This window comes from Gordonia paraffinivorans NBRC 108238 (genome assembly GCF_000344155.1).
GTDB classification, from domain to species: domain Bacteria; phylum Actinomycetota; class Actinomycetes; order Mycobacteriales; family Mycobacteriaceae; genus Gordonia; species Gordonia paraffinivorans.
Window position 1 is genome coordinate 1 of record NZ_BAOQ01000014.1, and the last position, 114,768, is coordinate 114,768.

General features: G+C 69.0%; 109 protein-coding genes (1 of these 109 only partly in view). 60 read left to right on the forward strand and 49 right to left on the reverse strand.

Translation table 11 applies throughout. The features are described from left to right. Positions 1-150: 150 nt before the first annotated feature. Positions 151-780: a GNAT family N-acetyltransferase gene (locus tag GP2_RS07475; RefSeq protein WP_040526605.1), complete on the forward strand. Its 630-nt coding sequence runs from the start codon at positions 151-153 to the stop codon at positions 778-780. Between the two features lie 608 nt (positions 781-1,388). Here the strand turns inward: GP2_RS07475 and GP2_RS07480 are convergent. Both GP2_RS07480 and GP2_RS07485 read right to left on the reverse strand, forming a co-directional pair. Beyond that, positions 1,389-3,113, reverse strand: coding sequence for an ABC transporter ATP-binding protein (locus GP2_RS07480; RefSeq protein ID WP_083900211.1), 1,725 nt, complete (start codon positions 3,111-3,113; stop codon positions 1,389-1,391). A 31-nt stretch (positions 3,114-3,144) separates the two neighbouring features. Beyond that, the gene (locus GP2_RS07485) at positions 3,145-4,998 is read right to left on the reverse strand and encodes an ABC transporter ATP-binding protein (RefSeq protein WP_083900212.1); all 1,854 of its coding nucleotides are present in this window, start codon (positions 4,996-4,998) and stop codon (positions 3,145-3,147) included. Positions 4,999-5,111: 113 nt separating this feature from the next. Between GP2_RS07485 and GP2_RS07490 the strand changes: the two genes are divergently transcribed. Next, positions 5,112-5,744, forward strand: a complete 633-nt coding sequence (locus tag GP2_RS07490) for a GNAT family N-acetyltransferase (RefSeq protein ID WP_006899883.1) — start codon at positions 5,112-5,114, stop codon at positions 5,742-5,744. A gap of 619 nt (positions 5,745-6,363) precedes the next feature. On the opposite strand, the gene GP2_RS07495 is transcribed toward GP2_RS07490, so the two are convergent. From GP2_RS07495 to GP2_RS07525, 7 genes are all read right to left on the reverse strand, one after another. Continuing rightward, positions 6,364-8,169, reverse strand: coding sequence for an ABC transporter ATP-binding protein (locus tag GP2_RS07495; protein ID WP_006899884.1), 1,806 nt, complete (start codon positions 8,167-8,169; stop codon positions 6,364-6,366). After that, positions 8,162-9,952 carry an ABC transporter ATP-binding protein gene (locus tag GP2_RS07500; RefSeq protein ID WP_174320707.1) on the reverse strand — a complete coding sequence of 597 codons (1,791 nt, stop codon included), beginning with the start codon at positions 9,950-9,952 and terminating at the stop codon, positions 8,162-8,164. Before GP2_RS07500 ends, GP2_RS07495 begins: the two co-directional genes overlap by 8 nt. Before the next feature lie 189 nt (positions 9,953-10,141). Then, the gene (locus tag GP2_RS07505; RefSeq protein WP_006899886.1) at positions 10,142-11,260 is read right to left on the reverse strand and encodes a hypothetical protein; all 1,119 of its coding nucleotides are present in this window, start codon (positions 11,258-11,260) and stop codon (positions 10,142-10,144) included. Continuing rightward, positions 11,257-12,129: a carbon-nitrogen hydrolase family protein gene (locus GP2_RS07510; protein ID WP_006899887.1), complete on the reverse strand. Its 873-nt coding sequence runs from the start codon at positions 12,127-12,129 to the stop codon at positions 11,257-11,259. The genes GP2_RS07505 and GP2_RS07510 overlap by 4 nt, the downstream gene beginning before the upstream one ends. A 47-nt stretch (positions 12,130-12,176) precedes the next feature. Beyond that, a complete protein-coding gene (locus tag GP2_RS07515; RefSeq protein WP_244941203.1) occupies positions 12,177-12,869 on the reverse strand; it encodes a class I SAM-dependent methyltransferase in 693 nt (230 codons plus the stop codon). Positions 12,870-12,967: 98 nt separating this feature from the next. Further along, positions 12,968-13,477 (reverse strand): DUF2505 domain-containing protein, encoded by a 510-nt coding sequence (locus tag GP2_RS07520; RefSeq protein WP_006899889.1) that lies wholly within the window; start codon positions 13,475-13,477, stop codon positions 12,968-12,970. Between the two features lie 10 nt (positions 13,478-13,487). Continuing rightward, positions 13,488-13,994, reverse strand: a complete 507-nt coding sequence (locus tag GP2_RS07525) for a DUF2505 domain-containing protein (RefSeq protein WP_006899890.1) — start codon at positions 13,992-13,994, stop codon at positions 13,488-13,490. A 38-nt stretch (positions 13,995-14,032) separates the two neighbouring features. On the opposite strand from GP2_RS07525, the gene GP2_RS07530 reads away from it, so the two are divergent. Next, positions 14,033-15,139, forward strand: coding sequence for a UDP-N-acetylmuramate dehydrogenase (locus GP2_RS07530; RefSeq protein WP_006899891.1), 1,107 nt, complete (start codon positions 14,033-14,035; stop codon positions 15,137-15,139). 69 nt (positions 15,140-15,208) lie between these two features. Here the strand turns inward: GP2_RS07530 and GP2_RS07535 are convergent, their stop codons facing one another. The 6 genes from GP2_RS07535 to GP2_RS07560 form a co-directional block, all read right to left on the reverse strand. Continuing rightward, positions 15,209-16,309 carry an alpha/beta fold hydrolase gene (locus GP2_RS07535; protein ID WP_006899892.1) on the reverse strand — a complete coding sequence of 367 codons (1,101 nt, stop codon included), beginning with the start codon at positions 16,307-16,309 and terminating at the stop codon, positions 15,209-15,211. A gap of 57 nt (positions 16,310-16,366) precedes the next feature. Further along, complete coding sequence (locus GP2_RS07540; RefSeq protein WP_006899893.1) at positions 16,367-17,194, reverse strand: MerR family transcriptional regulator; 828 nt, start codon at positions 17,192-17,194, stop codon at positions 16,367-16,369. Between the two features lie 6 nt (positions 17,195-17,200). Continuing rightward, positions 17,201-17,497, reverse strand: coding sequence for a DUF2516 family protein (locus GP2_RS07545; protein ID WP_040526618.1), 297 nt, complete (start codon positions 17,495-17,497; stop codon positions 17,201-17,203). Between the two features lie 133 nt (positions 17,498-17,630). Further along, positions 17,631-18,989: a histone H1-like repetitive region-containing protein gene (locus GP2_RS07550; protein WP_006899895.1), complete on the reverse strand. Its 1,359-nt coding sequence runs from the start codon at positions 18,987-18,989 to the stop codon at positions 17,631-17,633. Positions 18,990-19,057: 68 nt separating this feature from the next. Then, positions 19,058-19,570, reverse strand: a complete 513-nt coding sequence (locus GP2_RS07555) for a helix-turn-helix domain-containing protein (RefSeq protein WP_006899896.1) — start codon at positions 19,568-19,570, stop codon at positions 19,058-19,060. A gap of 178 nt (positions 19,571-19,748) precedes the next feature. Continuing rightward, positions 19,749-21,089 (reverse strand): DUF445 domain-containing protein, encoded by a 1,341-nt coding sequence (locus GP2_RS07560; protein ID WP_040526607.1) that lies wholly within the window; start codon positions 21,087-21,089, stop codon positions 19,749-19,751. Between the two features lie 41 nt (positions 21,090-21,130). Between GP2_RS07560 and GP2_RS07565 the strand changes: the two genes are divergently transcribed. The 3 genes from GP2_RS07565 to GP2_RS07575 are packed head-to-tail and all read left to right on the forward strand — an operon-like array spanning position 21,131 to position 23,641. Beyond that, a complete protein-coding gene (locus tag GP2_RS07565) occupies positions 21,131-21,979 on the forward strand; it encodes a TetR/AcrR family transcriptional regulator (RefSeq protein ID WP_006899898.1) in 849 nt (282 codons plus the stop codon). Next, complete coding sequence (locus GP2_RS07570; protein ID WP_006899899.1) at positions 21,976-22,767, forward strand: SDR family NAD(P)-dependent oxidoreductase; 792 nt, start codon at positions 21,976-21,978, stop codon at positions 22,765-22,767. Before GP2_RS07565 ends, GP2_RS07570 begins: the two co-directional genes overlap by 4 nt. A gap of 22 nt (positions 22,768-22,789) precedes the next feature. Next, positions 22,790-23,641 carry a polyphosphate kinase 2 family protein gene (locus GP2_RS07575; RefSeq protein WP_006899900.1) on the forward strand — a complete coding sequence of 284 codons (852 nt, stop codon included), beginning with the start codon at positions 22,790-22,792 and terminating at the stop codon, positions 23,639-23,641. On the opposite strand, the gene GP2_RS07580 is transcribed toward GP2_RS07575, so the two are convergent. Further along, positions 23,642-24,853 carry a benzoate/H(+) symporter BenE family transporter gene (locus GP2_RS07580; RefSeq protein ID WP_255218597.1) on the reverse strand — a complete coding sequence of 404 codons (1,212 nt, stop codon included), beginning with the start codon at positions 24,851-24,853 and terminating at the stop codon, positions 23,642-23,644. A gap of 42 nt (positions 24,854-24,895) precedes the next feature. Between GP2_RS07580 and GP2_RS07585 the strand changes: the two genes are divergently transcribed. Next, positions 24,896-25,471, forward strand: coding sequence for an XRE family transcriptional regulator (locus tag GP2_RS07585; protein WP_006899902.1), 576 nt, complete (start codon positions 24,896-24,898; stop codon positions 25,469-25,471). A 112-nt stretch (positions 25,472-25,583) separates the two neighbouring features. Here GP2_RS07585 and GP2_RS07590 read toward each other — a convergent pair whose 3' ends face one another. The 4 genes from GP2_RS07590 to GP2_RS07605 form a co-directional block, all read right to left on the reverse strand. Further along, positions 25,584-26,438, reverse strand: coding sequence for a hypothetical protein (locus GP2_RS07590; protein WP_006899903.1), 855 nt, complete (start codon positions 26,436-26,438; stop codon positions 25,584-25,586). 275 nt (positions 26,439-26,713) lie between these two features. Further along, on the reverse strand, positions 26,714-27,616 hold the full coding sequence (locus tag GP2_RS07595; protein ID WP_006899904.1) for a 3-hydroxybutyryl-CoA dehydrogenase: 903 nt from the start codon (positions 27,614-27,616) through the stop codon (positions 26,714-26,716). Positions 27,617-27,764: 148 nt separating this feature from the next. After that, positions 27,765-29,060: an isocitrate lyase gene (gene aceA, locus GP2_RS07600; protein WP_006899905.1), complete on the reverse strand. Its 1,296-nt coding sequence runs from the start codon at positions 29,058-29,060 to the stop codon at positions 27,765-27,767. A gap of 469 nt (positions 29,061-29,529) precedes the next feature. Beyond that, positions 29,530-30,246 (reverse strand): hypothetical protein, encoded by a 717-nt coding sequence (locus tag GP2_RS07605; RefSeq protein ID WP_006899906.1) that lies wholly within the window; start codon positions 30,244-30,246, stop codon positions 29,530-29,532. Positions 30,247-30,378: 132 nt separating this feature from the next. Between GP2_RS07605 and ramB the strand changes: the two genes are divergently transcribed. After that, a complete protein-coding gene (ramB, locus tag GP2_RS07610; RefSeq protein ID WP_006899907.1) occupies positions 30,379-31,809 on the forward strand; it encodes an acetate metabolism transcriptional regulator RamB in 1,431 nt (476 codons plus the stop codon). A gap of 3 nt (positions 31,810-31,812) precedes the next feature. Here ramB and GP2_RS07615 read toward each other — a convergent pair whose 3' ends face one another. Beyond that, positions 31,813-33,201: a lipase family protein gene (locus tag GP2_RS07615; protein WP_131734797.1), complete on the reverse strand. Its 1,389-nt coding sequence runs from the start codon at positions 33,199-33,201 to the stop codon at positions 31,813-31,815. Between the two features lie 469 nt (positions 33,202-33,670). Here GP2_RS07615 and GP2_RS07620 point away from each other — a divergent pair, with 469 nt between their 5' ends. Further along, the gene (locus tag GP2_RS07620) at positions 33,671-34,948 is read left to right on the forward strand and encodes a lipase family protein (RefSeq protein WP_040526620.1); all 1,278 of its coding nucleotides are present in this window, start codon (positions 33,671-33,673) and stop codon (positions 34,946-34,948) included. A 36-nt stretch (positions 34,949-34,984) separates the two neighbouring features. On the opposite strand, the gene GP2_RS07625 is transcribed toward GP2_RS07620, so the two are convergent. Beyond that, positions 34,985-35,449 (reverse strand): MaoC family dehydratase, encoded by a 465-nt coding sequence (locus tag GP2_RS07625; protein WP_006899910.1) that lies wholly within the window; start codon positions 35,447-35,449, stop codon positions 34,985-34,987. Between the two features lie 25 nt (positions 35,450-35,474). On the opposite strand from GP2_RS07625, the gene GP2_RS07630 reads away from it, so the two are divergent. The 8 genes from GP2_RS07630 (at position 35,475) to GP2_RS07665 (ending at position 40,754) form a co-directional block, all read left to right on the forward strand. Next, positions 35,475-36,011 (forward strand): carboxymuconolactone decarboxylase family protein, encoded by a 537-nt coding sequence (locus tag GP2_RS07630; protein WP_040526608.1) that lies wholly within the window; start codon positions 35,475-35,477, stop codon positions 36,009-36,011. Positions 36,012-36,035: 24 nt separating this feature from the next. Further along, a complete protein-coding gene (locus GP2_RS07635; protein ID WP_006899912.1) occupies positions 36,036-36,695 on the forward strand; it encodes a class I SAM-dependent methyltransferase in 660 nt (219 codons plus the stop codon). A 41-nt stretch (positions 36,696-36,736) separates the two neighbouring features. Continuing rightward, complete coding sequence (locus GP2_RS07640) at positions 36,737-37,555, forward strand: class I SAM-dependent methyltransferase (protein WP_006899913.1); 819 nt, start codon at positions 36,737-36,739, stop codon at positions 37,553-37,555. Further along, complete coding sequence (locus GP2_RS07645) at positions 37,552-37,881, forward strand: cupin domain-containing protein (protein WP_006899914.1); 330 nt, start codon at positions 37,552-37,554, stop codon at positions 37,879-37,881. The genes GP2_RS07640 and GP2_RS07645 overlap by 4 nt, the downstream gene beginning before the upstream one ends. A gap of 40 nt (positions 37,882-37,921) precedes the next feature. Further along, positions 37,922-38,587, forward strand: a complete 666-nt coding sequence (locus tag GP2_RS07650; RefSeq protein ID WP_006899915.1) for a helix-turn-helix transcriptional regulator — start codon at positions 37,922-37,924, stop codon at positions 38,585-38,587. 112 nt (positions 38,588-38,699) lie between these two features. After that, positions 38,700-39,179, forward strand: coding sequence for an MTB12 C-terminal domain-containing protein (locus GP2_RS07655; RefSeq protein ID WP_006899916.1), 480 nt, complete (start codon positions 38,700-38,702; stop codon positions 39,177-39,179). A 4-nt stretch (positions 39,180-39,183) separates the two neighbouring features. Next, on the forward strand, positions 39,184-39,903 hold the full coding sequence (locus tag GP2_RS07660) for an ABC transporter ATP-binding protein (protein ID WP_006899917.1): 720 nt from the start codon (positions 39,184-39,186) through the stop codon (positions 39,901-39,903). Next, complete coding sequence (locus GP2_RS07665; protein ID WP_006899918.1) at positions 39,900-40,754, forward strand: hypothetical protein; 855 nt, start codon at positions 39,900-39,902, stop codon at positions 40,752-40,754. The genes GP2_RS07660 and GP2_RS07665 overlap by 4 nt, the downstream gene beginning before the upstream one ends. On the opposite strand, the gene GP2_RS07670 is transcribed toward GP2_RS07665, so the two are convergent. Beyond that, positions 40,739-41,623, reverse strand: a complete 885-nt coding sequence (locus GP2_RS07670; protein WP_006899919.1) for a DNA-3-methyladenine glycosylase family protein — start codon at positions 41,621-41,623, stop codon at positions 40,739-40,741. The two genes, GP2_RS07665 and GP2_RS07670, sit on opposite strands and share 16 nt — an antisense overlap. A gap of 128 nt (positions 41,624-41,751) precedes the next feature. After that, positions 41,752-42,990, reverse strand: a complete 1,239-nt coding sequence (locus tag GP2_RS07675) for a metal-dependent hydrolase family protein (protein WP_006899920.1) — start codon at positions 42,988-42,990, stop codon at positions 41,752-41,754. Positions 42,991-43,260: 270 nt separating this feature from the next. Here GP2_RS07675 and GP2_RS07680 point away from each other — a divergent pair, with 270 nt between their 5' ends. Beyond that, entirely contained in the window at positions 43,261-44,307 is a 1,047-nt protein-coding gene (locus GP2_RS07680) for a linear amide C-N hydrolase (RefSeq protein WP_006899921.1), read from the forward strand. Positions 44,308-44,472: 165 nt separating this feature from the next. Here the strand turns inward: GP2_RS07680 and lpdA are convergent, their stop codons facing one another. Then, positions 44,473-45,858 carry a dihydrolipoyl dehydrogenase gene (gene lpdA / locus GP2_RS07685; RefSeq protein ID WP_040526609.1) on the reverse strand — a complete coding sequence of 462 codons (1,386 nt, stop codon included), beginning with the start codon at positions 45,856-45,858 and terminating at the stop codon, positions 44,473-44,475. 119 nt (positions 45,859-45,977) lie between these two features. Between lpdA and GP2_RS07690 the strand changes: the two genes are divergently transcribed. Both GP2_RS07690 and GP2_RS07695 read left to right on the forward strand, forming a co-directional pair. Then, positions 45,978-46,577 carry a TetR/AcrR family transcriptional regulator gene (locus tag GP2_RS07690; protein ID WP_040526610.1) on the forward strand — a complete coding sequence of 200 codons (600 nt, stop codon included), beginning with the start codon at positions 45,978-45,980 and terminating at the stop codon, positions 46,575-46,577. 106 nt (positions 46,578-46,683) lie between these two features. Beyond that, positions 46,684-47,958, forward strand: coding sequence for an NADH:flavin oxidoreductase (locus GP2_RS07695; protein WP_006899924.1), 1,275 nt, complete (start codon positions 46,684-46,686; stop codon positions 47,956-47,958). A 125-nt stretch (positions 47,959-48,083) separates the two neighbouring features. Here GP2_RS07695 and GP2_RS07700 read toward each other — a convergent pair whose 3' ends face one another. Then, positions 48,084-49,703 carry a serine hydrolase gene (locus tag GP2_RS07700; protein ID WP_051997180.1) on the reverse strand — a complete coding sequence of 540 codons (1,620 nt, stop codon included), beginning with the start codon at positions 49,701-49,703 and terminating at the stop codon, positions 48,084-48,086. A gap of 221 nt (positions 49,704-49,924) precedes the next feature. On the opposite strand from GP2_RS07700, the gene GP2_RS07705 reads away from it, so the two are divergent. The 4 genes from GP2_RS07705 to GP2_RS07720 all read left to right on the forward strand — a co-directional run bounded on the left by GP2_RS07705 (position 49,925) and on the right by GP2_RS07720 (position 55,292). Next, complete coding sequence (locus GP2_RS07705) at positions 49,925-51,976, forward strand: prolyl oligopeptidase family serine peptidase (RefSeq protein WP_006899926.1); 2,052 nt, start codon at positions 49,925-49,927, stop codon at positions 51,974-51,976. 67 nt (positions 51,977-52,043) lie between these two features. Then, positions 52,044-52,739, forward strand: coding sequence for a TerD family protein (locus GP2_RS07710; RefSeq protein WP_006899927.1), 696 nt, complete (start codon positions 52,044-52,046; stop codon positions 52,737-52,739). Between the two features lie 103 nt (positions 52,740-52,842). Continuing rightward, on the forward strand, positions 52,843-53,622 hold the full coding sequence (locus GP2_RS07715) for a cyclase family protein (protein WP_006899928.1): 780 nt from the start codon (positions 52,843-52,845) through the stop codon (positions 53,620-53,622). A 5-nt stretch (positions 53,623-53,627) separates the two neighbouring features. Then, positions 53,628-55,292 carry a thiamine pyrophosphate-binding protein gene (locus GP2_RS07720; protein WP_006899929.1) on the forward strand — a complete coding sequence of 555 codons (1,665 nt, stop codon included), beginning with the start codon at positions 53,628-53,630 and terminating at the stop codon, positions 55,290-55,292. Positions 55,293-55,304: 12 nt separating this feature from the next. On the opposite strand, the gene GP2_RS07725 is transcribed toward GP2_RS07720, so the two are convergent. The 10 genes from GP2_RS07725 to groL form a co-directional block, all read right to left on the reverse strand. Beyond that, positions 55,305-56,123 carry a hypothetical protein gene (locus tag GP2_RS07725; RefSeq protein ID WP_051997181.1) on the reverse strand — a complete coding sequence of 273 codons (819 nt, stop codon included), beginning with the start codon at positions 56,121-56,123 and terminating at the stop codon, positions 55,305-55,307. A 36-nt stretch (positions 56,124-56,159) separates the two neighbouring features. After that, positions 56,160-57,110, reverse strand: coding sequence for a polyphosphate kinase 2 (ppk2, locus tag GP2_RS07730; protein ID WP_006899931.1), 951 nt, complete (start codon positions 57,108-57,110; stop codon positions 56,160-56,162). A gap of 119 nt (positions 57,111-57,229) precedes the next feature. Beyond that, on the reverse strand, positions 57,230-57,751 hold the full coding sequence (locus GP2_RS07735) for a DUF6764 family protein (RefSeq protein ID WP_040526611.1): 522 nt from the start codon (positions 57,749-57,751) through the stop codon (positions 57,230-57,232). 134 nt (positions 57,752-57,885) lie between these two features. Beyond that, positions 57,886-58,329, reverse strand: a complete 444-nt coding sequence (locus GP2_RS07740; protein WP_006899933.1) for an SRPBCC family protein — start codon at positions 58,327-58,329, stop codon at positions 57,886-57,888. A 114-nt stretch (positions 58,330-58,443) separates the two neighbouring features. Then, positions 58,444-59,121: a DUF4166 domain-containing protein gene (locus tag GP2_RS07745; RefSeq protein WP_006899934.1), complete on the reverse strand. Its 678-nt coding sequence runs from the start codon at positions 59,119-59,121 to the stop codon at positions 58,444-58,446. A 227-nt stretch (positions 59,122-59,348) separates the two neighbouring features. Beyond that, positions 59,349-59,957: a TetR/AcrR family transcriptional regulator gene (locus GP2_RS07750; protein ID WP_006899935.1), complete on the reverse strand. Its 609-nt coding sequence runs from the start codon at positions 59,955-59,957 to the stop codon at positions 59,349-59,351. 116 nt (positions 59,958-60,073) lie between these two features. Further along, on the reverse strand, positions 60,074-60,886 hold the full coding sequence (locus GP2_RS07755) for a tyrosine-protein phosphatase (protein ID WP_040526623.1): 813 nt from the start codon (positions 60,884-60,886) through the stop codon (positions 60,074-60,076). Continuing rightward, entirely contained in the window at positions 60,883-61,365 is a 483-nt protein-coding gene (locus GP2_RS21540) for an MSMEG_6728 family protein (protein WP_006899937.1), read from the reverse strand. The genes GP2_RS07755 and GP2_RS21540 overlap by 4 nt, the downstream gene beginning before the upstream one ends. A gap of 51 nt (positions 61,366-61,416) precedes the next feature. Continuing rightward, positions 61,417-62,058 (reverse strand): DsbA family oxidoreductase, encoded by a 642-nt coding sequence (locus tag GP2_RS07765; RefSeq protein ID WP_006899938.1) that lies wholly within the window; start codon positions 62,056-62,058, stop codon positions 61,417-61,419. A 156-nt stretch (positions 62,059-62,214) separates the two neighbouring features. After that, positions 62,215-63,840 (reverse strand): chaperonin GroEL, encoded by a 1,626-nt coding sequence (gene groL / locus GP2_RS07770; RefSeq protein WP_006899939.1) that lies wholly within the window; start codon positions 63,838-63,840, stop codon positions 62,215-62,217. A gap of 249 nt (positions 63,841-64,089) precedes the next feature. On the opposite strand from groL, the gene GP2_RS07775 reads away from it, so the two are divergent. The 7 genes from GP2_RS07775 to GP2_RS07805 all read left to right on the forward strand — a co-directional run bounded on the left by GP2_RS07775 (position 64,090) and on the right by GP2_RS07805 (position 70,222). After that, positions 64,090-64,992, forward strand: a complete 903-nt coding sequence (locus tag GP2_RS07775; RefSeq protein ID WP_006899940.1) for a TIGR03621 family F420-dependent LLM class oxidoreductase — start codon at positions 64,090-64,092, stop codon at positions 64,990-64,992. A 126-nt stretch (positions 64,993-65,118) separates the two neighbouring features. Beyond that, a complete protein-coding gene (locus tag GP2_RS07780; protein WP_006899941.1) occupies positions 65,119-65,754 on the forward strand; it encodes a DUF4178 domain-containing protein in 636 nt (211 codons plus the stop codon). 22 nt (positions 65,755-65,776) lie between these two features. Further along, a complete protein-coding gene (locus GP2_RS07785; protein WP_006899942.1) occupies positions 65,777-66,349 on the forward strand; it encodes a DUF2617 family protein in 573 nt (190 codons plus the stop codon). Beyond that, entirely contained in the window at positions 66,346-66,876 is a 531-nt protein-coding gene (locus tag GP2_RS07790) for a DUF4247 domain-containing protein (RefSeq protein WP_006899943.1), read from the forward strand. The genes GP2_RS07785 and GP2_RS07790 overlap by 4 nt, the downstream gene beginning before the upstream one ends. Positions 66,877-66,937: 61 nt before the next feature. Continuing rightward, positions 66,938-67,363, forward strand: a complete 426-nt coding sequence (locus tag GP2_RS07795) for a DUF350 domain-containing protein (protein WP_006899944.1) — start codon at positions 66,938-66,940, stop codon at positions 67,361-67,363. A gap of 49 nt (positions 67,364-67,412) precedes the next feature. Beyond that, entirely contained in the window at positions 67,413-68,993 is a 1,581-nt protein-coding gene (locus GP2_RS07800; RefSeq protein WP_006899945.1) for a polyamine aminopropyltransferase, read from the forward strand. A gap of 38 nt (positions 68,994-69,031) precedes the next feature. Next, positions 69,032-70,222: a sensor histidine kinase gene (locus GP2_RS07805; protein WP_006899946.1), complete on the forward strand. Its 1,191-nt coding sequence runs from the start codon at positions 69,032-69,034 to the stop codon at positions 70,220-70,222. 43 nt (positions 70,223-70,265) lie between these two features. Here the strand turns inward: GP2_RS07805 and GP2_RS07810 are convergent, their stop codons facing one another. Next, a complete protein-coding gene (locus GP2_RS07810; RefSeq protein WP_006899947.1) occupies positions 70,266-71,252 on the reverse strand; it encodes an inorganic phosphate transporter in 987 nt (328 codons plus the stop codon). A 7-nt stretch (positions 71,253-71,259) separates the two neighbouring features. After that, the gene (locus tag GP2_RS07815) at positions 71,260-71,877 is read right to left on the reverse strand and encodes a DUF47 domain-containing protein (protein ID WP_006899948.1); all 618 of its coding nucleotides are present in this window, start codon (positions 71,875-71,877) and stop codon (positions 71,260-71,262) included. Between the two features lie 261 nt (positions 71,878-72,138). Between GP2_RS07815 and GP2_RS07820 the strand changes: the two genes are divergently transcribed. The 5 genes from GP2_RS07820 to GP2_RS07840 all read left to right on the forward strand — a co-directional run bounded on the left by GP2_RS07820 (position 72,139) and on the right by GP2_RS07840 (position 77,324). After that, positions 72,139-72,963, forward strand: a complete 825-nt coding sequence (locus GP2_RS07820; protein ID WP_006899949.1) for a LytR/AlgR family response regulator transcription factor — start codon at positions 72,139-72,141, stop codon at positions 72,961-72,963. An 18-nt stretch (positions 72,964-72,981) separates the two neighbouring features. Continuing rightward, positions 72,982-73,374, forward strand: a complete 393-nt coding sequence (locus GP2_RS07825; RefSeq protein WP_006899950.1) for a hypothetical protein — start codon at positions 72,982-72,984, stop codon at positions 73,372-73,374. Then, positions 73,371-75,182 carry a sodium/solute symporter gene (locus GP2_RS07830; protein WP_006899951.1) on the forward strand — a complete coding sequence of 604 codons (1,812 nt, stop codon included), beginning with the start codon at positions 73,371-73,373 and terminating at the stop codon, positions 75,180-75,182. Before GP2_RS07825 ends, GP2_RS07830 begins: the two co-directional genes overlap by 4 nt. Positions 75,183-75,336: 154 nt before the next feature. Continuing rightward, positions 75,337-75,696 (forward strand): DUF485 domain-containing protein, encoded by a 360-nt coding sequence (locus tag GP2_RS07835; protein WP_006899952.1) that lies wholly within the window; start codon positions 75,337-75,339, stop codon positions 75,694-75,696. Then, on the forward strand, positions 75,693-77,324 hold the full coding sequence (locus GP2_RS07840; protein WP_006899953.1) for a monocarboxylic acid transporter: 1,632 nt from the start codon (positions 75,693-75,695) through the stop codon (positions 77,322-77,324). The genes GP2_RS07835 and GP2_RS07840 overlap by 4 nt, the downstream gene beginning before the upstream one ends. A 247-nt stretch (positions 77,325-77,571) precedes the next feature. Here GP2_RS07840 and GP2_RS07845 read toward each other — a convergent pair whose 3' ends face one another. Further along, positions 77,572-78,984, reverse strand: coding sequence for an amidase (locus tag GP2_RS07845; RefSeq protein ID WP_006899954.1), 1,413 nt, complete (start codon positions 78,982-78,984; stop codon positions 77,572-77,574). Between the two features lie 25 nt (positions 78,985-79,009). Then, positions 79,010-79,636 (reverse strand): TetR/AcrR family transcriptional regulator, encoded by a 627-nt coding sequence (locus GP2_RS07850; protein WP_006899955.1) that lies wholly within the window; start codon positions 79,634-79,636, stop codon positions 79,010-79,012. A 90-nt stretch (positions 79,637-79,726) separates the two neighbouring features. Between GP2_RS07850 and GP2_RS07855 the strand changes: the two genes are divergently transcribed. Further along, positions 79,727-80,980, forward strand: coding sequence for an MFS transporter (locus GP2_RS07855; protein ID WP_006899956.1), 1,254 nt, complete (start codon positions 79,727-79,729; stop codon positions 80,978-80,980). Between the two features lie 13 nt (positions 80,981-80,993). Here GP2_RS07855 and GP2_RS07860 read toward each other — a convergent pair whose 3' ends face one another. Beyond that, the gene (locus GP2_RS07860; RefSeq protein ID WP_006899957.1) at positions 80,994-81,599 is read right to left on the reverse strand and encodes a TetR/AcrR family transcriptional regulator; all 606 of its coding nucleotides are present in this window, start codon (positions 81,597-81,599) and stop codon (positions 80,994-80,996) included. Between the two features lie 195 nt (positions 81,600-81,794). Between GP2_RS07860 and GP2_RS07865 the strand changes: the two genes are divergently transcribed. The 4 genes from GP2_RS07865 (at position 81,795) to GP2_RS07880 (ending at position 85,336) form a co-directional block, all read left to right on the forward strand. Continuing rightward, on the forward strand, positions 81,795-82,988 hold the full coding sequence (locus tag GP2_RS07865; protein ID WP_006899958.1) for an acyl-CoA dehydrogenase family protein: 1,194 nt from the start codon (positions 81,795-81,797) through the stop codon (positions 82,986-82,988). Between the two features lie 56 nt (positions 82,989-83,044). Then, complete coding sequence (locus tag GP2_RS07870) at positions 83,045-84,157, forward strand: acyl-CoA dehydrogenase family protein (RefSeq protein WP_006899959.1); 1,113 nt, start codon at positions 83,045-83,047, stop codon at positions 84,155-84,157. Positions 84,158-84,335: 178 nt separating this feature from the next. Further along, positions 84,336-84,767: a DUF350 domain-containing protein gene (locus tag GP2_RS07875; protein WP_006899960.1), complete on the forward strand. Its 432-nt coding sequence runs from the start codon at positions 84,336-84,338 to the stop codon at positions 84,765-84,767. Between the two features lie 98 nt (positions 84,768-84,865). Further along, positions 84,866-85,336, forward strand: coding sequence for an SRPBCC family protein (locus GP2_RS07880; RefSeq protein ID WP_006899961.1), 471 nt, complete (start codon positions 84,866-84,868; stop codon positions 85,334-85,336). 28 nt (positions 85,337-85,364) lie between these two features. Here the strand turns inward: GP2_RS07880 and GP2_RS07885 are convergent, their stop codons facing one another. Continuing rightward, positions 85,365-86,165 carry an HAD-IIA family hydrolase gene (locus GP2_RS07885; RefSeq protein WP_006899962.1) on the reverse strand — a complete coding sequence of 267 codons (801 nt, stop codon included), beginning with the start codon at positions 86,163-86,165 and terminating at the stop codon, positions 85,365-85,367. 123 nt (positions 86,166-86,288) lie between these two features. Here GP2_RS07885 and moeA point away from each other — a divergent pair, with 123 nt between their 5' ends. The 4 genes from moeA (at position 86,289) to GP2_RS07905 (ending at position 91,770) form a co-directional block, all read left to right on the forward strand. Further along, complete coding sequence (moeA, locus tag GP2_RS07890; protein ID WP_006899963.1) at positions 86,289-87,512, forward strand: molybdopterin molybdotransferase MoeA; 1,224 nt, start codon at positions 86,289-86,291, stop codon at positions 87,510-87,512. Positions 87,513-87,597: 85 nt separating this feature from the next. Continuing rightward, a complete protein-coding gene (locus GP2_RS07895) occupies positions 87,598-88,329 on the forward strand; it encodes a phosphatidylserine decarboxylase (protein ID WP_006899964.1) in 732 nt (243 codons plus the stop codon). A gap of 106 nt (positions 88,330-88,435) precedes the next feature. Beyond that, the gene (locus GP2_RS07900) at positions 88,436-89,494 is read left to right on the forward strand and encodes a CDP-alcohol phosphatidyltransferase family protein (protein WP_006899965.1); all 1,059 of its coding nucleotides are present in this window, start codon (positions 88,436-88,438) and stop codon (positions 89,492-89,494) included. After that, complete coding sequence (locus GP2_RS07905; protein ID WP_006899966.1) at positions 89,491-91,770, forward strand: AAA family ATPase; 2,280 nt, start codon at positions 89,491-89,493, stop codon at positions 91,768-91,770. The genes GP2_RS07900 and GP2_RS07905 overlap by 4 nt, the downstream gene beginning before the upstream one ends. Before the next feature lie 39 nt (positions 91,771-91,809). Here the strand turns inward: GP2_RS07905 and GP2_RS07910 are convergent, their stop codons facing one another. Further along, positions 91,810-92,238: a hypothetical protein gene (locus tag GP2_RS07910; RefSeq protein ID WP_006899967.1), complete on the reverse strand. Its 429-nt coding sequence runs from the start codon at positions 92,236-92,238 to the stop codon at positions 91,810-91,812. Between the two features lie 73 nt (positions 92,239-92,311). Here GP2_RS07910 and GP2_RS07915 point away from each other — a divergent pair, with 73 nt between their 5' ends. Genes GP2_RS07915 through mnhG form a run of 6 tightly spaced genes read left to right on the forward strand, consistent with a single transcriptional unit; the run spans position 92,312 to position 99,124 of the window. Then, a complete protein-coding gene (locus GP2_RS07915; RefSeq protein WP_006899968.1) occupies positions 92,312-95,257 on the forward strand; it encodes a Na+/H+ antiporter subunit A in 2,946 nt (981 codons plus the stop codon). Then, the gene (locus GP2_RS07920; protein WP_006899969.1) at positions 95,254-96,054 is read left to right on the forward strand and encodes a Na(+)/H(+) antiporter subunit C; all 801 of its coding nucleotides are present in this window, start codon (positions 95,254-95,256) and stop codon (positions 96,052-96,054) included. The genes GP2_RS07915 and GP2_RS07920 overlap by 4 nt, the downstream gene beginning before the upstream one ends. Continuing rightward, entirely contained in the window at positions 96,051-97,664 is a 1,614-nt protein-coding gene (locus GP2_RS07925; protein ID WP_006899970.1) for a Na+/H+ antiporter subunit D, read from the forward strand. Before GP2_RS07920 ends, GP2_RS07925 begins: the two co-directional genes overlap by 4 nt. Next, complete coding sequence (locus GP2_RS07930; RefSeq protein ID WP_051997182.1) at positions 97,661-98,521, forward strand: Na+/H+ antiporter subunit E; 861 nt, start codon at positions 97,661-97,663, stop codon at positions 98,519-98,521. Before GP2_RS07925 ends, GP2_RS07930 begins: the two co-directional genes overlap by 4 nt. Beyond that, a complete protein-coding gene (locus GP2_RS07935) occupies positions 98,518-98,781 on the forward strand; it encodes a monovalent cation/H+ antiporter complex subunit F (protein WP_006899972.1) in 264 nt (87 codons plus the stop codon). The genes GP2_RS07930 and GP2_RS07935 overlap by 4 nt, the downstream gene beginning before the upstream one ends. A gap of 10 nt (positions 98,782-98,791) precedes the next feature. Beyond that, on the forward strand, positions 98,792-99,124 hold the full coding sequence (mnhG, locus tag GP2_RS07940; protein ID WP_006899973.1) for a monovalent cation/H(+) antiporter subunit G: 333 nt from the start codon (positions 98,792-98,794) through the stop codon (positions 99,122-99,124). A 63-nt stretch (positions 99,125-99,187) separates the two neighbouring features. Here mnhG and GP2_RS07945 read toward each other — a convergent pair whose 3' ends face one another. The 4 genes from GP2_RS07945 to napA all read right to left on the reverse strand — a co-directional run bounded on the left by GP2_RS07945 (position 99,188) and on the right by napA (position 102,025). Next, positions 99,188-100,324 carry a glutamate--cysteine ligase gene (locus GP2_RS07945; RefSeq protein ID WP_006899974.1) on the reverse strand — a complete coding sequence of 379 codons (1,137 nt, stop codon included), beginning with the start codon at positions 100,322-100,324 and terminating at the stop codon, positions 99,188-99,190. 32 nt (positions 100,325-100,356) lie between these two features. Further along, on the reverse strand, positions 100,357-101,037 hold the full coding sequence (locus GP2_RS07950) for a superoxide dismutase family protein (protein WP_006899975.1): 681 nt from the start codon (positions 101,035-101,037) through the stop codon (positions 100,357-100,359). A gap of 115 nt (positions 101,038-101,152) precedes the next feature. Continuing rightward, positions 101,153-101,641 carry a LytR C-terminal domain-containing protein gene (locus GP2_RS07955; RefSeq protein WP_006899976.1) on the reverse strand — a complete coding sequence of 163 codons (489 nt, stop codon included), beginning with the start codon at positions 101,639-101,641 and terminating at the stop codon, positions 101,153-101,155. A 45-nt stretch (positions 101,642-101,686) separates the two neighbouring features. Further along, positions 101,687-102,025 (reverse strand): nucleoid-associated protein NapA, encoded by a 339-nt coding sequence (gene napA / locus GP2_RS07960; protein ID WP_040526613.1) that lies wholly within the window; start codon positions 102,023-102,025, stop codon positions 101,687-101,689. Between the two features lie 266 nt (positions 102,026-102,291). Here napA and GP2_RS07965 point away from each other — a divergent pair, with 266 nt between their 5' ends. From GP2_RS07965 to GP2_RS07990, 6 genes are read left to right on the forward strand one after another with little or no spacing between them, the layout of a single operon-like run. Then, on the forward strand, positions 102,292-103,164 hold the full coding sequence (locus GP2_RS07965; protein WP_006899978.1) for an esterase/lipase family protein: 873 nt from the start codon (positions 102,292-102,294) through the stop codon (positions 103,162-103,164). Between the two features lie 20 nt (positions 103,165-103,184). Beyond that, positions 103,185-103,796 carry a peptide deformylase gene (locus GP2_RS07970; protein WP_040526630.1) on the forward strand — a complete coding sequence of 204 codons (612 nt, stop codon included), beginning with the start codon at positions 103,185-103,187 and terminating at the stop codon, positions 103,794-103,796. Positions 103,797-103,852: 56 nt separating this feature from the next. After that, positions 103,853-104,866 carry an N-acetylglutamate synthase, CG3035 family gene (locus tag GP2_RS07975; RefSeq protein ID WP_006899980.1) on the forward strand — a complete coding sequence of 338 codons (1,014 nt, stop codon included), beginning with the start codon at positions 103,853-103,855 and terminating at the stop codon, positions 104,864-104,866. Next, entirely contained in the window at positions 104,866-105,507 is a 642-nt protein-coding gene (locus GP2_RS07980; RefSeq protein ID WP_006899981.1) for a ribonuclease domain-containing protein, read from the forward strand. Before GP2_RS07975 ends, GP2_RS07980 begins: the two co-directional genes overlap by 1 nt. Then, the gene (locus GP2_RS07985; RefSeq protein WP_006899982.1) at positions 105,504-106,094 is read left to right on the forward strand and encodes a barstar family protein; all 591 of its coding nucleotides are present in this window, start codon (positions 105,504-105,506) and stop codon (positions 106,092-106,094) included. Before GP2_RS07980 ends, GP2_RS07985 begins: the two co-directional genes overlap by 4 nt. Continuing rightward, positions 106,095-106,880 (forward strand): exodeoxyribonuclease III, encoded by a 786-nt coding sequence (locus GP2_RS07990; RefSeq protein WP_006899983.1) that lies wholly within the window; start codon positions 106,095-106,097, stop codon positions 106,878-106,880. It begins immediately after the preceding gene. On the opposite strand, the gene GP2_RS07995 is transcribed toward GP2_RS07990, so the two are convergent. Both GP2_RS07995 and mbtM read right to left on the reverse strand, forming a co-directional pair. Beyond that, positions 106,873-107,625 (reverse strand): siderophore-interacting protein, encoded by a 753-nt coding sequence (locus GP2_RS07995; protein WP_006899984.1) that lies wholly within the window; start codon positions 107,623-107,625, stop codon positions 106,873-106,875. The two genes, GP2_RS07990 and GP2_RS07995, sit on opposite strands and share 8 nt — an antisense overlap. Then, positions 107,622-109,298: a long-chain-fatty acid--ACP ligase MbtM gene (gene mbtM / locus GP2_RS08000; RefSeq protein ID WP_006899985.1), complete on the reverse strand. Its 1,677-nt coding sequence runs from the start codon at positions 109,296-109,298 to the stop codon at positions 107,622-107,624. The genes GP2_RS07995 and mbtM overlap by 4 nt, the downstream gene beginning before the upstream one ends. 394 nt (positions 109,299-109,692) lie before the next feature. Here mbtM and GP2_RS08005 point away from each other — a divergent pair, with 394 nt between their 5' ends. The 3 genes in view from GP2_RS08005 to GP2_RS08015 are tightly spaced (at most 47 nt apart) and all read left to right on the forward strand, a layout consistent with a single transcriptional unit that may run on beyond the window. After that, positions 109,693-113,436, forward strand: coding sequence for a non-ribosomal peptide synthetase (locus GP2_RS08005; protein WP_006899986.1), 3,744 nt, complete (start codon positions 109,693-109,695; stop codon positions 113,434-113,436). Positions 113,437-113,483: 47 nt separating this feature from the next. Beyond that, complete coding sequence (locus GP2_RS08010) at positions 113,484-114,092, forward strand: GNAT family N-acetyltransferase (protein ID WP_006899987.1); 609 nt, start codon at positions 113,484-113,486, stop codon at positions 114,090-114,092. Positions 114,093-114,096: 4 nt separating this feature from the next. Further along, positions 114,097-114,768, forward strand: the beginning of a protein-coding gene (locus GP2_RS08015; RefSeq protein ID WP_040526632.1) for an IucA/IucC family protein. The gene runs 1,152 nt beyond the window's last position; the window shows 672 of its 1,824 coding nt (coding positions 1-672); it begins with the start codon at positions 114,097-114,099; its stop codon lies beyond the right edge, outside the window.

Below are 114,768 nucleotides of genomic sequence, written 5' to 3' on the forward strand. Positions count from 1 at the left end.
GCCACTTTTCCGACTACTACCGCGAGCTGGTCAGTCGCTTGCCAGGCTGTGTAGAGAACCGTCGGCCGGACACCCTGAGGATGTATGCATTCACCGCAGTTTCAGGCGCGCATCCGGGGCCGACGACCGGGGCGAGCGTGATATCTGTTGATGATGCAGACGATCCTCGAGAGCGTTGCGGGATCGCGCCGCCTGACCGTGGACGACAAAGATTCCACCCTCGACCTCCTCGAAACCTGTTTGCAGGAGGTTCCGGTGTATCGCTGGTTCCTGGGCGAGGGAGCTTCGCCCGAAGCCTATCGGTGGCTGGCACAGGCGATGTTCGAGATGAACATCCATGGACTCCATGGCGTGTTCGATTCGGACGAGCTCATCGCGCTGGTGGCGGTGACCGAGCCGGACGCACCCCCGGTGACGGTCTCGGAGGAACTGAAGGCACTCAACCGTCACTACATGACGTCAATCCACGGCTTCGTCGACAGGTTTCGCGAGTTCGGTCAAGTCTGCGTTGATGCCGCCGTACCCGGCGCCATCGACATCCCCATCAACGCCGTCCACCCCGACCACCGGCGCCGCGGCCTCTCCGTCCGACTCATCGAACCCGTACTCGAATACGCTCGCCGCAGAGGGGTACCGGTCACCGGCAGCACGACACATCCACATATGTCGGCGTTCTACTCCGAGCGGGGCGGTTCGATGTACTCGGAGTACAAACTCACCGGAGGTCCCACTCTGTGGATGCATCGATGGGACCCGCCGCTCGCCGGCACATCGGACTGATTACGGTTCGCCATATCTGAGCAGACCAGGTTATCGAAAGCAGCCACCCAATCGGTGATCTCAGCTCGAAGATGTCCGCGACCGATGCTCACCGGCCCGTTCGCCCGTGGCGCGAAAGCCCCAGCCAAGAAACAGAACCGCCTCACGACCTGGTCGTGAGGCGGTTCGGAGGGGATCAAACGGACAAACGTCAGTCCGCGCCGTTGGAGCCGTCGCCGTCGGCGGAACCCGTCGCCGTGTCGAGAAGAAGCTCGAAGAGCTTGTCGGCGATCGAGTCCTCGATCGAATCTCCGATATCCGTCTTTGCCATGCTGGTCCTCCGCGGGGTGGGTGAAATTTCAAACAATGAACGTCCGGCCCAATCGGTTCGAACGATTCGGCCGGTACGTTACCTCACTTATGGCTTACCCGCCATCAAACCTGGTTCTTGTCGCGGGTTTGCAGATCAAACCTCACGATCCGGGCATTCGATACCTAAATCGCGACATTGCATCGCAGGAAAGTTGGACAATCGTCCATATATCATTGCCTATTGTTACATTCCGGCGCGATTTGCGAGGTGCGTTCCACCCGTGTCCGTTGGCGACACTCACCTCGAAACCGACTCCTCACACCACGCCACACCTACGCGCATAGGTACCGCCGGCGGCCAACAGTTCGGTATGGGTACCGCACTCGACGACTCTGCCGTCCTCGAGCACCACGATCTGATCGGCGAGGGCCGCAGTCGCCATTCGGTGGGTGATCACCAGAGTCGTCGTCGACCTGCGCAGCCGATTCAACGCTCGTTGGATCAGCAGTTCCGTCCGGGGATCGGCGGCGCTGGTGGCCTCGTCGAGGATGAGAATCCGCGGAGACGCGGCGATCACCCGCGCCACCGCCACGAGCTGCTTCTCCCCGGTGCTCAAGTTCTCCGATTCCTGACCGACCACGGTATCGATGCCCTGAGGTAGCGCGGCCACGATCTGTTCCAGGTGGCCGTCTCTCAGTGCTCTCCGGATCGCCTCCTCATCGGCGTTTCCGTACGCGATGTTGTCTCGTACGGCCCCGGTGAAGAGCCACGGATCCTGGGTGACCACAGCCATTCCGGTGCGAACCTCACGGGCACCCAGTGCGGCGATGTCCTCGCCGTCGATCGCGATCGAGCCGGACGTCGGCCGATAGAAGGCCTGAAGCAAGTTTGTCAGCGTCGTCTTCCCCGCCCCTGTCGAACCGACGACCGCGGTCGTCGTACCGGACGGAATCGTGAAACTGACCGAATGCAACACTTCGGCGTCCTGATAGGCGAAGGACACATCGGTGAACACGATCTCCGGCGGCCTTCGGTGGCGCCCACCGGATTCGACACCGCTCGCCGCGAACTCCCTGCCCGAGTCCTCTTCGTCGGCCTCCTCGAGGACCTCTCGAACCTTTCCCGCCGAGACCATCCCCGACTGGATCTTCTGCACGAATCCGGCGAGCGAGCGGACAGCGGAGATCAACTGCTGCGAGAACAGCACCGCCACCTGCGCCGCGCCCAGACTCAGACGCCCGTCGACGACCATCATCCCGCCGAAGACCGCGAGAATGACGAAAACGACCGCGTTGATCGCGGTGAGCAACGGCCCGAGGGTCCCCGCGACCCACTGCGACGAACGCGTCGAGTCGAAAAGCCGGTCGTTGAGCACGTCGAAGCGTTGAAGTGCCACCTGCTCGGCACCGTTCGCCTGCAGCATGCGCCGCGTACTGAGCTCCTCCTCGACATGCCCGGCCAGTGCAGCTGTGGTGGTCCACCGGTCCTCGAGAAGCGGACGTGCACGACGTGCGACCATCGTGGACACGAAGGCCGACACCGGTGCCGCGGCGAGCGCGACCATCGCGAGGAGAGGAGAGATGAGGAAGAGAACCGCGGTCACCACGACCAGCGTGAGCAGGTTGGTGGGAACCGTGATCAAGACGGGCGCGATGACCGTCGCCGCGTTGTCGGTGTGCGCGGTCAGTTTGCTGACGAGAGCGCCCCGCTGCGTCGTCTCGAAGTAGCGCAACGGGAGGCGGTGAACCTTGTCCTCGATGCGTTCACGCAGGTGCGCGATCGACCGTTGCACCCCGACGGTCAAGAGCTGGCCTTGTAGCCCTGTGAAGCCGGCGACGGCGACATAGATCGCCGCCTGGATGACGAGGAGTTGACCGAGCCGACTCCAGTCCAGACCTGACGTCCCGGTCGTGCCTTCGACGATCACGTTGGTGATGGCACCGAAGAGAAGCGGCCCGACCACGCTCCCCACCGCGGCTGCGATCGCCAGGGCAGAGACGGCGAGCGCCCGGCGGCGACTGAACCGAAGCTGCCCCAACATCCAACGAAGCGGTCCCTGCGGGCTCGTACCGTCAGCCACCGGTCACCGCCTGGGCATAGGCGATCTCGCGGTAGATCTCGTTCTCTGCGCGGAGCGTCTGATCGGTGCCCAAAGCCACCAGCCGGCCGGCTTCCAGCACTGCGATCACATCTGCATGACGCACCGATGAAACCCGCTGCGCGGCGATCACGATGGTCGCCTCCGGAGCAGCCCGACGAAGGTTGGTGATGACCTTCTGCTCGGTCTCGACGTCGAGCGCGCTGAACGGGTCGTCGAGCACGTACAACACCGGCCGTCGCAGTACCGCCCGGGCGAGCGCCAGACGCTGGCGCTGTCCGCCGGAGAAATTGCGACCTTCCTGCGCCACCCGCGCCGCAAGCCCGTCGGCCCTTTCCTCCACGAACACTCTGGCCTCGGCCACCTCGAGTGCAGCCCACAGTTCCTCGTCGGTGGCGTCGGGCCGCCCGATCCTGAGATTTTCGGCGATCGTTCCGGTTACCAGAGAAGCACCTTGTCCCACAAAGGCCGACCGGGCACGCAACCATGCCGGATCCAGTGCTGTCACATCGAGATCGTCCCAGCGCACGACACCGTCCACCGGATCGACAAATCGCAACGGCAGTGACAACAGGGTCGACTTGCCGCTCCCGGTGCCGCCCAGCACGCCGGTCACCTTCCCCGGTGCACACGTCAACGAGACACCTTCCAGGGCAAGGCCTTCGGCACCAGGTAAGCCTACCGAGACGGCGTCGAAGTGCAGGGCCGGTGCCGGCCGCTGCTCCTGGGGTCGCGGATCACCGGGTTCGATCACGTCGGTGTCCAGCACCTCGGTGATCCGGCTCGCACTCGTCACAGCTCGCGGTAGGACACCGGCGACCACCGTGAGAAGCGAGATCGCGAGTAGCAGTTGGGACAGATAACCCACCGACGCCGCGATCTGTCCGATCTGCATCTGCCCACGGTCGACGAGCAGCGCACCCAACGCCGATACGGCGACCGTGGCGAGGTTGGCGACGATGGTGACGACGGGCAGCATCAGCACCTGGATTCGCCCCACATGCAAGGCCGTCCGGGTCAGTTCGTCGTTGTGGACCGCGAATCGAGACATCTCGTGGTCCTCACGACGAAACGTCCTGATGACCACGATGCCGCGGAGTTGTTCTCGCAAGACACGGTTGACGGAGTCGAGCTTCTTCTGAAGGCTTGTCGCCCACGGAATGAGCTTTCGCACGATCGAACCGACCAGCACTGCCAGCAGCAGCCCCGCCACGAGGATCACCGGCGCCAACTGCCACGCCTGGGACAGGGACAGGGCCAGCGCCCCGAGGAGCGTGAGGGGAGCGATCGCCACGACGGTCAGAACGATGAACACGAAGGACTGGATCTGTCCGACGTCGCCAGTCGCGCGGGTGAGGAGGCTGGACAGGCCCACGTCGGCCACCTGGAGGTCGCGCATTCGCCCGATTCTCCGGACCACCCGACGCCGTAGGTCCCGCGCGGCTTTCGCGGAGATGTGCGACGCGGTGTACGTGGCACCGATCGAGAGAAAGAGATTCGCCGAGGCCACGGCGAGCATGACCCATCCCAAGGACTTGATCGTCCTCACGTCACCACTGAGAATTCCGTCATCGATGATTGCAGCATTGAGCGCGGGTTGCAGCAGTGCAGTGAGCACACTGGCCACTTGGAGGAGCACCAACACCGCCACCAATCCGGCGGAATCGGCGAGCGCGAAACGCACCAGTCGCCACAGAGCCCGTGTGCTGCCGCGGATCGACGAACGAGTGGCCGATATCAAGGATGAAACACTCCGAACTGATTCTGAACCGTAAGGACTGGCGGCCCAACCATCCGAGGTCGCGAAGTGGGTGATCTCGAAGGCCATCAGGCGGTCTGGAGTCTACATCCCACCGCCACGGCGACAGCGTGACGAGCCGATTGCCGATCGGGATTCCTTTCCGTCCGTTTCGGATTTTTCCTGCGTGATATTTGTTGACCATGCAGACGATCCTCGACGGCGTACCAGGCTGCCGCCACCTCACCGAAGACGACAGAGAGGTCGCACTCGATGTCCTCGAGCGTGGCCTACGGGAGGTGCCGATCTATAGCTGGCTGTTGGGAGCCGATTCCCCGCCCGAGGTCTACCGCTGGTACGGCCGGGTCATTTTCGAGGAGAATCTCCGGTATCTCTATGGCGTGTTCGAGTCCGACGCGCTCATCGCGCTCGCGCTGGTCACCGATCCCGAAAAGCCATCGGCCGCCGAGCCGGTGTCGGACGAGTTGATGATGCTCAACCGGCGGTACGCCACGAGCGTCGACGGCTTCCCCAAACGATTCCATGAGCTCCGCGAGGTGGGCGCCGACGCGGAAGTGCCCGGCGCGATCGACGTCACCCTCGAACTCGTGCTTCCCGAGTATCGACGCCGGGGGATCAGCGCCCGCTTCCTCGACGCGGCGCGGGAGGCGGGGCGGCGCATGGGGGTACCGGTCACCGGTAGCACCACCCACCTCCACATGTCGAAGTTCTACTCCGAGCGGTACGCACCGATCCACGCAGAATTCACCCTCACCGACGGACCGACGGTGTGGGTGCATCGCTGGGACCCGCCCGGCCCTTCCACCGTGGGCTGATCTCGACCGGATGGTCGGGCAGAGGGCCCCGTTCGAACAACAAACCGCCCCGCATCCGACGGATGTGGGGCGGTTTGTAGGGGATCTACGCAGTCCTCAGGACTGCGAGGTGGCCGCGTCGAGCGAGCCGGCAGCGAGCCCGAGGATCACGTCGGTCACGACTTCGGTGAGATCGATTTCGATGCTGCTCATGGGGTCTCCTTCATAGGATCGGTGAGAATTTCGGGGGGATACAGCCGCCTTGTTCTCACCTCGGCGGCTCGGAGCAGAGATTACATATCCATCTCGACGGTGTCCCGCGTTCATCAACCCGCCACGTCACGAATATTGATCACCGACAGCGCATTCCAATTCAAATGCGCAGCTCAGGACGCCTCGCGACGTCAGAAAACAAATTTGTCTGGACATTCGTCCAGCTTTCCTTCTTCACTATCGGCGTTGTGGCAACCCACAATTCACCATCTTGAATAACCTTCGGGCGCCAAGCCTGGTTGTGCGCGACGCCGGAAGCCCCCTGTGACCACTCCCCAGAAAATGAACATCTGTCCCAGTCAAGAGTCCGGAAATATCGGGTTCTTCACACAAAGTGTTGCGCGCCAGACAATTCGACTCCGTTCGATCACACGACGCCACACCGGCGCGTGTAAACCCCTCCGGCAGCGAGCAGTTCGTCATGTGATCCCACCTCGACGATCTCGCCGGCCTCGAGGACGACGATCTGGTCAGCGAGCGCGGCGGTGGCCATGCGATGGGTGACGACCAGGGTCGTCGTCCCGGTGCGCAACCGATTCAATGCCCGCTGGACGAGCAATTCCGTTCGCGGATCGGCGGAACTGGTGGCCTCGTCGAGAATCAGGATGCGCGGCGACGCCGCGATCGCGCGCGCGACGGTGACGAGCTGCTTCTCGCCGGCACTCAGGTTCTCCGATTCCTGGCCGATCACGGTGTCGAGGCCGTCCGGCAGGGCGGCCACGATCTGATCGAGGTGTCCGTCGTGCACGGCCCGCGCCACCGCGGTCTCGTCTCCGGCGACCCCGTATGCGATGTTCTCCCGGACCGTCCCCGTGAACAGCCAGGGCTCCTGGGTGACGACCGCCATTCCGGTTCGTGCCCGATGCGCTCCGAGGTCGGCAACGTCCTCGCCGTCGATCGTGATGGACCCGATGGTGGGTCGATAGAACGCCTGCAGCAGGTTGGTCAGCGTCGTCTTGCCCGCCCCGGTGGAGCCCACGATGGCGGTGGTGGTCCCGGGCCGCAGTCGCAGGTTCACGCCTTTCAGTACCGGCGCGTCAGCCGAGTAGGCGAAGGACACATCGCGGAAGACGATCTCCGGTGGATTCCGATGCCGGCCCATGTACTCGAATCCCCCGCCTTCCGGACGACTCTGGACCGCGTCGTCGTCGGGCGCCTCCAACACCTCCCGGACCTTCGACGCCGACACCGTTCCCGACTGGATCTTGGTCACGAACCCGGCCAGTTGCCGGACCGCGTTCGTGAGCTGCTCGGCGAAGATGATCGCGACCTGTGCGGCGCCGAGGCTCAGGGTTCCGTCGACCACCATGAGTCCACCGAGCACCGCCAGGATGAGGAACACCACGGCGTTGATCGCGGCGAGCACGGGGGCGAGGCTCCCTGCGGTCCACTGGGCGGAGCGCTCTGATCGGAACAGGCGCTCGTTGAGCGCGTCGAACCTGCGTGCCGCGACCGCCTCCGCGTTGTACCCCTGCAGCATTCGTCTGGCACTCAGGGTCTCCTCGATGTGTCCGGCCAGCGCTGCCGTGGTGGTCCATCGGGTCTCCTGGTGCGGGCGGGACCGACGTGAGATGTAGGACGCGAGTGCCGCCGACACCGGCCCCGCCACGAGCGCGACCAGGGCGAGCACCGGCGACAGGACGAACAGGACCGCCGTCACCACGACCAGCGTCAACGCATTCGTCGGGACGGTGACCAGCACCGGCGCGATCACCGTCGACGCATTGTCGGTGTGGGCGGTCAGCCTGCTGACCAGCGCGCCTCGACTGGTCTGCTCGAAGTAGCGCAGGGGCAGTCGGTGGATCTTGTCCTCGATGCGCGTCCGCAACATCGCCACCGACCGCTGCACGGCCCGGGTCAGGAGTTGCCCCTGCGTGTAGGTGAGCGAGGCGGCCAGCAGATAGACGGCCAACTGGATGCCGAGCAGCGTCCACAACCGCTTCCAGTCCATCACGGCGCCGTCGCCGACGGTCCCGTCGACGATGACGTTGGTGACAGCGCCGAACAGCATCGTCGCGAGCACGCCTCCTCCGGTGGCGCCGATCGCGCACAGCGAGATCGTGGCCGCCCGAGCACGCCCGATCCGGAGCTGGGCCATCAACCACCGCAGCGATCCGGCCGCGGTGTCGACACCGGGGGCCGAGGTCGCCGTCGAGTGCCCGGCGTCAGACATCGATCACCGCCTGGGCGTACGCGATCTCGCGGTAGATGGCGTTGTCGGCACGCAGGGTCCGGTCGTCCCCTGTCGCCACGAGGCGGCCGTCCTCGAGGACACCGATCACGTCGGCGTGGCGCACCGACGACACCCGTTGAGCCGCTATCAGTATGGTCGCCTTCGGCTGAAGGTCTCGGAGCCGCCGGATGATCAGCGCCTCGGTGTCGACGTCGAGTGCACTGAACGGGTCGTCGAGGACGTACAGCGACGGCTTGCGCAGGACGGCGCGTGCCAGCGCCAGACGCTGGCGCTGCCCGCCGGAGAAGTTGCGGCCCTCCTGCGCGACGGCCGCCCCGAGTCCGCCGGACCGTTCCCGCACGAAGTCCGCGGCGGCCGCGACCTCGAGCGCCGCCCACAACTCGTCCTCACTCGCGCCGGGACGGCCGATACGCAGGTTGTCCGCGACGGTGCCGGTGATCAGCGCCGTGCCCTGTCCGACGAATGCCGAACGTTCTCGGACCCAGGCCGGCGCCAGGAGACGGATGTCGCGACCGTCCCACGACACGATGCCCGATGACGGATCGGCGAATCGCAACACCGTCGAGAGCAGAGTCGACTTCCCGCTGCCCGTACCACCGATGAGACCCGTCACCGTCCCCGGTTCGCAGATCAACGAGACCGCGTCGACTGCCGGGGCCTCGGCACCGGGAAAGGCGACGGTCACACCATCGAAAACGATCGCGGGCGGTCGCGAGTCGTTCTCGGTACCCGGGTCTCCCGGCGCGAGCGTCTCGGTGTCGAGAACGTCGGTGATGCGCCCGGCACAGGTCACCGCGCGCGGGAGGACGGCGGCGATCGCGGTCAGCATCGAGACGGCCAGCAGGATCTGCGCGAGGTAGCCGATGGTCGCGGTGATCTCCCCGATCTGCATGTGGCCGGCGTCGGCGAACAACGCACCCAGGGCCGACACCGTCACCGAGGTCAGGTTGGACACGATCGTGATCACCGGGAGCATCAGGACCTGGATGCGCCCCAGATGCAGCGCGGTCCGGGTCAGCTCGTCGTTCTCGACCGCGAACCGGGCGCGTTCCCGATCTTCCTGCCGGAAGGTCCGGATGACCGGGATACCCCGCAGTTGTTCACGAAGCAGACGGTTGACCCGGTCGAGGCGGCCCTGAAGTCCCGCCGCCCACGGCATCAACCGCCGGATGAACACCGCCACGACGACTGCCAGCAGGCCCCCGGAGACCACTATGACCGGCGCCATCCGCCAGCCCTGTGCGAGGGACAGCGCGAGTGCGCCCACCAGCATCAGGGGAGCCGTCACCACCATGGTGAGCGAGATGAACAGGAAGCCCTGGATCTGCCCCACGTCGTTGGTGGAGCGGGTGAGCAGGCTCGACAGACCCACCCGCGCCACCTGCGGGTCGGTGAAGGCGGCGACCCTCTCGTCGAGCCGCTTTCTCAGATCCCGCGCGGCAGCCGAGGAGATGTGGGAGGCGAGATAGGTTGCGCCGACGGCCACCCCGAGATTGACCACCGCCACCGCAAGCATCGCCAGGCCGACGAGCTTGATGGTCTCGGTGTCGCCGCGCAACATGCCGTCGTCGATGATCGCGGCGTTCAGCGCCGGTTGCGCCAACGAGGTCAGCACCGCGGCGACCTGGCACACGGCGAAGCCCAGCACGGCTCCTCGACGCGTGCGCAGCGCGCCACCGATCAGCGCGAGCAGTGCCCGCACCTCGCCTCTGCTCAACGAACGACGCTCAGGCACCTCGCTCGTCGAGCGGCTAGTGGTCATTGCGCGAGATCACTCCGAACCATGCGGCGAAACGGACCTGACGACGATCGGCCGCACGGTGAGAACCGCGCAGCCGAATCGACAGATCTGTTTATCACGTCGGCCCGGGCCCCGGAATCGGAAACCGCGTCGGGACGAGCCGGCAAGACACGGAGCGGGTCTCGCGCGCGGGCGTCGCGCCCCGCTCGATCAGACGCAGCTGCTCTGCTGGTTCTCCCCGGTCATCTCGCTCGTCAGCTGCACGTCCGACCCGCTGATCGCGAAGTCCAGTCCGGTGTCGGTCACCTTCAGCCGATCGACCTTGACCTCGTCGAAGAACGAGCTGAGTGACGATTCGGTGATCTGATCGACGATCTGCTGGGCGAAGTCCGGCGGGATGCCGAACACCAGCGCGCTGGCCTTCACGACCTCGAAGTCGACCCGGCCCTCAGGGGTGGTGACCGGCTTGATCGTCGCCGACACCGGGACCGCGAAGAACATCACCGGGAATGCGGCCTGCACCTCGAACGTGCCGTTCGTGGCATCGCCGGTGATCTCCTCGACCGTCGCCGCCTGGGGCGCGCCGTTCCCGGTCCCCTGGCCGGCGGCCTGGGCATTCTCCTTGCTGAGTTCGACGATCCGCTCGAAGGGGATGAAGCCATGCCCTTCCAGGCTGCGGATGTCGGTGGTGGTGCCCTCCCCCTTGATTCCGTCGGCGCGCATGTGGAGCCGCATGGCATCGGGCGAGTCGTCGTCCTTGGTGTCGACCTGGACGAACGGCACTCCGCCGGTGCCCTGCAGGATGATCGGTTTTCGGCTCAACGACACCGACGTGGGGACGCCGGTGAGGCCGCTGAACGACTGCTCGAGGCAGTTCGTCACCTTGTTGCGGAGGTAGAGCTCGCTGCCGACCGCGGCGATGACGCCGACGAGGAGCACCGCGACCAGGCTGAAGGCAACGATCTTGCCGGTGCTGCGACGTTTGCGGGGCGAGGTCAGCACCGGGCCCGTGCCGGTCGGTGCGGGGTCGACCGGACCGCTCGACGTGTCGGCGAAGGGCTCGTCGCCGGGGCCGAATTCCGTCGTCGGCGTCGGCCCCGGGGCACCGGAGAAGTCGGTGGTGTCGGCCTCCGATGGCGGAACCTTCGAATACGCCTGCGGCGTCGGGGGAATCGGGCCGGTCGGGAACTTCTCGGTCGGGAACGGCTCGGCGTCACCGCCTGCCACCGGGCGCCACTCGTCCCCCTCGGCGGGAGTCCGCGGCGATTCGGGGCTGCTGTGCGGCTCGTCGGGGGCCGCGCCCTCCTCGGGGATCTTGTCGTCGCTCATTGGTTCCGTCCTCGGTCATCGGCCTGATGGAGCGGTTCGCCTGCGGCTGCGGGGTCGTGCTCCCCGCCGCCTGCGGGCAGTTCCCGCTCGTTGGCGAGTACCGCCAGCAGCGTCCGGGCCTTGTCCACCACTCCCAGATCGAGTTCGTGGACGTCGACGCGGACCGCCTCGTCGTATGCGGCGACCACGGTACCGAAGGGGTCTGTGATTTGGCTGTGTCCTATGCCGGTGGGAGCGCCCGAGGAGGCGACGGCCTCGTCGGTGGGCCGGGCCTGGCCGACCGCCGCGACGAAGGTCGTGGAATCCAGGGCCCGGGCCGTCGCCAGGATCTGCCACTGGTGCAGCTTCCCGGGACCCGCGCCCCATGAGGTGGGAACCACGATCAGCTGGGCGCCGCGCCGCGCGAGATGGGTGAACAGCCGTGGGAAGCGGATGTCGTAGCAGGTCGCGACGCCGACGCCCACCCCGTCGACGTCGAACACCAGCGGGCTCGAGCCGGGCGCGACCGTCTTGGACTCGGTGAATCCGAACGCGTCGTAGAGGTGCAGCTTGTCGTAACGCAGGCGGGTTCCATCCGGGCCGGCCACCAGCACGGTGTTGAAGACCCTCCCGTCGTCGGACGGGGTGAACATCCCAGCGACGACGGTCACGCCGGCCGACTCGGCCGCCTCGGAGACCCCGCGTGCCCAGGGGCCGTCGAGGTCCTCGGCCACGGGTTCGAGCGGGACGCCGAACCGGCACATGGCGGCCTCGGGGAACACGACGAGCCGGGCGCCGCGGGATGCAGCATCGGCGGTCGCCGCCCGCACGGTCTCGAGGTTCGCGTCCGGATCGCCGGACGAGCTGATCTGGGCCATTGCCACACGCATGAGGGCAACAGTAGTGGCCGAGCCGGTACGACTCACCTGTGTCGAGGTCAGGGGGCCACCACGTCCCACGGAACGGTCAGCACGTTGTCGCTCAACCGGCGCCGCGGGACCACGCACGCGACTCCGCGATCACGCAGCAGCTCGAGCGCATGGCGCCACCGCACGCGGGGTCCGTAGGGTGCGAGCGGGGCGGCGGTGTCCCAGCACTGGTCTGCCAGTTGCAGCAGGTCGTGGATCCGCTCCCCCGCCACGTTGCGGTGGATGAGCGCCTTGGGCAGGCGCGGAGCCACGTCCGACGGCCGCTCGGAATGGGCCGGCGCCCAGCTGAGGGTCAGGCTGACCGGCCCATTCGCGTCGAGCAGCACCCACGTACAACGACGGCCGATCTCGTCGCAGGTGCCCTCGACGATCACGCCGTCGGGATCGATGCCGGCCCGCAGCTGCGCCCAGCAGCCGGCGACCTCGGCCTCGTCGTACTGGCGGAGCACGTTGAAGGCGCGGACGACGCGGGGGCGCAGGCCCGCCAGTTCGAATCCGCCGAGGGCGAAGCGCACGCCGTCGCGCGGTTCGACGACCCGGGCGGGGTCGATCTCGAGCCCGACCATCTCGAGGTCGGGTGCGACGCGGCGGAGGCGTCCGGCCATCTCGACGGTGGTGTCGGGGCGGGCGCCGTAGCCGAGGTCTACGACGAGTGGGCGTGCGGCGTCGAGCGCGGTTTTCACGGCGGGTTCGTGCGTCATCCACCGATCCACGCGGCGCAGCCTGTTGATGTTGGTGGTTCCGCGGGTCACGCGGCCGACCGGCCCTCGCCCGGGACCTCGCCCGGCGAGGGCGGCGTTCACAGGTTCTTGTTGATCCAGTCCTTGGCGTATTCGGCCTCGGCCCGGAACAGGTCGACCAGGTTGATGAGGATCATCTGCTCGAGCTTGCCGTTGACGAACGGCACGAAGACCTTGGCCTCACTGGTCCGGCGGATCGTGGCGCCCTCCTCGGTCGCGAACAGCTCCTGCCACCCGTTGAGGCTGCCCGGCCCCGCGGGGATCGACGCGCTGTAGGTCCCCTTGGTGTTGTCGGGGTCGAACGGGCCGAGCGTCTCCTCACGGGTGATGACCATGTCCTTCTTCATCACCGTCTGCGCGAGCGGGGGCAGCTGGTCGCGCCCGATCGTCTGCTTGAGGACCACCCGGATGCCGGTCTCGTCGGAGCTGAAGGAGGCGACCTCGCAGTGCGGCGAGATCATCTGGAATCCCGCCATCATGTCTTCCCAGTACTGCCGGATGCTCTGCGCTTCGTAGAGCTTCTCCGCGGGCTGAGGATAGCGAGCGGAGTAGCTGAGACGTCGTGCCATGCGAACCAGGCTACGTCAGCGGATTTTCCGTCTCCCAATCGACGGTGTGACCCCGCTCATGGTCGAGCAGGCCGGAGAGCTCGTCGATCACCGCTTTCTCGATCTTCTTGCCGAACAGCGGGAGGTTCACCGACACCTCCGCGGAGCAGTCGCTGGAGGCGGGGTCACCGCTGGTCACGATGCGTCCCGTGACGTTCACCGGCACCGGCGCGCCCTCGACGGTCGCGTGGATGTCACCCTCGATCCTGCCCTCGACCAGGCGATACGTGTTCTTTCGCGGAATCCGGAGATCGCCGGGCATCACCTTGGTGACGGCGGAGGGGAGATGATCGGCCGGGATGCCCTGGTTCATCTCGACCGAGACCGTGTCACCCTCGATGCTCACCTTCTCGACGTGACCGTGCCCGGAGTTCATCCGCTCGACCAAGTCGTGCCAGTACTGCTCCGTGGTGTAGATCTCCCACAGCCGCTGGGTCGAGATCGGGTAGGACACCGAGTGGGAAAGCTTGCTCGCCATGAGAAGAACGCTACCGCGCGCCGGTTAACGTTTAGAGCGTGACCGACACGCAGGCGCCCCGAAGCGCTCCCCTCGCCGAGCTGACCACCCTGCGGCTGGGCGGACCGGCCCGCGAGATCGTCCGTTGCGCCGACACCCGCGCCATCGTGGACGCCATCTCCGAGCTCGACGCCCGGTCCGAGCCGGTGCTCGTGATCGGCGGCGGCTCCAACCTGGTGATCGGCGACGCCGGGTTCGACGGGACCGTCGTCGTCCTGGCCAGTGACCGCATCGAGTTCGGCACGGACCGGGAGTCCGATCGCGCCCATGTCGTCGCCGACGCCGGGGTCAACTGGGACACCCTGGTCGCCGCGACGGTCGACGCGGGCTACGGCGGACTCGAGTGCCTCTCCGGCATCCCCGGGGCCGCCGGTGCGACGCCGGTGCAGAATGTCGGCGCCTACGGCGTCGAGGTCGCCGACATCCTTCGCTCGGTCCAGGTTCTCGACCGCCGATCGGGGACGTTGCGCTGGGTCGCTCCCGCCGAGCTCGGGCTTGGCTATCGGACCAGCAACCTCAAGAACCGCGACGATTTCGTCGTCGTGGCCGTGTCCTTCTGGCTCAACGACGACCGCCGGAGCCAACCGATCCGATACCGCGAGCTGGCGTCCACCGTGGGCGTGGAGCCCGGCGAGCGGGTCGACGCGGTGACCGCGCGTGAGGCGGTGCTCGGTCTTCGGCGCAACAAGGGCATGGTCCTGGACCCCGACGACTTCGACACGTGGAGCGCCGGCTCGTTCTTCACCAACCCCATCGTCCCCGGCGACGACGCGCCGGCGATCCTCGATCGCATCGCGGCGCGGGTCGGCGAGGACGTCAGCATCCCGACCTACCCGGCGGGACCGCAACCGGGCGAACCGGCAGGGGCACACGCGATCAAGCTGTCGGCGGGCTGGCTCATCGAACGCGCGGGCTTCTCCCGCGGTCACCCGGGACCCGACTCACCGGTGCGCCTGTCGACGAAACACACACTCGCACTGACCAATCGGGGATCGGCGACGACCGAGCAGTTGCTCACGCTGGCCCGACAGGTGCGCGACGGCGTGTTCGACGCCTTCGGCGTGACGTTGAAGCCCGAGCCGGTCTTCGTGAACTGCTCGCTGTAAGGCCGCAAGACCGTCTCGTGCGGCCGACCACTCGCGCCGGAGCGCGGGGTCCGCCGCGAGGAGTCACCGTCAGCCGGCCGGCCGCACGGCCTTCTCGTTGCCCGAGACCTGCTCGACGAGTTCGTCGAGCATCTCGTTGAAGCGCTCGGCGGCCTCGATGCTCGACATGTGACCGACGCCCTCGTAGACGACCAGGTCACGCATAGATCCGTTGCGGCGCAACACTTCCGCCATCTGCTCGGCATGCTTGACCGGGGTGAGCCGGTCCTCGGTGCCGACGACCACCACGGTGGGGACGGTCAGCGCCCGGAGCCCGGCGGTCACGTCGAGCTTGCCCATCGCCGCGCCCCATCCCGCGCGGGCGCGCGGCGGACAGCTGCTGACCATATCGTCGACGAAGTCGACGTGTGATCGACGGGCGTTCGGGCCGAGGGCCATGTACTGCGCGAAGCGCACCCCGGCGGAGGTCCGGGGGATCGGCATCGGAACCGCGGTGATCGCCTTGGTAGCGAACGGTGCGAACGGCCGGGCGTAGGCGGGCAGATCGACCGGCACCAGCCCGTGGTTCTCCATGACGGCCTTCGCCGCGGTCGACACGAGCACGACCGCCGACACCCGGGTGCCGACCTTCTCCGGGTACTGCGCGGCCCACGACATAAGGGTCATGCCGCCCATGCTGTGGCCCACCAGGATCGCGCGACGGCCCGCCGGGACCGTGGCCTCGAGCACCGCGTCGAGATCCTGTCCCAGCATCGCGACCGTCGGCCGGGCGCGTCCCCGCTCGCTGCGGCCGTGTCCGCGCTGGTCGTAGACGACGACCCGGCGGTCTCCGGCCTCGGCCGTGATCAGGTGGTTGATCTGCGGATACCAGTACGCGGTGTTGCAGGTCCAGCCGTGGACCATGATGAAGATGTCGCCGGTGGGGTCGTCATCGTCGGCGCCGTAGACCTCGACGTTCAGCCCGGTTCCGTCCGGCGTGCGGACCACCCGGCGACGCGGCTCGCCCGCCGGCTTCGACAGCAGCTCGTCGGGCCCGTCGTCGACGGCGATGTCGGTCCGCAACGCCTCGCGGACGATCCCGCCGAGGACGGTCCCGATGCCCACAGCGACCGCCCCGACACCGACCGCTGCCGCGATCCCGCCCGCCTTCGCCAACGACTTCGTGTTCACCGGCACTCCTCGCGCTCGGGCGGGACACACGACCCGCCCCTCGGGGGACGCGTCGAGTCAGCGTCCCGTGTCGGTGTTCAATGTACCAACGTCTGTTGTCTCATTATCGGGGTCGGTCTGTCCCGCGGGCCGGCCCCCGCTCTCGACGGGGATCGTCTCGTCGTCGCGGGCGGCGTCGAAGTACGTCGCGGCCTCGCCGATCGCCTTGGAGATCTGCTCGTCGAGAGCCTTCCGGAACGTCGTCTCGACGATGTCGTGCGCCATCGGCCGGACCGTCTGGATGAGGTCGGCCATCTTGCTGACCCCCTTCTCACCGAGGTCTGGCAGGTTCTCGTCGAAGTATTTGTCGGTGATGATCCCGACGAAGCTCTTGGCGACGTCCTCGAGGTCCTCCTGGACGCGCACCCAGCGGTCGAGCAGCAGTTCGAGGTCGACCCCGGCCTTGACCAGAACCTCGGCGCCCTCGAGGAGTTCCGGGTTCTTGATCGCGTAGTGGGTTCCGTCCTTGACCAGCAGGCCCAGCTTCTGGCTGAGCGCGATGGACCGGTCGGTGGCGTTGAGCGTCTTCTTCAGCTCGGCGATGGTGATGGTCGCCGCGCGCTTGAAATTGCGGAACCGGCCGCCCTTGGGCGAGCCGCGCAGGACCTGCTCGACGCGCATGCCGTGGTGGGCGGCGTGCAGGAGCTCGCTGATCGTCGCGAAGGTGTACCCGCGCTCGAGCATGCGGGAGATGAGGTTCAACCGGACCAGGTGCTGGTCGGAGTACCAGCCGGCGCGGCCGCGGATGGTCGGCGGCGGGAGCAACCCGCGGTCCTGGTAGACGCGGATGTTGCGAACGCTGACGCCCGACGCCTCGGCCAGGTCGTTGATCCGATACTCCGCCACCGGGGATCAGGCCCTCTTGCTGAACCAGGACTTGCCCTGGATGTCGTCGACGCGCTTGCGGACATCGACCAGGTACACGAGCATCGCGACCACCCCGACGATGTACAGCAACGACGGGGCCTGGAAGAACCAGATGAACAGCGTCGCAGCGGCCAGGATGGAAACCCAGATCACCTTGCTCTGACGGTCGACCGCAGGGAAGGCGTCCGACCGCTGGATGGCCGCGTGGATCAGACACACGACCGCCGCCACGCCCGCGACCACCGTCAGCGCCCACAGGATGAGATTCTGACCGGCCGCCATCACCGTGAAGAAGTCCACGCCCACACTGTAGTCGCGTGCGTCACGCTTGTATCAAAGCCCCGCGCCGAAGCGCCCCGGACGAGGCGCGGGCGGCGGGCCACCCGAACCACCTCCCGGCCGGCAGACGCGGTGGTCAGTCGGTCTTGGGTGCCGACTTCTTGGCAGGCGACTTCTTCGCCGGGGCCTTCTTCGCGGGCGACTTCTTGGCCGCCGTGCCCGTGGTTCCGGCCGCCTTTGCCGCCATCGTCGTGGCAGTGGTGCGCTTGGCCGGGGCGCTCTTGGCCGGCGACTTCTTGGCGGTGGCCTTCTTCCCGGCGGCCTTCTTCGCGGCCGTCTTCTTTGCAGCGGCCTTGCGTGCCGTCGCGTCGGACGCCGCGGCCTTCGACTCGCTCGCCCTCTTGACCGGGGCCTTCTTCGCCGGGGCCTTCTTGGCGGCCTCCGCGGTGGACTTGGCCGCCGCCTTCCGCGCCGGGGTCCGCTTGGCGGCCGCACGATCGGCGGCAGCCTTCACCGCGGCCGCCTTCTTGGCAGGGGCCTTCTTGGCGGGGGCCTTGGTCGCGGTCTTCTTCGCAGGCGCCGGGGAGGTCGCCGTCTTGGCGGGCGTCTTCGTCCCGGTCGTCGCCGGAGCCTCGTGCGCAGCCGTCTTCTGCGCAGTCGGCCGCTCGGCCGGGGTCTTCTGCGCAGTCGGCCGCTCGGCCGGGGCCTTCCGCGCCGGAGCATTCGGGGCCGGGGCCTTCTGCGCGGTCGACGTCGACTCCGCCGGTACCGCCTTCTTCTCTGCCGGCGCCTCCACGAGCTTCGCGGCGGCGGGCGGCTCGGGTTGGCTGCTGTCAGCGAGACCCGCGAGCCGCAATGCGCGTTCCCCGACTGCCCGGGTCTGCTCGGAGATGGTCCCGAGCGCCTCTTCGGTCAACCCGACCGCGTCGTTGTAGACCTTCTCCAGCTTGGGCAGGTTCGCCTCGACGACGGGCTGGGACACCAGCTTCCCGACCGCCTCGTCCCGGCGCTCCGACAACGCGGTCAGCAGGCCCGCCGCGACCGCCAGATACGCCTCGGCGACCTTCCGCAGCTCCTCGGCGGAGAACCGGGCACGCAATTCCTCGATCTCCACCGGCAACTCCACCGGAAGGGTCGACAGTTTCGACTTGGCCTCTTCGAAGAGCGCGAGCGCAGTCACGAGGGCCTCGTCGATCTTCGCCTGGGCGTCGTCACGAGAACCCTGGATTCGCGCCTGGGTCTGTTCGACGGTCTCGGCGAGCTTCGCCTGCGTCTGCCCGACGGTCTCGGCAAGCCTCGACTGTGTACTCCCGACAGCCTCGGCAAGCCTCGACTGGGTGCTTTCCACAGTCTCGGCAAGCCTCGACTGGGTGCTTTCCACAGTCTCGGCAAGCCTCGACTGGGCCTGCTCGGTCGCGGCCTCACCACGTTCGCGGACCTCGGCCAGCAACGCGGCCACCTGTCCCACTGCCGCTGTCAACGGGTTATCGCTCATCCAGGTTCTCCTCGGTCGGCTCTCGACTCTGTGTGACGGATCCGGACTCATCAGCGGCTGGGGCTCAGCTACTCATGGCCGTTCGACTCGGTGGCGTTCTCCTTGCGGAAGGACTCGTAGATCTCCAGCAGCATCTGCTTCTGGCGCTCGTTGATCGAGTCATCTGCGATCAGAGCATCCCGGACCGGACTCGCGGGGCGTTCTTCGAGAATTCCGGCGCGCACATACAGCACCTCAGCGGAAACCCGTAGGCCCTTGGCGATCTGGGCGAGGACGTCCGCTGACGGCTTGCGCAGCCCGCGTTCGATCTGGCTGAGGTAGGGATTGCTCACCCCGGCACGCTCGGCGAGCTGCCGGAGGGACACCTTCGCCGCCACCCGCTGCGAGCGGATGAAGGCCCCGATGTCCTGCGCGGCGTTGGTCACCGCGTCCTGAGCCGCGTTGGCCACGGCCTCGACCGCCTCGACGGCTCCCGCGGCGGCATTCGTGTCCCCGGTGGAGGCCTCCGGCCCGGACTCGCCGGACCCGGACCCGCCGTCGACATCTGCGTCGAGGGGGGCCTCGTCCTGCTCGCGCTTCATCACGCTCCGTTCACCAGGGTCATACGCCCGCGGGCCGCCACCGGCGGGTCACCGGCCGAGCCGGTGCCGCCACCTGCGTGTCACCCACGTACTCCCAGTATCGGCGTCGGTGCTAGCACGTGCAAGCACACTGCAAATCCGCGTGCGCCACATCGGCGCTCACCTCGTGCGGGGCGTCTCAGTGGAAGATCAGCACCGAGATCGTGTGGATCGCCAGACCGGCCAGCGCGCCGACCACGGTGCCGTTGATCCGGATGAACTGCAGGTCCCGACCCACCTGGAGCTCGATCTTGCGGCTGGTGTCGTCGGCGTCCCATCCGCGCACGGTGTCGGTGATGACCGAGATGATCTCCTGCGAGTAGTTCACGGCGACATGGTGCGCAACGCGGGCCACCCAGCCGTTCATCTTCTCCTGCAGCGGACGGTCGTCCCGGATCCTGGTGGCCAGCTGGATGATCGAGTCGGCGAGGGTGTTGCGCAAGGTGCTGTTCGGGTCGTCGAGCATCTGCTCGATGACGGCCTTGCCGGTCTTCCACGCGGTCGATGCCGCGCCGGTCACCTCGTCGCGACCGATCAGCTCGGTCTTGATGTTCTCGAACCGGGCGATCATCTCCGGATCGTGCTGCAGGTCGGTGGCGAACTTCTCCACGAATTCGTGCATGGCACGGCGTAGTTCGTGGTCGGGGTTGTTCTGCACCTTGTGGGTGAACTCGACGAGTTCGCGGTGGATCTTGTCGCCGACCAGGACGTTGACGAAGCGCGGTGTCCACTGCGGACCGTCGCGGTCGACGACGCGATCGATGAGGTCCTGGCTGCCGAGGGCCCATTCGTGGGCGCGGTCGCACAGCATCTGGAAGACCGGCTCGAGCCGGTCCTCGGCGATGAGCTGCTCCAGAATCCGGCCGGTCGGTGGCGCCCACTCGGGTTCGGCGGCCCACTTGAGCGCGGCCTGGATCAGCTGCTCGACGTCCTCGTCGCGCAGCATCTCCGAGGCCAGCTGGATCGCGCGGGCCGCCTCGGCGGAGATCCGGGGAGCGTTCTTCGGGTCGGCGACCCATGTCGAGAGCCGGCGGGGCAGGTCGATCTGCTCCGCGCGTCGCACCACGACGTCGGGGGTCATGAAGTTCTCCTCGATGAACCCGCCGAGCTGATCGCCGATGTCGTCCTTCTTCTTGCGGATCAGCGCGGTGTGCGGGATCGGGATGCCCAGCGGATGCCGGAAGAGTGCGGTCACCGCGAACCAGTCGGCGAGCGCGCCGACCATCCCGGCCTCCGACGCCGCCTGCACGAACCCGACCCAGGCGGCCACGTCGTCGCCGTCACGGTGCTCGATGAAGCGGGTGAGCAGGTACACGAGGGCCGCGAAGACGAGGAAGCCGGTCGCGACCGCCTTCATCTTGCGGAGGTCCCGGCGCCGGCGGGCGTCACCGGCGGAGTCCACCCCTAATCCCGGAGAGGACGGCTGCTCTCGGGCGCCGTCCGGATGCTCGGCGACTCCCGGGGTCACTGTCGATGCCATGGCACCAGTGTCACCCATGGACCGACTACTCTGGCTGCGTGATGGCCAACCGCCCGAAACCCGCTGCCGCTGCGCGCGCCGCGATGGCGGCTGCGGCCAACGTGACGCGCGGACTCGAACAGGTGCTGACCACGGTCACCGAACCCGGAAGCAAGCCCGACGGCCGTAAGCAGCGCTGGGAGAAGCACAAGCTCGCACGTCGCACCGAACTCACCGACGGCGTGATCGCCGCGGTCCGCGATCTCGGCGCCGACGTCGGCATGGACGAGATCGCCGCGCACATCGGCGTGTCCAAGACCGTCCTCTACCGGTACTTCACCGACAAGAGCGACCTCGGTGTCGCGACCACCGTGCGGTTCTTCGAGACGACGATCTGGCCGCGACTGACCGAGGCGATCTCCGACGACCTCGACGAGTTCACGCTCACCCGCACGGTCATCGGCGTGTACGTCCACGCCGTCGACAACGAACCGAATCTCTACCGGTTCGCGCTCGCCAGCTCCCCCACGTCCTCCCCTGCCCCGGCCGAGTCGGTACGCCTGGTGTCGCAGCTGGTCATGAGCAGCATGGTGTTGCGCATGGCCGAGCGGGGCTCGGACACCACGGGCGCCGAGCTCTGGGCGAACGCCCTCGTCGGAGGCATCCAGCACGTCGTCGACTGGTGGATGACGACCCGGACGCTCGACGCCGACCAGGTCGTCGACTATCTGACGATGATGGTCTGGAGCGCGGTGGTCGGCGTCACCGCGGTCGAGGGCTCCCGCGAGGCGTTCATGGCCGCGCCGCCCCCACTGCCGGAGCCGGCCTCGGCCGACCCCGGGTCCACCGACGCCCCGTCCGCCGAGGCCCCGTCCACCCAGGCCCCGACCACCGAGAACGCCGGGTCATGACGCGCGTCGCGCTCGTGACCGGCGGCAGCCGGGGTGTCGGTTTCGGCATCGCCCGTGCGCTCGTCGACGACGGTTGGACCACGTATGTGACCTCTCGGCACGGGACCGGCCCCGACGGGGCGCTCCCCCTCGAGTGCGACCACACCGACGATGCCGCGGTGGCAGGCGTCTTCGAGCAGATCACCTCCGCGCAGGGGCGTCTCGACCTGTTGGTCAACAACGCCTGGGCGTCGCCCAAGGGTTTCGGCGGATTCTCGGATCCGTTCTGGAAGCGGCCCGTCGACGACTGGGACACCCTGATCGGGGTCGGACTGCGCGCCCACTACGTCGCCTCGGTGCATGCCGCGCGCGCGATGACCGCACAGGGCAACGGACTGATCGCCAACATCTCGTCATTCGGCTCCCGCGGGCACCTGCACTCGGTGCTCTACGGCATGAGCAAGACGGCCCTCGACAAGATGGCCGCGGACATGGCCGTCGAGCTGAACGGCACCGGCGTCACCGCTGTGTCGTTGTGGCTCGGCCTGATCCGCACCGAACTGCTGCTCTCGCTCGGCGTCGACGAGTTCGCCGGGTTCTCGCTGAAGCGCGCCGAGGACCCGGAGTTCGTGGGCCGCGTGATCTCCCGGCTCGCCGCCGACCCCGCACTGCCCGACCACAACGGACACACGCTCATCACCGCCGAACTCGGAGCGCGGTACGGGATCGTGAACAACGATGGGACGCCGCCGGATTCGCATCGCGCAGCCTTCGGCGGCGGACCGCTCTTCCCTCCCGCAGCCGAGTGACCGCAGTCAGGAGACGACACCCATGAGCCACAGCTGGACCGTTCCCGCATCGTCGGCCCTGCGCGCACGCGCCCTCGGACCCATCGCGTCCTTCGATCCCGAATCGACCCCGGGCTTCGACGGCGACAAGGATTCCGGCACCGAGCTCCTCGCCGAGCGCGGCCGGGCCCTGGCCGATCTCCAGGAACTGCTGTATGCCAACGGCCGTTCGGGCGATCACCGCTCGGTGTTGCTGGTGTTGCAGGGCATGGACACCGCTGGCAAGGGCGGCATCGTCCGGCACGTCGGCGGTCTCGTCGATCCACAGGGCCTGTCCATCAAGGGATTCGGGAAACCGACCCCGGAGGAGCTGCAGCACGACTTCCTGTGGCGCATCCGCAAGGCCCTACCCCCTGCCGGACGGATCGGCATCTTCGACCGCTCGCACTACGAGGACGTGCTGCCCGTGCGGGTCCACAACCTGGTTCCGCGATCGGAGTGGGAGAAGCGCTACGCCATCATCAACCAGTTCGAGTCCGAACTCGTCGCGAGCGGCACGACCGTCATCAAGTGCTGCCTCGTGGTGTCGAAGGACGAACAGAAGAAGCGCCTCGCCGAGCGTCTCGATCGCCCGGACAAGTACTGGAAGTACAACCCCGGCGACATCGACGAGCGCGCCCACTGGGATGACTATCTCGAGGCGTACCAGGCGATCTTCGACCTCACCGACCACGACGCCGCTCCCTGGTACGTCATCCCGGCCAACCGGAAGTGGTTCTCGCGCCTGGCGGTGTGCGAGCTGTTGATCGACGCGCTCTCGGGCCTCGAACTCGACTGGCCGAAGGCCGATTTCGACGTGGAGTCGGAGAAGAAGCGGCTGGCGGCCGCGGGCTGACTATCGCTTCCGCAGCACCCCGAACGCCAGCAGTCCCACCACCAGTGCCCAGAAGGCGCCGCCGATGCCGGCGAAGGTGACCCCGGCCGCGGCCGTGACGAAGGTCAGTCCGGCGGGTATCCGGAACCCCTCCTGCTCGAAGGCCCCGAGGACGGCCGAGACGAACGTGGCGAGGAGCGCCAGCCCCGCAACGGCTTCGAGCAGTCCGTCGGGGGCGATCGAGGCGACCGCCACGAGCACACCGGACAACGCGGCGAGCACGAGGTAGGTGACACCCGCCGACACACCGGCGATCCAGCGTCTCGACGTGTCGGCGCCGGCCTCCGGCCCCGCGGCGAGTGCCGCCGACAACGCCGCGAGATTGATCACGTGGCCACCGAACGGGGCGCCGACGACCGTTCCCACACCGGTTACGAACATCGCAGGGCGCCAAGGTGTCTCGTATCCGAACGATCTCAGGACCGCGACGCCGGGCACGTTCTGCGACGCCATCGTCACGACGTAGAGCGGGATCGCGATACCGACGATCGCGGCGGCGTCGACGGTCGGGGTGGTCCACGCCGGTTCGGGCCACCACGCCTGTTCCGCCCAGCCGGCTCCCCCGTCGAGCACCACGTTCACCCCGATCACGACGAACGCGGTGACGAGCGCCGACGGCAGCGCCCATCGGGCGTTCCAGCGCATCGCGATCACCCACACGACGAGGATCGGCACAGTCGAGAACGGCTGGGCCGCAAGTGAGGTCATCGGTGCCAGACACAACGTCAGCAGAACCCCGGCCAGCATCGCCTGCGCGATCGGGGTGGGGATGCGCCCGATGAGCTCACCGAGCGCGGGAACGAGACCCGTGGCCACGATGAGCAGGCCGACGACGAGGAACGCCCCGACGGCCGCGGACCAGCTGCCCTCGTAGGAGTTCGCCATCGAGGCGAGCAGCGCGGCGCCCGGCGTCGACCACGCGAGTGTGATGGGACGCCGCGTCCGCATCGACAGGGCGATCATGCCGATCCCGAACGTGACCGTCAGTGCGAGCAGGCCCGACGCGGCCTGCACAGGCGTCGCTCCCACCGCCCTCAGCCCGGCGATCACCACGACGAACGACGACGTGAACCCGACCAGGGCCGTCACGATCCCGGCAACGATCGGCTCGCTGCGCGTCGACGGCGCGGTGCTGGTCATGCGGAGAGCATAACGGTATCGTTCCGTAAACAGAACACCATCTTCCGCGGACCACCAACCGACTCGCGAGGTGCAATGGCGACAGCCGACGAACGCCGACGCGCGGTCGGCGCACGCATCACGGCGTTGCGTGAGCGACGCGGCCTGAGCCTGTCCGGACTCGCCCGCGAGGCAGGCATAGGAAAGGGCTCGTTGTCCGAACTGGAGGCCGGGCAACGCAATCCGACCCTCGACACCCTGTACGCGCTGGCCGGCCCGCTCGGCGTCCCCCTGACGGCCCTGCTCGGCGAGGACACCGGCACCGAGGGCACCAGCCCCCACCTGGCGGCGCGCCTCCTCCACGTCGAGCACCTTCCCGACGGCAGCACCACCGAGGTGTTCTGGCTCCACGTCACCCCCGGCGGCATCCGCGAGTCGCCGCCACACGGCGCCGGCGTCGTCGAACACATCCTCGTCGTCAGCGGCCATCTCGAGGGGGGCCGCGCCGGCGCGGAACTAACCGCCGGCCCCGGCGAGGCACTGCAATGGGTCTCTGACGTGCCGCATACCTACCGCAGCGACGACGGAGCGCTCGGCGTCCTCACGATCCGCTCACCGCGCGATCCCGCGATGGACCCGGGCGAACCCGGAGGCAGTAGCGGTCGCGGATGACGGGCGGTCGCGCGGCGGCCAAACGCGGACACGGGCCACGACTACGACAGCGCCCCCACCGGCAGGTGGGGGCGCTGTACGTTGTCTTCGCTGAGTTCGCTTGCGCGAACGATCAGTTGGTGGTCGCCTTCTTGGCCGGAGCCTTCTTGGCGGGCGACTTCTTGGCCGGGGCCTTCTTCACGGCCGGGACCGGCTCCTCCTTGGCCGCGGCGACCTTCTTGGCCGGCGAGGCCTTGGCGGTGCGGGCCTTGGCCTCGACCTCGCCTGCGGCACCGTCGATCTCCTTGGCGACCTCGTCGGCCTGCTCCTTGAGATCCGAGCCCGCTTCGTCGATGGCGATCGCGGCGTCCTCGACCTCTTCGCTCACGCGACCGGCCAGCTTGCCGGCCTTCTCGGTGAGCTCGGCGCCGGCCCCCTCGATGGCGACGGCGGCGTCGGCGACCTCATCGCTCACGCGACCGGCCAGCTTGGCGGCGCGCTCGCCCACGAGGCGGGTCTGCGACGAGACGACGCCAAGGGCGTCCTCGGTGAGGTCGACGGCCTCGTTGTAGACCTTCTCGACGCGCGAGAGGTTCTCCTGGACGACCGGCTTCTTGCGCAGGCGCTCGAGGGTGGCCTCGCCGCGCTCGGCCAGGGAGTTGTAGAGCTCGGTGGCCTTCTCCACGTAGGGATCGGCGAGCTTCTTGAGCTCCTCGGCGCTCAGCTTGCCCTTGATCTCCTCGATGTCGGTCGGGACCTCGTCCTGCAGCGACTCGATCTTGCCCTTGACCTCACCCAGACGGCTCTGAGCGGTCTCGGGCAGCTCGGTGATCAGGGTCTTGGCCTCGGCGTAGCGGGCCTGGGCGGCCTCGGCGGCGGTCTCGGTGCGATCGCGCAGTTCGGTCAGCTTCTCGGTGACCTGTGCGACGGCGTAGTCACCGGCACCGACCGCGGCGTAGAGGGGTGCGTAGTTACGGGTGGTGGTCACGGGGACTCCTTCTGTTGGTCACCAATCGCGCTGCAGCACATGCGGTCTCGCTATCTCGGCATCATTGCCGGGCGCATGTCGGTCATCCGTCGGTGTTCGTGCCTCAGCGAGGCGGACCATGTCGGCGTTCCGGCTCGCCACCGCGCGAGATTGGGGAACCGCGGCGCCATCGGTATTGGTGTTTCCGTAGTCCAGTATCCACGCCGTGCTAACAAATGCAAGCATTCTGCTAACACTGTGGTTCACGTCACCGCTCGCGCCCGAGGGCGTCCACCTCAGACGTGCGCGGGCACGGCCTTTCCGGCGCCGTTGCGCTCGTATTCGTAGAAGCCCCGTCCGGCCTTCTTGCCGAGACGCCCGGATTCGACCATCTGCGTGAGCAGGGCCGGCGGCGCATAGAGGGACTCGCCGAACTCCTCGTTCATCCGCTCGGCGATCACCTTGATCGTGTCGAGACCCACCATGTCGGCGAGCTTGAGAGGACCCATCGGATGGGCACAGCCCAGGACCATCGCCTTGTCGACGTCCTCGACCGTGGCGAAGCCGCTCTCGACCATCCGGATCGCGGATAGGAGGTAGGGCACGAGGAGGGCGTTGACGACGAACCCGGACCGATCGGCCGAGTAGATCACCTGCTTGCCGAGGACGTCGTGCGCAAAGGACTCGGCACGGGCGGCCACCCCGGGAGCGGTCTCCGGAATGGTGACCAGCTCGACCAGGGGCAGCACGGGCACCGGGTTGAAGAAGTGCAGCCCGATCACGCGGGCCGGGTCGCGGGTCGCGGCGCCCAGCGTGCGAATGGGGATGGAGGAGGTGTTCGACGCGAGGATCGCGGCCGGATCGGCGACGACCTCGTCCAGACGGGTGAAGATCTCGACCTTGACGGCCTCGTCCTCGACGACGGACTCGACGACGAGATCACGGTCGGCGAAATCGCCCAGATCACAGGTGAATCGGAGACGGGCAGTGGCCTGGTCGCGCTCCCTCTCGGTCAGCTTTCCGCTCGAGACGCCGCGATCGAGCGACCCCAGGATCCGCGAGCGGCCGGCGGCGAGGCGGTCTCGCGTGGCCTCGTGGACGAGGACGTCCACCTGCGCACGCGCGCACACCTCGGCGATCCCTGCGCCCATCTGACCGGCACCGACGACGCCCACTCGGGAGATCTTCTGACTGGTCATTGTCGACTCCTGGGGAAGACGCGCGGCACCGGGAAAAGGGTGTGGAGATGAAGAGCCCGGGGTGAGCGGGTCGCGAAGACCCTGCTCACCCCGGGACATCTGTCAGCCACGAATCGAAGTCACACCAAGGTGCGACCGATGTGAGTTCCTAGTGGAACTGGCCCTCCTCGGTCGAGCCCTTGAGGGCTGCGGTCGAGGTGTTCGGGTCGACGGTGGTGGCGATGGTGTCGAAGTAGCCGGCACCGACCTCACGCTGGTGCTTGACGGCGGTGAAGCCACGCTCCTCGGCGGCCTTGAACTCGCGGTTCTGCAGGTCGACGAAGGCGGTCATCTGGTTGCGGGCGTAGCCGTAGGCCAGATCGAACATGCCGTAGTTGAGCGAGTGGAAGCCGGCCAGGGTGATGAACTGGAAGGCGAAGCCCATGGCGCCGAGCTCGTTCTGGAACTTGGCGATGGTGGCGTCGTCGAGGTGCTTGCTCCAGTTGAACGACGGGCTGCAGTTGTAGGCGAGCAGCTGGTCGGGGAACTCGGCCTTGACGGCCTCGGCGAACTTGCGGGCCAGCTCGAGATCCGGGGTGCCGGTCTCCATCCAGATCAGGTCGGCGTACGGAGCGTAGGACTTCGCACGCGCGATGCACGGCTCGATGCCGTTCTTCACGTGGTAGTAGCCCTCGGAGGTGCGCTCACCGGTGATGAACTCGCGGTCGCGCTCGTCCACATCGGAGGTGATGAGGGTCGCGGCCTCGGCGTCGGTGCGCGCGATGACGACGGTGGGGACACCGGCGACGTCGGCGGCCAGGCGAGCCGAGTTCAGGGTGCGGATGTGCTGCTGGGTCGGGATGAGCACCTTGCCACCGAGGTGACCGCACTTCTTCTCCGACGCGAGCTGATCCTCCCAGTGGGTACCGGCGGCACCCGCGGCGATCATGGCCTTCTGCAGCTCGTAGACGTTGAGGGCGCCACCGAATCCGGCCTCGCCGTCGGCGACGATCGGAACGAGCCAGTTGTCGACCGAGGTGTCACCCTCGACGCGGGCGATCTCGTCGGCGCGGAGCAGCGCGTTGTTGATGCGGCGAACGACGTTCGGAACCGAGTTCGCCGGGTACAGCGACTGGTCGGGGTAGGTGTGACCGGCGAGGTTCGCGTCACCGGCGACCTGCCAACCCGAGAGGTACACGGCCTTCAGACCGGCGCGGACCTGCTGCACGGCCTGGTTGCCGGTGAGTGCACCGAGGGCGTTGATGTAGCTGCCGTCACCCTTGGTGACGCCCTCCCACAGGATCTCGGCGCCGCGGCGGGCGAGGGTGTGCTCCTCGACGACCGAGCCCTGGAGCTCGGCGACCTGCTCGGCGGTGTAATCGCGCTTGACGTTCTTCCAGCGGGGGTTGGTGTCCCAGTCCTGCTGGATCTCCGCAGCGGTGCGGGGCTTTCCGACGTTGCTCATTGGCTACTTCGCTTTCGTTGTCCTGCTCGTCCCGCCCGATTCGGATCGGGACGACCGGCCCGGCACGACGCCAAGGCCTGGAGTGCTGACAGACATCCGACCCATCCCGGGAGCAGTTACTCGCGAGTACCGGCAACGGTGTCGGCCGGCTTTGCGAACTCTCGGGGTTGAGTCCGTGGTGCCTGAAGCAAGGGTGCCACACAACAAACCTGCAGGTCCAACACTTGTCAGATGCGAATCCAGGCCATTTTTCGGCGCCTGCTTGCAAAGTTTGCAAATCTTGACGTGTGAAAACGCGACCCGCTCCATCAAAAAAGTACGCGCGTACTGGGATTTTGCTACCCGACAGTACGTTCGCTCGGTCGAACCGATCTGGCCGGGTCCGGCGGGCACGGTCGACGCGCCGACGGCCGGTAGTGATGACTTTCACACCCCGGACGGGGCGCACGGAGCGGTCGCGAGGCGCCGATCAGGGTTCGACGACGCGCTCGACCGCCGTCGCGAACAGGTCGGTGAAGGCCGCGGAGGTGAGGGGCTCGACGGGGTCCGTGGGCGGCGTGGTCGCCGGCGTCGTCGCGCCCGACACCGTCAGCTGGAGCGTCACCGCTCCCGACGACGGACGGTCGAGCGCCGCGTATCCGGCGTATCCGATCTGGCGACGCACCCCGCCGTCGGGCAGCGTCGTGGTGACCTCCGAGCGGGTCAGGAGCATCTGCTCGGCGGCGCGCAGGCCTCCGGGCAGCTCGGGCGGCGACAGCTCCGTGTACTGCGTGACGACGCTGCTTCCGGCGAGGTTCCCCGTGGTGATCTCGGTGGTGGTGCGGGCGCAGCGGCCGGTCGTGCTCAGACGATCGGCGTCGATGTCCCGGGCCGCGGTGGTGACGAGTTCGACGAGGACCCCGGCGGCCCCGCGCGCGCCGAGGACCGCGGCGTTGTCGGCCGACAGTTCTCGGTTGAGGGCCTCGTCGGCGGTCGGCCGACAGAACTCCGGCGTCACCCGTGTGGTGCGGGCCGCGTCGATGCCCGCCTGGTTCCCCGCGACGAGGTCGTCGACCGACAGCGACTCGGGCGCGAACCCCGGCGGGAGATCCGAGACCGGGAGCACCAGATCGGCGGGCGAACTCGGCGGCGCGACGCCCGCGGGCTCCGAACAGGACGTGATGGCCACGGCCAGCGTCGCGGCCATCACCGCGATCGAACGGCAGCGACGGCCCGTCGATCGGCCCCCGAGTGAACGCACGCGGTCACCGTACCCTGAAGGAAGTCGACATCCCGAAGAAGATCGCCGATCTGACTTCGCCTGTTCTGGAGGTGGCAAGTGAGCAGGAGCTACGTCGGATCCCGCCTGCGGCAGCTGCGGTCCGAGCGCGGACTCTCGCAGGTGGCACTCGCCCAGACACTGGGGATCTCGGCGTCGTATCTCAACCAGATCGAGCACGACGCGCGACCACTCACCGCCTCTGTGCTGCGCCGGATCACCGAGGCGTTCGGCGTCGACGCCGGTTTCTTCGATTCCCAGGACGACATCCGCCTCGTCGCCGAGCTCCGCGAGGTGCTGCTCGACGACGACGTGGAAGCGGGGCCGGGAGCCCAGGACGCCCAGCAGATCAGTGCGATGGTCGCGTCGCATCCGGAGATCGCCCAGGCGATGGTGAACCTGCACCGCCGCTACCGGATCGCCACCGATCAGCTCGCGGCCGCCACCGACGAACGCGGCGACCGCTCGATGCGCGGCACGATCAGCGCGCCGCACGAGGAGGTGCGCGACTACTTCTACCAGCGCCGCAACTACATCCATGAACTCGATGTCGCCGCCGAGGAGATGACCAACCGGATGCGCATGCACTCGGCGGACATCCGGCGCGAGATCATGAACCGCATCGAGAACGTGCACGGCATCTCCATCGTGCGACGCGTCGACCTCGGCGACTACGTGCTGCACCGCTTCAACGCCGAGGAGCGCCGGCTCGAGTTCTCCGCCGCCCTCTCGGCGGGGCAGCGCACCTTCAAGCTCGCCAGCGAGCTCTGCTATCTCGAGTACCACGATCTCCTCGACGAACTCGTCGACCAGGGAAACTTCACCAGCGAGGACGCCCGCTCACTGGCGCTGCTGGGCCTGGCCAACTACTTCGCCGCAGCCGTGGTGCTCCCCTACAGTCAGTTCCACGGCGCCGCAGAGGATTTCCGCTACGACATCGAGCGCCTGTCGGCGTTCTACCAGGTGTCGTTCGAGACGGTCTGCCACCGCCTCTCGACACTGCAGCGCCCCAACCTCCGCGGCATCCCGTGGTCGTTCGTCCGCGTCGACCGCGCCGGGAACATGTCGAAACGACAGTCCGCCACGGGTTTCCACTTCTCGTCCAGCGGCGGCACCTGCCCGCTGTGGAACGTCTACGAGACCTTCGCCTCCCCCGGCAAGATCCTGACGCAGATCGCCGAGATGCCCGACGGCCGCAACTACTTCTGGGTGGCCCGGACCGTCGAGCGCCGCGCGGCACGGTATGGACAGCCGGGCAAGACCTTCGCGATCGGGATGGGGTGCGAACTGCGCCATGCCGGCCGGGTGATCTACTCCGACGGTCTCGAGATCGGACCGCAGGCGCACGTCACCCCGATCGGCGCCGGTTGCCGGGTCTGCGAGCGGACGAACTGCCCGCAGCGCGCCTTCCCCGCCCTCGGCGCCACCCTCCGCGTCAACGAGCACCAGTCGACGGTGTCGCCCTACATGGCGATCACCGAGACCAGGTGAGGCTCAGCGGCAGCCGTTCGGCGCGGGCACGCCGCGCAACCGGGCGTCGAGCCAGTTGACGACCTCCGGGAAGGCGACGAACACGCCGGCCATGTGCTCGGCGGGCACCTCCCGGTAGGTGGCGTTCGCACCGAGCGCGCACTGCTCGCGGTACAGCGCTCGCGCCTGCGTCGCGGGAATCCACCACTCGTAGGTACCGTGGTAGATGAACAGCGGCATCGAGGCCTTGAGTCCGGGCATCGACGTCTCCTCGAAGACGCGCTCGGCGACCGGCGAGTGGAAGGGATCGGGATCGCTCGAGAGCAGCTGCGCGGGCAGGTGCGACAGTCCGAGGACGCCCATGGTGCTGGTGCAGATGTCCTTGAGCCCCGAGGTCGCGAGCCACTTGGCGAGGTTGTTCGAGACACCGAGGATCTCCGGCCTCTCCCGGGCGACCCCGAGGACGGCCGAGAGGAACACGCCCGTCCCGAGGTTCGCGTTCATCGCCCCGGCCAACGACCGGAAATCGGCGGGCACCCCGCCGATCGCGGCACCGACGAGGCGATCGGTCAGGTCGGGAGCGTACGAGGACGCGAGTTTCGCCGCGCCGTTGGTGGCGATGGCACCACCGGAGTAGCCGTGCATGGCGACCGGGCCCTTGCCGAACTCCTTCGGGTCGAGTGCCGCCGCCGCGCGGATCGAGTCGAGGACCACGTGTCCTCCGACGTACGGCTCGGCGTAGGCCAGCCGCGCCCCGGTGTGATCGGGGACGATCACCGCGTAACCGCGCGAGAGTGCCAGCTGGATGTTCGGCGGGAAGATGTCGGTGGAGTTGGTGTCCTTGTTGTACCCGTGCGAGAAGGTGTAGCCCGGTGTGCACGTGTAGCCCAGCGTGACGATCGGGGTGTTGTTCACCAGGATCGGCCGGGACCCGGGACCCTTCCAGGGGGTCTTCGGGACGAACACCGTCGCCGTCCCGTACAGGGGTCCGCCGGTGGCGTCGGTGGTGCGGAACTTGACCTGCTTGGCATAACGCAGCGGAACCGTGACCAGGAAACCCGCCGTCCGGGTCACGTCCCGACTCGCGATGATCTCGCCGGGCCGCTTCTTCGCGAGGTCGGCCGGCCAGCGGTCGAAGAACGGGTCGCCGCTCGGCGACGGCATGATGGCCTCGCGCAGTTCCTGGAGTTCACGGGAGGCACCCGGGATGCGTGACCGCTCCGGGATGCGGGGGAGCTTGCGAACCTGAGGTTCGGGCACGAGCGCGTCGAGGTCACGCGGGAGCTCCGGCGGAACCGCGGTGAGATTCGGCGGCTCGGCGCGGGCCGACCCGGCGTCGACGAGAACCGAACCCGCGACGAGCGACACCGTCAGGAGACACGCGGTGACCGCCGCGCGCATCGCACGAGACATCTGCGTCGTTCTCGACGCCAACCAAACCCTGATGTCGCACACTCCCATGTGACACAGGCGCTCCCCCGACCCGACCATCCCCGTGTGGTCGAACCGATGAGCTTCCTGACGATACGGACCCGCTCATGCTAAGCGGACGTGCGGCGTTCGGCAGAACTCACCGGCCGATTGACGCCGAAGCCCGGTGCGCCCGTCGCCCACCCGTCACATTTTTGTCTCGAACACGTGACCGTTCCCCGCATCCGGATCGGTGAGCACGCACGCGAACCTAAGGTCGGCCCCAGCGGAGCGATGATGCTCGGGCGAGCTGCGGGAGGCGCCGATGGCGAGGATCCGGTCTCGGGAAACCGGAGTGTCCGAACCGCGGGCGCGGACTGCGCGCCTGCTCCGTGCGGCCGGCGCCTGCGTGGTGGCGGCGGTGACGCTGTGCAGTGTCGCCGCCGGCGAAGCGCCAGCAGAACCGCCCAACATGATGCCGGTGCCCCCGCCGGTCGCCGAGGCGATCGACTCCGCGGTGGGACCTCCGCCGATCCCGCGCCTCACGACGATCCCGCCGCGGGCGCGGGCCGCGGGCTTCGACCGCCGGACCCAGGAGCTCCGCGAGGCCCTGTTGCCGTCCCCGACGGGCGACCCCTTCTTCGACCGCTGGCCGGCGGACCTCGGCCGGCACCGCCCGGGACACGTGATCGCCGTCCGCGACGTGACCGCGTCCGCGGGGCCGGTGGTCACCCTGCCGCTCCGGTCGGCGACGCTGATCAAGTTCGCCACCACCGACGCGGTCGGCGAACCGATCTACGGCACGGCGACGCTGCTGGTTCCCGACCGGCGCGTCCGCGGGCCGCGCCCGCTGCTCGTCAACAACCTGCCGATCGATTCGCTGGGTGCCGCGTGCACGCCGGGATACACGCTGGCGCACGGTTTCTCCATCGCGACCGGCCCCACGGATCTGATCCCGCCCACGACGCAGATCGCCCTGGACCGGGGACACGCCGTGCTCGTCCCCGACCACCAGGGCCCCCGGATGGCCTACGCCGAACCGATCCTGGCCGGACATGTGGTCCTCGACGCCATCCGCGCGGCCCTGCGCCTTCGTCCGGACCTGTTGCAGCACAGTCGGATCGCCATGACCGGGTACTCCGGCGGCGCGATCGCGACCCACGGCGCGACGAAACTGCTCGGCGAGCACGCACCAGAACTCCGAGAACGCGTCGTCGGCGCCGCCCTCGGCGGGGTGCCCGCCGACTTCCGGATGCTGGTCGGTTCCATGAATGCCAACCTGGCGACCGGCATGTTCCACGCCGCCACGTTCGGGATCGCCCGCGAGCGAACCGCATTGCTGCCCATGCTGAATCGCCCGGCACGGTGGCTGGCGACGTCGCCGCTGAAGAACGTGTGCGTGATCCCCGAGGCGCTCGCGGGCGCGACGTTCCTGCCGATGCAGCTGCTGTCGGTGGATCCGGACCCGTTCCACTCCCCGACCGCCGAGCGGATCTACCGGATCACCGCGATGGCCGATCGCACATCGGTTGTGCCGCTGCTGATCTACCAGGGAACCCATGAGTTCTGGATTCCCGCGGCCGGGGCCCGCGCACTCTATCGCCAGCAGTGCGCGCGAGGCGCCACGGCCGCCTATCGGGAGATCTTCGGCGAACACGTCTCCGGGATGATCCTCGGATTCGGCGTGGCGATGGACTGGCTGGACCGTCGCCTCGCCGGCGTGCCCGCACCGAACGAGTGCAGGCGGTGAGGCCCCAAAACACGATGAGGCCCGGCGCTTTGCGGTTCAGAACACCAGGACGCGCAGGTTTTCCGCGACGCAGGCCGGCTTGGCCTCGCCCTCGATCTCGACGGTGTTGGTGACGACCATGTTCACACCCTTGGGGGTCTCCTCGATCGAGGTGATGACCGCGTTCGAGCGGATACGCGCCCCCACCTTGACCGGGTTCGGGAACCGCACCTTGTTCATGCCGTAGTTGAGCACGAGCCTGGGGCCCTCGATGGTGAAGATGTTGCCCGCCAGCATCGGAAGCAGCGACAGCGTGAGGTAACCGTGGGCGATGGTGGTGCCGAACGGACCCGACTTCGCCCGCTCGGGATCGGTGTGGATCCACTGGTGGTCGCCGGTGGCGTCGGCGAAGGCGTCGATGCGGTCCTGCGTGATCTCCAGCCACTCGCCCGAGCCGAGATCCTCGCCGATCGCCGCCTTGAGTTCCTCGACACTTGTGAACGTCCGTGTGCTGTTCGTCATAGTCGCCGTAGTCTACCGTGGCCCCATGAGCACACCGCGAGTCGCACCCGGGGGTCTGAGGGAGCTCGGTCCGTTCAATTTCGTCTTCGCGCGCGGGGCCGCCCGAGTGATCGGCGTCGAGGATGCGCACATCTTCTCGACACTCGGTCGGGCGAAGGGGCTCTTCCGCGGGTGGCTGCATTTCAGCGGCCGGATGATGCCCTTCGGCTCGCTGCCCCGCAAGGACACCGAGATGGTGATCATCCGGGTCGCCCACCTCCGCGGGTGCGAGTACGAACTCGATCACCACCGGCGCCTGGGCCGTCGCGCCGGGATCACCGACGCCGAGTTCGACCGAATCCTCGAGGGACCGGATGGGGGGTGGGGCGATCGCGAACGCGCCATCCTCCGTGCGGTCGACGAACTCGTCACCGGCAAGGACGTCTCCGACATCGCCTGGGCCGCGCTGTCGAGGCACCTCGACGCGCGGCGGCTCATCGAGTTCACCCTTCTGGTGGGCCAGTACGACAGCCTGGCGACGACGATCCACACCCTGCGCATCCAGCGCGATCGCCACGTCTGACACGACGCCCGGAGAGGATCGCCAATGGAGCCGATCAGCAGGTTGCTGATGCGAAACCCGGTCTTCGCCGGTGTCTACGAACGCATCTGGCGGCCGACGTTCACCCGGTTGTTCAGCCTCGGCGGAAGCGCCACCGAGGATTACGACCGCGCGTTGCGCGCCTGGCTGGCCCGCCCCGGAGAGCGGCTCGTCCTCGACGTGGCCTGCGGGCCGGGCAATTACACCCGTCTGATCGCCGACGGGCTGACCGGGGACGGCCAATGCGTGGGAATCGACTTCTCGCCGGCGATGCTCCGGCAGGCCGTCCGCACCAACGCGACCGGACGGGCAACCTATCTCCGAGCCGATGCCCACGCGATCCCGTTCGCGGACAACACCTTCGACGTGGTCACCTGTCTCGCCGCGCTCTACCTCATCCCCGATCCGCTGTCGGTGATCGACGAGATGGTGCGCGTCGCCCGCCCCGGCGGCGACATCGTGATCTTCACCTCGGTGGCGACCGAGCTGACCTCCCTGCCCGGTGTCCGCTTCGCCGTCGAGGCCGCCACCGGATTCCACATCTTCGACGAGCACGCCGTCGTCGACCGCCTCCGAGCGGCCGGCGCGGTCGACGTCGAGCAGACGATCACCGGCCAAGGCCAGTACGTGTTGGGCGTCGCGCCCGACTCCCGTCCGACCCCTTGACGGTTTGCAGTATCGTCTTCCTCGAAATAGGGAGGTTAGGTATGTCTAACGAAACTTCGGCGGCGGATCAGTTGCCGTTCCACCAGCGCAAGACCGAGGACATGCCCGGTCATTGGCTGCTGGCCCGACTCGGCAAGCGCGTGCTCCGACCGGGTGGACTCGAGCTCACCGAGAGCCTGCTCGACGACGCCGGGATCGACGGGGCCGACGTCCTCGAGATCGCCCCCGGCCTGGGGAAGACCGCGACGGCGATTCTCGAGCGCTCACCGCGCAGTTACGTCGGCGTCGACGACGACCCGAACGCGGTCGAGCTGACCAAGGGCGCCATCGGCGGCCGCGGCCGCGTCTTGCCCGGGGATGCGTCGTCGACCGGACTCGACGACGAGAGCGCCGACGTCGCCATCGGCGAGGCCATGCTGACCATGCAGTCCGACCGCAACAAGGCCAAGATCGTGCAGGAGGCCTTCCGCGTGCTGCGTCCGGGCGGCCGCTACGCCATCCACGAGCTCGCGATCAACCCCGACACCCTCCCCGACGAGGAGAAGACCGAGATCCGCAAGTCGCTCGCCCGGTCGATCAAGGTCAACGCCCGTCCGCTCACCGAGGCCGAGTGGCGCAAGCTCCTCACCGACGCCGGCTTCGAGGTCACCAAGGTCCGCTTCGCCAAGATGGCGCTGCTCGAGCCGCGTCGCGTCATCGCCGACGAGGGGCTCGGCGGCGCGCTGAAGTTCGTGGCCAACGTGCTCCGCGACGGCGACGCACGCAAGCGCGTGCTGGCGATGCGTTCGACCTTCACCAAGTACAAGTCGCACATGGCCGCCATCGAGGTCATCGCGACCAAGCCGGGGAAGTCCGCATGAGCGGCGCCACGGTGGTCACCGGCCTGACCGAGGGCACACCCAAGGACGGGGACCGTCCCGACATCTCGGTTCTCTCGCGCAACGACGGCGCGAACGTCATCCGCCTGTCGTTCCGGGCCGGACAGGCCATGCCCGATCATTGCGCCGGGCGTCCGATTCTCGTCATCGGCCAGACCGGCGAGATCGACTTCACCGTCGAGGGCGAGACCACCCGCCTCGAGCACGGGGTCGCAATCCACGTGAACGCCAACGTCCCGCATGCGCTGGAAGCCCGGTCCGATGCGGTGGTGACCCTCGTCGTGTTGGAGAATCCGAACACGAACTGACCACCACGGGTGTGGGCGCGTCGAGAGCGGAGGATCACACATGGCGACCAGGCAGCGCGACAAGATCATCGCCCTGCTCGGCGAGTCCGACGAGCCGATGGTCGCCGCGGACATCTCGACGCGCCTGCACCTGCACGTCACCACGGCCCGGTTCCACCTGGCCAAGCTCGTCGAGGCGGGGCGGGTCGAGACGACGACGGTGCCGACGCCCGGCGTCGGACGGCCTCGTGTCGGTTACCGTCTCGTGCGCCGGCCACCCACCGACGCCCTCCTGGGACATCTGCTGAGCCGCCTCGGGAGCACTCAGGCCGCCCGCGAGCACGCCGGCGCCGAGGCCGGACGCCTGTGGGCCGAGCAACACGCCCGCCCCGTCAGCGCGGACGGCCTGCCCGATCCGGTGACGGTTGCCGCCGAGACGCTTTCCGAGCTCGGTTTCCAGGTGTCGAACATCGTGAGCGCCTTCGGGTCTCATGAGCTGCGCCTGTGCGCGTGCCCACTCCAGGACATCGCGCGGTCGCACCCCGAGGTGGCCCGCGGCGTCGCCCGCGGCGTCATCGAACAGGCGCTGGCGACGAGTTCTCCCGCGCTCATCTCGCAGTACGGCGTCGCCGTGTCGCCGGACCCGGCCGGCGGCGACTGCGAGATCGTCCTGCGGCTGGCCCCACTGCGCTGCGATGCGGGAACCGTCGCGACGCCTCCAAGATGAGGCTTCCTTGAGCACTTTCAGGTGAGGCTTGCCTAAAACAATTTCGAGGATTAGGTTTCTCTCAAAGTCGACGGCGGACCACCACCGCCGAAAACAGGAGGGACCCAACGTCATGCATTCCGTCCGCAGGATGACCATCGCCGTGCTCGCGGCTCTCGTCGCCGTCATCGGGCTCGTCGCGACCACCGGCGGAGCCTCGGCCGCCAAGACCTTCCCGCCGAACTTCAAGGTCACCACCGACCGGCCCACCCTGGCGGACCTCAACGACATCGTCGAGTTCCTGGTGGAGACCCCGGCATCGGATCAGGCGAAGGCCGCCAACGTCGAGGGCGGCATGAACGCGGTGATCGTCCCGAAGACCGTGTACCAGCTGGGCCTCTTCCGCGCCCCGCGCGGCTGGAACGAGGTGACCGGGCCCCTGGTACAGAAGGGCAACAGCGTCACCGCGACCCTGAACAGCGGCTCGGCCGGTCGTCCGACCATCCGGATGACCATCGAGTTCAAGAAGCTCGACGGCAACTGGAAGCTCGCGGCGAACTCGCTGTGCCAGGGCGTCAAGACCGTCGGACTCAACATCTACTGCAACCGCTGACCCGGTGCTCGACATCGACGGCCTGTCTGTCCACATGGGCGGGCAGGCCGTTCTCGACGGGGTGAGCACCCGCGTCGAGAACGGCCAACTCGTCTACCTCCTCGGCCGCAACGGCACCGGCAAGACGACGCTTTTGAAGACCATCTGCGGAATCATGCCGGCCACCTCCGGCCGAATCCTGATCGACGGCAGGCGTTTCCCCGAACTGCCCGCACCTCCACAGGTGATCGGCATGCACCTCGGCACCGACGCCGCCCACCCGGGTCACACCGCACGACGCCACCTGAGCTGGCTGGCGCGCGCCGGCGGCATCCCGGTGTCGCGCGTGGACGAGGTCCTCGAGCTCGTCGATCTCACCGATGTCGCCCGACGCCGGGTCGTCGACTTCTCGCTGGGCATGCGGCAACGCCTCGGCATCGCCGCCGCCCTGCTCGGCGATGCACGCACACTCGTCCTCGACGAGCCGGTGAACGGTCTCGACATCGACGGAATCCGCTGGCTGCGAACGCTTCTCCGCTCGCTCGCGGACGAGGGCCGTAGTCTTCTGATCGCCTCGCATCATCTCGACGAGGTCGCCCGCACCGCAGACCGCGTGGTCGTCCTCGATTCCGGCCGCGTCGCCGCCGACGCGCGGGTCGACGAATTCGTCGGCGCCCACGCCGATCTCGAGGAGGCCTACCTGTCCGCCGTGTCCCGGCCCCGGTCCGCGGGAGTGCCCCGGTGACGACGACGTTGTCCGCCGTCGCCGGTCAGATCGGCCGCGGCACCCGCGCCGAACTCACCCGCGTGGGCGGGGCCCGCAGCATCCTTCTCTACGGACTCGTGCCGGGTGCGGTGTTGCTGCCGCTGGCGATCACGCTCGGCGTCGCCACCGTCGCCGAGCGGTTCGCCTCCATCTCGAGCAGCATCCAGGTCACCTCGGTGACCACCACCAACTCGGTCTACTGGGTCATCACCTTCACCGTGATGATCTGGGCGGTCGTCGCGGCGTATGCGCAGGCGACGGCCGAACGCGGTCCGCTCGGCGAGCTGGCCCGGTATCTGTATCCCCGTCGATGGACGGGCCTGGTGTCGCGCTGGATCGCCTACGGCGTGGGCGCCGCGGTCTGCAGCGCCGCGCTGGTCGCCCTCGTGATGGCGATCCTGCCGACGTTCTTCCCGAAGGTCTACGCCGGCGTGGACATCGGCTCGGCCGCGGGTGTCCGGTTCCTCGTCGCGGTGCCGGTCTTCGCCGTCTGCGCCGTCGGCATCGGTGTCGGGCTCGCCGCGATCGTCGGCCATCCCGCGGGAACCGTTGTGGGTCTTCTCGGTTGGGCCTACGTCATCGAGAACGCGATCAGTCTCGTCCCGAACGGCTACACGTTGCAGAACTACATGCCGTTCCTCAACGGCACCTATGGCACCGGCCAGGAGCTCGCCTTCATGCCGCCGTGGGGCCCCACCGGCGGCCTGGTGTACTGCGCCGCGATCGCGGTGGTGTTGTTCGCACTCGGTTGCGCCGCGGTGGCGCTGCGGGCGAAGCAGGTCGGTGGCCGGCGACGCTCCGGCGGGCGGCACCGTCAGATCGACCGGTAGTCGCGCACCGACATGCGCGCACCGCGACGTTCGCGCCGGACACCGTACAACTCGATCATCCGTACCACTCGGTTGCGGTGTCCCGCATAGGGTTCGAGGAGTTCGAGCATTCCGTCGTCGTCGACCGCCTGTCCGATGAGGGTGGTGCCGACGAGCGTCGGGATGTGATAGTCGCCGACCGACACGGCATCGGCGTCGCCGATCGCCCGCGACCTGGTCTCCGCCTCGGTCCAGACGCCCACTCCGCGTAGCACCGTCAGTTTGTCGGGGTGGCGTTCGACGTCGAGGGCGGTCGCGCCGCGAATGGTGCGCATGCGCACCGGTTCGATGCCGCTGCGATGCCACTCCCACGACGGGATGTCGGCCCACGCCCGGCGCGGCATCGGGACCCGCATCGTGTCGGGAACCGGGCCCGGGGCGGGTTCCCCGTAGCGGCGCAACAGATACCGCCAGGCACGCCAGGCCTCTGCGCCGACCACCTTCTGCTCCAGGATCGCCGGGACGAGTGCCTCCCAGACCCGTCCGCTGCGGCCGATGCGCAGGCCCTCCGCACGGCGGACCAGACCGGCGACGACCGCGTCGCGCACGGGCATCGACTCCGGGGAGTCGGAGGCACCGAGCATGTCGGGCATCATCTCCAGCAGCCAGTCGGCCCCCGGGCCCCATGCCCGGCCAAGCACCCGGCCCCCGCTCCGCCGGATCGAGAGTGTGCCGGGACCGTCGGGGGTGTGCACGACGCGCCAGACGGATCCGTCCGTGCCGTAGGCGAACGCGGGGTCGCCACCGCCCCGCCGGTGATGCCCGAGTGTGGCGCGCAGATCCAAGGGCCATGGCAGCGGCCATTCCCGGACCCGTTCGGCAGCGCTCATCTCACCGAGCGTAGCCCCACGACCGCGTGCGGCGGCCATGCCGATCGGCCCGCGAACGACCGCGAGCCGGTGACCTGATCGGCCACCGGCTCGCGGTGAGTCTCTCCGGCGTCACGCCGGGACCGGCGTCAGAGCGCGTATGCGCCGCGGTTGCTCGCGGCCTTGCCCTCCTTGAGGACCAGCAGGATGTTGGACTGGTCGGCCAGCGAGTCGATGTCGGCGAGCGGATCGCCCTTCACGACCACGACGTCGGCGAGCTTTCCCGCCTCCAGGGTGCCCAGCTTGTCGTCGACGCCACACAGCTCCGCCGAGGTCTTGGTGCCGGCGACGATCGCCTGCAGCGGGGTCATGCCGCCGAACTTCACCAGGCAGCCGAGCTCGCCGAGGGTGGCGCCGTGGTCGGGGACCAGACCGGCGTCGGTGCCGACCGCGACCTTGACGCCCGCCTCGATCGACGCGGCGATCGACTCGTGGGCGAGCTTGTGCCACTTCTCGGACTTCGCGACGGCCTGCGGGGTCGCGGTGTCGGGCTTGAGGGTCTCGATGAGGGTGGGGACCAGGAACTGGCCGCGCTCCACCATCTCCTGACGGAGTTCGTCGGTGAGTGCGTAGCCGTGCTCGATGGAGTGCGCGCCGCCCTGGACCGCGGCCTGGATGCCGAGGAAGCCGATGGCGTGTGCGGCGACCTTGCGACCGCCGTAGTTGTTCGCCTCCTCGACGAGGGCCGCGACGATCTCGGTGCGGGCACCGAGCCAGTCCGGGTCGTCGCTGGGCGAGGAGACGCCGCCACTGGATGCGACCTTGATGACGTCGACGCCGCTGCGCAGCAGCTCGCGGACGGCCTTGCGGGCCTCGTCGACGGTGTCGACCAGCTCACCGCCGATGATGCCGGTTCCGCTGAGCCCGGACGGGATGTGGAAGTCGGCGTGACCGCCGGTCTGGCTGAGCATCTTGTCGGCGACCAGCAGGCGCGGACCGGCGACGAGGCCGTGGGCCACCGCGTCGCGAACGCCCACGTCGATGCCCATGAGGTCGCGGACGGTGGTGACACCGGCGTCGATGGTGGCCTTGAGCCGGTCGATCAGCTCGAAGTAGCGGTACGACGGCGGGACCATCGCCGCCATGATCGGCGACCCCTTGGTGCCGGGAAGCGACAGATGCACGTGGCAGTCGAAGAATCCGGGGGTGACGGTGTTGCCGCCGACATCGATCTTGACCGGCTTCTTCGATTCGTCGACCTGCGGAGCACCCGAAGCCGCGCCCGCGTAGGCGATCTTGTTGTCTTCGATGACGACGACCGCGTCGGCAATCGCGTCGGCTCCGGTCCCGTCGATCAGGCGGGCGTTGTGCAGGATCGTTGTGGTCATAACCTCTGGTTATACCGTGTGCGCATTGTCGACTCGGAACCCTCCCGCGGCATTTCGCCGGTTGATCTGGCTTTTGTCACGAACGACCTGCCGCAAACGGCACGAAATTGATCTGCGGTCCGTTTCGGGCCTCCGCCTAAGTGGAAGTGAGGGATTCGTGCCGATTTTCCTCATGAATCCCGCCCTCCGCGGCGTGGTCACTAGGCTCGCCGACGGTGCGCCGATCAGCGCACCGTCGATGAACACGATGAGTGAGGCAGTGACCAAACCATGTGCACACGAGTGATCTGGCCCGACGCCAACGGTTCGGTGCTGGTCGGCAGGAACATGGACTTCCACAAAGACCTGATGACCAACCTGTGGACGCAGCCACGAGGGGTGAGGCGTGACGACGGCGTCAGGGGTGATCTGACCTGGACGTCGAGATTCGGCAGCGTGATCGCGACCGCCTTCGACATCATCTCCGTGGACGGGCTCAACGAAGCGGGGCTCGCCGGGCACGTCCTCTGGCTGGCGGAGTCCGACTACGGCACCTACGACGACTCTCGACCGGCGCTGAGCCAGGCCATCTGGCTGCAGTACTTCCTCGACAACTTCGCCACCGTCGACGAGGCGGTCGCGTGGATCGAGGAGACCGACGTCCAGGTCGTGCAGATGGACGACCCCACGGGCGGCGTGCGACCGACCATCCACCTCGCACTCGACGACGCCACCGGCGACTCGGCGATCATCGAGTACATCGACGGCCGCCCGAGGGTCTACCACGACCGGTCGTACGTCGTGATGACCAATTCGCCGACCTACGACAAGCAGCTCGAGTTGGTCAAGCGGTACCAGGGGCTCGGCGGTGACCAGCCGCTTCCGGGTTCCACCCTCGCGGCCGACCGGTTTGCGCGGGCGTCGTACTACGTGAAGCGGCTCGCCCGGCCCAGCACCCAGGTGGAGGGCATCGCCGCGATGTTCAGCGTCATCCGCAACGCCGCGCAGCCGTTCCGAATCCCGGATCCCGGCAAGCCCGATGCGTCCCAGACCATCTGGCAGACGGTGACGGACCTGACGAACAAGCGCTACGTCTTCGAGTCCACGACCCGGCCCAACATCGTCTGGGTCGATCTCGACGATCTCGACCTCGGTGAGGGCGCTCGCCAACTCAAGCTCGACTTGTGTGGTCGCCTCGCACTCGAGGGCGGGCTCGCGGGCAACGTCGGCGCCTGCTTCGAGGACGCCGGGCCGATGACCTTCCTGTCCTTGCAGATTCTCGAAGAACTGGAGATGGCCGCTGCGGACCAGGGTGGCGGCGACAAGCCCCAGGCGTGACACGCCCGGACCGCGCAGACGATTGCGGCCGGTCCGCTCCCGAAGAGGGAACGGATCGGCCGCAGCCGTATGTGTGTCCTACCGGTCGATCATGTGTCCCGACGCGCGGCTCACAGGTTGATCATGTGCCCGATCGCGCCGTGGCATGCCAACCCGACACGCGGCTCACAGGTTGATCATGTGCCCGATCGCGCCATGGAACGTCTCCTGGAGCGCTTCCGACATGGTCGGGTGGGTGTGCACGTTGCGCGCCAGTTCCTTGGCGGTCAGGTCCCACTTGTGGGCCAGGGTCATCTCCGGGAGCATCTCGGAGACGTTGTCGCCCACCAGGTGTCCGCCGAGCAGTTCGTCGGTGTCGGCGTTGGTGATGAGCTTGGCGAAGCCGGCGGTCTCGCCGAGTCCCTGGGCCTTGCCGTTCGCGGTGAACGGGAACGTGGTGGCCTTGACGTTGTAACCCTCGTCCTTGGCCTGCTGCTCGGTGAGGCCGAACGACGCGACCTGCGGCTGACAGAAGGTCGCACGCGGCATGAACCGGTAGTCGCCGAGCGTCATGGTCTCCACGCCGGCGATGGTCTCGGCGGCGACGACGCCCTGGGCCTCGGCGACGTGGGCGAGCTGCAGCTTGGCGGTGACGTCGCCGATCGCGTAGATGCCGTCGACGTTGGTGCGCATGTAGTCGTCGATGGCGATGGCGCCGCGTTCGGTGAGCTCGACGCCGGTGTTCTCGAGTCCGTAGCCCTCGACGCGCGGCGCGAATCCGACGGACATGAGGACCTTGTCGACGGTGAGCTCGCCGGCCTTGCCCTTGGCGTCCTCGTAGGTGACGGTGACGTTGTCGCCGTTGTCGGTGACGCTCTGGACCTTGGTGGAGGTCAGCAGCTTCACGCCGAGCTTCTTGTACTCTTTGGCGACGGCCTTCGACGAGTCGGCGTCCTCGTTGGGCAGGACGCGGTCGAGGAACTCGATGATGGTGACGTCGACGCCGTAGTTGGCGAGGACGTAGCCGAACTCCATGCCGATGGCGCCGGCGCCGACGATGACGATCGACTCGGGGAGTTCGCGGGTCAGGATCTGGGTCTCGTAGGTGACCACGTTGTCCGAGAGCTCGACGCCCGGCAGCAGCTTGACCGTCGAGCCGGTGTCGATGATGACGTTGTCGAACGTGATCTCACGATCGCCGACCATGATGGTCTTGGCGTCCTTGAAGACGCCGTAACCGTCGATCTCGGTGATCTTGTTCTTCTTCATCAGGAAGTGGACACCCTTGACGATGCCCTCCGAGACCTTGCGGCTGCGGTCGAATGCCGCGCCGAAGTCGAAGGACACATCGCCGCTGATGCCGAAGGTCTTCGCCTGATGGTTGAAGATGTGCGCGAGTTCGGCATTTCGGAGCAACGCCTTGGACGGGATACATCCGACGTTGAGACACACACCGCCCCAGTACTTCTCCTCGATGACGGCGGTTTTCATGCCCAGCTGAGCCGACCGGATCGCGGCTACGTACCCACCTGGACCTGCACCCAATACAACTGTTTCGAAGTGTTCAGCCACGCCATTCACCCTACGTCTCGGCCGTGGGCCGCCGCAGTCCGTCCCACTACTCGGGGGTAACCGGCGCCAGGATTCAATCACTGATTGAATCGTTGTTTGATCTGTGGTTTCATCCACGTGTGACCCAGACCACCGGCGAGCTCCCATCGGGGACCGGTCCGTCGGCGACCCGCGAGGTCCTCCTCGACGTCGCCGAGCGGCTGTTCCTGACCGAGGGCTACGACCGGGTGTCGATACGCGCGATCTGCGCGGCGGCCGACGCCAACCCCGCCGCGGTGCACTATCACTTCGGGACCAAGGACGATCTGACGATCGCGCTCCTGGAATCCCGACTGGCCCCGCGGTGGTCCGATCCGCTGTCGGAGATCGACCCGGGGCGGCATTCGGTGCGGCAGATCGTCGACGTGCTCCTCGCGCCCTTCGTCGAACTCCAGGGCGACCCGACCGGGCACCTGCACCTGCAGCTGCTCTCTCGCTTCGTCCTGACCCGCCCGAAGATCAACTGGACCGCCCGCTGGTTCGGCCTCGACCCGTTCGCCGACATCCTGCTCGACGCGGTCCCCGGCCTGCCGGCGCGAGCCGCCCGACGCCGCTGGGCGCTCGCCTTCCAGCTGATCCTCCTGCGATTCGGGGACAGCGAGCGCCTCGATCCCGCGGCGGTCGAGGCGCTCGCCGGTTTCGTGACCGCCGGGCTCTCGGCGCCGCCGGAGCCGTCGTGACGGCCTCCCCGCGTCCCGCGCCTCGGGCAACCACCCGCCGCCGGTGACAGCGACCGGACCGACCAGACAACCCAGTTCAGCCCCGCCCCAACCGAAAGGAACCCTCGTGGCCAGCCCGACCACCGGACCGTTCAGCCCCGCCCAGCTCGGACCGCTCACCCTGCGCAACCGCCTCATCAAGTGCGCGACCTTCGAGGGCATGACGCCCGACGCCCTCGTGACCGACGATCTCATCGAGTTCCATCGCGAGGTCGCCGCCGGCGGCGTCGCGATGTCGACCGTCGCCTACTGCGCCGTCTCCCCCGAGGGACGCACCGACCGCCACCAGATCTGGATGCGCCCCGAGGCCGTGCCCGGCCTGAAGAAGCTCACCGACGCCATCCACGCCGAGGGTGCGCTCGCCGCGGCCCAGCTCGGACACGCCGGTCCCGTCGCCAACGCGGCGTCCAACCGCGCCAAGGCCTGGGCCCCCGGCCGCCTGCCCTCCCCGCTGGGCATGTCGATGTGCCACAAGCCGTCGGTGGACGAACTCGCCGAGCTGCGGCAGAAGTTCCGCCGGGCCGCGCGGCTGGCCGTCGACTCCGGCTTCGACGGACTCGAGATCCACTGCGGCCACAACTACCTCATCTCCAGCTTCCTGTCCCCGCTGCTCAACCACCGGCGCGACGAGTACGGCGGCAGCCTGGTCAACCGCGCCCGCCTCGCCCGCGAGGTCCTCGAGACCGTCCGCGACGAGGTCGGCGACGAGGCCGCGATCTGGGTGAAGCTCAACACCTACGACGGCGTCGGCCGCCCCGACATCGAGCGTTCCCCGCAGGCGCGCGCCAAGGGCCCGGCGAAGTTCGGCAGCTTCAACGTCGACGAGGCCTGCCAGGTGGCGCAGCTGTTGGAGTCCGACGGATACATCGACGCCATCGAGCCCACGGCCGGCAGCTCGCTCCTCAACCCGATGTACCTGTTCCACGGCGAGGCGCCGCGCAAGGAGTTCGCCGCCGCCTTCTCCGGCCCGATGAAGTACGGGCTCAAGGCCTTTGCGCCGTTCTTCCTCAAGCGCTACCAGTACCATGACGGCTACCTGCTGCCGTTGGCCCGGGAACTGCGCAAGTCGGTGAAGCTCCCGATGATCCTGCTCGGCGGCATCACCGACCGCGCGTCGATGGACATGGCGCTGGACGAGGGGTTCGAGTTCATGGCGATGGGGCGTGCGATCCTGCGCGAGCCCGATCTGCCGCTCCGCATCGCCGAGGACCCCTCGACGCGATCGCGCTGCGTGCACTGCAACCTGTGCATGCCGACGATCTACTCGTCCACCCGGTGCCCCATCCGGACCGGCGAGGTCCCCGATCCCCTGCCGGCGGCGTCGTCGACCGGCGCGCAGTGATCTGAGCCCGGACACCGCCCGGACGGAGAGGATCGATCCCGTCCGGGCGGTGTCGATTCCGGACCCGATCCGACGCGCCGTGGAGCCGGGTGTCGTGCGATCGGCCCGGATCGGCCCCGACCGCCCTATGGTCGACGGACGAACACGCCGTCGCTGACCTCGTCGTCGTAGTACTCGATGATCATCCTCGGCCCGTCGAAGGTGACCTTGGAGATCGAGCCGAGTTCCGCGTTCTCGTCGTGCAGGTCGAAGGTGAAGGTGTTGCCGTCCCAATGGGTGAGTTCGTGCTTGCGCACTCCCCCGGGCCCCATCTCGAGAATGAGCTTCCCGTCGCGCTCGACGATCGTCGCCGGGCCGTAGACCGCGTTGGCGTAGGTGCCGACCAACGTCGGCAACGGCTGCGGCGGTGCCGGATTCGCGGGCGGCCTCTTGCCGACGAGTTCGCCGGAGGGTTTGCTCATCGCCGCATACGCCCGGGCGTACAGCTCGCGCCAGTCGCTGCGGATCTCCCCGAACTGGACCAGATCCATGTACTCCATGGCCAGGGCGTCGGCGGCCCCGACGGGCGCGGCGTTGGTCAGCACCACGATCGCCGTGTCCGCCGAGGGCAGGATGGAGATCATCGTGCCCGCACCCGATGCGAACGCCCCGGCGTGGCTGAACTGCGTGCGGGCGTCGGAGGTGACGCCGACGTTGAACCCGAAACCGTAGGAGCCGGTCCGGGCGTCGGGGTTCGCGGGCGGATTCGAGATCACCTGCGGGGTCATCGCGGGTAGCAGGGCCTCCGGTTCGACGACCTGGTTGCCGTCGTGTCTGCCCTGCGCGAGAACCATTTTCAGCCAGGTGGCCATGTCGTCCACGTTCGAGCTGACCCCACCGGCCGGCGCCTGCGGGTCGGGCTGACGGGGGATGTCGGACCTGACCCACTCGTCGTCGACCCGGATGTGCCCGACCGCGCGATCGGGGCGCGCGACGAAGTCGGCGTGACGGGAACTCGTGGACGCCATCCCGAGGGGACCGTAGATCAGGTCCCGGGAGAGCGTCGGCCAGTCCTTGCCGGCCTTGGCCGCGACCGCCTCCGCCCCGGCGGTCAGCCCGAAGTTGGTGTAGGCGTAGCTGATCCGAAACGGGTCGAGCGGCATGAACCGCATCCGCTGGAGGACCTCGGTCTGCGAGTACCCCATGTCCTCGAGCTTGTCCCCGGCGTGGTCGGGGAGACCCGAACGGTGCGAATACATGTCCCCGACCGTGACGGTGCGGGTGACGTACGGCTCCGACAGCGCGAACCACGGCAGCCCCTCGATGACGGGCATGTCCCAGGAGGTGATGTCGTCGCCCACCGCCGCGGCCACCACCGTGGCGCCGACCGGCTTCGACACCGAGGCGAGCTGGAACACCGTTGCGGTGTCGACCTTCTCCCCGGTGGTCACGTCGCGGACACCGAATCCCTTCGCGTACTTGGTCTCCCCGCCCGAGACCACGGCCACCGCCATGCCCGGGATGCCGGTGGACCCCATCAGCGAGGCCACCAGGCCGTCGAGCTGGGCGACGGCCTTGTCCACCGCGTCGGAGGGCAGCGGGGTCGCGTCGACCTCGTTCGGGTTCACCAGCGCCGACGCGCCGGACGGTTCCGAGGCGACCGGGCCCTGCGACGATCCGCTGTCGCAGGCCGCGACCAGGACGACGGCCGTCAGTGCCGCGCATGTCGCGAGCGACAGGCGCCCCCGGTTCGGCGACCTCCGCATCGTGCGGGTGGGGACTGGTTCTCGCCGTGCCGGGGCGGAGGTGGACATGGGTTCTCCTGTCGTCGCTGCCGCGACGATACCGCCCGAACACACTCTCCGACCGGGGTTCACGCAGTTCAGCACCGTGACACGGGCCGATCGGGGCACGTCGACCGCCACCCGGCGGCGAGGCCCGGTCTCCTCGGCCCCCTCCGCCGGATCCGCCCGCGTAGGTTGGAGCCATGACCGAGCATGCCGATCCGACCCCTGGCACCGACGATCCCTACATCTGGCTCGAGGACGTCACCGGCGACGAGGCACTGTCCTGGGTCCGTTCCCACAACGAGCCGACGGTCGAGGCGCTCACGTCCTCGGACCGCTTCCGGGAGATGGAGTCGTCGACGCTGGCGATCCTCGACACCGACGACCGCATCCCGTTCGTGCGGCGCCGCGGTGAGTTCCTCTACAACTTCTGGCGGGACGCGAACAACCCGCGCGGCCTGTGGCGGCGCACCACCCTGGAGTCCTACACGACGGACTCACCCGAGTGGGAGATCCTCATCGACGTCGACGACCTCGCGCGCGCCGAGGACGAGAACTGGGTGTGGGCCGGGGCGACCGTGCTGCGCCCCGGTTACGACCGCGCGCTGATCTCACTGTCCCGCGGCGGTGCCGACGCAAGCGTCGTCCGCGAGTTCGACATCCCGTCCCGGCAGTGGGTCACCGACGGTTTCGTCCTGCCCGAGAACAAGTCGAACGTCGGCTGGATCGACCGCGACACGGTCTTCGTCGGAACGGACTTCGGCGAGCAACCGGACGGGTTCGGCTCGCTGACCGACTCCGGATACCCGCGGGTGGTCAAGCGCTGGTCGCGCGGCACCCCGCTCGAGGACGCGGTGACCGTCTTCGCCGGCGAGAAGGGCGACGTCGCCGTGCACGCCCAGCACGACGACACCCCGGGATATGAGCGCGATTTCGTCAGCAGGTCGACCGACTTCTTCAACGCGCTGCTCTACGAACTGCGCAACGGCGAGCCCGAACTCGTCGACGTGCCCACGGATTCCCACGCCGGGGTGCGGATGTCCTGGCTGACGGTGATGACGAGGTCCGAATGGGAGCTCAAGGGAACCACCTACGCCCCGGGCACGCTCCTGGTGTTCGACTACGACGCCTACCGCGCCGGCGAGCGCGACGCGACGGTGCTCTTCACCCCCGATGCCCACACGAGCATCGTCGACTACGCCTTCACCCGTTCGCATCTCATCATCACGACCCTGCACGACGTCCACACCCGGGTGCAGGTGCGCGAACTCGGCAGCTGGGAGGTCGTCGAGCAGCCGGGCCTGCCCGAACTGGCGACCGTGTCGGTCCTCGACACCGATCCGGACGAGAGCGACGAGGTCTTCTGGATGGCCTCGTCGTTCACCGATCCGCCCAGTCTGCTGCACGGCGACAGCGGCCGCGCTCCCCGCGTCATCAAGCAGAGCCCGGCCTTCTTCGACCCCGAATCGCTGATCGCCGAACAGTTCTTCGCGACCTCCGACGACGGCACGAAGGTCCCCTACTTCGTGATCCGGCGGCGCGACGTGACCAGCGGCCCCACCCTGCTGTACGGCTACGGGGGCTTCGAGAACTCGCTGACGCCGAGCTACCTGTCGGTCTCCGGCGTCAACTGGGTCGAGCGCGGCGGCATCTACGTGATCGCCAACATCCGGGGTGGCGGCGAGTACGGTCCGTCGTGGCACACGCAGGCGCAGAAGGCGGGCCGCCACAAGGTGTACGAGGACTTCGCCGCGGTCGCGCGGGCACTCGTCGAACAGGGACTCACCACGCCGGAACAGCTCGGCGCACAGGGCGGGTCCAACGGGGGCCTGCTCATGGGCGTGATGCTCACCCGGTACCCGGAGTTGTTCGGCGCCCTGGTCTGCCAGGTTCCGCTCATCGACATGAAGCGCTACCACCTGCTGCTCGCCGGCGCATCGTGGATGGCCGAGTACGGCGACCCCGACGACCCGGAGGAGTGGGAGTTCATGAAGCCGTTCTCCCCCTACCAGAACATCGACGCTGACAAGAAGTACCCGCCGATCCTGGTGACCACCTCCACCCGCGACGACCGCGTGCATCCCGGTCACGCCCGCAAATTCGTTGCACTCCTGGAGGAAACGGGTCACGAGGTGATGTACTACGAGAACATCGAGGGCGGTCACGGCGGCGCCGCGGACAACAGGCAGGCGGCGTTCAAGTCGGCACTCGCGTTCGAGTTCCTCTGGCGCACACTGACTCCGGGCGAGTAGACGCGCAGCGCCCGCGGCCGGAGGCCGGCCGACAACCGACGACCCGCACGACGAGAACGAGGAAACGATGGGCATCGACTACACCAAACGTCCGAAGAACCAACCGCCGCCGCAGCCTCCCGCGACGACGCCGACCCCCGGCCAGCAACCGCCGGCACAGCCGGTGTCGCTGTCCAAGATCACGCTGACCAAGTCGGCGCCGAGCGTGTCCCTGACCAAGCAGGGCTCGGCCACCGGACAGATCCGGGTCAACCTGAACTGGACGTCGAATTCCAAGGGCGGCGGCCTGTTCCGCAAGGCCCGCGGCATCGACCTCGACCTCGCCTGCCTGTGGGAGTTCACCGACGGCAGCAAGGGCATCGTGCAGGCGCTGGGCAATTCGTTCCGGGCCCCGGTGCAGGGCACCCCGATCATCTACCTCGACGGCGACGACCGCTCGGGGTCCGGCGGCGAGAACATGTACATCGACCTCTCGGCCACCGACCGGATCCGTCGCATCCTGATCTTCGCCTACATCTACGAGGGCACTCCGAACTGGGCGAGCGCCAACGGTGTCGTCACCCTGTATCCGGCGAGCGGACCGCAGATCGAGGTGCGCCTCGACGAGGCCGACCAGTCGGCCATCTCGTGCGCCATCGCGCTGCTGGAGAACCGCGGCGGCGAACTCGTCGTCAACCGCGAGGTCCGCTACATCCGCGGCGCCCAGGACAAGGTCGACCAGGCCTACGGCTGGGGCATGAACTGGCGGGCCGGGCGGAAGTAGGAGCCTGCGACACCGGCCCCACCTGCGCCGCAGTCGGGGGCCGGTGTCGTGAGATCATCACCTCACGCCCGCGACCGGGACGAACGCGAAAGGAACCCCCACCATGACCGCCTCCGCACTGTCCGGTTTCCTCGCCGGGATCGCCGACGGCTCCCTCGAGGTCATAGACCTCACCACCCCGCTCTCGGCCGAGACCCCCGCCCTGCGGCTGCCCGCCCCCTTCGCGAACCTGATCGACTTCAGCCTCGAAGAGGTCAGCGCCTACAACGAACCCGGACCGTTCTGGCGGCACAACAACATCCACACCGGTGAGCACATCGGCACCCACCTCGACGCCCCGATCCACTGGATCAGCGGCCGCGACGGCGACGACGTGTCGCAGATCCCGGTCGAGCGGCTCGTCGGCAAGGCCGCGGTGCTGGATCTGACCGCCAAGGTCGCCGACAACCCCGACTACCTGCTCACCGTCGCCGACGTCGAGGAGTGGGAGTCCGAACACGGCGAGCTGGGTGCCGGCACCTGGCTGCTGCTGCGCACCGGCTGGGAGTCGCGCGGCGGATGGGAGGCCGAGTTCCTCAACGCCGACGAGACCGGGTCGCACACGCCCGGCGTCTCCGTCGAGTGCGCGGAATGGCTGGCCACGAAGCGCGACATCACCGGACTCGGCGTGGAGACGGTCGGCGTCGACGCCGGCCTGGCCGGCGGATTCGATCCCGCCTTCCCGGTGCACTACTTCTTCCTCGGCAACGACAAGTACGGCCTGACGTCTCTGAAGAACCTCGGCCGCCTGCCCGCGACGGGCGCCGCGATCGTGGTCAGCCCGCTGCCGATCGTCGGCGGCACCGGCAGCCCGTCACGGGTGCTGGCCGTCGTCGAACGCTGAGCGCCGTGAGCTCGAACGTCTACGGGCCCACCGTCGCCGACGTCGTCGGCCGGGTCCTCGCCGACCTCGGCGTGGGTCACGCCTTCGGCGTCGTCGGCAGCGGCAACTTCGTGATGACCAACGCCCTGCGCGCCGGTGGCGTCGCCTTCACGGCGGCACGGCACGAGGGCGGCGCGGCGTCGATGGCCGACGCGTACTCCCGGATGTCGGGGCGCGTCGGCCTCCTCACCGTGCATCAGGGATGCGGTCTCACCAACGCGGTCACCGGGATCGGCGAGGCGGCCAAGAGTCGCACCCCGATGATCGTGCTGACCGCCGACGCCCCGACGGCCGCGCTGCAGTCGAACTTCCGGATCGACCAGGAGGCGCTCGCGCGCAGCGTCGGCGCGGTCGCCGACCGCGTCTACGGGCCCGCCACCGTCGTCGCCGACGTGACGCGGGCCTACCGCACTGCGGTCACGCAGCGCCGCACCGTCGTCCTCAACGTCGCCATCGACGTCGCCGCTATGCCCGCCGAGGTGGTCGGGCCCGTCACCGCGACCTTCGCCCCGCCCCGTCCCCGCCCCGACGCCGCGGCCGTCGAATCGCTCGCCGCGGTTATCCGGTCGGCGCGACGCCCCGTCTTCGTCGCCGGTCGCGGCGCCCGCGAGGCCGGGCCGCAGATCGCGGCACTGGCCGAGGCGAGCGGGGCACTGCCGGCCACGTCGGCCGTCGCCAACGGCCTGTTCGCCGGAGATCCGTTCTCCCTGGGCATTTCGGGTGGCTTCTCCTCACCCACGGTCGCCGAACTCATCTCCGCGGCCGACCTCGTCGTCGGCTGGGGTTGCGCGCTGAACATGTGGACGATGCGGCACGGTCGCCTCATCGGCGAGGACGCCGTCGTGGCGCAGGTCGACGTCGAGGTCGAGGCCATCGGCGCACATCGCCCCGTCGACGTGGGCGTGGTCGGCGACTGCGCGGCGACCGCCCGCGAGGTGCTCGCCGCTCTCGAACGCGAGCCCCGCGCTCACGAGGGGTATCGCACGCCGGAGGTCGCCCGCCGGATCGCCGAGTCGGCACGCTGGCAGGACGTGCCGGTCACCGCCGAACCCGCCGACGGTCGCGTCGATCCGCGCGCCCTGACCATCGCGCTGGACGAGATCCTGCCCGCCGACCGCATCCTGTCCATCGATTCGGGCAACTTCATGGGCTACCCGTCGACGCACCTCTCGGTTCCCGACGAGTTCGGCTTCTGCTTCACCCAGGCGTTCCAGTCGATCGGGCTCGGCCTGGGCACCGCGATCGGCGCCGCGATCGCGCGGCCGGACCGGCTCCCCGTTCTCGGCACCGGCGACGGCGGCTTCCTCATGGCCATCGCCGAACTCGAAACGGCGGTGCGCCTGGGCCTCCCACTCGCCGTCATCGTCTACAACGACTCCGCCTACGGCGCCGAGGTGCACCACTTCGGCGACGCCGACATGTCCACGGTGACCTTCCCCGACGTCGACATCGCGGCCATCGCCCGCGGTCACGGCGCCACCGGCGTCACGGTCGCCGGCCTCGACGACCTCGACGAGATGCAGCGCTGGGTCGATTCGCCACGGGCCACGCGGGGTCCGTTGGTCATCGACGCCAAGATCACCGACGACGGCGGATCCTGGTGGCTCGCAGAGGCCTTCGCGGGCCACTGACCGATCCGACGCCTACCGGCGTCCCGCGGTGATCAACCGGGCGAGCACGCCGACGACGAACATCGCCACACCGGCACCGCCGACGACCACCGCGACCCGGGTGAGGTCGTCGTACATTCCGTCGATGATCAGACCGGCGACCTTGCGGCCCGACGATTCGGCACCGGCCACCTCCTGCTTGGCGCGATCGGCGAAGAACAGGCCGATCAGCCACGTCGACGCGCCGGCGATGACGACGCCGAGACCGAGCCAGGCGAACACGGTGCTCCGCCGGCGCGCGAACACCAGTGCCGCGAGGCCCGCGATCACCGCGACCGCCGCCGACACACGGGCCAGCAGGGTGATCTGCTCGCCCGCCCGGGCATAGCTCCCGGCCTCGAGACCCGAAGCGCCGGTGGTCAGGTCGACGACGACCGGTTCGGTGATCGCATTCGGCGTGCCGGCGAGACCGAGAGCCCGGTTGATCATCCCGCTGATGTCGAGCTGCATGACCGAAGGGTCGGTACCGGGGGCCGGTTCGGTGAACAGGAAGGCGTGCTGCTGGCCGGCCACGTCGGCGAAGTCGAGACGGAACTGCTCGCTCTCGGTGTACTTCTCCGCCAGCGGACGCACGAGCGGCGCCGCGATCGGGATGTCGGTGCGGGCGGTGGCCTGCGCGGCGATCTCGTCGGCCAGATACTCCTGCACCTCGGGGTTCTCGGCCATCGGTGCGACCATCGACACGAATCCCTGCTGGTCCACGATGCGCAGATCCAGCCAGAGGGACGGCACCGCGAGCACCGCAGCCGCCATCGCGACGAGGGTCAGCAGGGCACTGAGAAAGCTACGCACAGCCACGAGGCTACCGACGCCCCGCGCGGTCCCCTCCTACTCCCCGATGATGTCCCGGGCACGCCCGACGATGAGCGGATCGGGAGTGCCCACGAACTCGTGGTTCTTGCCCTCGTACTCGAACAGGCTCAGCACGTGCCGCATCGCGTTGAGCCGGGCGCGCTTCTTGTCGTTGGACTTCACCACCGTCCACGGGGCGTGATCGGTGTCGGTGGCCGCGAACATCGCCTCCTTCGCCTCGGTGTAGGCGTCCCACTTGTCCAGCGACGCAAGGTCCATCGGCGAGAGCTTCCACTGACGCACGGGGTCGATCTGCCGGATCGCGAAGCGGGTCCGCTGTTCGAGCGGGGTGACGGAGAACCAGAACTTGACGAGGCTGATGCCGTCGTCGACGAGCATCTTCTCGAACGCCGGCGTCTGCTCCAGGAACAGGCGGTACTGCTCCTCGGTGCAGAATCCCATCACCCGCTCGACGCCCGCCCGGTTGTACCAGGAGCGGTCGAAGAAGACCATCTCGCCGCCGGCCGGGAGGTGCTGCACGTAGCGCTGGTAGTACCACTCGGTGGCCTCGCGCTCACTCGGCTTCTCCAGCGCGACGACGCGCGCACCGCGCGGATTGAGGTGCTCGTTGAACCTCTTGATGGTGCCGCCCTTGCCGGCCGCGTCTCGTCCCTCGAACACCAGCAGATGGCGCTGACCGGTCTTCTTCGACCACTTCTGCAGCTTGAGGAGTTCGATCTGCAGGCGCCGCTTGGTCACCTCGTACTCGCGGCGGCTCATCCGCTCGTCGTACGGGTAGTCCTCGCGCCACGTGTCGACCACATTCCGCTGCGGCAGCGTGAGCAGGACCGGGTCGTCGTCATCGTCGTCGTTCACGACGAACTGCGTCGTGTCGCGGAGGTCGACGAGCTTCTGCAACGCCTCGCGTCCGTTCAGCAGGCTGAAGTCCGGGCCGATTTGCGGGTCTACTTCGTGGAGATCGGTCACGCGACCACGATAGAACGGCAGATGTCCGAAACCGGACGCTCCGGTCGACGGCCCCGGCGTGTCCGGCGTGTCCGTCTCAATTCAGAGGGTCGCAGTCCCTGCCGCCCTCGTGTGGCGGCTCAGTTCCGGAAGTCGATGGACCCCGAGTGCAGGCAGGCCTTTCCGGTGGTGGTGTCGACGGCGGCGGCAAAACCGCCGCTGCACTGGGCACCGTCCGGACCGGCGTAGGCCTGACCGCCCCAGCCGCCGATCGACACCGCGGTACCGCCGCGACGTGCCTGGGCGATGGACAGCGCCTTGGGACCGGTGGTGAACGAGTACGCCGTCCCGCGGCTGTTCGCGCCTGCGAGCGCCGAGGAGCCGGGCTGCAGGTTGTACGAGTGCGCGGTACCGCCGTTGTCGGAGACCGCGATCGCGGTGCCGCCGTTGCTCAGGTCCTCGGCGGTGGCGCGGCTGCCCGGCCCGGCCTTGGCGCCGCAGCCGCTCGCGCCCACGATCCGCTCGACCTGATGACCGCCGGACACCGAGCACTGCACGGCCGCCGACGCCGCACCCTCACCGGAGAATCCGGCAAAAGCGACACATCCGATCGCACCGGCGAGAAGAGCCAGTGCACGCACCGCAAACTTATTGATTTTCAAGTGAGTTGGCCTCCATTGTGCGATGCCCGGGCAGATGACGATCCCAGCGTACCCGCCGGAACAGGCGGTCACCCGGCGGGATCGAGACAAACCCCTACCACCGGATGACATCGCACCCGGGCACCGCGCAGTGGTCAGCCCGCGGCGCGCTTCTCCGCCTCTGCGGTGAGGCCCTTGCGCGCGGTGTCGACGGCGACCTTCTGCGCGCGCTTGACGATGAGACCGGGCAGCTTGATCTTCAGGTCGACGGTGAGCTCGAACTGGACGTGTGCGCCCTTGTCGGTCTCGGTCACGACGTACTTGCCGTGCTGCCGGCTGAGCTGATTGGAGTGCAGCAGATGCCATTCACACGTGGTCTCGGTCCACTCGTACTCGCACTTCTGCTCGTCGGAGATCCCGGCCGCGGTGACGATCATCCGCACCGTCTTCGGGGTGCCGTCCTCGTACTCGTCGAGGATCTCGGCCTCCTTGTGGGGACCGGACCAGTCCGGCAGGGACTCGATGTCCATGAGCACCTCCATGACCACGGAGGCAGGAGCAGCGATGTCGAATTCGGTGTTCGCAGTGACAGCAGCCATGGGGTGAACCTACCGTCCGGCCGCCCCGGGCACACAACCAACCGTCGGCTTCTCCCGAATGCCCTGGCTCCCGGCAGAAACCCCCTTGCCACGAAAGGAAACCGCGCCCGCCGCTCAGCTCTCCCGCTCGACGAGATTCACCGGCCACGCCTCGTCGGGTACGTCCTGCAGGGTGCACGCCTGGTCGACGGCAGTGAACCAGCCGCGGAAGTGCATGATCTCGCCGATCACCGGATTGCGGACGGTCATGTCGCACCGGAAGCGCTCCCGCCGCTCGTCCCAGCCCTCGATGTACTTCATCTGGGCGCTGAACAGCCCCTTCATCCCGATCTGGGGCCCCTTCCCGAGCCAGCGCATCGGACCGCTCTCCAGGAGCAGCTCGCCGGTCGGGGTCACCGACGGCTCGATCGGATAGAGGAACTCCGGGCCGTCGCCGAAGTAGTCGACGAGACCGGTCCGTCCCGCCACGAGCAGAGAGTTGAGCTTGCGCGGGCCGGACGTGTACTGGAACGTCCGCAGCACGGCCAGCGACTCCCGCCCCAGCTCGTCGGAATAGCAGTAGTAGCCCTGCGTGAAGGGCACCATCCGACTCGACTTCGAGGGCAGGGCGTTGCGCTTGGCGTAGTGCCACAGCGCCGGCGGCGGGAGCGCCGACGAGACGTAGACCGATTCGTAGATGCCCTGACAGACCTGGGCGACCCCGGAGGTGGAGTCGATGCCGTAACGCCAGGCGACATTCGGGTGGAGGCGGTCGAAGTCGGAGCCCAGCACCTGCCGGAATACCGGCGTCATCCGTCTCACCCCTCCCCGGGATCTCGGCTTCGGTTCGCCTCGGCGCGTTATGCGGCCCGCACCGCCACCGTGAACCTAACGACGCGGGCGTCCGGTGTCCAATGCTTCCGGTGCAAGAGGAGCGGCCACCGCCGCGCGACAGTGCCGATCAGCGCACGGCCACCGCCGCGCGACAGTGCCGATCAGCGCACGGCCACCGCCGCGCGACAGTGCCGATCAGCGCACGGCTACCGCCGCGCGACAGCGGCGTCGCAGAGTGTCGCGAGCTCGTCGATGACCCGGTCGAGGGGTTCGACGCTGCGCTGCGTCTGACAGATCGCGACCGCGCCCTCGATCGCGGCGATCACGAGGTTGGCCAGGGTATCGGCCCGCTCGCTGTCGACGCCGTCGACCACGAGCCGTGCCGTCACGAGATCGGTCCAGCGGCGGAGGATCTCCGCGGCGGCGTCGGCCACCTCGGGTTCCTCCCGCCGCGCGAGTCCGCCGGCCATCACGGGGCAGCCGAACTGGTAGTCGGTGTTCACCAGCATCTTCCGCCAGACGCCGCCGATCTCGCGCACCGTCTCGGCCGGGGTCAGCGTGGCCCGACGGGACAGGCGTTCGGAGATGAAGTCGCCCGCGTAGCGGACGGCCTCGGTCATGAGCTGGGTCTTCCCGCCCGGGAAGTGGTGATAGATCGACCCGCGCGGGGCGGAACTCGCGGCGATCACGTCGCCGATCGACGTCGCGGCGACGCCGTCGCGGCCGATCAGGTCCGCCGCATGCACGATCATCCGCTCGCGCGGACCCCGTTCGCCCGATCCGGAGATGACGGACTCGGCGCCATGCGGAGCCATGCGTCCTCCTTCACGTCTCGACCACGTGTTCTATGCGACTATACATATCCGGCCACGCCCAGGGCCGCGTCGCGGGGATCGGCGACGCGGGACGGCGGACCTCACGGTTCGACACCTCACGGTTCGACGAGGAAGTTCTCCCTCAGTTTCTCCTGGTCGAGCGGACCGATCCCGAGCGCGGCCTCGAAGTAGTGCTCGATCCCGTCGAACTGCGACCGCATCTCGTCGAACGCGGCGTCGAGATACACCCGGTCCACGCCGAGCACCGGCACGAGCAGTTCGGGGTCGCCTCCCGCGGCGGCGAACCCGTCGAAGATCGGCTTCAGCGCCGGGATCAGTCGTTCGTTGGTGAGCAGGTAGTCGCGGTAGACGTCCTCCTCGTCCACCCCGACCAGGGTGAGGAACGATGCGGCGGCCCAGCCCGTGCGGTCCTTGCCGGTGGTGCAGTGGAACAGCGCCGGCGTGGGCTCGTCGCCGAGGAGGCCCCGGAAGAGCGCGGAGTAGGCGGCGACGCTGCTGGGCAGGGTGATCATCTCGCGGTAGGTGCCTGCGATGAGCTCGCGCGCCTTGCCGCCGGAGAGCGCCTCACCGGCCAGGGCGACCGTTTTCGGGTCGGAGAGCACCGCGCCGATGTTCGCCGGGATCGACATCTGCGCGTCGGCGAGGACGTCGAGGCCGATGTGCGTGGCGCCGGGCAGCTCGGGATCGGGGATCGCCTCGCGCTCGTGCGCCGACCGCAGGTCGTAGAGGGTGCGCAGGCCGAGCCTTTCGAGGGTGGGGACGTCATCGGCCGCCAGCGACGAGAAATCCGTCGACCGGAACAGCTGCCCGGACCGGACGATCCGGCCGTCGGCCGTCGGCCAGCCTCCGAGGTCGCGCATGTTGGGCAGGCTCGCGATGGGACTCGGCCCGCCGGGACTCACGATCACGCGACCATCGTCGCAGATGGCCCGGTCGGCCACACACCGCACCCGCCGCTCACCGGGGCCCGGCGACCACTGGGAAGAGCACCCGCGGATTCTGCAACTGCGCGGGCGGGTCCAAGTAGGGCGGAGCGGTGACTGAGATGGAGTCTCTCGTCGCCGAGCCACGGCGGCATCAGGCCGGCGGACGCCAACTCCGACTGGCCACGCCCGACGACCTGCGGCGCGAACTCCGCGATGAGGGGCCCGGTCGCGTCGGCCCGGCCCTCCCGTGTCCACTCCCCGACGCACGCGAGTCCGTAGGAGACGAGCGCAGGGGTGTGTCCACGCCACATGCCGACCGCGGGGTGGTTGGACCATCCGTAGTCGAACAGCTCCAGCGCGCGCAGGATCTGCAGGGTCTCCACGCGCTGCTTGCCGAGACGCGCGGGATCGAGGACCGCCGCGGAACGGGCGAAGTCCGGATACGGCAGGAAGGTCTGCATGCCGTGCGGTTACCCCGAGATGCGCCGGCCCACCCCTGTCGGCCGGCGGGGTCAGCCGCGGACCTTCTCGAGCACATCCAGGAAGGTCTCCGGCTCCTGCGCGCCCGACACGCCGTACCTGCCGTCGAAGACGTAGAACGGGACTCCGCTGATCCCGTACTCACGGGCCTGCGCGAGGTCGGCGGCCACGGCATCGGCGTACCTGCCGGATTCGAGCGCCTCGAGGGTCTCGGCCCGATCCAGCCCGACCTCGGCGGCGAGGTCGGCCAGCTCGGCCGGACGACCCACGTGCCGCCCTTCCTTGAAGTACGCCCGGAACAGCCGCTCGGCCAGTTCGAGCTGCCTGCCTCGGGCCTTGGCATGGTGCAGCGCCTCATGCGCCTTGAGGGTGTTGGTGTGCCGCAGGCTCTCGAAGTCGAAGTCGAGTCCGACCTCGGCGGCGATGCCGCGGACCTGCTCGAGCATGGCCGCCACCCGGTCCGGCGCAAGCCCCTTGTGGCGCACCAGGAAGTCGATCTCGGAACCGGAGAAATCGACCGGGGTGTCCGGGGCGAGTTCGAAGCTGCGGTAGGTCACCTGCACGTCGTCGCGGCCGTCGAACCGCTCGAGCGCGGCCTCGAAGCGGAGCTTGCCGATGAAGCACCAGGGGCAGGCGATGTCGGACCACACGTCGACCGTGATGGGAGAAGGCATGACCTCATTCAACCGCGTCCCCCGCGGCCGCGTTCCGGACGTCGGTGCCGTACCGGCGAACGGCCTGCAGAACGACGAAACCGGCCCACTCCCGAAGGAGTGGGCCGGTCCGCTGAGAAAGTCAGAGCCTCGAGGCTCCGAGAGGAGGGGTCGGGCTCAGAAGCCCATGCCGCCCATCTCGTCGCCACCCGGCAGGACCGGGCCGGCGTTCTTCTCGGGCTTGTCGGCGACGACGGCCTCGGTGGTGAGGAACAGGGCCGCGATCGACGCGGCGTTCTGCAGCGCCGAGCGGGTGACCTTCACCGGGTCGTTGATGCCGGCGGCCAGCAGGTCCTCGTACTCACCGGTGGCGGCGTTGAGGCCGGTACCGGTGGGCGAGTTCTTGACCTTGTCGGCGACGACGCCGGGCTCGAGGCCGGCGTTGACGGCGATCTGCTTGGCCGGGGCCGAGAGAGCGACGCGGACGATGTTGGCGCCGGTGGCCTCGTCACCCTCGAGGTTCAGGGCGTCGATGGCCGACTCCGACTGCAGCAGGGCGACGCCGCCACCGGCGACGATGCCCTCCTCGACGGCAGCCTTGGCGTTGCGCACGGCGTCCTCGATGCGGTGCTTGCGCTCCTTGAGCTCGACCTCGGTTGCCGCGCCCGCCTTGATGACCGCAACACCGCCGGCCAGCTTGGCCAGGCGCTCCTGCAGCTTCTCGCGGTCGTAGTCGGAGTCGCTGTTCTCGATCTCGGCGCGGATCTGCGCGACGCGACCGGCGATGGCGTCCGGGTCGCCGGCGCCCTCGACGATGGTGGTCTCGTCCTTGGTGACGACGACCTTGCGAGCGGTACCGAGCAGCTCGAGTCCGGCGCCCTCGAGGGTCAGGCCGACCTCTTCGCTGATGACCTCGCCACCGGTGAGGATGGCGATGTCGGCCAGCATGGCCTTGCGGCGGTCACCGAAGCCCGGGGCCTTGACGGCGACGGACTTGAAGGTGCCCTTGAGCTTGTTGACGACCAGGGTCGACAGGGCCTCGCCCTCGACGTCCTCGGCGATGATCAGCAGCGGCTTGCCGGCCTGGATGACCTTCTCCAGCAGCGGCAGCAGGTCCTTGATGGTCGAGACCTTGCCCGAGACGAGCAGGATGTACGGATCGTCGAGGACGGCTTCCTGACGCTCGGCGTCGGTCACGAAGTAGCCCGAGATGTAGCCCTTGTCGAAGCGCATGCCCTCGGTGAGCTCGAGCTGCAGGCCGAAGGTGTTGGACTCCTCGACCGTGATGACGCCTTCCTTGCCGACCTTGTCCATCGCCTCGGCGATGAGCTCGCCGATCGAGGAGTCGCCGGCCGAGATACCGGCGGTGGCAGCGATCTGCTCCTTGGTCTCGACCTCCTTGGCGCTCTTCAGGAGGGACTCGGTGACGGCCTCGACGGCCTTCTCGATGCCGCGCTTCAGACCCAGCGGGTTGGCGCCGGCGGCGACGTTGCGCAGACCTTCACGGACGAGAGCCTGAGCCAGGACGGTGGCGGTGGTGGTGCCGTCGCCTGCGACGTCGTCGGTCTTCTTGGCGACTTCCTTGACCAGCTCGGCGCCGATCTTCTCGTAGGGATCCTCCAGCTCGATCTCCTTGGCGATGGACACACCATCGTTGGTGATCGTGGGGGCGCCCCACTTCTTCTCCAGAACGACGTTGCGACCCTTGGGCCCCAACGTCACCTTGACAGCGTCGGCGAGGCTGTTGAGGCCCCGCTCGAGACCGCGGCGGGCCTCTTCGTCGAACGCGATTTGCTTGGCCATGGGTAAGTGATCCTCCGAAGGGGGGTGACACTAGGTTCGTATGGCCGGACTCGGTGCCCGCGACGGACGACCGGTGTGTCATCAGGAACCGATCTCACCGTCCCGACCTAGCACTCACAGCTCGCGAGTGCCAACGTCCGTTTTAGCACTCGCCCCTGGAGAGTGCAAGGCCGCGTCGGCCTCCCGGACGGTCCGCGGAGGCCCCTCGGACAGTGATCCACGTCTGTGACCGGCGCTACTTTGGAAGGCATGTCTCTCGCCTCCAGGGCATTCCGGTTCGGGGTCAACATGCTCGCGGTCGGCGACATCACGTCGTGGCGGGATCGCGTCCGACGAGCCGGGGAACTGGGGTACGACGTCCTGCTGGTTCCCGACCATCTGGGGATTCCGAGTCCGTGGCCTGCGCTGGCCGTCGCCGCGCAGGCGAGCGGACGCCTTCGCGTGGGCACCTTCGTCCTCAACGCGGCCTTCACCAACCCGGCGCTCCTCGCCCGGGACGCCGCGACCGTCGACCAGCTCTCCGACGGCCGCGTCGAGATCGGCATCGGTACCGGTTACGCCCGCGAGGAGTTCGAATCGGCCGGGATCGACTACCTCGCGCCGGGGCGGCGCGTCGACCACCTGGCCGCCACCGTGCAGAAGGCGAGGTCGTTGCTGTCCGATCCGGAGTTCACGCCGAGACCCGTCCAGGCGCGCATTCCCCTCCTTCTCGGCGGCAACGGCGACCGCGTGCTGCGGCTGGCGGCCGAGCACGCCGACATCGTCGGCTACACGGCCGCCCGGACGAGCCGCGACGGCGCGCTCTCCCCGCTGGCCGCCGCCGAGTTCGCCGAGCGGGTCGCCTTCGCACGCGACGCGGCAGGCGAGCGTGCCGACGCCATCGAGTGGAACCTCCTGATGCAGATCGTGGCCGTCACCGACGACCCGGTCGCGGTCGCCGAGGAGCACATCGCCAGGTGGGAGCTGACGATGAGTCCGCAGGAGTTCCTCGACCTCCCGTCGGTCCTCATCGGCCCGGCAACCGACCTCGCCGGCCGGCTCGTCGAGCTCCGCGCGACCACCGGGATCAGTTACATCACGGTTCTCGAACCGGTCTGCGAGCAGTTCGCACCGGTCATCGCGAGGTTGCGGGAGATCGACGGGACGCGGTGAGCCCGGCCCCGGACACGCCCGCGTCACCCATCGGGGGCCGATCGCCTCGCGGCGACTCGTCTCGCGGGTCATTCATCTCGCCGAACCCGGCTGACTGCTCCCGCCGACACGGATAACGTCGGTCCCGTGGAGTTCCTGCTGATCATCGTCGTGGCGCTGCTCGCCATCATCGCGGTGGTCGTCATCTTCGATCACCTGGGCAAGAGGAAGGCACGGGAAGCCGAGGCGGCGGCCCTGCGCAACCGCACGTACCGGCCGGGCGACCCGTTCTCGTCGGCCGACGACGACTCGGTGTACGGCGACCCGCGTCAACTCAAGCCCGGCGACCTGGTGGAACTGCGCGGCCAGACCTACGCGGTGCGCGGCACCCTGCGGCTGACCCAGGACGGCTACACCTGGACCGAGAACTTCCTCGACACCGGACTGGGCAGCCGGGCGTGGATCTCGGTGGAGGACGATCCCGATCTCGAGGTCGTGCTCTGGCACGAGCTCCCGAACGTCACCGCGCAACCGGGTCCGGACACCGTCGAGGTCGACGGCCGCCGGTATCGCTCCGACGAGGCGGGCAACGCCCGGTTCACCTCCGCCGGCACCACCGGCCTCGCGACATCGGGGGTGATGGCCTACCACGACTACGAGTCCGGCGCCGACCGCCTGTCCTTCGAGGACTTCGGCAGCGGCTGGGAGTGCGCACGGGGCGAGCTCCTCTCGCGCGCCGACTACCGCATCTTCCCGTCCGATCCGTCACCCGAGACCCACTAGTCCACGAGGACCGGACCAAGACATGTCGAGACGACCCGGGGGACCCGAGATCTCCGACGACCCCGTCGCCGTCGGCCCCATCGCCACGTTGTCCGTGGCGTACGCCGACACCAGCGCCGCACGTCTGGGATTCTCCCTCGACGCCCCACTGCAGGACCCGCTCGCGGTCCGCGACGCCGAGATCGACGGCATCACCGTGTCGGTGAGGCTGCTCGGCACGAGCCACCAGGTGGTCCTCGACGACGGCGTCCACCGGATCTGCGAGACCGTCGCCTGCCTGCCGGAGGTCGCTTCCGCGGTGCCGGAGTCCTTCCAGCAGACCGGCTATCACTTCACGTCCCGGGTCGAGCAGGCCACGGCGGATCGGTTCGCGACCCTCGTCGAACAGCTCACCGCACTCGTGACCGAACGGTCCGCCGCGGGATTCCCCTGCGTGCTCGGGGTTTTCCCGGGCCACCCGCACGCGGTGACCGCCATCGTCACCGACGCATCGCCGGAGGAGATCTCCTGGCGGACGTGGCACGCCTACCCGAACGCGGGCGAGGTCGTGGTCACCGCAAGCCATCTCACGCGCGACCGGGTGGCGGACTCATGAGTCGCCCGTCCTCGACACCCGGCGATGACGCGCGGCGTCGTCTCAACCGGGTCCGCAACATCATCGTCGGCGCCATCGTGGTCATCGCGATCTTCGCGCTCATCGGCGCGTGTGGCGCCCGCATCGTCCGGGAGGGCGGGCTCGGGGGCTCGGCGCGGGACTTCATCGCGCAGAACTACCAGCGCAACGCCGCCCTCGACGACGGGGACGTCCACGCCTACCTCGCCGAGGGCACGCCGGCCGAGGTGGCCGAGGACATCCGCGACGCCGAGCGGCCGACCGATCAGCGGACCGGCGCGTCGGCGACCGGGAACATCGCCGGCGCCCAATTCCTGCAATACCCCGACTACCTCGTCGCGTTGTTCCCGTACGCCGCCCACCAGACCCGAGTGATGCTCAGCAAGGACTACCGCTCGGGCTACAACCGCTATCACAGCTACGTCGGCGGTTTCTGGGTTCCCACCCCCGGCTACTCCGGCAGCGGCAGCAGCAACCGGGGCGGCGGCAGCGGCGGAGGCGGCAAATGACCGCCACCGCCTTCACGACGTCCACGTCCACCCGCAACCAACCGAACCCAGGGAGATGACGATGCTCGCTGACCTCACCGAGAACGCCTACGCCGCAGGCGCTTACGCCGGTGTCGGCGTGATCCTGATGATCGTGGCGTTCGCGATCCTCGACCTGCTCACCCCCGGGAAGCTGCGCCACCAGCTGTGGGCGGACCGCAACCGCAACGCGGGAATCCTGGTGGCCTCCAACCTCTTCGCGGTCGCGATCATCGTCACCGCGTCGATCGTCGCGAGCGAGGGCCGGCTGCTGAAAGGACTCACCTACACCGCCGTCTACTCGGCCATCGGCCTGGCGGTGATGGCGGTGACCTTCCTCGTCATCGACGTGCTGACCCCGGGCAGGCTCGGCGAGCTCGTCGTCCACGAGGAGACCCACCCGGCCGTGTGGGTGCAGGCGGTCGCGCACCTCGGGGTCGCGATCATCATCGCCGCCTCGATCCTGTGACACGCCCCTCCCCCACCCCTTCGACACGTCCTGCGATGACCTCCCCGTCATGAGCACCACCGACACCGTCGACGACGCGCCGCCGGGCGATCCGGCGGCCGCCTGGCCCCGCCTGGCCCGATCGGCGCTGCTCGCCGTGGTGTTCGTCTGCGCCGCCTGCGGCCTCGTGTACGAGCTGGCGCTGGTCTCGCTCGGCTCGTTCCTGATCGGCAACACCGCCACGCAGGCGTCGATCGTCCTGTCGGTGATGGTGTTCGCGATGGGAGTCGGGTCCCTCGCCGCGAAACCGCTGCAACCGCGGTCGGTCACGGCCTTCGCCGTCGTCGAGCTGGCCCTGGCCCTCCTCGGCGGCCTGTCGGTGATGGCGCTCTATGCCGCGTTCGCCCATCTGGAGCTCTACACACCCGCCCTGATCGCGGTGGCCTTCGTCCTCGGCCTGCTGATCGGCGCGGAGATCCCGTTGCTCATGGTGTTGCTGCAGCGGATTCGACGTCAAGAGGCCGGGGCCGCGGTGGCGGACATGTTCGCGGTCGACTACATCGGCGCCCTCGTCGGCGGCCTGTGCTTCCCGTTCCTGTTGCTGCCGTTGTTCGGTCAGCTCCGCGGCGCCCTGGTCGTCGGCCTGGTCAACGCCGCCGCCGGCTGCTTCCTGGTCTTCGTGATCTTCCGGAAGGCGTTGCGGCGCAGCCACCTCGTGGCGCTGTCGGTGGCGTCGCTCGTGGTGGTGGCGACCCTGATCGCCGCGCTCGTGCTGTCGACCCGGTTCGAGGTCACCGCCCGGCAGGCCCTCTACCGCGACCCGATCGTCGCATCCGCCCGCAGCGCGTACCAGGACATCGTGATCACCGAACGCGGCACCGGCGCCGGTCCCGACACCCGCCTGTACCTCAACGGCGACCTGCAGTTCTCCTCGATCGACGAGCACCGCTACCACGAGGCACTGGTGCATCCGGCCATGGCCGGCGCCCACGCGTCGGTCCTCATCCTCGGCGGCGGGGACGGGCTGGCGTTGCGGGAGGTGCTGCGCTACCCCGGTATCCGTGAGGTCACCCTCGTCGAACTCGATCCGGCGATGATCCGGCTGGCCCGCACCGACGAGCGCCTACGACGCCTCAACAAGGGATCGATGAGCGATCCGCGCGCCGAGATCGTCACCGCCGACGCCTTCGGCTGGCTCCGCCACACCGACCGCCGGTTCGACGTGATCGTCGTCGACATGCCCGATCCCGACGACACGGCCACCGCGAAGCTGTACTCGACCGAGTTCTACGCCATGGTCCGCGCCCACCTCGCCGACGGCGGCCGGGTGGTGGTGCAGGCCGGATCGCCGTACTTCGCCCCGAAGTCGTTCTGGTGCATCGCCTCCACCATGCGCGCCGCCGGCCTCCCGGCCACGCCGTACCACGTCGACGTCCCGGCGTTCGGGGACTGGGGTTTTCACCTGGCGAGCACACGCGGGCCGGTCAGCCCGGCCGTCGAACCGCCGGAACCGCTGCGCTTCCTGAGCGCCGAGCAGCTCACCGCGGCCACGGTGTTCCCCCTCGATCGCCAACCGCTCGACCTGCCTCCGTCGACTCTGATGGACCCGCGCATCCTCCGCTACGCACAGGGCGAGTGGGCCACGTACTGACGCCGCGAACCGGCCGCGGCTCCCAGTAGGGTCGGATCATGACCGGCCAAGTCGCCATCGTCGGTGCCGTCCTCGCGCTGATCGTCGTCGTCGGCCTGATCGCCCTGATCCGGACCCGGCGGGTGGTCACCACGCCGACCGAGCGCGCGGTGCACTCGACCCTGCACACCGCGTCACTCGCGGCGCGTTCGCTGCGGACCGGACTGTCCGAGGAGTCTGCCCGGGAGGCACTGCCCCACCTCCGCACGCTCACGGCCGCGGAAGCCGTCGCCCTCTTCGACGACGAACCCAGAGAACTCGCGCACGAGCCCGCCGGCGACGACCTCTGGGACCCCGCGCTGCTGAACGCCGCGGCGAATGCGGCGTCGTCGGCCCGCGGCGACCAGCGTCGGGTGCTGGTCACCGATCCGTGCGGGGCGGACTCGCCCGTGCGCGCCCTCATCGCCCAACCTCTCGTCGCCGGCGAGGTCGACGTCGGCGTCCTCGTCGTCGCGACGACCCGACGCCCCGGGCCGGGCATGCTCGGGGCCGTCGCCGAGGTCGCGCGGTACGTGTCGAGCCAGATCGAACTCGCCGAGCTCGACGCCTCCCGGGCCCGTCTCGACCGGGCCGAGGTCCTGGCGTTGCGCGCCCAGATCAGCCCGCACTTCATCTACAACGCGCTCAACACCATCGCCTCGTTCGTGCGCACCGACCCCGACCGCGCCCGCGAGCTCGTCCTCGACTTCGCCGACTTCACCCGTTATTCGTTCCGGGCCAGCGGCGAGTACACGGTGCTCGCCGACGAGTTGCGCAACATCGACCGCTACCTGACCCTCGAGCGCGCGCGGTTCGGCAACTCGCTCGACGTGCGGCTGCACGTGGCGCCGGAGGTCCTCAACGTCGTCGTGCCGTTCCTCGCCCTGCAACCGCTCGTGGAGAACGCCGTCCGGCACGGCCTGGCGCCGAAGGGCGGCGGAACGATCACGATCACCGCGGCCGACGAGGGCACCGACTGCGTCATCACCGTCGAGGACGACGGCGTCGGCATGGACCCGGAATTGCTGCGTTCCGGCGCGATCGACGCGCTGGACCCCGGCGAGGGCGCACACGTCGGGCTCACCAACGTCGACCACCGGCTGCGCGCGGCCTTCGGCAACGACTACGGCCTGGTGGTCGAGACCGCCGTCGGAGCCGGCACGAAGGTCGGCATGCGGGTCCCCAAGTTCCGGGCCGGCATCCACGCGTGACGGCCGGTCCGAGCGGGCCGGCCCCATCGGACGGGCGGCCGGACTAGGTGAAGATCCTCGCCACCGCGAACGTGAGCGCGGCGAACGCCGCGGCCGCGGGGAACGTGGTGATCCAGGCGGCGGCCATGTTCCCGGCCATGCCCCAGCGGACCGCGCTGGTGCGCTTGGTGGAACCGACGCCCATGATCGCCGACGAGATGACGTGCGTCGTCGAGATCGGGGCGCCCATGCCGGCCGACGCGACGTAGAGCACCGACGCCGCGGTCGCCTCGGCGGCGAATCCCTGCGGCGGGTCGAGTTCGATGATCTTGCGGCCGAGGGTGCGCATGATCCGCATGCCGCCGGTGGCGGTGCCGATGGCCAGGACGACCGCGGTGAGCAGGAAGCACCACAGCGGGATGTGGTAGTCGTCCTGGTAGCCCGCGACGACGAGCGCGAGGACGACGATGCCCATGGTCTTCGCCGCGTCCTGCATACCGTGGCCGAAGGCCATCATCGCCGCCGACACCGTCTGCGCGTGGCGGAAGCGGCGGCCCGTGACCGCAGGAGAGGCGTTGCGGAACAGCCACATGATGGCGAGCATCGCCGCGGCGCCGAGCACGAAGCCGGCGAGGGGCGAGACGACCATCGGGATCAGGATCTTCTCGACCACGCCGCTCCAGAGAACGGTCACACCGCCGACGAGCGCTGCGCCGACCATGCCGCCGATCAGCGCGTGCGACGAGGAGGACGGCAGGCCGAACCACCAGGTGATGAGGTTCCAGCCGATTGCTCCCACCAGGGCGCAGCCGACGAGGAGCAACGCGTCGGGACCGACCTTGAGGTCGATGATCCCCGAGCCGACCGTGCTCGCCACCTTGGCGCCGAAGAACGATCCGATCAGGTTCCCGACCGCGGCCATCGCGAGGGCCGCCCGCAGGGTGAGGGCCCGGGTCGACACCGAGGTCGCGATCGCGTTGGCAGAGTCGTGGAAGCCGTTGGTGAACGTGAAGGCCATCGCGAGGCCGATCACCACGAGAAGTCCGAACACAGGAGTGTCACGACTCCTTGAGGACGATGGTCTCGACGATGTTGGCGACCTTCTCGAACGAGTCCGCGGCGTCCTCGAACTCGTCGGCGACGTCCTTGAGCTTCATCACCGTGAGCGCGTCGAGATGGCCGTCGAAGAGGTAGGCGAGGAAGGTCCGGTAGACGTGGTCGGCCCGGTTCTCGAGATCGTTGATCTCGATCCAGTAGCGCTCGAGGTCCTTCATCCCGGCCAGGCGGGGCATCGCGTCGGCGGTCACGCTCGCGCAGGTGTCGAGGATCTCGACCATCTCGCGCAGCTGCCCCGGGAGCTCGGAGACGTTGTAGAGGGCCATGAGGTGGGTCGCGGCCTCGATGTGGTCCATCACGTCGTCGAGGCTGGACCCGAGGACGTAGATGTCGGACCGGTCGAACGGGGTGATGAAGCTCGAGTTGACCGTCCGGAACATCTCATGGGTGATGCGGTCGCAGTCGTGTTCGAGCTCGAGCATGCGTCGTGCCGTCGCCTCGATGTCCGGCTCTGGCTCGAGCAGACCGGTGAGAGCCTTGGTCCCATCCGCCAGGCAGCGCGCCGAGGACGTGAACAACCCGTAGAAGAGATCGTTCCTGGGTTTGAACCGGGAGAACACCGTGTCTTTCTTCCTAACTTCCGTCCAACGCGGCGAGGCGACGCTGTGCACACATCGTCGTGTGCGGCGTCTGCCGTCGGGATGGCCGTGCACAGCGTATCGAGAACCCGGAGGGACGCAGCCATGCGACCGGACTTTTTCTCGAATTCACCCTCCCCTGGCCCCGACATCCACTTCCCGGAGAAGGCTCCGGAGCACCTCGCGCAGGGTACGATCCCCCTGTTCACCTGGGTCGCGCAGGGACGCACAGGGAGGTGATGGATGTCCGCGCTGGCAGTGCTCGCGGTAGACGACGAACCGCCTGCCCTCGACGAACTCACCTACCTGCTGTCCCGCCAGGACGATGTCGACGAGGTTCTCGCGGCGAGCGATGCCACCGACGCCCTGCGCGAACTCAACTCCCACCGGGTCGACGCGATCTTCCTCGACATCAACATGCCCGGGTTGTCCGGGCTGGAGCTCGCCGGCGTCCTCGCCAAGTACGCGGACCCGCCGATGATCGTGTTCGTCACCGCCCACGAGGACAAGGCCGTCGACGCCTTCGATGTCGGGGCCGTCGACTATCTGCTCAAGCCGCTCCGTGAGGAACGCCTTGCCCAGGCCCTCTCGCGGGTCCGCGCCGCCCTCGAGGCTCGCACCCGGGCGTCGGCGCCGGCCCCCGCGCCGGAGCCGGCCGATCGCACCGCCCGCGCCGCCGCGTCCGACGACGTCATCCCGGTCGAGATGAGCGGGGTCACCTCGCTGGTGCGCCGGGACACCATCTCCTGGGTGGAGGCGGTCGGCGACTATGCGCGGCTACATGCCGAATCCGGCTCGCACCTCGTGCGGATCCCGCTGTCGACCCTCGAATCACGGTGGCAGGACAAGGGTTTCGCCCGCGTCCACCGCTCGTACCTGGTGTCGCTGCCCATGGTCACCGGGCTGCGGACCTCGGGCGGCCAGACGCTGGTCGCCGTCCGGGCCAACGGGGCGTCGGAGGCGGTGGAGCTGCCCGTGAGCCGGCGGCAGGTGCGCGATCTCAAGGACCGGCTCATCCGTGACCCGCTGCGCCGGTACCGTCACCCGACCACCCGCGACCACGCCTGACGGACGGCCGCCCAGACGATGTCGCAGAACCCGCCACAACGCGAACGGGTGGTGCTCGCCCAGCGCCGCGGGGCGCGGATGGTCCGCACCCGCGTCGAGGTCCAGGAGCAGACCGAGATCGGCGACGCCCTCGTCCGGGGCCTGATGCGCGCCCAACTCGGACTCGGGTTGCGCCTCGGCCTGGGCCTGGTGGTCGTGGTCGTGGCGATCCCGCTGCTGGTCTTCGCGTTCCCGGAGGTCGCGGCCGCGACCGTCTTCGGCATCCGGGTCACGTGGATCGCGCTCGGACTCCTGGCGTACCCGGTCATCTACCTGACGGGCCTGCTGTACGTGCGCCTGGCCGAGAACGCCGAACGCGACTTCATGAGCCTCGTCGACGACGAGGAGTCCGAGGTGGGCGGCGGCCCGTGAACGGCGTCGACGTCCTCACCGCCGTCGCCCTGTTCGCCGCCGCGTTCGCCACGATCGCCGTCGGTGCCTGGGGCGGCCGGTTCTCGCGCACCACCTCCGACTTCCTGGTGGCCTCGCGCGCCGTCGGCCCGCGCTGGAACGCCGCCGCGGTGTCCGGCGAATACCTCTCGGCCGCATCATTTCTCGGCGTCGCCGGCCTGATCGCGAAGTACGGCGCCGATGCGCTGTGGTATCCGGTGGGATTCACCGCCGGATACCTGGGCCTGCTGCTGTTCGTCGCGGCGCCACTGCGCCGGTCCGGGGCCTACACCGTGCCCGACTTCGCGGAGTTCCGGCTCTCGTCGACGGCCGTCCGCAAGACGGCGATGGTCGTGGTGGTCGTGGTCTGCGTGCTCTATCTGATCCCGCAGTTCCAGGGCGCCGGCCTGACGCTCAACATCCTGCTGGGTGTTCCGGTGTGGGTCGGCGGCGTCGCCGTCGGCACCATCGTCATCGTCAACGTGGTCGGCGGCGGGATGCGGTCGATCACCTTCGTCCAGGCGTTCCAGTACTGGCTCAAGCTGACGGCCATCGCGATCCCGACGCTCGTGCTGATCGGGGTGTTCGCCGGCGACCCCCAGCCGGTCGGCGACCCCGCGCCGCCGCGCGTGAGCGCGCCGACCACCGTCGACGTCACCACCGACGTCGTCGTCACCGTGACCGAGCCGAAGGGAGTGCGGATCACCGGAACCCTCGACGGAACCGAGGTCCACGCCCGGGTGCCGACGCCCGGACGGCACGTCATCGAGGCGGACTCGGTCATCGCCCTCGACGCCGGCGCCGCGACCCCCGTCGTGGACGGGGCGCCCGTCGACGGCTCGGACTGGGTCGCGTCGGGCGACGGTTTCGGCGATCGCCATCCGCTGTTCCAGGTGCTGTCCCTGGTGATCGCCACCTTCCTGGGCGTCATGGGGCTGCCACATGTCCTGGTGCGCTTCTACACCAATCCCGACGGCCGCACCGCGCGGCGGACGGCCCTCGCCGCGATCGCTCTGCTGTCCCTGTTCTATCTCTTCCCCGTGCTCCTGGGCGTCTTCTCGCGGCTCTACGTGCCCGAGCTCTTGATCACCGGCGCCTCCGACGCCGCGGTGCTGCTGTTGCCGAGCGCGACCATCGGCGGACCGGCCGGACAGGCCCTGGCAGCCCTCGTCGCCGCGGGCGCGATCGCGGCCTTCCTCGCCACCTCGTCGGGCCTTCTGGTGTCCGTCGCCGGCGCATTGTCCACCGACGTCCTGCGCGGACGGGTCCGCGACTTCCGTGTCGCGGCGGTCGCCGGCGGCGGCATCGCCGTCGCATTGTCGCTCGCGGCCGGGTCGCTCGAGTTGTCCCGGACGGTGGGCCTCGTCTTCGCGGTCGCGGCCTCGACGCTCTGCCCGCTGCTGGTCCTCGGGATCTGGTGGCGCGGACTCACCGCGCCAGGCGCGATCGCCGGGCTGGTCGTCGGCGGCCTCTCGTCCGGCATCGCGACGAGTCTCGCGATCGCCGGCGTCGTCGACGACTCCGTCCTCGACGGATGGCTGTCGGTGGTGGTCGGCTACCCCGCGGCCGTGACCGTGCCGCTCGCCTTCGGGACGATGATCCTCGTGAGCCTCTCGACGCGCAGCCGGCTACCCGGCGACCTCTCACGCACCTTCGCCCGGATGCACGTTCCCGAACGCGTCGGCATGGGCATCGACCGTCTGCCGGGCCGCGCCGACGACGAACCGGGGCGCGACCGGACCGCGGACGGCCCGTCGACGGAGGGCCCGGACCGGCATCCGAGGGGCTGACCGCTCACCGTTCGTCGCGGCGCAGCGACCGTCCGTCGCAGAGACCGCGGGATTCGGCGTGTGACCCACGACACCTGATTGTGTGTGACCTGCGCCTCACCCACTCTGTTCTCCGTAGTGCCGTCACATGCGACGCGGCGGCAAACGAATCCCGATGGAGGACACCGTGTCAACCAATCCCACAGTGGCTGCACCCGTGCCGACGGGCGAGCAGTTCGTCGAGATGCAGCACAGCCCCCAATTCCAGGAACTCAAGTCCAGGCTGCGCAGGTTCGTGTTCCCGATGACCGCGTTCTTCCTCGTCTGGTACGCGGTCTACGTCCTGCTCGGCGCGTTCGCCGACGGTTTCATGGCGATCAAGGTCTGGGGCGACATCAACGTCGGACTCATCCTCGGCCTGCTGCAGTTCATCACCACCTTCGTGATCACCGGCCTCTACGTGCGCTTCGCGAACCGTCAGCTCGACCCGCGCGCCGAGGCGCTCCGCAACGAGATGGAAGGCGCGACCCTGTGAAGACCCTCGACCTCGCCGCCACCGTCGGCAGTCCCGTAGTCAACATCTCGATCTTCGTCGCCTTCGTCGCGGTGACGATGTACATCGTCATCCGGGCCAGCAAGAACAACAACTCGGCCGCGGACTTCTTCACCGGCGGCCGCGGATTCTCCGGCCCGCAGAACGGCATCGCGATCGCCGGCGACTACCTGTCGGCGGCCAGCTTCCTCGGCATCGCCGGCGCCATCGCGGTCTACGGCTACGACGGATTCCTGTATTCGATCGGCTTCCTCGTCGCCTGGCTCGTGGCCCTGCTGCTCGTCGCCGAACTCCTGCGCAACACAGGCAAGTTCACGATGGCCGACGTGCTCAGCTTCCGGCTCAAGCAGCGCCCCGTCCGGCTGGCCGCCGCCATCTCGACGCTCGCGGTATCGCTGTTCTACCTGCTCGCCCAGATGGCCGGCGCCGGCGGGCTCGTCGCCCTGCTGCTCGACATCGACAGCCGTCTCGGCCAGTCGATCGTGATCGCCGTCGTCGGCGCCCTGATGATCGTCTACGTCCTCGTCGGCGGCATGAAGGGCACCACCTGGGTGCAGATCATCAAGGCGGTCCTGCTCATCAGCGGCGCGGCCATCATGACCTTCATCGTGCTCGCCAAGTTCGGCATGAACCTCTCCTCGATCCTCGGCTCGGCCCAGGACGCGATCGCCGGTTCCGCAGACGAACAGGTCGCGGCGCGTGACGTTCTCGCCCCCGGCGCCCAGTACGGCGGTTCGCTGGAGTCCAAGATCAACTTCCTGTCGCTGGCCATCGCGCTGGTCCTTGGCACCGCCGGCCTGCCCCACGTCCTGATGCGCTTCTACACGGTCCCGACCGCGAAAGAGGCCCGCAAGTCGGTGGTCTGGGCGATCGCGCTCATCGGCGCCTTCTACCTGTTCACCCTGATCCTCGGCTACGGCGCGGCCGCCCTGGTCGGACCCGACAAGATCCTCGCCGCGGCCGGCGGCCAGAACGCGGCGGCCCCGCTGCTTGCTTTCGAACTCGGCGGTGTGGTGCTCCTCGGGGTCATCTCGGCGGTGGCGTTCGCGACGATCCTCGCGGTGGTCGCCGGTCTCGCCATCACCGCGTCGGCGTCCTTCGCCCACGACATCTACGCGTCGGTCATCAAGCGCAACAAGGTGAGTGAGGACGACCAGGTCCGCGTCTCGCGCTACACCGTTGTCGTGCTGGGCGTCCTCGGTATCGTGCTCGGCATCCTCGCCAACGGGCAGAACATCGCCTTCCTGGTGGCGCTCGCCTTCGCGATCGCCGCGGCGGCCAACCTGCCGACCATCGTGTACTCCCTCTACTGGAAGCGGTTCAACACCCGCGGCGCCCTGTGGAGCATGTACGGCGGCCTGATCTCCACGATCGTCCTGATCGTCTTCTCCCCCGCCGTCTCCGGCTCGGCGTCGTCGATGATCCCGGGCGCCGACTTCGCGTGGTTCCCGCTGGCCAACCCGGGCATCGTCTCGATCCCGCTGGCCTTCGTCCTCGGCATCATCGGCACCCTGACCTCGCCGTCGGACACCGGCGACGTCGAGCGCAGCGCGGAGATGGAGGTCCGTTCCCTCACGGGCATCGGCGCGGAGAAGGCCGTGCAGCACTAGAGGTTTCGACAGATCCACCGCTGTTCGGCAGACCCGCCGCCCGATCGGGTGGCGGGTCTGCCGATGTCTGGTGGGGCGTCCCCGTGAACGGCGAGCACCGACGTCGACGAACTGGCGCTTCCGGACGTGTCTGGGCAGATCCGAGATCCCGGGTCACTGTTCGATCCGCGACGTGCGGTCCAGGCAGACGTCGGAGTGTGACGTCCTCGTCGTCGACTGCGAGAAAACCGTTGGCGTCGAACGCCGTTCAGGCATCCTGGATCCGCGCGAACGGCCGCGCCGCCTCGAGCTCGAACGCCAGCTCCAGCAGCGTCTTCTCGTCGCCCAGGTCGGCGGCGAACTGGATGCCGATCGGGATGCCGTTCGTCGACTGCGCGAGCGGCAGGCTGATGGCCGGGGTGCCTGCGGTGTTGTTGGCGGGAGTGAACGCGACGTAGCGGGTGAGGCGGTCCATCGCCTCGTCGAAATCGACGCCCGGATCGAGGTAGCCGATCTCCGGGGGCGTGTGCCCGAGCGTCGGCGAGAGGATGACGTCGAACTGGTCGTGGAGGCTCCGGAACGCAGCGGTGGCCCGGCGAAGGCCGCGGATCGACGACGGCATCCGGTAGAGATGGCGAAGGCAATGGCGGGACAGGCCGCGGGTCAGTCCGTCGAGCTGCTTGCGGTCGAATCCCTTGTCGAACAACCTCTTTCCGGTGCGGTCCAACGCGAAGGCGAGCAGGGCCCAGTAGTCGATGAACTGCCGGACGTAGGCGCGGTCGACCGGCAGCGGCACCATCTCGGTGCGGTGGCCCAGCGTCTCGACCAGTTCGGCGATGTCGGTCACGGCCTTGTGGGTCTCGCGGTCGAGCAGCTGCCCGGTGAGCGGTTCGGTGACCAGCGCGATCTTCAGGCGCCTGGCCCCCGGTCCCTCCACCAGCCCCACCGGCGGCAGGTCGCCGACCGGCCGGATGCGCTCGGCGTCGGCGATGAATCGCGCGGTGTCGCGCACGGTCCGGCTCACGATCCCATTGCTCACGAGGTCGATCGGGGCGTCCTTGGTCTCCTTCGCCGGCGCGGTCCGCCCGCGGGTCGGCTTCAGGCCCACGAGTCCGCACGCGGCCGCCGGGATGCGGATGGAGCCGCCGCCGTCGTTGGCGTGCGCGATCGGCAGTGCGCCGGCGGCCACCAGCGCCGCCGAACCGCCCGACGACCCGCCGGCCGAGTAGTCGGTGTCCCATGGGTTGCGCGTGGGCTCGCGGTCGACGAACTCGGTCGTGGCGGTGAGCCCGAACGCGGGCAGCGTCGTCGCGCCGACGATGTTGACACCGGTGGCCAGGAACTGGTCGGTGAACGCCTCGTTCGCCGTCGCCGGGCGGTCCGACACGGCTGCCGATCCGTACCGGGTCGGCAGACCCGCGTACTCGGTGTTGTTCTTGATGGCCGACGGCACCCCGGCGAACGCACCATGCGGAAAGTCGTTGTCGACGGCGCGCTTTCGCGCACGTTCCCGGTCGTCGAACGCGATCGCGTTCAGTACCGGGTTGACCTTGTCGATCCGCGCCAGTGCCGCCTCGACGGCCTCGTCGGACGAGATCTCGCCCGCCGCGATCCGCTCCGCGATGCCGACGCCGTCCAACTCCCCGAGCGCGTCGTCTGTGAACGCATGAACCCTCTTCATGCCCGGACCATATCGTTACTCGGGCCTACTCGGGGCTGCTGACGGAAAACGCCAGGACGTCGTCCACGAGCTCGGTCGCATACGACTCGTCGACCGGCAACCCGAACACCGCGTGGTGATAGAGCGGGGCGATCACGTGGTCGAGGAGCTGACGCACCGACGGCGTCGACTCGCCGCGGCCCCGCGCCCGGGCGATCATCTCCTCGGCCTGCTCCCGGCGGATCTCCCAGCACGGGCACACCTCGACGACGTCGTCTCGGGCGGACACCATCGCGCGCAGATACGCGCGTCGCTTCGGCCGTCCGATGTCGGCGGCGATGATGCGGGCCCACTCGGCGACGTCCCCGCGGAGACCCCCGGTGTCCGGTAGCGGCTCCCCCTGGGTGAGGGCGGCCACCGCCACCTCCCCGAGCAGTGCGTCGATCGACCCCCAGCGACGATAGATGCTGGTGGGGTTCACGCCGGCGAGGTCGGCGACCTGCGGGATCGTCATCGTCTCGCGCTGTCCCGCGCCCACGAGTTGCCCGACCGCGGTGAACACGGCCGATTGCACCCGCGCGCTGCGGCCGCCGGGTCGCCTGGAGGCCCCGGGTCGCTTCGGCTCCCCGGAAGCGGGAGTGTCCGCCCGGGCGTTCGCATCACCGGTAGCCATGCGACCATTATTGCAAATCCAATTGCTTTTAGAGTCGGGTCGCACGTATCGTCAGGCTTAATGCAAAGCATTTTGCGTTAAGGAGACGAGATGGCACCGCTGCACCCGCATCGCGCGTTCTGGCTGATCGCCGCGACCTACGTGATGGTGCTGTTCGCCTCGGCCGCACCGTCGCCGCTCTACCCCGTCTACCAGGAACTCTGGGGCTTCTCCGCCCTGACGCTGACCCTGGTGTTCGCCGTCTACGTCGTGACGATGCTGTTGAGCCTGTTGACCGTCGGATCGTTGTCCGACCACATCGGACGTCGCCCGGTCCTCGCCGTCGCGCTGGCCCTCCTGATCGGCAGCATGATCCTGTTCGTGGTCGCCGGCGACGTCGGCACCCTGCTCGCGGCCCGGGCACTTCAGGGCCTGGCGACCGGTGCGGCGATGGGCACGCTGACCGCCACCACCGTCGACCTCCAGCCCACCGCACGACTGGGTTCGACGATCATCGGCGCCGCCCCGGCATTCGGCCTCGCCACCGGCGTCGGCGTCGCCGGGTTGCTCGTCGAATACGCGCCGGCGCCCCGCGTCCTCGTCTACGAGATCATCCTGGGCCTGTTCGCGGCGCTCCTGATCGCCCTGCTCGTCGTCCCCGAGACCCGGGACGCCGCCGGGTTCCGCTCCCGGCGTCACCTGGCAGCGACCATCGCGCCCCGGGCGCGCGTCCCCCGCGAGGTCCGAGGCGTCTTCCTCGCCGCGGTGCCCACGCTCATCGCGACCTGGTCGCTGGGCGGCCTCTACCTCTCGCTCGGATCGTCGGTCGTCGCCAAGGTGTTCGGGGTCGCCAACCACGGCTGGGCCGGCCTCATCCTGTTCTCCTTCTTCGCCAGCGCGACGGTCACGTCCCTGTTCGTGACCGTCCGCACGGCGGCGGCCAAGCAGGCCTACGGCTATCCGACCCTCGCGCTGGGCGTGCTGCTCTCGCTGTCCGGGGTGCTCGCCGAGTCGCTCCCGCTCTACATCCTCGGCTCGATCGTCGCCGGATCCGGCTGGGCGGCGACCTTCCTCAGCGCGATGGACACGATCACCGCGGCGACCCCGCAGGCCCAGCGCGGCCAGGTCTTCTCGTCGGTGTTCGTCGCGAGCTACCTGGCGTTCAGCGTGCCGGCCGTGATCGCGGGGGTCGTGGTGCCGCACATCGGACTCCGCGCCACGGTCATCGGCTACGTCGGCTACGTCCTGGTGGTCGCGGTGATCGGCGCCGTGCTCGCGGTCGCCACGCGTCGCGCGGCGGCCCGTGCGGCGACCTCGCCCTCGGTGCGCGTCGAGGACCGAGAGGCGGCACCCGCCGACCGGTGACCGGCCGGGACCGTCACCGGTCCCGCACGCCCACCATGCGCGTCGCGAGGTCCGCGTAGAACCGTCCCATCTCCTCCGGGGACAGCCCCTTCTCCGGCCGGTACCAGCGCGCGACGTCGATGCCCATCGACAGCATCGCGTTCGTGGTGGCCTGCGCGTCGGCGACATCGAAGTCGCCGGCGGCGATGCCCGCGTCGACGATCGCGCGCACCCGGCGGGTGATCTCTCGACGCAGTTCCATGACCGTGTCGAGGTGCTCGGGCGCCAGCGCGGCCAGTTCGTAGTTCACCACCCGCCCGCCGACGTGCTCGCGCGCGTGATGTCCGGTGAACGCCGAGATCACCGCCCGGAGCCTCGCTGCGGGCGGGGCCGACGCGTCGTCGACGTCGTCGATCACGTCCAGGATGCGCCGGTGCCCCGCCTCGGAGAGCTCGAACAGCAGCTCCTCCTTGGAGCGGAAGTGCACGTAGACCGCGGCCGAGCTCATCTTCGCGCCGTTGGCGATGTCGCGCGTCGTGGTGGCGTTGAACCCCTTGGCGGCGAAGGCCTCGAGCGCGGCCGCGAGCAGTCGCTGACGTGCCGCCGCCGATTTCGACGACGTCCCGGTCGACGAGACCACACCTCACCCCTGTCCGCTGCGATGGTTGTCGCCCGCCGTGAGCCGATTGACACAGCACATCGGGCGGGGCATAGTGCAACATATCACTAAGCAAGCGCTTAGTCAGCGGGCGGTCGACCGGGAAATCCCACGTCACATCGCCTGCGACCGGTGTCGCCGAACACCCGGCAACCCTCGACAGGAGTAGAAGAACCCATGCAGCTGAAGTTCAGTCCGGAGGAAGAGGCGTTCCGCGAGGAACTGCGCAGCATCTTCGCGAAGGTCCCCGAGGACCTGCGCAAGCGCAACGAAGAGGGGAAGCTCAACTACCCCGACGACATCATCACCTCGGCGCGCATCCTCAACGAGCACGGCGTGCATGTTCCGAACTGGCCGGTCGAGTGGGGCGGCAAGGACTGGACCCCGATCCAGTTCCACATCTACCGCGAGGAGATGAACCTGGCGTTCGTGCCCGAGCCGCTGCCGTTCAACGCCGGCATGATCGGCCCCGTGATCGCCCAGTTCGGCTCGCAGGAGATGAAGGAACGCTTCCTGCCGAAGACCGCCAACCTCGACATCTGGTGGTGCCAGGGATTCTCCGAGCCCGAGGCCGGCTCCGACCTCGCCTCCCTCAAGACCCGCGCGGTCCGCGACGGCGACCACTACGTCATCAACGGCCAGAAGACCTGGACCACGCTCGGCCAGTTCGCCGACTGGATCTTCCTGCTCGCCCGCACCAACCCGGACGTCAAGAAGCAGGCCGGCATCAGCATGTTCCTGATCCCGATGGACACCCCGGGCATCGAGCTGCGTCCGATCCAGCTGATCGACGGCAGCTACGAGGTCAACGAGGTCTTCTTCAACGACGTCAAGGTGCCCGCCGAGAACATGGTCGGCGAGGAGAACAGCGGCTGGACCCAGGCCAAGTTCCTGCTGGGCAACGAGCGCAGCGGCATCGCCCGCGTCGGCTACACCAAGACCAACCTCGCCCGCGCAAAGCGTCTCGCCGCGCAGACCAAGACCGCTCACGGCACCCTGCTCGACGACCCGCTGTTCGCCGCCCGGCTCGCCGAGGTGGAGAACGAGCTGCTGGCCCTCGAGGTCACCCAGCTGCGCGTGGCCGCGTCGTCGGCCGACGGCAAGCCGAACCCGGCGTCGTCGCTGCTGAAGCTCAAGGGCAGCCAGCTGCAGCAGGCCGCCAAGGAGCTCCTCGCCGACATCGCCGGCCCGGATTCGCTCCCGGTCGCCGAGGTCGCCGCCGACGCCCCGAACGGCAGCGCCCGGGTGTCGGCACCCGAGTGGGCCCAGCTGGCCGCGCCGGAGTACCTCAACTACCGCAAGGTCTCGATCTACGGCGGCTCCTCGGAGGTCCAGCGCCAGATCATCGACAAGGCCGTCCTCGGCCTCTGATCCCCTGATCTGTCGAGCCCGCTGACCACCCGAAACATCACAGAGCAAGGACAACAATGGATTTCGAGCTTTCCGAAGAGCAGGGGATGCTGCGCGACACCGTGCGCGAGGTCCTCACCAAGAACTACGACGTCGAGACCCTGCGCAAGGTGACCGACACCGATCTCGGCTGGAGCGAGAAGGTGTGGAACTCGCTGGCCGAGATCGGCATCCTCGGCCTCACCTTCCCCGAGTCCGAGGGCGGCATGGACGCCGGCCCGGTGGAGTTCACCAGCGTCATGACCGAGCTCGGCCGCGCCCTGGCGCCGGAGCCGTACCTCGACTCGGTCCTCGTGCCGGGTTCGCTCCTCGGCATCGCCGACGACGCCACCCGCGCCGAGCTGCGCCAGGGCCTCGCCTCCGGCGAACTGCTGATGGCGTTTGCGCACAACGAGCCCGGTGACCGCTGGCCGGTCGCCGCGGTGGCCACCACCGCGACCGCCGACGGCGTGCTCAACGGCACCAAGACGCTTGTCGGACACGGCGACTGCGCGCACAAGCTGATCGTGTCGGCCCGCGTCGGCGACGAGATCGGGCTGTTCCTGATCGACGCCGACGCCGCCGGCGTCACCCGCACCGCGTACCGCACGCACGACCGTCGTCGCGGCGCCGAGATCACCTTCGCCGACGCCAAGGCCACCCGCCTGGGCTCCGGCGACGCCTCGCAGGTCATCGCCGACACCGAGGTCGGCATCCAGACCGCCCTGTGCGCCGAGGCGCTCGGCATCATGGAGCGCAGCCTCGAGCTGACCGTCGAATACCTGAAGTCGCGCAAGCAGTTCGGCGTTCCGCTGGCCACCTTCCAGGCCCTCACCCACCGCGCTGCCGACATGTACGTGCAGCTCGAGCTCGCCCGCAGCCTCGACCTGTACGCGATCTCGGCGCTCGCCGACGGCATCGCCGACCCGACCATCGCGTCGCGTGCCAAGCTGCAGACCTGCCGCTCAGCACGTCACATCGGCCAGGAGGCCATCCAGATGCACGGCGGCATCGGCATGACCGCCGAGTACCCGATCGCCCACTACGTGAGCCGGCTGACCGCCATCAGCCACACCCTCGGCGACGCGGACGCCCACGTCGCCAAGCTGGCGAAGGATCTCGGCTCCTACGACATGATCAAGGTCGGCTGACACCTCGACCCCCGGGGACCACGGGCCGCGAGGGCCGGGCGAGCGCTTCTCGCCGGACCTTCGCGGCCCGCCCCTTTTTCTCAGGAGCACGGGCGCCGAATCCCGGCTCCTCCCACCCCTGTGCCCCGCCCACCGATACTGTTCTCTCCGACACCGTCGGCGAGCGAGAGGGATTCGGATGGAACTGTTGCGTGACAACCTGGCCGCGGGGGCGTCGTTCAGCCTGGTCGGCATCGCCCTTCTCGTGCTCGGATTCGTCGCCCTCGATCTGGTGACCCCGGGGAAGCTGCGTCAGCTCGTCTGGATCGAGCACAACCGCAACGCGGTCATCCTGACCACGTCCATGGTCATCGGCCTGTCGATCGTGCTGGTCTGCTCGGTCATCGACACCGAGCTCCTCGTCCTGTGGCGCGCGCTCCTGCACACCGTCGCCTACGTCGTCCTGGCCATCGCGGTGATGATGTGGTCGTTCGTGCTCATCGACTGGCTCACCCCCGGCAAGCTGGGCACGCTGCTGCTGGAGGAGAACGACGAGCACCCCGCCGGCTGGATCACCGCCGCGGTCTTCGTCGGCGTCGGCGCGGTCATCGGCATCACCCTGCTGGTCTGAGCTCGCCCCAAGCCGCATCCCGCGGACGGCAGACCCTTATTGACGGTCCGCCAACAACCTATTGACGATGCGCCAACAAGCCCATACTGTTGGCGACCATGACCGCAGCACTCATCGAAGAGTCCATCGAGATCGACGCCACCCCGGAGCAGGTCTGGTCGGTGATCTCCGATCTCGAGCGCATGGGCGAGTGGAGTCCGCAGTGCAAGAAGATGCTCATCCGCGGCGGCACCGTCGGGTTGGGGACCAGGACCATCAACATCAACCGCCGGGGCCCGCTGGTGTGGCCCACGACCTCGAAGGTCGTGCGGTTCGAACCGAACAGGGAGATCGCGTTCCGCGTCGCCGAGAACCACACCGTGTGGAGCTACACCATCACGCCGGGCGACTCGGGTGTCACCCTCACCGAACGTCGCGAGGTCAACGGATCGACCACCAAGATCTCGTCGATCCTCGTCGACAAGCTCTTCGGCGGCGTCGAGTCCTTCGAGACCGAGCTCAAGCTCGGGATGGCCGAGACCCTCGGCAGGATCAAGCGCGCCGCCGAGAAGCGTCTCGACCGCGTCTGATCCGACGCGACCCGCCGACCCTCCCCGGTCAGTTCCCGCTGAGTTTCTCCATCAGCTCGGGGAGGTCGGCGACCGAGTCGATGACGTGGTCCGGGTAGGGCCCGAACTCGTCTCGCTGCAACGCCTCCAGCGCCTCCTCGCGGAACTTCCCGGTTCGCACCAGCACACCGATGAGCGCCGACGCCTGGGCGCCCAGGACGTCGTTGTGCATGTCGTCGCCGACCATCACCACCTGGTTGGGCTCGAGACCCAGCAGGTCGGTGGCGGCGCGGAACCCCAGGGGCGACGGCTTTCCGATCGCCTTGATCTTGCGGCCCGACGCCTTGTCCAGACCCTCGAGATAGACCCCGGTGTCGATCGAGAGCCCCTCTGCCGTCGACCAGGTCATCGACCGGTGCATGGCGATCACCGGGATGCCGTCGAGGAGCAACTCGAGCACCTTCGACAGCGCGGCGTGGGTGAACACCGGGCCGGCGCCGCCGAGCACGACCACCTCGGCCTCCGACGGCTCGTCGGTGAGCTCGACGCCGGTCATGTCCTCGGCGATCCTGCCCTGGTTGAGAACCCACACCCGCTTGCCCGGGAACTGCGCCGCGACGTACTCGGCGGTGAGCGCGGCCGCGGTCAGGATCTCGTCCGGGTCGACCTCGAAACCGCAGCCGCGGAGCAACTCGGCGATCTCGTTGCGCGAGCGGGAAGTGGTGTTGGTCAAGAACATCCGCGGATACCCGCGGTCGGCGAGTCGGGAGACGGCCTCCACCGCACCGGGCAGAGCCTTCCACGAGGTGACCAGCACCCCGTCGATGTCCAGCAACAGACCCAATCCCATGGCATGAATGTAGTCCGCGGGTCGGGGCGACGCAGGACGGGCACGCTCACCCGTCGCACGCCGCGGCGGGTCGCCGCCGGGGAGGCGAACCGCGTCGCCGACCCCACCTGGCATGCTGAGCGCATGCGTACCGTTGCAGAGCACCAGGCCGTCGTCGCGGCACTGTTCGACGCTCCTCAGCCCGTCCGCCTGCCGACTCCCGAGGCGCTCGGGTGCGCCACCCTCGCCGACGTCGACGCCCCGCTGTCGCTGCCCGGCTTCGACAACTCCGCAATGGACGGATTCGCCGTCCTCGCGGCCGATCTCGCCTCCGCGAGCCCCGAACGACCGGTGACCCTCCCGGTCACCGAGGACATCCCGGCCGGCCGCACCGACCCGCTCGCCCTGGCCCCCGGCACGGCGCACCGGATCATGACCGGCGCCCCCCTTCCCGCAGGCGCCGACGCGGTTGTTCCCGTCGAGCTGACCGACGCCGTGGTCGGTCCGGGCGAGGCCGCACCGCAGGTCACGTTCACCGCGCCGATCGACGCCGGCAAGCACATCCGCCGCGCCGGCTCCGACATCTCCGCCGGATCGCGCGCCCTGCCGGCCGGCACCGTGATCGGCGCACCCCAGATCGGCCTGCTCGCCGCTCTCGGCGTCACCGAGGTGACCGTCGGCCGTCTGCTTCGCGTGGTGGTGCTGTCCACCGGGTCGGAGCTCGTCGAACCCGGTAAGCCGTTGCGGCACGGGCAGATCTACGAATCCAACGGCGCCATGCTCACCGCCGCGGTGACCGAGGCCGGGGCACTCGGGCGCCACGTGCACTTCGTGCCCGACGACATCGCGGGCTTCCTGTCCCGGCTCGACGAGGTCGCCGACGACGCCGACCTCATCATCACCTCCGGCGGGGTCAGCGCCGGCGCGTTCGAGGTCGTGAAGGAAGGCCTGTCCTCGACCGGGTCGGTCGAGTTCGTGAAGGTCGCGATGCAGCCGGGCATGCCGCAGGGCTGCGGGCACTACCGGGGCGTCCCGATCATCACGCTGCCCGGCAACCCGGTCAGCGCACTGGTCTCCTTCGAGGTGTTCATCCGACCCGCGCTGCGCGCCGCGATGGGTCTCGACCCGAACCGGCGCTCGGTCACCGCGCGCCTCGGCGGCGACATCCACTCGCCGCGGGGCAAGCGACAGTTCCTCCGCGGAGTCCTGCGGTCCGAGTCCGCCGGCGACACCGTCGTCGACCCGATCGGGCCGCCGGCGTCGCACCATCTGCGGTACCTCGCCGAGGCGGAGGTCCTCATCGACGTGCCGGCCGACGTCGACGAACTGCCCGCCGGATCGTCGGTGGACGTACACGTGCTGCGCTGAGCTCTAAGCTGGACGCGTGCCGCATCCGCCCTGGATGCGCCAGACCCGCCCAACGGCCCGGACCGGGCCCCACAGGAGGTAGATCGTGGCCAGACGTCCGCGTCCGGACGACCCAGCCGACACCGGTCGTGTCGCACATTTCCTCGACCTGGCCCGCGAGACCATCCCGCCGATCCACCCGGCCGGCATCCCGTTCGTCGCCGCCCCCGCGACCATCGCCCTGCTCGGTCGGCGGCATCGCTGGATCGCCCGCCCCGCGGCCCTGACGGCCGGTGCGTGCGCGGCCTTCTTCCGGCATCCGTCACGGGTCCCGCCGACCGAGCCCGGCGTCGTGGTCGCCCCCGCCGACGGCACGATCGCACTGGTCGACGAGGCCGTCCCGCCCGCCGAGTCCGGGCTGGGGACCGACCCGCTCCCCCGCGTCTCGACCTTCCTGTCGATCTTCGACGTCCACGTGCAACGGGTACCCATCGCCGGCACGGTCACCGCGGTGACCCACACGCCGGGGGCGTTCCTGTCCGCGGACCTGCCCGAGGCGAGCCGCGACAACGAGCGGACCACCATGACAATCCGCACCACGGCCTCCGGCGGCGGTCCCGGACCCGAGCTCGCCGTCGTGCAGATCGCGGGGCTGATCGCCCGGCGCATCGTGTGCAAACCACAGGTGGGCGACGCCCTGCGCCTCGGTGACACCTACGGCCTCATCCGCTTCGGGTCCCGCGTCGACGTGTACTTCCCCGCCGGCACCCGGCCCCGCGTGTCGGTCGGACAGCGCGCCGTCGGCGGCGAGACCCCGTTCGCCTACCTGGACCTCTAGCCCCGGGCACCCCGTGAATCCCTCAGCAGCGAACTCCTCCGACAGTCCGCGCCGGACGGGTGCCGGTCTCCCGCGCACCTCGCCCTCGCAGAAGACGGCCGCGCACATGCCGACCCGGACCCCCACCGCCCGGTCGGCCCGTCGCCAGGCCCAGCACGCCCACGCCGTCCCGGCGAAGGAGCCGGAACGCCGGCGACTACGCCGCCAGGCCCAGGCCGGCCGCATCATCATCCCGTCGTCGCTGACGATCCTCGCGATCTGCGCCGGCCTGACCGCGATGCGCGCGGCCGCCACCGGCGACATCGACGCCGCGATGGCACTGCTCGTCGCGGCCGCGCTCCTCGACGGCATCGACGGCCGGGTCGCGCGGCTCATGGGCGCGACCAGCAAGATCGGCGCCGAGATCGACTCCCTCGCCGACGCCATCAACTTCGGCGTCGTCCCGGCGATGATCGTCTACTTCCATCTGCTCTCGGGCCACAACCTCGGGTGGGCGCTGTCGCTGGTCTACTGCTGCGCGATCGTGCTGCGCCTCGCCCGGTTCAACACCCTCCTCGACGACGAGGAGGCGCCCGGCTACACCCGGGACTTCTTCGTGGGTGTGCCCGCACCCGCGGCGGCGATCGCCGCGCTGTTGCCCATCGGGCTGGCCCAGCAGTTCGGCGACGGCTGGTGGACCTCGATGCCGGCCGTCGGCGGTTGGCTCGTGCTCGTCGCGTTCCTCGCGGTCAGCCGCATCCCGACCGCGTCGCTGAAGACCGCGTCCATCCCGCCGCGCGCCATCGCCGGACTCCTCATCCTCGTCGCGATCGGCGCCGCGCTGCTCCTGACGTACCCGTACATCCTGATGATCATCGCGATCCTGGGGTACGCGGCCCACATCCCGTTCGCGTGGCGGTCCAAGCGCTGGGTGGCCTCCCGGCCGGAGTACTGGGAGGACAAGCCCGCCGAACGTCGCGCCCAGCGTCGGGCGATGGCGCGGACGACTCCCGGCGGCCGCCGCCGACGCCCCGTCCTCAAGTCCCAGCGCCGGCTCGGCCTGAACCGGCCCACCGGCAATCCCGCACCGGCGGAGGGCCCTGACGCCGGGGACCGGCCCACGGCCCCGACGGCAGCCGCCGGCGACACGGCCGGAGACCCCACGACCGAAAGCGAGACCCGATGAGCAGCCCGGTGTCGTTGACCCTGACCGCTCGGCTCAACACCTCCGCGGCCGAGGCACGGCGCGGGATCATCCGCGTGCACCCGGAGGTGCTCACCGCCTTGTCGTTGCGAGAATGGGACGCGGTCTCGATCACCGGCGCGCGGGTCACGGCCGCGGTGGTCGCGGCGACCGACCCGTCCGCGCCCACCGGCGTCGCACTGCTCGACGAGATCCTGTTCTCCAACGCCGGTGTCAAGGAGAACGCCTCCGTCGTGCTCGCCCCGGTGACGGTGCACGGCGCGACCCGCGTCGTGGTCAGCGGTTCGGTGCTGGCGTCGCAGTCCATCACCGAGTCCACCCTGCGGCGAGCACTGCTCGGCAAGGTGGTCTCGGTCGGCGACGCCGTGTCGCTGCTCCCCCGCGACCTCGGCCCCGAGCTCGCGGCGACGGCCGCGACGCGCGCACTGGCGCGCTCGGTGGGCATCACCTGGACCACCGAGCTGCTCACGGTCACCGCCACGGACCCGGTGTCGCCGGTGAGCGTGCAGACCAACACCGCGGTCCTGTGGTCGACGACCGCCGGGGTCGTGCCCCCGATCGGCGATCGCGTCAGCGCGCACTCGCCCACCATGCCGGGTGCGGCCGGCTTCGTGCCCGCGTCGCCGACGCTCACCACCCCGGCCGACCGGTCCGCCACCGCCGGGGCGGCGAGCGCCGTCATCCCGCCCGACGACGTTCCGGTCCGGCCCGTGTCCGAGCTGGTGGGTGTCGACTCGCAGATCACCAAACTGACCGAATGGCTGTCGATCACCCTCGACGAGCCCGACGTCCTCCGCGCACTCGGCGCCGCGCCGCGACTCGGCGTGCTCGTGACCGGCCCCGCGGGCGGGGGCAAGGCCACGCTGGTCCGATCCGTCTGCGCCAAGCGCACTCTCGTCACCGTCGACGGACCCACGACCGGCGCGACCGAGGCGTCCACCCGGCTGCGCACCATCTCCGACGCCGTCGCCCGGGCGCGGGCCACCGGCGGCGTGCTGCTCGTCACCGACATCGACGCCCTCCTGCCGGCCGAACCGGAGCCGGTGGCGACGCTCATCCTCGACGAGCTGCGCACGGGCATCTCCGACGGCCGCATCGCCCTGATCGCCACCACCGCCGAACCCGCCCTGCTCGACTCGCGCCTGCGCGACCCGTCGCTGTGCGACCGCGAGCTGGTCCTCGGCCTGCCCGACGCCGCGACCCGGGCCCGGCTGCTCTCGGCCATCCTGTCCACGGTCCCCACCGAGGGCGACCTCGACCTCGATTCCGTGGCCGCCCGCACCCCCGGCTTCGTCGCCGGCGACCTCGCCGCGCTCGCCCGGGAAGCCGCGCTGCGGGCCGCGACCCGGGCCAGCGCGAACAAAGAGGACCCGAAGCTGCGCACCGAGGACCTGGTGGGCGCCCTCGAGGTCATCCGGCCCGTCTCCCGATCGGACTCGCCCGAGGTGGCACTGGGTTCGATCACGCTCGCCGACGTCGGCGACATGGTCGAGACCAAGCAGGCCCTCACCGAGGCGGTCCTGTGGCCGCTGCAGCATCCCGACACCTTCGCCCGACTCGGCGTCGACCCGCCCCGCGGCGTCCTGTTGTTCGGTCCGCCGGGCTGCGGCAAGACCTTCGTCGTGCGTGCGCTCGCGGCCTCCGGCCGGTTGTCGGTGCACACCGTGAAGGGCGCCGAACTCATGGACAAGTGGGTCGGCGCGTCGGAGAAGGCGGTCCGCGACCTGTTCGCCCGCGCCCGGGAGTCAGCGCCGTCGCTGATCTTCCTCGACGAGGTCGACGCCCTCGCGCTCCGACGCGGGCAGTCGACCGACTCCGGCGTCACCGACCGCGTGGTTGCGTCGCTGCTCACCGAACTCGACGGCGTCGAGCCCCTGCAGGACGTGGTCGTGCTCGGCGCCACCAACCGGCCCGACCTCATCGACCCGGCACTCCTGCGTCCCGGCCGGCTCGAGCGACTCGTGTTCGTGCCGCCGCCGGATGCGGCCGCGCGGGCCGACATCCTGCGCACCAGCGGTCGCGACGTCCCGCTCGACGGGGTCGACCTCGACGAACTCGCCGCCGATCTCGAGGGGTACTCGGCGGCGGACTGTTCGGCGCTGCTGCGCGAGGCCGCGCTGTCGGCGATGCGTCGTGACATCGACGCGGCCGTCGTGACCGCCGGCGACGTCGCCGAGGCCCGCTCCCGGGTCCGGCCGTCGCTCGATCCCGCCCAGGTCGAGAACCTGCGGGCCTACGCCGAGCGACGCGTCGACTGACCTCGGGCGATCACGCCCGGGAAGACCGGTGCCGCCGGGCTATTCGACGTTGACCAGATAGAACACCGACGACCCGCCGCCGGCCGCCTGGGGCGAGGCGCCGACCTGCACCCAGTAGGTGGTGCCCTCCTTGGTCCCCGACAGCACGGCCACCGACTGGCCGCCCTCGCTCGAGCGGTGCGACTCGGTGAACCCCGCCTCGGTCAGCTTCTTCGTCGCGGCGTCGAGCTGGTTACCGGCGTTCGCCGGTCCCTGCACGGTCACCTCCCAGCCGTCGGATCGGTTGCCGCTCGCCGAGAGGACGTGGCCGTCGATCAGCGGCACCTGCGAGACCGGGAAATCGGACGGCAGGGGAACCCCGTCCGGACCTGCCTGTTCCTCGTCGCCGCAACCCGCCAGCACCCATCCGGCGAGCGCGATCGCCGCGAAGAGCACGAGGAGCCGCCTGAGCCAGTCGAACCGGAACATACCGGCAACGGTAAAGTAGGCGACGCGGGTGATCGCCCGTGACACCCCGCCGGGAGAAAGACGGAGTGCCCTTTTGACTTCTGTGTTGGCTGCGTTGGCAGTGTGTGCGCTTGTCGCGCCCGCAGTCATCCACTGGATCGGCACCCGGGGTTTCTACCTTCTGGCCCTCGCGCCCCTCGGCGCCCTCGTCTGGGTGGTCCTCAACTGGCCGGAGCACGAGCCCGACGCCGCCGTCGTGGAGACGGTGAGCTGGGTGCCGTCCCTCCAGATGGACATCGTCATCAGGTTCGACACCCTGGCAGCGATCCTCTCGGTGCTGATCCTGGGCGTCGGCGCTCTCGTCCTCTGCTACTGCGCCCACTACTTCGACGACAACCGGCCGCGCGTGGCGATGTTCGGCGGCGAGATGATCGCCTTCGCCGCCGCCATGCTCGGCCTGGTCACCAGCGACAACATGCTGGTGCTCTACGTGTTCTGGGAGCTGACGACCGTCCTGTCGTTCATGCTCGTCGGGTTCTACGGGGTGCGTGCGACGGCCCGGCGATCGGCGACGCAGGCGCTGCTGGTCACCACGTTCGGCGGCCTGGCGATGCTCGTCGGCATCATCATGCTCGGCAAACGCGCCGGCACCTACCTGCTCTCGGAGATCATCGCGTCCCCGCCGTCTGGCGTGTACGTCGAGATCGCGATCGTGCTCCTCCTGATCGGCGCACTGAGCAAGTCGGCCATCGTCCCGTTCCACTTCTGGCTGCCGGGCGCCATGGCGGCGCCCACCCCGGTCAGCGCCTACCTGCACGCCGCGGCGATGGTGAAGGCCGGCATCTACCTGATCGCGCGCCTGTCCCCGGCGTTCTCGATGACCGCCAGCTGGAAGATCACGGTGATCGGCCTGGGCGCCTTCACGATGGTGCTCGGCGGCTGGCGGTCGCTGCGCGAACTCGACCTCAAGCTCATCCTGGCCTTCGGCACGGTCTCGCAGCTCGGCTTCATGGCGGTGCTCGTCGGCATGGGCGATGCCAACGTGGCGATGGCCGGTCTCGCGATGCTGGTCGCGCACGCCATGTTCAAGGCGTCGCTGTTCATGGTCGTCGGAATCATCGACCACGCGACCGGAACCCGCGACATCCGCAAGCTCGCCCGACTCGGGCACCGGCTACCGGTGCTGGCGCTCACCGCCGCGGTGGCCGGCGCCAGCATGGCCGGGCTCCCGTTCACGTTCGGGTTCATCGGCAAGGAGACCGCGTTCGCCTCGGTCTGGGACACCGGCGCCCTCACGCCGCTCGAGGCCCACACCGTCGACATCGTCCTGCTGCTCGGCTCGGTCATCACCTGCGCCTACACGCTCCGCTTCCTTTGGGGCGCCTTCGGCCGCAAGGTCCGGCACACCCCGTCCCCGGCCGTCGCGAAGATGCACCCGCCGACCTGGGCGTTCTACCTCTCGCCGGTGGTGCTCGCGATCGCCGGCGTGGCGTCGGGCCTGGTCCCCGGCCCCATCGGCGACCTCTTCGAGCCCTACGCCGAGACCCTCGACGCCTACGGGCACGAGATAGAGCACCTCGCGCTGTGGCACGGCTTCGGGCTGCCGGTGGTGTTCTCGATCATCGTGGTCGTCGGCGGCGCGATCCTGTTCATCGTCATCCGCCGGCTGCGCGACCTGATCTTCCGCTACCGCCCGCTGCTCAACGCGGACCGGATCTACGACGCGGCACTGCGCTCGGCCGACACGATGTCGCTGCTGCTGACCCGCAACACCCAGCGCGGATCGCTGCCGGTCACCCAGGGCGTCATCCTCTGCACCGCGATCCTGTTCCCGACGATCGTGCTGTTCGTCGGGGCACGCGACCGCCTGCAGATCGACAACTCCGCGACGGCGCCGCAGATCGTCATCGGCGGCATCATGATCGCCGCGTCGCTGGCCGCGGTCATCCTGCGCAACCGCCTGGCCGCGACCCTGGTCGTCGGCGTCACCGGCTACGGGTGCGCGATGATGTTCGCCCTCTACGGGGCACCCGACCTCGCGCTCACCCAGTTCCTGGTGGAGACGCTCACCCTCGTGATCTTCGTGCTGGTGCTGCGCAAGCTGCCCGCCGAACCGGAGAAGCGCCACGCGACCGGCTTCAAGCCGTTGCGCGCGCTCATCGGCATCGCCTTCGGCGCCGCCCTGGTGCTCATCGGCCTGTTCGCCGCATCCGCCCGCTCGACCGAGCCGCTCCAGGTCGACCTGCCGGCGGCCGCCTACGAGTACGGCCACGGCAAGAACGCGGTGAACGTCCTGCTGGTCGACATCCGCGCCTGGGACACGATCGGCGAGGTGTCCGTGCTGATCGCCGCCGCGACGGGCGTCGCCTCGATGGTGTTCCGCAACCGGCGCTTCGGCGCGGCTCCCCGCGTCGCCGACGCGATCCGCCTGCAGGCCGGCGACGGAGACGACGATGACGACGATCCGATCCCACCGGACCGCACCACCTGGCTGCTCGGTTCCGGCCTACGCGATCCGCGCCACCGGTCGATGGTCCTCGAGGCGACGACCCGCCTGCTGTTCCCGACCATGGTCGTGCTGTCGGTCTACTTCTTCTACGCCGGCCACAACGCGCCGGGCGGCGGCTTCGCCGGCGGTCTCGTCATGGGCCTGGCACTCGTCCTGCGCTACCTCGCCGGTGGCCGTTACGAGCTGGGCGAGGCCCTGCCGATCGAGCCCGGCCGCATCCTGGGTGCGGGCCTGGCGATCTCGGCGACGACGGCGGTCACCTCCCTGTTCCTGGGTGCGCCCGCGCTGTCGTCGGCGGTCTTCGAGATCACCGTCCCGGTTCTCGGGGACATCAAGTTCGTCACCGCGCTCTTCTTCGACCTGGGCATCTACCTGATCGTCATCGGCCTGGTCCTCGACGTGCTGCGCAGCCTCGGCGCCCGCCTCGACACCGAGACGACCCCGGCGGCCGGCGCCCTGCGTTCGGTCGCCGCCCAGATCGGTTCCGGCGGGGCGTCCGCCGTCGGCGGGAAGGACCGGGTGGCCCGATGAGCACCGATCTCCCGCTCCTGCTCGTCGTCGGAGGCATGGCCGCCTGCGGCGTCTACCTGCTGATGGAACGCAGCCTGGTCCGGATGCTGTTCGGCCTGCTGCTGTGCGGCAACGCGCTGAACCTGATGATCGTGGTGCTCTCCGGCGGAATGGGCAATCCGCCGATCCTCGGCCAGACCTCGGAGAGCCGGCCCGGCGACGCCGACCCGCTCGCACAGGCGATGGTCCTCACCGCGATCGTCATCACGATGGGTGTCGCGGCCTTCGTCCTGTCCCTCGTCTACCGCCTGTTCGTGATCAACCGCGACGACGACGACGTCGAGGACGACGTCGAGGACGTCAAGATCAAGACCGGTTCACTGGACACCGCGCCCGACCGTGACCGCAGCGACGACCCGGTGACCCTGTCGGACACGCCGATCGGCGACTTCTTCGACGACGAGGGCAATCCCCTCACCCCCGAGGAGGCGGCCGAACGCCACCGCCGGCTGCACGAGACGGACATCATGCCCGACTCGATCAGCGACGTCATCGACGAGATCGGCTCCGACGAGGACGACGATCCCGACGACCCGACCACGGGTACCGGGCTGGTGGACGATCCCGATCTCGTCGGCGAGAAGATCCCCGAGGACGAATCCGACGAGGCGAAGGTCATCGGCGCCGACGGCGAGCCGATCCCGGACGACGCGGCGGCCGACGACCAGGCCACCGACGGCTCCGACGAAACCGATCCCGAAGAAGCCGGTGACGACCGCACTGACGACGACCACGACACCCAGGGAGGCGGCCGATGATCCCGCAGCCCTCCTGGATCCCGGTCCTCATCGCGTTGCCGACCCTGGTGCCGATGCTCGGCGCCGCGTTCTCGCTGCTGATGGGCCGCAGCCCGCAGGTCCAGCGGGTGGTGACGATCGGCGCCATCTCGGTGGCGCTCATCGCGTCCTGCATGCTGCTGTACCTCACCGACCAGCACGGCACCTTCGCCGTGGCGATCGGTGGCTGGGGCGACAAGGGATACCCGAACGGGCCGCTGGGCATCACGCTCGTCGTCGACCAGCTCGCCGCGCTGATGCTGGTGGTGTCCACGATCGTCCTGCTCTGCGTCGTCGTGTACGCGATCGGCCAGGGTATCCGCGACGGCACGGCGCAGCAGCCGACGTCGATCTTCCTGCCGACGTATCTGATCCTGACCGCCGGCGTGTGCAACGCCTTCCTCGCCGGCGACCTGTTCAACCTGTACGTCTCGTTCGAGGTCCTGCTGACAGCGAGCTTCGTGCTGCTGACGCTGGGCGCCAGCGCCGAGCGCGTGCGCGCCGGTGCGTCGTACGTGATGGTGTCGATGGTGTCGTCGCTGATCTTCCTGGCCGGCATCGCCTTCGCCTACGCCACCACCGGCACCCTCAACCTCGCCGAGATGGCGGTGCGCCTCGACGACGTGTCCGACGGCACCCGCAACGCGCTCTATGCCGTGCTCCTGGTCGCGTTCGGCATCAAGGCGGCGGTGTTCCCGCTGTCGACGTGGCTGCCCGACTCGTACCCGACCGCGCCCGCGCCGGTCACCGCGGTGTTCGCCGGCCTGCTGACCAAGGTCGGCGTGTACGCGATCGTCCGGGCGCACACCCTGCTGTTCCCCGGCGGCTCGATGGACGCGGTGCTGATGATCGCCGGCCTGTTGACGATGCTGGTGGGCATCTTCGGCGCGATCGCCCAGTCCGACATCAAGCGCCTGCTGTCGTTCACGCTGGTCAGCCACATCGGCTACATGATCTTCGGCATCGCCCTCTCCTCCGAGTTGGGCATGTCCGCGGCGATCTACTACGTGGCCCACCACATCCTCGTGCAGACCACGTTGTTCCTGGTGGTCGGCCTCATCGAACGCCAGGCCGGGTCGGCGTCGCTGCGACGCCTCGGCGGTCTGATCGCGAGCCCGGTGCTGGCCGTGCTGTTCCTCATCCCCGCCCTCAACCTGGGCGGCATCCCGCCGTTCTCCGGCTTCATCGGCAAGGTCGCCCTGCTCGAGGCCGGTGCCCAGAACGGCTCGGTGCTCGCATGGATCCTGGTCGCCGGCTCGGTCGTCACCAGCCTGCTGACCCTGTACGTGGTGGCCCGCATCTGGACCAAGGGCTTCTGGCGTCCGCGCGCCGACGCGCCGGAGGGCGAGATGGCCGACCAGGGTCCGTCGGCGCTCATCGACGAGCGCGACGACGGCGCCTACTCCGATCGTGAGGACGTCGGCCGCATGCCGATCGCGATGGTGCTGCCCACCTTCGCGATGGTGATCGCGGGTCTGGTGCTGACGCTGTGGGCGGGACCGATCTTCGACTTCACCGACAGCGCCGCGACCGACGTCGTGCACCGCGGCGTCTACGTCGACGCCGTCCTGGGTGGAGGTGAGTCGCGATGACGCTCGGACCGACGCCGCCGGGGACCGACCGGCCGGATCAATCCCGGCGTCGCGCACCCGTCGTGTCCACCAAAGGGCCGGTGCTGTCGCTGATCATCAACACCTGGCGGGTGTCCTTCCTCTTCGTCGTGTGGCATCTGACCAGCGCCCTGGTGTGGTTGCGCAATCACGTCCGGCTCCCGAAGTGGCTGGGCGGCGACGGCCGTGAGATCGCGGTCCGCCTGTGGACGATCGCGTGGCTGGCCTTCGTCTGGGTCCTGCTGTGGGGTTCGTTGTCGTGGGCCAACGTCATCGGCGGTGTGGTCCTGGCGGTCGCGATCCTCACCCTGCTGCCGCTTCCGCGCGTGCCGGTCGAGGGACGTATCCACCCGTTGTCGGTCGCGCAGTTGGCCATTCGGCTGATCACCGCCTTCTTCATCTCGAGCGTGCAGATCGCCTGGGCCGCGATCCGGCCCGGCCGCCCGCCGCTGGGCGCGGTGATCCGGGTGCGCGTCGCGATCAAGTCCGACATGGTGCTCACCCTGGCCGTCGACTACCTCAACCTGGTGCCGGGCACGATGGTCCTCGAGATCGACCACCGTCGGCGGATGCTCTACATCCACGTCTTCGACGTGCGGACGGAGAAGAAGGTGCGGGCCTTCTACGATCAGATCGCCTACGTCGAGCGCATGTTCATCAAGGCGTTCGAGCGCGACAGCGAATGGCATCCGAGCCCGTACCACGGCATCGACGAGGATTTCCACTACGTCCGCCCCATCCAGCCGGTGCCCGGTGCCGAACCCACGCCGGAGTCGACCGGGGCTGCGCGGGCGGACGATTCGGGACAGTCGGAGACGGCGGAACGGAAGGAATCATGAGCATCGTGTTCTCGATCGCGGCGGCGATGCTGATGATCGCCGCGGTCCTGACGATGGCCACGGCACTCCGCGGGCCGTCGACGCTGGACCGTCTGGTCGCGCTCGACGTCCTGATCGCGCTGTGCATGTGCGGGCTCGGGGTGTGGACGGCCTTCAGCCTCGACTCCACGGTGGTCCCGTCGATCGTGGCGCTCGCCCTGCTCAGCTTCGTCGGGTCGGTGTCCATCGCCCGCTTCCGCGTCCGGGACGATCAGAAGTGACGGGTATCCGATGATCGGCGACATCATCAGCGCGACGCTGATCCTCGTGGGGTGCACGCTGGCGCTCACCGCGTCCATCGGCCTGCTCCGCTTCCCCGACACCCTCAGCCGGATGCACGCGGCGACCAAGCCGCAGACGTTCGGACTGCTGATGATCCTCCTCGGCGCCGTGGTGCGCCTCGGTCGCAACCTCGACAGCGGGATGCTCATCCTCGCCGGACTGTTCGCGCTGATCACCGCGCCCGTGGTGGCGCACCGGATCGGCCGGCTCGCATATCAGGAGCAGCGCGCCCGCGACGGCCTCATGGACAGGCGCGACATGGACGCTCCCGACCGGGACTGAGCCCGAGAGGCCCCGGAGCCCGGGCGGAGACACCCCCGGGCGGATGTCACGGCGGTGTGCGGGTCAGGAGTTCGCCGGCACGTCGAGTTCCGCGACGACCGACGCGACGACGTCGCGCATCGAGTGCGTCTCGCGGTAGACCTTGCACTGGCGCTGGTAGCTCGCACCGCCGGTGATGATGTTCTCGATGCCGGCCAGTTCGTCGACGCAGTCGAGGTCACGCGCGACCGGCTGCAGCTGCTCGAGCAGGCGGTGCAGATCGTCGGTGACGAGTTCCTCGCGGCAGTTGCCGTCGAGGATGACGATGGCGTCGAGCCCGTACCGTGCCGCCCGCCACTTGTTCTCCTGGACCAGCCAGGGCGCCATGGTCGGGAGGGTCTCGCCCGCGGTGAACCGGCGGTCGAGGTCGACGACGAGGCAGTGGATGAGGGCGACGATCGACTGCAGCTCGGCGACGTTGGTCATGCCGTCGCAGACCCGGACCTCGATGGTGCCCAGGTGGGGCGACGGCCGGATGTCCCAACGGATCTCGTTGAGGTGGTCGATGATCCCGGTGGTCTTCTGGTCGGCGACGAACCCCTCGAACTCCTCCCAGGTCCGGAACTGGAAGGGCAGGCCCGCCGTGGGGAGCTGCTGGAACATCATCGCCCGGTTGCTGGCGTAGCCGGTGTCCTGGCCCGCCCACATGGGCGACGACGCCGACAACGCCAGCAGGTGCGGGTAGTAGTTCAGCAGCGAGTCGAGGATCGGCAGCACCTTGTCGCGGTGGCTGATGCCGACGTGGACGTGGACGCCCCAGATGAGCATCTGGCGTCCCCACCACTGGGTGCGCTCGATGAGTTCGGCGTACCGGTGCCCCTCGGTGAGGAGCTGGGTCGAGTACTCGGCGAACGGATGGGTCCCGGCGCCGTAGAGGTCGACGCCGAGTTCCTCGGTGAGCACGCGGACGACCCCGAGGGTGTCGGTCAGGTCCGCGACGGCCTCACCCGTGGTCCGGCAGACGCCGGTCACGAGCTCGACCGTGTTGCGCAGCAGTTCCTTGTGGATCTTCCCGGCGCGTTCGGGATGCCTCTCGGCGACGGCGGCGAAGAGTGCCGCCGCGGAGTTCGACAGATCGCCGGTGACCTTGTCGGTCAGCGCGAATTCCCATTCGACCCCCAGCGTCGGGGCCGGCGATCCGTCGAACTCGATCGGAGTCATGAGCGGCTGCGATCGGTGTCCGACCGCGTCTCCTAGTCCTGCTCTTCGATCACACCGCAGGCGATGCGCGCACCGGCGTCACCGGTCTTGAGGGTGTCTTCCTTCGGGCCGCCCGGGTACTTGTCGGCCGGGATGTTGCCGAAGTTGTCCGGCTTCTCGTGGATGATGATCGACTTGCCGAAGATCTGCTCCAGGGTCACCGAGTCGGTGGTGGTGACGGTGCGGCCGGTGTGGTCCTCGAGGATGTTGATCGAGACCAGGTCGCCGCTGGAGGGATGGCCGGTGTTGCCGCCGACCTGCAGGTGTCCGCCGGCCGAGGTGAAGGCCTGGGATCCGCCGGAGCCCGCGTCGCAGGTGCCGTTCTCGTGGATGTGCATGCCGTGGAAGCCTGCCGGCAGGTCACCCTCGGTGATGCGGACGCTGACGGTGACGGGCTCGTCGCTCTCGGTCGGTGCGGTGAAGGTGGCCTCGCCGACGACGTTGCCCGAGGTGTCCTTGATCTCGGCGGTGGCGATCTGACCGGTGGGCTCGCTGTCGACGTCGTCGACAGCGCCCGGGGGCAGCGGCTTGTCGGAGACCACCGGCGGGGTCGTGCCCGGCACATCCGTCGGGTTCTGGTCGGGGCTGCAACCGGCCAGGGCCAGCCCGATGAGTCCCGCGGAAGCCAGCGCGGCGAGACCGCGCGACGCAGCGAGTTTCGAACGTCCGGACATGTCACTCCTTGTTCACTGTTGCTTGTCACCGGGCTGGGCCGGCGTCTGCGCGGACGGGGCGCACCGCGCGGGTTCGATTGTGGGATCGCCTAGAACATTAGACCTGTCACGTTGTTCAGGATCCGCTGACCGCGGTCACCATGATCACGGGCACGCCGTTCCTGCACTGACCGAAGGACGACGGCCGTTCCTCGATCGAGACCGAACCGCCCAGATCCTGCGCGATCTTCTCGGCCTGGGCCTTGTCGGCGTCGGTCTCGTAGAAGATTGTGTTCTCGCTGAAGCCGCCGCCGGTGTAGTTGGCGGGCCGGGCCATCGTGTAGCCCTTGTCCCGCAGCAGGTCCGTGACGTCGCCGGCCAGGCCGGTCACCTGGCCCGCGTTGATCACGCACACCCGCTTGGTCCCGGCCGCGACGCTGGTCGACGTCGGGGTCGACGACTCGGTGGTGGTGGGGGCCGTCACGGTGGTCTCGGCGGCCTTCGAGCCGTCGCCCGAGGTGGCCGCGGAATGCCAGCCGAGTCCGATGAAGACGACGGCCACGGCGAAGAGCAGCATCGCACCGGCGCGCAACGGCAGGCGATTGGGCTCACGGTCTGCGTTCATCACCGACGACCTTAACTCACCTGCACCGACCGATCCGGGTCGCGTCTAGGTGATCTCGAAGCCGAGACGACGGGCGGCGCGGGCCTTCTGGCGCGAGGCGCGCAGACGACGGAGCCGCTTGACGAGCATCGGATCGGCGGCGAGGGCCTCCGGCCGGTCGACGAGGGCGTTGAGCACCTGGTAGTACCGGGTGGCCGACAGCCCGAACAGCTCCTTGATGGCTTCTTCCTTGGCGCCGGCGTACTTCCACCACTGACGCTCGAAGGCCAGGATGTCCCGCTCCCGGCGCGTCAGGCCGTCGTCCCCGACCTCGTGGGGGTCCAGCTGCACTTCGGGTGTGGGTTGATCGTCCTGACTCTGGCTACGCGCAGCTGCGCCGTCCATCTCACTCCCTCGCCGATAAAACTCGTAGACCCACACGCCTCGCCGATCTGCACCTTCTCCTGCCGACCGCCCCCGACGGAAACGACTCCGGCGCGGAAGAAAGCGCGCCGACGACGAATCACAGCGGTGTGGTTCGCTGACAATCTAACCACGCACACACGCCCGGAACGCGGTGTGACGCGCGACGTGCCGACACCACTGCCGACCCACCCCTGTTAGCCTCAGCTCACTTGTTCTGGATGGCGAATCGGACCGGGGGGTCACCGATGCTCTCAGCACTCTCTCGAATTGTCCTGCCTCGACGCGTCCTGTCTCGCGGTGTCGTGTCGCGCGCTGTTCTCGCCGCTGTCGCCGGCGCGGGTGCCGCCGCGCTCTGCCTGTCGGCCGCACCGGGCGCGACCGCTGCGCCCGCCGCGGCGAAGGGGGTGGTCGTGATCGTCCCCGGCCAGCAGCTCTACGCCGACGCCGCAGCGAACGAACAGACCTTCCGCCCACTCGCCGACGGCATCCGCGCGGCCGGCTACCGGGTGGTGTTCGCGCACGCGGGCGGTCGTGACGTCGCCGCCGACGCGCAGCTGGTGAAGAAGGTCGTCGACGCCGAGGCCGCGGGTGCCGACCGGGTCGGCATCGTCGCCCACAGCGCAGGCGGCCTGGGCACCCGGCACTACCTGAAGTTCCTCGGCGGGTCGGAGTGGGTCGACGAGTACGTCGCGATCGGCACCGCCCAGTACGGATCGGCCGGCGGCTGCTCCCAGCCCCGCGACGGCGGATACGACACCTGCATGTACGCCGACGCGATCAAGAAGCTCAACGCAGGCCCGGACGCGCCCGGCCCGACCCGCTACTCGGTGGTGCAGAGTGACGGCGAGTGGTCCGACGGCCGGCTCGACGGCATTCCGCAGTGCCGCGCGTACTCGCCGGTGCCCCTGGCCAACACCGGCTTCGACCACGCCATCGAGATGCGCGACCCGACGATCATCCGCAATGTGGTCACCTCGCTGCGCGGCGGATGCGCGGGCCGGGTCGTGACCGAGCCGGTGGACAGCATCGACTGGAAGTCCACCCTGTTCCCCGGCGTCGTCGGCGCCGCCGGTGACGCGCTCCGCGACGCGATACCCGCCGTCGTTCCGGAGCGCTGAGCAGCAGTAGGGTGATCGGCATGGCGATTCTCCCGATCTGCATCGTGGGCGAGCCGGTGCTCCACCAGCCCACCTCCCCGATCCCGCTCGACGCGGACGGACGTCCGTCCGAGGAGATCATCCAGCTCCTCGACGACATGTACGAGACCATGGACGCCGCGCACGGCGTCGGACTCGCCGCGAACCAGGTGGGCAAGGGCCTGCGCATGTTCGTCTACGACTGCCCGGAGGGCGACCGGTCGGGCAGGCGGCGGCGCGGCGAGGTCATCAACCCCGTCCTCGAGACGTCGGAGATCCCCGAGACCATGCCCGACCCGGAGAACGACGACGAGGGCTGCCTCTCGGTGCCCGGGATGCAGTTCCCGACCGGCCGCGCCGACTGGGCGCGGGTCACCGGCGTGGACCGCACCGGCGCCGAGGTCGTCATCGAGGGCCACGGGTTCTTCGCCCGCATGCTGCAGCACGAGGTCGGCCACCTCGACGGCTTGCTGTACGTCGACGTGCTGATCGGGCGCAATGCGCGCGCCGCCAAGAAGGCGATCAAGCGCGCCAAGTGGGGCGTGCCCGGTCTCACCTGGCTCCCGGGTTCGGTCACCGATCCCTTCGGCCACGACGACGAAGACGAGGACTGACCCGGACACCGGTCGAGGGGCGCCGTGTTGAGAGTCGCTGGGTGAAGGACACCGGGATGGGTGTGTCGCCGTCGGGTGCCGTCGTCGGCGACCGCGTCGTCGTGCGGTACCTGCTGGGTGACGCGACCCCAGCCGACTGGCGCGGCAATCCCGATGCGGCGCAGTCGGATGTCACCGGCATCCTGGTCGACGACGCCGATCCGCTGCGCCTCGAACGCGACGGCGAGGTCGTGTCGATCCCGCACGCGGTGGTCACGTCGGTGCGGCTGCTGTCGGCACGGCCGGTGCGCAACAGCGAGATCCGCACGCTCGAGCACGTCGCGGCCAGGTCCTGGCCGGGTGTCGACACCGCGTGGATCGCGGGCTGGTTCTGCCGCGCCGGCCGCGGATTCTCGCGCCGCGCGAATTCGGCTCTGCCCCTGGAGAGGTCGGCCCGCGCCGACCTGGCGGCGCTGCGTGAGATCGCACGCTGGTACGCCGAGCACGGCCTGCCGCCCCTGCTCGCCCTCCCCGACCGCCTGATGACGGCGTCGACCGTCGGTGGCGTCGAGGGAATCGAGGTGCAGAGGCTCACCTGCGATCTGACGTCCCTGGCCGAGACCCTGTCCGGGACAACGGCGTCCGCGGTGGCTCTCACCGACACCCCGGCGCCGGACTGGCTGACCGCATACGCGGGCAACCGCACGACCGGCGATGCCGAGGCGGTGCGCGCGGTGGTGACCGCGGGTGAGGGACCGCCGGTATTCGCACGGATCGGCGCGGATTCGACGGACCGCGGGCCGGCGTCGATCGGACGGGGCGTGGTCACCGAGGCGACCGACGGTCGCAAGTGGCTGGGTCTCAGCGCTCTCTGGACCGATCCGGAGCGGCGCGGCGCGGGCCTGTCCACGCAGGTGCTGGCGGCGCTGGTGGCCTGGGGCCGTGAGAACGGCGCCGAGTCCGCCCACCTCCAGGTCGAGACGACGAATCGCCTCGCGGGGTCGTGGTACCGGCGACTCGGCTTCGGGTTGCACCACACCTACCGCTACCTCACCCCTGACGTCCACGCCGACCCGACCGGGGGCCGCTGATGGCGCCCAACCCGAAACAGCCAGGCCCGAAGCAGTCCGTCGCACAGCGCAAGCGGCAGGCCCTCATCACCGCCACCGCGTTCGTGCTGATCGCCGTGGTCTTCGGCGTCACGTGGCTGATCAACAACAGCGGTGGGAAGAGCGACGAGACGCACACGGTCGCGGTATCGACCTCGACGTCGACGACGAAGGCCGCGTCATCGAAGATCGCGTCGAAGACGTCGAAGGTCCCGTCGTCGAAGGTACCGTCCTCGAAAAAGGCGGCCACGCACACGACGACGCCGAAACCCGCCACATCGAAACCGACCACTCCGAAGACCTCGACGGCGCGCTCCTCCGCGGTGAATGCTGCGATCCCGCCGCACGTCCTGCGCACCCTCGCGTACATCGACGCGGGCGAATGGCCGGAGGCCGCCAACGCACCGGGAACCAAGGGCGGCGTGACCTTCCGCAACAACGAGGGCCTCCTGCCGCGGACGGATTCCGGCGGCCGCCGCATCACCTACCGGGAATGGGACGTGAACCCCAAGGCGCCCAACCGCGGTCGCGACGCCGAGCGCATCGTCACCGGCAGCGACGGTTCCGCCTGGTACACCGCCGACCACTACCGCGCGTTCGTCAAGATCCGGGGACCGTCATGACCGAATCGCATCCACACGAGCCGAGTTCACACGCGTCGCGTTCACCCGAGTCGGATCACGCCGGGCTGGACGCCGCGCTCCCGGCGCCGGACCTGCAGGGCTTCCTCGACGCGGCCTCCTCCGGCGGGACGGCCGTCGCGGTCACCACCGCCACCGAACTGCCCGACCTCGGCCCGAGCGTGCGCGTCCGCACGGTCAGCGGCACCACCGCGACCACGCTCGCCGGCCTGTACTCGTCGTTCGCACGGGTCTGGGGCTTCCCGGATCACTTCGGCCGCAACAAGGACGCCTTCGACGACTGCATGCGCGATCTCGACACTCCCGACACGCAGGGGCGCGCACCCGGCATCGTCGTCGTCCACATCACCCAGGCCCATCGGCTGCTCGACGACGATCGGCCGGGATTCGACTGGTTCGCCGATTCCGTCGGCTTCTACCGTGACCACTACCGCGACGCCGGACACGGTTTCGCCGTGATCCTGTCGACCTCCGCGTCCCGCCTCGCCGAGGTCCGGTCCCGGTGGCAGCGCGCGGGTGTGGCGATCACCGACCTCGTGACCGAGACGTCCACCGGGGATGACGACTGAATGCGTGTCGCCACCTGGAACGTCAACTCGATCCGTGCCCGTTCGGAATCGGTTGTCGCGTGGATGGAACAGGCCGAGATCGACGTCCTGGCCATGCAGGAGACCAAATGTCACGATGACGCGTTCCCGCTGATGAGCTTCCTGGCCGCCGGCTACGACGTGGCCCATGTCGGGCAGGGCGCCTACAATGGCGTCGCGATCGCATCGCGTGTCGGACTCGACGACATCGAGATCGCCTTCGACGGCGTGCCCACCTATCCGGTCGACGACCAGCCGATCCGGGAGGCGCGAGCGATCTCTGCGATATGCGCCGGGGTACGGGTGTGGAGTCTCTACGTCCCCAACGGCCGCACCCCCGACGACCCGCACTACGACTACAAGCTGCGCTGGCTCGACGCCCTCGCCGACCACATCGTGCTGCGCCTGGCGCATGATCCGGCGGCGGAGATGATGCTCGCCGGCGACTGGAACGTCGCGCAGCGCGACGAGGATGTCTGGGACACCGAGTACTTCGCGGACCGCACCCACGTCACCGAACCGGAACGCGCCGGGGTGCAGCGCTTCCTGGATGCGGGATTGGTCGACTCGGCACTCCCTTACGCACCCGGATACACGTTCTGGGACTACGCACAGTCACGATTCTCGCGCAACGAGGGCATTCGCATCGACTACGCGTTCTGCTCCCCTGCGCTCGACACCCGGATCATGGGCGCGCACGTCGACCGCGACGCCCGAAAGACCAAGGGCGCCAGCGATCATGCGCCGGTGCTGTTCGAGATCAGCTGAACGGCTTGCCCGCAATCCAGTAGGCCTGCGCCTTGATCGAGTTCTTGGGCAGCCGGTACTCGTTCTTGAACGACGCGAGAACCGCGCGGGTGCTCACCGAATCCAGGGCAACCCAACCGAAGTGATCGGAGGCGTCGAACGCCGCGGCGCGCACCGCGTCGACGAGTGCCGCGCCGTCGCGCTCACGCGCGACCCACTCGACGGTGTCCTGGGGTCGTGACCGCACCGGGATGGTCTTGTCGCTCTCGTGCTGGTACTCCAACCAGATCCGCGCCGGCGTGTCCGGATGCGCCGACGCCGAGATAGCGTCGAGCAGCGAGTTGATCGCGGGCAGCGATGCGGGGTCTCCGGCGACAATCCAGCCCCGGACGCCTTCGGGCATAGCGAACTTCGAGCCCATGAAGGTGGCGTTGATCATGTCGCCGGGCTGCGCCTTCTGCGCCCACCGCGCGGCGACGCCCTCGTGGATGGCGAACTCGATGCCGAAGGTGTCGGTGGCGGGATCGGCGTCGACCAGCGTGTAACCACGCTGGTGCAGCTTGCCCGCGTCGTCGAACCACATCCGGATCCACATGGTCGGGTGCAGCGGGCGCTTCTTCAGCAGCCCACCGCCGGTGAAGTTCACGCGCACGTAGTGATCGGTGATCACCTCGGTGCCGGTGACGGTGAGCTCGAAGTCGTCTCCGCCGAGCAGCTTGAGGACCGCGCCCTGCCAGCCGCGGCCCCTGGTCGGTGCGGCGCTCACTTCTGCTCACCCTCCTGGCCCAGCGGGGCGAGGCGGCCGTCCTCCACCATCTTGCGGGTCTCGAGCCGGCGGATCTTTCCGGAGGTGGTCCGCGGCACCGAATCCGGCGCCACGAAGATCACCTCGGCGGGCACGATGGCGCAGGCCGAGGCAACCTCGCTCATCACCTCGGAGCGGGCCTTGTCGAAGTCGCTGCCCTTGTACTCGGCGATGATGACCAGGCCCGGACGGGACGATCCCTCGCCGCGCGCCATCGCGACGACGCCGCCGCGGCGTACGCCCGCGACCTCTGCTGCGGCGCGCTCGATCTCGATCGGGAACAGGTTGCGGCCGGCGACGATGATGACCTCTTTGGCCCGTCCACAGATGACCAGGCGGTCGTCGACGAGATAACCGAGGTCACCTGTGGAGAACCATTCCCCCTCACCGAGATCGGCGTCGCCGAGGTAGCCGCGCATCATCGAGGTACCACGGATCTCCACGTGGCCCACGGAGCGGCCGTCGATGCGGGGAACGTCGGTGTTGGGTTCGACGATGCGAACCTGCATGCCGCCCAGCGGCTTTCCGAGGATGGCGTAGCGGCGGCGGATCGGCTCGCCACCGTCGGGCGGGGTCACCGTGACCTCGTCGTAGTGCGCGCCCTCGCCGACCGCGGGCATGGTGACCGCGCAGGCCGATTCGGCCATGCCGTAGGCGGGGGCGGCCGCGTTACGCCAAAAACCGAACGGCTCGACGGCGTCGAGGAACTTGTCGAACGCGTCGGCGTCGATCGGCTCGCCGCCGCTGATCGCGACGCGCAGGTGCGACAGGTCGATGTCGCGCAGCAGCTTGCCGTAACGACCGAGGATGTCGTAGGCGAAGTTCGGCGCCGCGGTGACGGTCGCCTTGGTCTCGGTGAGCCACTGCATCCACTTGAACGGCGCGGCCGCGAATGCGGTGTTGGGCACGATGTAGGTCGAGATACCGGTGGTCATTCCGGCGAGCAGGAACATCAGGCCCATGTCGTGGTACAGCGGCAGCCAGCTGAAGCCGGTGTCGCGGGTGCGGTGCAGACCGAGGCGGCTGACGAGTTCGATGGCGTTGGAGTAGACGGCCGACGCGGACAGGACCGCGGTCTTCGGGTCGCCGGTCGACCCCGCTGTGCCCTGCAGCACCGCGACGGTGTTGGCGCTGCAGTTGCGCGCGGTGAAGCTCGCGGTATCCACCCCGAGGCCGTATTCACCGACGCGGGCGATCGTCAGCTGCCCCTCGACCTTGGAGAGCAGGTCGAGCTGGTGCCCGCTGCCCAAGACGGTGCCGACGCCGATCGAGATGAACCGGTTGTAGGTGTTCTGCGCCCAGCGCTCCTCGTCGGCGCCACGGATGGGGCCGGGCAGGATGCTGATCGGCACGCCGGCGAGCCAGGCGCCCTGGATGGCAGCGATCAGGTCGACCGTCGGGTCGCCGATCAGGCCGAGCGCGAGGGGCTCGTGGCGGTCGCTGTCCGCGAGGAGTTGGACGGCGATCTGCTCGGCGCGGGCGTGGACATCGCGCCAGGGCAGGGTGACCCACTCACCGGAGTCGGAATCCAACACGGACAGGGTGGTGTCTCCCGCCGTCATCGCCTCACGGACGGTGGCGGCGAGGGTGTTCGTCGAACCGGACTCCTTCAACACCACAATGCTCTGCGACATTCTCGTACCCCGTTCTCGCCGACCGCGTCGGCTATCTCGTCGTTTCTCCGGAAGGCCCGTCGCATCATTCGCACGGCCCGGGCGACGAGGCCGGCGCGCACGGACCGGCCTCCGAATCGCCAGAAGGATAGGTTAGCCTAATCTTCGTCGAGCACAAGAGGCCGGTTCCACACGGAAGGGGTGACTAAGGTCATCTGGTGAGATGGCGGAATATAACTTAGGCTTACCTAATCCATAGTGGTGCCCGGTTCGACGGAAATCGACGCAGACCTGCGAATTTTCGGCGCGGACCCCGTTGGGCCTGGCCTGCTACTTAGTATACCCTATCCTAAGTTGGGGGTGTACCCAGCGTGAAGACCGAGTTTCCCATAACCTTTGGAGAGGCATCCGGCTGATGGCCACGAACTCCCAGACGACCACCACCACTATCGCGGACCCCGTCACCCCAGCCGACATCCGTTCGGACGTGGCCGCGATCCTGGGGCTGGCGCCGGATGCCCTCGACGCCGACACCGATCTCATCGCCCAGGGCCTCGACTCGCTGCGCATGATGCGCCTGGCCGGCGGCTGGCGGAAACGCGGCATCGACATCGACTTCGCCCGCCTCGCCGCCGCCCCGACCCTCGACGCGTGGACGACGCTGATCTGCTCGTCGCAGACCGCCGCGCCGACCTCCGTGTCCGGCGTCGGGTCAGCTGACGGCCCCGACATCCGGGCCGAAGTGGCCGCCGCCCTCGGCGTCGCACCGGAATCCCTCGACGCCGACACCGATCTCATCGCCCAGGGCCTCGACTCGCTGCGCATGATGCGCCTGGCCGGCGGCTGGCGAAAACGCGGCATCGACATCGACTTCGCCCGCCTCGCCGCCGCCCCCACGCTCAGCGCGTGGTCGGAGATGCTCGGCGGTGGCGCGCCGGCAGCCGCGGCGCGATCCGTCGATCCCACAGCCGTCGACCCCACAGCCGTCGACCCCACAGCGCCGTTCCCGCTCGCTCCGATGCAGCACGCCTACTGGATCGGGCGGTCGGACAGCCACGCGTTCGGCAACGTCGCCGCCCACCTCTACATCGAGTTCGACGGCCGCGACATCGATCCCGACCGCTTCCGTACCGCGATGGGGCAGCTCATCGAGCGGCATCCGATGCTGCGTGTGCGTGTGCTGCCCGACGGCACCCAGGTCGTCGGCCCGGCGCATCCCGAGGCGATCGCGGTCCACGACCTGCGCACCCAGTCGCCGGAGATGATCGACGCGATCCTCGCCGAGAAGCGCACCCACGGCACGCATCGCGCCCTGCCGGTGGAGGAGGGTGCGGTCATCCGCGCCGAACTGAGCCTGCTGCCCGACGGGGCGACCCGTGTCCACCTCGACGTCGACATGATCGCCGCGGACGCCATGAGCTACCGCGTGCTCGTCGACGACTTCGCCCGTCTCTACCGCGGCGAGACCCTGCCGGAACTCGGCATCACCTTCCCGACCATCACCGCCGACCGCACCAGCCGCGAGGTCCGCGACGACGACCGCGCCTGGTGGCGGGAGCGCATCCCGACAATGCCCGGCGCCCCCGAGCTCCCGCTCGACGAACGCGCGCTGCGCGGTGAGGTCGAGCCGCGCAGCGTCCGCCTGCACCACTCGGTGTCGGCGTCGGACTGGAAGCGTCTCGAGGAGCATGCGCACCGTCGCGGCGTCACCCCGGCGGCCGCGGTCGCCGCAGCCTTCGCCGAGGCGGTGGGCACCCATTCGGCGAGCCCGCGCTTCTTGCTCACGGTCCCGCTGTTCGACCGTCCGCAGATCCACCCCGACGTCGAGCGCGTGGTCGGCGACTTCACGTCGTCGATCCTCGTCGACGTCGACCTGAGCGAGCGCGCGACGCTCGCCGAACGCGCCCGGCAGATGCGCACCTCGATGCACGAGGCCGCGGCGCACGGATCCATGAGCGGCCTAGACGTCCTGCGCGAACTCGGCCGCGCCCGAGGCGAATCCATCGTCTCGCCGGTGGTGTTCACGAGTGCGCTCGGGCTCGGCGACCTGTTCTCCGCGCAGGCCTCCGACGTCCTCGGCGCCCCAGCGTGGATCGTGTCGCAGGGTCCGCAGGTCCTGCTCGACGCCCAGGTGACCGAGATCGCCGGCGGCCTGCTCCTCAACTGGGACGTCCGCGTCTCCGATCTCGACGAGGCGACGGCGCGCGCGATGTTCGACTACTACGTCAAGATTCTCGACCACCTCGTCGACGGCGAATGGGACGTGCCCGCGCCCGATCCAGTGGCCGAAGAGGTTCGCGCGCAGCGGCTCTCGGTCGAACAGCCGCTCCCGGCGAGCGACGTCTTCGACGGCACGCTGCATCGCACCTTCTTCGCGCGCGCCGCGAACCGCCCGGACGATCCGGCAGTCCTCACCGACGCCCGCACCTGGACCCACGGCGAGCTCGCCGACGAGGCGTTGCGCGTGGCCGGGGCGCTCACCACGGCCGGTGTCGGACCGGGTGACACGGTCATCGTGAACCTGCCGAAGAGCGGCGACCAGGTGGTGGCCGCGCTCGCCATCCTCGCCGCTGGCGCCGCCTATGTGCCCATCGCGCCCACCCAGCCGGCCGCCCGTCGCGACCGCATCGTGTCGATCGCTACCCCGCGCGCGGTCCTCACAAATGACGTCGAGGCCTGGGCGGGCAGCGATACCGGCGCCGCAGTCCTCGATCTCGCCACCGCGCGCACGGCCGACCCGATCCGGCCGGTCGCGGTCTCCGGTGACGACCTCGCCTACATCCTGTTCACCTCGGGATCGACGGGTCTGCCCAAGGGCGTGCAGGTTCCGCACCGCGCCGCGGTGGCCACCATCACCGATCTGGTGGACCGCTACGACCTCGGCGCTGGCGACCGCGTGCTGCAGGTCAGCTCGCTCGAGTTCGACCTCTCGGTCTTCGATATCTTCGGACTGCTCGCCGTCGGCGGCGCCGTGGTGGTACCCGGCGACGACGAGCGGACCAAGGTCGACGACTGGGTGCGCCTGCTCGGCGAGCACCGGGTGTCGGTCCTCAACTGCGTCCCGTCGATCCTGGGCATGATCCTCGACATCGGCACGCTGCCAGCGTCGATGCGGATGATCATCATGGGCGGCGACAAGATCGACGTCTCGCTGCTCGACCGCGTCGCAGCGCAGCTTCCCGACTGCCGCGTCGCCGGCCTCGGGGGCACCACCGAGACCGCGATCCACTCGACGATCTGCGAGGCCCCCGACGTCCCGGCGGGCATGGCATTCGTGCCCTACGGCGTCCCGCTGCGCGGGGTCCGGTGCCGTGTCGTCGACGAGATCGGCCGCGACCGGCCCGATCTGGTGCCCGGTGAGCTGTGGATCGGCGGCGCCGGGGTCGCCGACGGCTACCGCGGCGACCCGGACCGCACCGCCGACCGTTTCGTCACGGTCGACGGCGAACGCTGGTACCGCACCGGCGATCTCGCGCGGTATCTGCCGGGCGGATTCCTCGACTTCCTGGGCCGCGCCGACCACATGGTCAAGATCCGCGGCTACCGCGTCGAACTCGGCGAGGTCGAGGCCGGGCTGCTCGGCCTGCACGGGGTCGGCTCGGCCGTCGCCTGGTCGGATGGTCGCGACCTGCGCGCCGCGGTGGTCCCCGCCGTCGACCGCCGCGAGCAGGTCACCGAGGAATCCCTGCTCGCCGGTCTGACCGAAGCCCTTCCGCCACACATGATCCCTCGTTCGGTCACGATCCTCGACGCGCTGCCGCTCACCCCGAACGGCAAGTACGACCGCAAGGCCGTCGCCGCGATCGTCGACACCTCCGACGAAGCCGATGCGGTGGTGCCGCCGCGCACCCCGCTCGAGAAGGCCCTCGTGGTGATCTTCGAGGACGTCCTGCCGGCCCGCCCGATCGGGGTGACCGAGGACTTCATCTCGCTCGGCGGCGACTCAGTGCAGGCCACCCGCCTCGTCGCGCTGACCCGGACCTGGCTCGACGCACCGGGACTCACCGTCGCCGACATCTTCGCCCACCGCACCATCGCGGGTCTCGCCGAACGGCTCATCGCCCTCGAGGGGTCACGCGCCGACGACGTCGCGGAGGTCCTGCTCGAGGTCGTCGCGCTCACCGACGACGAGGTGGAGGCCGAACTCTCCGCCACCTGAGCCGAACCGCCCCTCCGCGCGTCCATCCACACCACAGCAAAGGCATCATGACCAGTTCTCCCGCTTCCACCTACGAGTTGCACTCGGTCGAACTCGTCGACGTGGCACACGCCCCCACACTCCACGGGTGGCTCACCCATCCCAAGGCCAAGTTCTGGGACATGCTCGACAACTCGCTCTCCGACGTGGAGAAGATGATCCGCGACACCGCCGAGGCGACGGCGGGCACGCCGTACGGCCTGCGCCTGGGCTACCACGACGACACGCCGCAGTTCATGTTCGAGCTGTACAACCCGCTCACCAGCGAGCTCGCCGACCCCGCAAGCGGTTACGTGCACTCCGAAGGCGACATCGGCATGCACCTGCTGGTCGCGCACGCTGAGCAGGCCCTGCCCGGGTTCACCGGCGCGGTCATGCTGCACATCATGCGCACGGCGATCCTCGAGGTCGGGGCGCAGCGCGTGGTCGTCGAGCCCGACGTGCGCAACAAGGCCGTGCATCGACTCAACGCGAGCGTCGGTTTCCGCGTGGCCGGCGACTACCCCGTCGGCAACAAGATCGCCCACCTCAGCTATTGCACACGCGACGACTTCCTCCGGGTCACCGACGGCGGCACCACCGTCGGCGCCGTCGAGGTGACGGATCTGGGTGCGTGATCGCTTGACCATCTCCGACCTGAGCACGACGAGGATCGCACCCGAGGCGAACCGCGGCGCCGCGGCGCGTCCCACGTTCTCGTACCGGCAGACCTACCACGACCGAATCGCGCGCAAGATCCTCGCGGAGTTCTCCCATGAACGGGCGCTGTCCCCGGTCGAGACCTCGCCCGGGGCCTACGTCGTGACCTCCGCCGACGGCCGCACCGAGTACCGGTTCCGCGCCGAGGTGCTGTCCCTGGAGAACTGGGCCATCGACCAATCCTCGCTGCGCAGGGTCCGCGACGGCGAAGAACTCCCGATCGACGCGGTCGCGCTCGTCATCGATCTCGCGCCGATGCTCGGCATCGGCCCCCATGCGCTTCCGGAGTATCTCGAGGAGTTCGTCAACACCCTTGCCCTGTCCACGGACCGCCCCGACGAACGACGCATCGCCGCAAGCGATCTCGCGCACGCTGACTTCCAGACCATCGAGAAGACGATGACCGAGGGCCACCCGTGCATCGTCGCCAACGCCGGGCGGCTCGGTTTCAGTGCCTCCGACGTCGAGCGGTATGCCCCGGAGACGGGCAACCCGTTCCGGCTCATCTGGGTCGCCGCACGCCGCGAGGACTGCGATGTCGCGACCGTCGGCGGCCTCGACTACCAGTCCATGCTCGTCGACGAGCTCGGTGCC

Coding starts and splice junctions, on each gene's coding strand:
- GP2_RS07475 (WP_040526605.1), top strand. CDS start 151: ATGATGCAGACGATCCTCGAGAGCGTTGCGGGATCGCGCCGCCTGACC.
- GP2_RS07480 (WP_083900211.1), bottom strand. CDS start 3,113: ATGTTGGGGCAGCTTCGGTTCAGTCGCCGCCGGGCGCTCGCCGTCTCT.
- GP2_RS07485 (WP_083900212.1), bottom strand. CDS start 4,998: ATGGCCTTCGAGATCACCCACTTCGCGACCTCGGATGGTTGGGCCGCC.
- GP2_RS07490 (WP_006899883.1), top strand. CDS start 5,112: ATGCAGACGATCCTCGACGGCGTACCAGGCTGCCGCCACCTCACCGAA.
- GP2_RS07495 (WP_006899884.1), bottom strand. CDS start 8,169: ATGTCTGACGCCGGGCACTCGACGGCGACCTCGGCCCCCGGTGTCGAC.
- GP2_RS07500 (WP_174320707.1), bottom strand. CDS start 9,952: ATGACCACTAGCCGCTCGACGAGCGAGGTGCCTGAGCGTCGTTCGTTG.
- GP2_RS07505 (WP_006899886.1), bottom strand. CDS start 11,260: ATGAGCGACGACAAGATCCCCGAGGAGGGCGCGGCCCCCGACGAGCCG.
- GP2_RS07510 (WP_006899887.1), bottom strand. CDS start 12,129: ATGCGTGTGGCAATGGCCCAGATCAGCTCGTCCGGCGATCCGGACGCG.
- GP2_RS07515 (WP_244941203.1), bottom strand. CDS start 12,869: ATGACGCACGAACCCGCCGTGAAAACCGCGCTCGACGCCGCACGCCCA.
- GP2_RS07520 (WP_006899889.1), bottom strand. CDS start 13,477: ATGGCACGACGTCTCAGCTACTCCGCTCGCTATCCTCAGCCCGCGGAG.
- GP2_RS07525 (WP_006899890.1), bottom strand. CDS start 13,994: ATGGCGAGCAAGCTTTCCCACTCGGTGTCCTACCCGATCTCGACCCAG.
- GP2_RS07545 (WP_040526618.1), bottom strand. CDS start 17,497: ATGGCGGCCGGTCAGAATCTCATCCTGTGGGCGCTGACGGTGGTCGCG.
- GP2_RS07550 (WP_006899895.1), bottom strand. CDS start 18,989: ATGAGCGATAACCCGTTGACAGCGGCAGTGGGACAGGTGGCCGCGTTG.
- GP2_RS07555 (WP_006899896.1), bottom strand. CDS start 19,570: ATGAAGCGCGAGCAGGACGAGGCCCCCCTCGACGCAGATGTCGACGGC.
- GP2_RS07560 (WP_040526607.1), bottom strand. CDS start 21,089: ATGGCATCGACAGTGACCCCGGGAGTCGCCGAGCATCCGGACGGCGCC.
- GP2_RS07565 (WP_006899898.1), top strand. CDS start 21,131: ATGGCCAACCGCCCGAAACCCGCTGCCGCTGCGCGCGCCGCGATGGCG.
- GP2_RS07570 (WP_006899899.1), top strand. CDS start 21,976: ATGACGCGCGTCGCGCTCGTGACCGGCGGCAGCCGGGGTGTCGGTTTC.
- GP2_RS07575 (WP_006899900.1), top strand. CDS start 22,790: ATGAGCCACAGCTGGACCGTTCCCGCATCGTCGGCCCTGCGCGCACGC.
- GP2_RS07585 (WP_006899902.1), top strand. CDS start 24,896: ATGGCGACAGCCGACGAACGCCGACGCGCGGTCGGCGCACGCATCACG.
- GP2_RS07595 (WP_006899904.1), bottom strand. CDS start 27,616: ATGACCAGTCAGAAGATCTCCCGAGTGGGCGTCGTCGGTGCCGGTCAG.
- aceA (WP_006899905.1), bottom strand. CDS start 29,060: ATGAGCAACGTCGGAAAGCCCCGCACCGCTGCGGAGATCCAGCAGGAC.
- GP2_RS07605 (WP_006899906.1), bottom strand. CDS start 30,246: ATGGCCGCGACGCTGGCCGTGGCCATCACGTCCTGTTCGGAGCCCGCG.
- GP2_RS07615 (WP_131734797.1), bottom strand. CDS start 33,201: ATGTCTCGTGCGATGCGCGCGGCGGTCACCGCGTGTCTCCTGACGGTG.
- GP2_RS07620 (WP_040526620.1), top strand. CDS start 33,671: ATGATGCCGGTGCCCCCGCCGGTCGCCGAGGCGATCGACTCCGCGGTG.
- GP2_RS07625 (WP_006899910.1), bottom strand. CDS start 35,449: ATGACGAACAGCACACGGACGTTCACAAGTGTCGAGGAACTCAAGGCG.
- GP2_RS07630 (WP_040526608.1), top strand. CDS start 35,475: ATGAGCACACCGCGAGTCGCACCCGGGGGTCTGAGGGAGCTCGGTCCG.
- GP2_RS07635 (WP_006899912.1), top strand. CDS start 36,036: ATGGAGCCGATCAGCAGGTTGCTGATGCGAAACCCGGTCTTCGCCGGT.
- GP2_RS07640 (WP_006899913.1), top strand. CDS start 36,737: ATGTCTAACGAAACTTCGGCGGCGGATCAGTTGCCGTTCCACCAGCGC.
- GP2_RS07645 (WP_006899914.1), top strand. CDS start 37,552: ATGAGCGGCGCCACGGTGGTCACCGGCCTGACCGAGGGCACACCCAAG.
- GP2_RS07650 (WP_006899915.1), top strand. CDS start 37,922: ATGGCGACCAGGCAGCGCGACAAGATCATCGCCCTGCTCGGCGAGTCC.
- GP2_RS07655 (WP_006899916.1), top strand. CDS start 38,700: ATGCATTCCGTCCGCAGGATGACCATCGCCGTGCTCGCGGCTCTCGTC.
- GP2_RS07670 (WP_006899919.1), bottom strand. CDS start 41,623: ATGAGCGCTGCCGAACGGGTCCGGGAATGGCCGCTGCCATGGCCCTTG.
- GP2_RS07675 (WP_006899920.1), bottom strand. CDS start 42,990: ATGACCACAACGATCCTGCACAACGCCCGCCTGATCGACGGGACCGGA.
- GP2_RS07680 (WP_006899921.1), top strand. CDS start 43,261: ATGTGCACACGAGTGATCTGGCCCGACGCCAACGGTTCGGTGCTGGTC.
- GP2_RS07700 (WP_051997180.1), bottom strand. CDS start 49,703: ATGCGGAGGTCGCCGAACCGGGGGCGCCTGTCGCTCGCGACATGCGCG.
- GP2_RS07705 (WP_006899926.1), top strand. CDS start 49,925: ATGACCGAGCATGCCGATCCGACCCCTGGCACCGACGATCCCTACATC.
- GP2_RS07710 (WP_006899927.1), top strand. CDS start 52,044: ATGGGCATCGACTACACCAAACGTCCGAAGAACCAACCGCCGCCGCAG.
- GP2_RS07715 (WP_006899928.1), top strand. CDS start 52,843: ATGACCGCCTCCGCACTGTCCGGTTTCCTCGCCGGGATCGCCGACGGC.
- GP2_RS07740 (WP_006899933.1), bottom strand. CDS start 58,329: ATGGCTGCTGTCACTGCGAACACCGAATTCGACATCGCTGCTCCTGCC.
- GP2_RS07745 (WP_006899934.1), bottom strand. CDS start 59,121: ATGACGCCGGTATTCCGGCAGGTGCTGGGCTCCGACTTCGACCGCCTC.
- GP2_RS07750 (WP_006899935.1), bottom strand. CDS start 59,957: ATGGCTCCGCATGGCGCCGAGTCCGTCATCTCCGGATCGGGCGAACGG.
- GP2_RS21540 (WP_006899937.1), bottom strand. CDS start 61,365: ATGCAGACCTTCCTGCCGTATCCGGACTTCGCCCGTTCCGCGGCGGTC.
- GP2_RS07765 (WP_006899938.1), bottom strand. CDS start 62,058: ATGCCTTCTCCCATCACGGTCGACGTGTGGTCCGACATCGCCTGCCCC.
- groL (WP_006899939.1), bottom strand. CDS start 63,840: ATGGCCAAGCAAATCGCGTTCGACGAAGAGGCCCGCCGCGGTCTCGAG.
- GP2_RS07775 (WP_006899940.1), top strand. CDS start 64,090: ATGTCTCTCGCCTCCAGGGCATTCCGGTTCGGGGTCAACATGCTCGCG.
- GP2_RS07785 (WP_006899942.1), top strand. CDS start 65,777: ATGTCGAGACGACCCGGGGGACCCGAGATCTCCGACGACCCCGTCGCC.
- GP2_RS07790 (WP_006899943.1), top strand. CDS start 66,346: ATGAGTCGCCCGTCCTCGACACCCGGCGATGACGCGCGGCGTCGTCTC.
- GP2_RS07795 (WP_006899944.1), top strand. CDS start 66,938: ATGCTCGCTGACCTCACCGAGAACGCCTACGCCGCAGGCGCTTACGCC.
- GP2_RS07800 (WP_006899945.1), top strand. CDS start 67,413: ATGAGCACCACCGACACCGTCGACGACGCGCCGCCGGGCGATCCGGCG.
- GP2_RS07805 (WP_006899946.1), top strand. CDS start 69,032: ATGACCGGCCAAGTCGCCATCGTCGGTGCCGTCCTCGCGCTGATCGTC.
- GP2_RS07820 (WP_006899949.1), top strand. CDS start 72,139: ATGTCCGCGCTGGCAGTGCTCGCGGTAGACGACGAACCGCCTGCCCTC.
- GP2_RS07825 (WP_006899950.1), top strand. CDS start 72,982: ATGTCGCAGAACCCGCCACAACGCGAACGGGTGGTGCTCGCCCAGCGC.
- GP2_RS07835 (WP_006899952.1), top strand. CDS start 75,337: ATGGAGGACACCGTGTCAACCAATCCCACAGTGGCTGCACCCGTGCCG.
- GP2_RS07845 (WP_006899954.1), bottom strand. CDS start 78,984: ATGAAGAGGGTTCATGCGTTCACAGACGACGCGCTCGGGGAGTTGGAC.
- GP2_RS07850 (WP_006899955.1), bottom strand. CDS start 79,636: ATGGCTACCGGTGATGCGAACGCCCGGGCGGACACTCCCGCTTCCGGG.
- GP2_RS07855 (WP_006899956.1), top strand. CDS start 79,727: ATGGCACCGCTGCACCCGCATCGCGCGTTCTGGCTGATCGCCGCGACC.
- GP2_RS07865 (WP_006899958.1), top strand. CDS start 81,795: ATGCAGCTGAAGTTCAGTCCGGAGGAAGAGGCGTTCCGCGAGGAACTG.
- GP2_RS07870 (WP_006899959.1), top strand. CDS start 83,045: ATGGATTTCGAGCTTTCCGAAGAGCAGGGGATGCTGCGCGACACCGTG.
- GP2_RS07875 (WP_006899960.1), top strand. CDS start 84,336: ATGGAACTGTTGCGTGACAACCTGGCCGCGGGGGCGTCGTTCAGCCTG.
- GP2_RS07880 (WP_006899961.1), top strand. CDS start 84,866: ATGACCGCAGCACTCATCGAAGAGTCCATCGAGATCGACGCCACCCCG.
- GP2_RS07885 (WP_006899962.1), bottom strand. CDS start 86,165: ATGGGATTGGGTCTGTTGCTGGACATCGACGGGGTGCTGGTCACCTCG.
- moeA (WP_006899963.1), top strand. CDS start 86,289: ATGCGTACCGTTGCAGAGCACCAGGCCGTCGTCGCGGCACTGTTCGAC.
- GP2_RS07900 (WP_006899965.1), top strand. CDS start 88,436: ATGCCGACCCGGACCCCCACCGCCCGGTCGGCCCGTCGCCAGGCCCAG.
- GP2_RS07905 (WP_006899966.1), top strand. CDS start 89,491: ATGAGCAGCCCGGTGTCGTTGACCCTGACCGCTCGGCTCAACACCTCC.
- GP2_RS07910 (WP_006899967.1), bottom strand. CDS start 92,238: ATGTTCCGGTTCGACTGGCTCAGGCGGCTCCTCGTGCTCTTCGCGGCG.
- GP2_RS07920 (WP_006899969.1), top strand. CDS start 95,254: ATGAGCACCGATCTCCCGCTCCTGCTCGTCGTCGGAGGCATGGCCGCC.
- GP2_RS07925 (WP_006899970.1), top strand. CDS start 96,051: ATGATCCCGCAGCCCTCCTGGATCCCGGTCCTCATCGCGTTGCCGACC.
- GP2_RS07930 (WP_051997182.1), top strand. CDS start 97,661: ATGACGCTCGGACCGACGCCGCCGGGGACCGACCGGCCGGATCAATCC.
- GP2_RS07935 (WP_006899972.1), top strand. CDS start 98,518: ATGAGCATCGTGTTCTCGATCGCGGCGGCGATGCTGATGATCGCCGCG.
- mnhG (WP_006899973.1), top strand. CDS start 98,792: ATGATCGGCGACATCATCAGCGCGACGCTGATCCTCGTGGGGTGCACG.
- GP2_RS07945 (WP_006899974.1), bottom strand. CDS start 100,324: ATGACTCCGATCGAGTTCGACGGATCGCCGGCCCCGACGCTGGGGGTC.
- GP2_RS07950 (WP_006899975.1), bottom strand. CDS start 101,037: ATGTCCGGACGTTCGAAACTCGCTGCGTCGCGCGGTCTCGCCGCGCTG.
- GP2_RS07955 (WP_006899976.1), bottom strand. CDS start 101,641: ATGAACGCAGACCGTGAGCCCAATCGCCTGCCGTTGCGCGCCGGTGCG.
- napA (WP_040526613.1), bottom strand. CDS start 102,025: ATGGACGGCGCAGCTGCGCGTAGCCAGAGTCAGGACGATCAACCCACA.
- GP2_RS07965 (WP_006899978.1), top strand. CDS start 102,292: ATGCTCTCAGCACTCTCTCGAATTGTCCTGCCTCGACGCGTCCTGTCT.
- GP2_RS07970 (WP_040526630.1), top strand. CDS start 103,185: ATGGCGATTCTCCCGATCTGCATCGTGGGCGAGCCGGTGCTCCACCAG.
- GP2_RS07975 (WP_006899980.1), top strand. CDS start 103,853: ATGGGTGTGTCGCCGTCGGGTGCCGTCGTCGGCGACCGCGTCGTCGTG.
- GP2_RS07980 (WP_006899981.1), top strand. CDS start 104,866: ATGGCGCCCAACCCGAAACAGCCAGGCCCGAAGCAGTCCGTCGCACAG.
- GP2_RS07985 (WP_006899982.1), top strand. CDS start 105,504: ATGACCGAATCGCATCCACACGAGCCGAGTTCACACGCGTCGCGTTCA.
- GP2_RS07990 (WP_006899983.1), top strand. CDS start 106,095: ATGCGTGTCGCCACCTGGAACGTCAACTCGATCCGTGCCCGTTCGGAA.
- mbtM (WP_006899985.1), bottom strand. CDS start 109,298: ATGTCGCAGAGCATTGTGGTGTTGAAGGAGTCCGGTTCGACGAACACC.
- GP2_RS08005 (WP_006899986.1), top strand. CDS start 109,693: ATGGCCACGAACTCCCAGACGACCACCACCACTATCGCGGACCCCGTC.
- GP2_RS08010 (WP_006899987.1), top strand. CDS start 113,484: ATGACCAGTTCTCCCGCTTCCACCTACGAGTTGCACTCGGTCGAACTC.